Genomic DNA, 102,988 nt, shown 5'->3' with positions numbered 1-102,988 from the left:
CCGGCGGGCCGCCGCTCTCGCTCCAGCGCAGGCTCAGGCGAATCGCGGCGCCGCGCTGCACCGTCCAGGCGATGCCGATCTTGCCGCAGTCGTTGGACAGGGCGCCGTACTTCACGGCGTTGGTGCCGAGCTCGTGCAGAGCCATGGCGATCGACAGGGCGAGGCGGGGCGGCAGTCGCAGCGGCGGCCCCGACACCGAGAAGCGCGACGTCTGCGCGCCGCCGTCGAGAGGACGGATCGCGTCGGCGACCACGGCGCCCATCTCGGCACCCTCCCAGTTCTCGCGGGTCAGCACGTCGTGCACCCGTGCGAGCGCCAGAAGGCGATTCTCGAACGCCCCCCGCGCGGCCTCGGCCTCCTCGCCTTCGAGGCCGCGCAACGATTGCTGCGCGATCGACTGGACGGTGGCGAGCGTGTTCTTCACGCGGTGATTCAGTTCGTTGATGAGCAGCATGAGATGCTCTTCGGCGCGCTTGGCATCGGTGATGTCGATGTTGCAGCCGGTGAAGCCGAGGAACCCGCCGGTCTCGTCGAGACGCGGGACGCCTTCGCAACGCAGCCACCGCACGCCGCCGTTGCGGTCGATCACGCGCATCTCGGCCTTGAACGGCTGCCGATGCTCGACGGCCTCTTCGAACAGAGCCGCGAACGCCGGCAGGTCCGGCGGATGAATGATCTTGTGCCAGCCGTCGCCCGACATCTCGGCATAGGGCCGGCCGAAGAGCTGGTCGAAATGCATGTTGGCGAAGACGATCTCGCCGTTCTCGTCGGTCATCCAGATCAGCGCCGGCGCGGAATCGGCGACGAGCCGGAAGCGGGCCTCGCTCTCGCGCAGCGCCGAGAGCCCGCGTTGGGTGTCGGCGAGCGCCCGGTCGCGTTCCTCGCTACGCGTGCGCAGACGCAGGGAGGCGTCGGCCAGCACGTCGCCGAGGCGGCGGATCTCGTGGATCGGCGAGGAAATGCGCGGGATCGCCTGACCCCGCGACAGGGCCGGTCCCGTGGCCGCGAGCTGGCGCAGCGGCCGCGAGACCCGGGACCAGAGATGCACGGCGAGGGCCGACGAGGTGGCGAGCACGAGCAGGCCGAAGCCGCCGAAGGCCCAGATCCAGCGGCGCAGGCGCGCTTCCACGAGATGCTGGGGGATACTGGCCGCCACCGTCCATCCGCTGAAGCGCGAGCGTTCCTCGACGACGGTCACCGGCTTGAATGCCCGGTCCTTGCCCTCCCAGACGCCGGGCGTCTCGGTGATGCGCTGGCGCAGGGTCGCGAGCCGCGGGCGGCCGACCGTGCCCGAGAGCTCCGGCACCCGCGACAGCACGGTACCGTCGCGGTCGGACACGCCGGTGGCCCAGCCCTCGACGTGATCGCGGACGAGGATGGCATCGAGACGGCTCAGCGGCACCGAATAGCTCAGGATGAACTTCACCCCGCTGTCGAGCTTCACCGCCACGGCGATGGCGTAGGTCGCCCCCGACGGGTCCGCAGCGCCGAGATAGCCGGTGACCACCGAGCGCTGGATGCCGCCGGCGATCTCGTCGTCGAACGGCATCGGGGTGTTGGGCAGCGGTGCGCCGGGCTTGAGCGCCGTGTTCACGACCTGCTGGCCGTCGGGGCGGCGCAGCACGATCTCGAGGCCGATCGTGTCGCGCACCAGCCGGGCCTGGGCGTCGAAGCTCTCGAATTCACCGTTGCGTAGCCGGGGCGACGTCGCGAGCGTCTGCAGCCCGGCGACGAGCCCGGCGGTGTCGCGCTCGATGGCGAGCGAGATGCCGCGGACGTTCTCCCGGGCATCCTGTTCGAACCGCGCGCGCTCGGTCGCGGCGTAGCGGGCGAGCAGGATCGCGGTGAAGATCAGGCCGGGCCCGATCAGCGCGATCACCAGCATGATCAGGTAGAATTGCGTTGAGAAGCCGCGCTCGTCGAGTCGCGCCAGGACGCGCCGGATCATCGTCCACCGCCGCTCGCGGGGCCGTTCGCCGGTCGCCGTTGCCCCGGTCTCAGGTCGCATGCCGTGCATCACCGCCGACCCTCATCGCCGAGCGCCGGATCACGCCCGGTCCTGCCCGTCGCTCGCCGCTGCGGCGCCGTCGACATGGCCGAGGTCGCGGCCCGGATCGATGCGATCGCGGACCCGCTGCTTGAGCGCCTTGACGTCGGGGAAGCCGCCATCGCGCACCCGCTCCCAGACCGTCTCGCCGTCCACCACGATGGAGAAGACACCTCCTCGCCCCGGGACGAGGGCGACCTCGCCGAGGCTTTCGCCGAAGGTCGACAACAGCTCCTGCGCCATCCAGCCCGCCCGCAGCAGCCAACGGCACTGCGTGCAGTAGGTGATCGCGACCCGGGGCTTCGCCACGCCGGAGAACGGTACTTCCATGGCGGCACAGCGCTACCAACCGCTGCTCCTTGTCAACCGGGGCGGTGAATGGTGCGAGCGCATCCGCACCCTTTCCGTCGGACGGGCGCGTTCCCATGTCACGCTTCGCCGGCCGCGCGTCAGATTTCGGCGCGCAGACGGCAACGACACTGAGCAGACCTGCGTCGGCAGTCCAGCGCCGGTCTGCCCGGTGTATGGTCCGATCGCAGGTTTTATCCCGGAAAGCCGCGAAGCGCCGTCCCGAAACCGGTTCAGGAGATCGTCGATGCGTCAGGGTTCGGTCTTCGCAAGCCCGCCGCGGTCCCCCGTGGCTGCACGCATCGTCGGTGCGCTTCTGGCGATGCTGTTCGCGACATGCTTGTCCGGCTGCGGCGCGATCAACCGGGTACCGACGCTGGAGGAGCAGGCCAAGTCCTCTTGGAGCGAGGTCCAGAACCAGTATCAGCGCCGGGCCGACCTGATCCCGAACCTCGTCGAGACGGTGAAGGGCTACGCCAAGCAGGAGCAGGACACCCTGACCAAGGTCGTCGAGGCGCGGGCCAAGGCGACGAGCGTGCAGGTCGACGCCTCCACCGTCAGCGATCCGGAAAAGTTCAAGCAGTTCCAGGACGCGCAGAACCAGCTCTCCGGCGCGCTCGGCCGGCTGCTCGCCACCGTCGAGGCCTATCCCGACCTGAAGTCGAACCAGAACTTCCTGGCGCTGCAATCGCAGCTCGAGGGCACCGAGAACCGCATCGCCGTCGCGCGCCGCGACTACATCGGGGCGGTCCGGGCCTACAACACCGAGATCCGCACGATTCCGGGCCGCTGGATCGCCTCGTTCTTCTATCCGGACTCAAAGCCGATGGAGACGTTCACGGCCACGCCGAACTCGGAGAAGCCGCCGAACGTGAAGTTCTAGGACTTCGCCAACTCCGGACCGACGGAATTGAAGCCTCACTCCGTCTCCCCGGGGCTCGCCACAGGCGAGAATCCGGGGTCCACCCGACACGTGGCGCCCAGTCGTGGGTTCCGGGTTCCGCTTCGCGGCCCCGGAATGACGGAGATGATGTCGAGCAGGTCGATGCAGACGTGGCAGAGCGCCAGCCCAGCCCCATCCAAGCAGACGCGCAAGAATTCGGCCGCCCAATTCGGGACGCGTCTCCTTGCACCGCTCGCAGCGCTGTTCTTTCTCGTCTTCAGCGGACTCGCCCACGCGGCCGAGCCGCCGTTCCCGCCTCTAAATGGCCGGGTGACGGACGCAGCCGGCGTTCTCCCACCGGAAATCCGCCAGCGACTCACCGAAAAACTCAAGGCACACGAGGACAAGAGCGGCGACCAGCTCGTCGTCGCCACCGTATCGAACCTGCAGGGCCTGACCGTCGAGGATTACGCCAACCGGCTGTTTCGTGCCTGGAAGCTCGGCGAGGCCAAGCGGAACAACGGTGCGCTGCTGCTGGTCGCCCCGAACGACCGCAAGGTCCGCATCGAGGTCGGCTACGGCCTGGAGGGCGCGATCACCGACGCGGTCTCGAAGGTGATCATCACCACGGCGATCGTCCCGAAGTTCAAGCAGGGCGACATCCCCGGCGGCATCGAGGCCGGCGCGGATGCGATCCTCTCGATCATGGCAGGCGATGCCGAGCAATGGCAGCGCCGCGCACCGGTGCGCAGCGATGCGGTGAACGGCATCGAGGTCGTGTTCTGGATCGTCGTGATCCTGTTCCTCGTCATCGTCGTCTGGCGGATGAACTCGAGCGGCGGCGGCTCCGGCGGGCGCAGGCGGGGACGCGGCGGGATGGTCGTGTTTCCGATGCCCTCCTCCGGCGGTTGGAGCGGCGGGTTCTCCGGGGGCGGCGGCTTCTCCGATGGCGGGTTCTCGGGCGGCGGCGGATCGTCCGGCGGCGGAGGTGCTTCCGGTGACTGGTAGCCGCCCTCCCCTCAGCCGCGACGAGCGCGCCGCCGTCGCGGCCGCCATCGCGCAGGCGGAATCCGTGACGAGCGGCGAGATCGTCGTGATCGTCGCCGCCCGTTCCGGCCTCTACCGCTCGGCTGGACCCGTCTTCGCGCTCCTGATGGGCTTGGCTGCGCCCTGGCCGCTGATCGCGCTGACGACGCTCTCCGCCGCGACCATCGCCGCGATCCAGGCTGCGGTGGCCCTGGCCGCGCTCCTGATCGGACTCGACGACCGCCTGCGCATCCGTCTGGTACCGCCGGCGATCCGCCGGGACCGCGTGCGGGCGGCCGCCTGTCGCGAGTTCGGCGCCCGCGGCTTCACCGGCACGCAGGCGCGCACCGGCGTGCTGATCTACCTGGCGCTCGCCGAACACCATGCCGAGATCGTCGCCGACGATGCCGTGCGCGCACGCGTTCCGGACACGACCTGGACCGCCATCATCGGCGATCTCGCGGCGTCGGCGGGGCGCGGCGCACTCGGTCCCGGCCTCGTCGCCGCCGTCGCGCGCGTCGGCACGGTCCTGGCCGTCGAGTTGCCGGCCGGACCGAACCGCAACGAACTTCCGAACCGCGTGATCGTGCTCGATTGAATGGGCTGTTCGCACCGTGCGAGTGAGGCGCACGCGCAACTGGAATTCTTTTGCAGACCGGTTAGAACGACAGTGAAGGCCGACTAAATCAAGAATTCGGCCCAGCTGGGAGAGGCGTCGATGGGCGCGGTACAGAAGCATGGGCCCTGGGCCCTGGTCGGAGCTCTGGGCGCTGCGGCGCTCGCCATCGTGGCCACGCAGAGGGGCGAGTCGATCAACGCCCTCTGGATCGTGGTGGCCGCGGTCTGCGTCTACCTGATCGCCTATCGCTACTATTCGCTGTTCATCTCCGAGAAGGTGATGCAGCTCGATCCGAAGCGGCGGACACCCGCCCACATCCACAACGACGGGCTCGACTACGTCCCCACCAACAAGACCGTGCTGTTCGGCCACCATTTCGCGGCCATCGCGGGCGCCGGCCCCCTCGTCGGCCCGGTGCTCGCGGCGCAGATGGGCTACCTGCCCGGCATGCTCTGGATCCTGGCCGGCGTGGTGCTGGCGGGCGCGGTGCAGGACTTCATGATCCTGTTCATCTCGATGCGTCGCGACGGGCGCTCGCTCGGCGAACTCATCCGGGCCGAACTCGGGGTGATCCCCGGCGTGATCGCCCTGTTCGGCACCTTCATGATCATGATCATCCTGCTCGCCGTGCTGGCGCTGATCGTGGTCAAGGCGCTCGCCGACAGCCCGTGGGGCACCTTCACGGTCGCGGCGACGATCCCGATCGCCATGCTGATGGGCGTCTACGCGCGCTACATCCGGCCGGGTAAGGTCGGCGAGGTCTCGATCGTCGGCTTCGTGCTGCTGATGCTGGCCATCGTCTACGGCGGCCACATCGCCGAGGACCCGTTCTGGCAGCCGCTGTTCACCTTCACCGGGACGCAGCTGACCTGGATGCTGATCGGCTACGGCTTCGTCGCCTCGATCCTGCCGGTCTGGCTACTGCTCGCCCCGCGCGACTACCTCTCGACCTTCCTCAAGATCGGCACCATCGTCGGCCTCGCGCTCGGCATCGCCGTCGTCGCGCCGCACATGCAGATGCCGGCGGTGACCAAGTTCGTCGACGGCACCGGCCCGGTCTGGGCGGGCACGCTGTTCCCGTTCCTGTTCATCACCATCGCCTGCGGCGCGGTCTCCGGCTTCCACGCCCTGATCTCGTCGGGCACCACGCCGAAGCTCATCGACAACGAGAGCCATGCCCGCTTCATCGGTTATGGCGGCATGCTCATGGAGAGCTTCGTCGCGATCATGGCCCTCGTCGCGGCGACCGTGATCGAGCCCGGCATCTACTTCACCATGAACTCGCCCGCCGCCCTCATCGGCACCACGGCCGAGAGCGCGGCGGCCGCCGTCACCAAGCTCGATCCGGCATTCACGATCACGCCTGAGGCGATCACGCAGACCGCCAAGGATGTCGGCGAGACCACGATCATCTCCCGCGCCGGCGGCGCGCCGACCCTCGCGGTGGGCATGGCGCACATCATCTCCTCCGCCATCGGCGGCAAGGCGATGATGGCGTTCTGGTACCATTTCGCGATCCTGTTCGAGGCCCTGTTCATCCTGACCGCGGTCGACGCCGGCACGCGTGCCGGGCGGTTCATGCTGCAGGATCTGCTGGGACTGATCTCGCCGACCTTCAAGAACACCAGCGCCTGGGTCCCGAGCATCCTGGCCACCGGGCTCTGCGTCGCGGCCTGGGGCTACTTCCTCTACCAGGGCGTCACCGATCCGCTCGGGGGCATCAACACGCTCTGGCCGCTCTTCGGCATCTCGAACCAGATGCTCGCGGCCGTTGCGCTGACGCTGGCCACCGTGGTGATCTTCAAGATGAAGCGCGAGCGCTACGCCTTCGTCACGGTCATCCCCACGGTCTGGCTCTGCATCTGCACCCTGACGGCCGGCTGGCAGAAGATCTTCTCCGCCGACCCGAAGATCGGCTTCCTGGCCCAGGCCGAGCGGTTCTCGAACGCGATCGCCGAGGGCAAGGTGCTGGGGCCGGCCAAGAACATGGACCAGATGCACCAGATCGTGCTGAACAACCGCATCGATGCGGCCCTTGCGGTCCTGTTCGTCGGCCTCGTCGTCGCCATCGCCGCCTTCGGCATCAAGGCCTGCGTCAAGGCCTACCGCGCCGACCGCTGGACGGCCCTCGAGGCCGATCCGAAGCTCGCCCCGGCGGAGTGAGGACCATGGCCGCGCCATCGCAGGATCTCCGCACCCGGCTCAAGACCTTCGGGAAATGCGTCTGCGACGGCGCGCGCCTCATGATCGGACAGGGCGACTACGGCGCCTACGTCGCGCACATCGCCAAGACCCATCCGGACCTGCCGCCGATGACCGAGCGCGAGTTTTTTCGAAACCGCGAAAACGCTCGCTTCGGCGTCGGCAACAAGAGCGGCTTTCGGTGTTGCTGAGGGCCTGATAGCCAGCGACGGTCCAGCCACTCCAAAGTGCTCCGCACGCCGGGCGAATCTAGCCTCGAGCCACGGCCGGCCGTTCTGCCATGACGGAGTGGGTCCGGGTGGGCGCCCGTTGCCGCGTTCCGGCGATCTCTTCATCGACCTGTCGCGGCGTTCGACGTGAACGGGACGACGCCTCGTCGACTTTGCACGTGCATCCGCGCCCGCCCCGGCTATCGTGACGGTAAGACGCGGGGGCCTGTCGAATATGAATGCAGTGGGTGCGGTGCCGGCACGGCCGGGCACGGTCGTGTTCGATCGACAGGCCAAGGGCCTGACCGGGATCGCGGTGAAGGGCTTCCTGCTCTCGCTCGCGACCTTCGGCATCTACCGCTTCTGGTACATCACCAACCTGCGGCGCTACTTCTGGAGCCGCACGATCGTGGCGGGTTCGCCCGGCGAATATACCGGCCGCGGCAAGGAGCTGTTTCTCGGCTTCCTGGTGGCGCTGGCCATCCTCGTGCCGATCTACATCGTGCTGTTCGCGCTCGGCTTCGCCTATCCGCCGCTCGCGCCCGTCGCCGGCCCGATCACCTTCGTGTTCCTGTTCCTGCTCGGCCAGTACGCGATCTTTCGGGGACGCCGCTACCGGGCCTCACGCACCTTCTGGCGCGGCATCCGGCTCGGACAGGACGGCTCGGCGCTCGCCTATGTCGGGCTCGCGACCGGCTGGTGGCTCCTGACGCTCGTCACCCTCGGAATCGCCTTTCCCTGGATGCGCGCGAGTCTGGAGCGATACCGGATCAACCACACCCTCGTCGGCGAGAGCCGCATGACCTCGACGGCGCGCGGCGGCATGATCCTGAAGCCGTGGCTTCTGTTCTATCTGGTCGCCCTCGGCCCGCTCTTCGCCAGCATCCTCGCCCTTCTCGTCGCCAACGACTTTTCGATTCCCGCGGATCTGATGATCGCCGACCCGGGCAAGCCTGGAAAGTTCGTCTTCAACCCGGACTATGCCGGCACTCCGCTCGCCATCTACGGCGGCGTGGTCGCGATCGTCGCCGCGATCTTCATTCCCCTGGCGCTGTTCCTGATCCCCTATTACCGGGCCCGCGAGACCCGCGCCTTCATGAACGCCGCGGCGCTCGGTACGGCATGCCTGCACTCGACGCTGAAGGCGCGGCAGTTCTACTGGCCATACATCGTCTACATGCTGTCGATCCTCGGCTACCTCGCGGCGATCGGCATCGTGCTCGGCGGCAGCGCGTATCTGATCCAGACGAGCGGTCTCGGCACCGGCGCGCAGGCGCTCCTCGTGGTCGGGATGGTCGTCGCCTATCTCGGCAGCCTGCTGCTCTTCGCGGTGCTGTACGTTCGGGTGATCACCGTGCGTCTCTGGCGGGCGGTGACCGACACCACGACCATCGAGAACGTCCAGGCCCTCGACGCCGTGCTGGCCTCCTCCCGGCGCACCGCCAGCGGACTCAACGAGGGCTTGGCCGACGCCCTCGACGTCGGCGGCGCCCTCGAAATCGGGTTCTAGAGCATGGTGCGGGAAGGTGGAGACCGGTTTTCCGAAACCATCACGCGAAACCAAGGCCCTAGAGCATGCTGCTGTTTGCGTGAAAAGGCAGCATGTTCGAGGCGGTTGCCCGGCCGTTCAGGTCCGGCCGGGGCGGCACGCTGCCGATGACCGTGCCGGCCGAGGCCATCGTTGCGACGGGAACCCTCTTCGACGGGCGGAGTGCCCGACCGAATCCGGTCACCATCCATCTCGGCGAGCGGCTCGAGATCACAGGCGCCGGGATCCGCGAGGATTGGAGCCTGTTCGACATCCGAGCCGGCGAGACCGAACCGCCGACGATGCGGATCGGCGTCGCCGGCAGCCCGATCCGGGTCGAGTTCACCCATCAGGCGCTGGCAGCGGCGCTGGCGGCGCGCTGTCCCGATCTCCGCGTCGACGACGAGAAGCGCGGCGGGGTGCTGCGCCTCGTGCTCTGGTCGATCGCGGCGGGCGTGTCGGTGCTGCTCGCGGCGATCTACGGCGTTCCGGTCGCCGCCGGCATCCTTGCGCCCCTAGTGCCGCAGCCGGTCGAGATGCGCTTCGGCCTCGCCGTCGACGGGCAGATCGTGTCCCTTCTCGGCGATCCGCCACTCTGCGCGGAGCCGGCGGCGAAGTCCGTGCTCGACCGCCTCGTCGCGCGTATGACCGAGGGCGCCGGCCTGCCGGGCGACCCCGTCGTCAGCATACGCCGGCACGCGGTCGCCAACGCGCTGACGCTGCCCGACGCCCGGGTGATCGTTCTGTCGGACATCCTCGCCAAGTCGAAGACCCCCGACGAGTTCGCCGGCATTCTGGCCCACGAGTTCGGGCACGTGGCGGCCCGCGACCCGACGCGTGCGGTCATCACCGCCGGCGGCGTCTCGTTCCTGCTGAGCCTGATCCTCGGCGACCTCACCGGCTCGACGGTGATCGTCGGCGTCGGACAGGCAGCGATCTCGGCGGGCTATTCGCGCGATGCCGAGCGCGCAGCCGACGCCTACGGCGTCGCGATGCTGGCGCGCGCCGGCGGCGACGGCGCGGCCCTCGCCGCGGTCCTGGAGCGCATCGATTCCGATGCCGACACGGAGGCCTCGCCGACCGGCTTTCTGCGCAGTCACCCTTATACGAGGGATCGCGCTGTGAAGATCCGCGACCTGGCGGGTGAGAAACCACAAGGACGGCAGGTGCTCTCCGAGGACGACTGGCAAACGTTGCAGGGCATTTGCGCAGCCGAGCCGGCGAAGCCCGCAACGGACAGAAACCAGCGGCCCTGAGGTCTGCCCCGAACGATGGATACCCGTTCGCCCCGAGGGGGCGCGACACGAAACGTGGCCGGCTGTGATCGATTTCCAGGCAATCGGGCGCGGTATCCGCAGAAAGGCTGAATTATCATAAATCAGCTTTAACGCGTCGCAGGATACGGTCCGGTCTGCAGAGCAGCGATCCCGGTCCACGACGATGCAGGAAACGGAACCGACACGGCCGATCGAGACGCCACGAGGCATCGGCGCGCGGGCGTCGTGGCACCGTGCATCGATGCCGTTCGCGCTCCTCGCGTCGTGTCTGGGACTCGTCCTGTTCATCGCTTGGGCGACAGGCGGCCTGCGCGAAGCGGAACAGGTCGTCGCGCGAAACTACGCCGATTCGTTGAAGGCCCTCGACGAGGTCCGCACCGCGGCATCCGATCTCTCTCATCTGCAGATCGACCATCTGCGGGCGCGGATCGCGACCAACCCCGACGAGCGGGCGCAGATCGCGAGCGGGATCGCCGCACGGCATCGAACCCTCACGGCCAATCTCGGCGTCATCGCCGCTCGCACCCGCGCCGTACGGGTGAGCCAGGCGGCGGTCTCCGCACAGGACGCAGTGAACATCTGGCATGATGCCATTTGGGTGGCGTCCGGCGAGCAAGACCGAACGGCCGAGCGCGAGCGTCTTGCGGATGGCGCACACGCGCAGATCGCTCAGCTCGCCGGTGCGACGGAGAAGCAGGGCCTCCTGTCACGCAAGACGGCGGAAGGCGCCGTCGCCGCACGAATCCGGATGATTGCGGCCGTCGTAGCGGCCGCCGCGGTTTGGATCGCGCTGCTCGCATGGCTCGTCGCCTTCCGCGTCGGCCGTGCCCCTGTCGCCATCCCTCAAAGGAAGAATGCCGAGGCGGCAGCGAAGGCGACGCATCCGATCGCCGCCGAAAACCGACTCAAGGACGTCCTCGACATTGCGCGGGACGGAATCGTCGTCCTCGGCCGGGATCATCGCGTCGTCTACGCCAACCCCTCCGCTGCCGCACTGATCGGCATCCCGGCGGACGCGCTTCGGCCCGGCGAACCGGCGGAGTCCGCCCTGTCTTTCGTGCCCCACGGCGACCTCCAAGCCGGCGAGGCCGATATCGGCCTTGCCGGCGGGCGCTGGCTGCGCGTCAGCCGCAGCCCGATGCCGGACGGTGGAGCCCTGATCGTTTTCGGCGACGTCAGCGATCGAAAGCACCGTGACGCCGGCGCGGAAGCGATTGCCGACAGCCTGCGCACCGCACTCGATTCGATGTCGCAGGGCCTCTGCCTCTACGACGCCGCGCATCGCCTCGTCGTCGCCAACCGGCGCTACGAGGAGATCTACAACCACGAACCCGGCTCGCTCCAGGCCGGCACGACCGCGACGGAGATACTCGAACGCAGCATGGCGGCCGGCAACCACCCGGGCAGCACGCTTTCCGAACTGCTCGACGAAGCCGGACGCGTTCTCGCCACGAGCGACACAGGCGACAACTTCCAGGAGCTCGCCGGGGGCCGTATCGTCCAGATCAATGTCGGCGAGACTGCGGAGGGCGGGTTCGTCGCTACCTATGACGATGTGACCGAACGCTGGCATGCCGAGTCGCGCATCGCCTACATGGCACGCCACGATGGCCTGACCGATCTTCCGAACCGGGTTCTCCTGGCGGAGCGCATCGAGGGTGCGATCACCCAGGCGAGCCGGGAGGCGGGCTTCGGCGTCCATTGCCTGGACCTCGACAATTTCAAACAGATCAACGACACGCTCGGCCACGCGGTCGGAGACGAGTTGCTGCGTGCCGTCGCCCACCGCCTGACCGCCTGCCTGCGCGAGGTCGATACCGTGGCGCGGCTCGGAGGCGACGAATTCGCGATCGTGCAGGCGGGGGTCGAAACGGCCGAGGACGCGGCAGTGCTCGCCCAGCGCATCATCGAGGTCGTCAGCGCCCCCTACGAGCTGGCCGAGCATTCGGTCACGATCGGCGTCAGTATCGGCATCGCGCTCGCCCCCACCGACGGGATGGCGCCCGACAGCCTCCTCAAGAACGCCGACGTCGCACTCTACAAGTCGAAGGGCGACGGTCGCGGCGTGTTCCGCTTCTTCGAGGCGGAGATGGACGACCGCCTCCAGGCGCGCCGCCTGCTCGAGATCGACCTGCGCGCCGCCGTCGCGGCACAGGCTTTCGAACTGCATTACCAGCCGATCTACGACCTGTCGCGGGACCGGATCAGCGGCTTCGAAGCCCTGTTGCGCTGGACCCATCCGACCCGCGGACCGGTCTCGCCGGTGGAGTTCGTGCCGCTGGCCGAGGAGATCGGTCTGATCGTGCCGCTCGGCGAATGGGTGCTGCGCCAGGCCTGCGCCGAAGCGAGCCGCTGGCCCGGCAACCTCAAGATCGCGGTCAACGTCTCGCCGGCCCAGTTCCGCTCCGCGCAGCTCATCAGCACCGTCCGCGAGGCGCTGGCCGAGACCGGGCTCGCCGCGCAGAGGCTCGAACTGGAGATCACCGAGACCGTGCTGCTTGCCAATCGCGGGGCGACGGTCGCCATCCTGCACGCGTTGCGGGCCATGGGCACACGCATCGCGATGGACGATTTCGGAACCGGCTATTCTTCACTGAGCTACCTGCGCAGCTTCCCCTTCGACAAGATGAAGATCGACCAGTCCTTCATCCGCGATCTCACGGTGGAGAACGGGTCGGGCTTCATCGTGCAGGCCGTGATCAGCCTCGGAACCAATCTCGGCATGACCATGACGGCCGAAGGCGTCGAGACCGAGGACCAGCTTGCCCGGCTGCGTGCCGAGGGCTGCGACGAAGCGCAGGGCTATCTGTTCAGCCGGCCTGTCCCGGTATCGCAGATCGCAGGGCTTCTCGAAAAGTGGAACGGCGCGGGCGATGTCGCGCAGGCTGCGTGATCACACAACGAATTCGAGGAACGACAATCTGCCTTGGATCGTTTCAGGCGAAGTTTTCGTCAGGAGTCGATGCGATGTTGAAGGGTGGTCTTCTGTGGCTGATCGGGATCCCGATTCCGGTGATCCTGCTGATCTACTTTTTCACGCCCTGGCTGCACTGATCAGCACTGCGGCCGTCGCGGGCCTGTGAAGGCCCGCGACGGCCGACACTCAGACGATCATTCAGCGGCGTCGAGGCGGGGGCGTTCGATCTCGGCGCGCTCGCGCTTGACGAGTTCGGCCGTCAGGAACGCCACTTCCAGTGCCTGTTCCGCGTTGAGCCGCGGGTCGCAATAGGTGTGGTAGCGGTCCTGCAGATCGTCCGCCGTGAGCGCGCGGGCGCCCCCGGTGCATTCGGTGACGTCCTTGCCTGTCATCTCCAGGTGGATGCCGCCGGCGATGGTGCCTTCCGCACGATGCACGCCGAAGAACGCTTCGATCTCCTGCATCACCCGATCGAACGGCCGCGTCTTGTAGCGGCCGGCCGAGATGGTGTTGCCGTGCATCGGGTCGCAGATCCAGGCGACCTTGCGGCCCTCGCGCTCGACCGCCCGGATCAGTGCCGGCAGGTGGTCGCCGACCTTCTCCGCGCCGAAGCGGCAGATCAGGCTGAGGCGGCCGGGCTCCTCGTTCGGGTTGAGCAGATCGATCAGCCGGATGAGGCCGTCGGCGCTCATCGACGGCCCGCATTTCAGGCCGATCGGGTTTCGGATGCCGCGGGCGTACTCGACATGGGCATGGTCGGGCTGGCGGGTGCGGTCGCCGATCCAGAGCATGTGGCCCGACGTGGCGTACCAGTCGCCGCTCGTCGAATCCACGCGGGTCAGCGCCTCCTCGTAGCCGAGCAGCAGAGCCTCGTGGCTGGTGTAGAAATCGGTGGTGCGCACCTCCTGGTGCGTTTCCGGGTTGATGCCGATCGCCCGCATGAAGTCGAGCGCGTCGGACATCCGGCCGGCGACGTCGGCGTAGCGGGAGGATTGCGGGCTGTCCTTCACGAAACCAAGCATCCAGCGATGCGCGTTTTCGAGGTTGGCATAGCCGCCGGTGGCAAAGGCGCGCAGCAGGTTCAAGGTTGCCGCCGATTGCCGATAGGCCTCGACCTGACGGCGTGGATCGGGCGTGCGGGCCTCGTCCGTGAAGGCGATGCCATTGACGATGTCGCCGCGGTAGCTCGGCAGCGAAACGCTGTCGAGCGTCTCGGTCGGCGACGAGCGCGGCTTCGCGAACTGGCCTGCAATACGCCCGACCTTCACCACCGGCGAGCCGCCGGCATAGGTCAGCACCATCGCCATCTGCAGGAAGACGCGGAAGAAATCGCGGATGGTGTCGGCGGAGTGCTCGTCGAAGCTCTCGGCGCAGTCGCCGCCCTGCAGCAGGAACGCTTCGCCTGCAGCGACGCGGGCGAGCGACGCCTTCAGCTTGCGTGCCTCACCGGCAAAAACCAGCGGCGGAAAGCTCGCGATCTGCGCCTCGACGGCCTGGAGCGCGCCTGCATCCGGATAGGACGGCACCTGCTGTATCGGCAGGTTGCGCCAGCTTTTCGGGGTCCACCGCTCGGCCATGACCGTACTCCGCACACCTCTCGTGCAAGGGCGCGGACTTGGTCCCCGCGCCGAAAGCGCGGCTTATAGAGAGCTTTTCCCGGGGTGGCGAGGTTGAAGACGGGCGTTCCGTTGCAGAGCCGACCGAGATCACCCCTCGTCGACTTCGATCCCATACTCGGCCAGCACCCAGAAGATCGCCTCGAGGTCCTCGGCCGTCACGTCGCGTGGAGGCAGTGCCTCTTCGAGATCGTCGTAGGTCAGCGCTGTCCGACGCTCGGCATCGGCCTTAGCGAGCAGGCGGTCGACCGTGCGGCGGATATCGACCGGCAGCGCGTCGTGGCTCGGCAGGGCATGTCGGCTCGCGCCCTTGAGGGCATCGCTCAGCATGCGATCGATCACCACTTGGCGTCGAGCGTGAGCCGCGTCGTTCGGGTCCGTGTGCTTCCGGTCCATGACATCGAATATGGACCATCCGCGCCCGGCGTCGAGGGCCGTGCAGCCCTGCGCCGCTCAATCGGCTCCGGCAGCCTGCGCGGACTTGGCGACACGAACGGGGATCGCTTTTGCCGCCGGCGTCTTGGCCTGCTCGTCGTGGTGCGAGAGCGGGATCAAGACATTCAACTCAGGATAGTATCCACCGCAATTGCCCGCAGGAATGTCGTACGCCACGACTCTGAGGCCCCTCACCCGACGCACATGACGGTCCGGAGACTCCGTAACGACGTCGACGCTGGCGCCATCGGTGAGGTCGAGCCTGGCGATGTCGGCCACATTCATGAATAGGATCGCCCGCGTGCCTTTCACACCGCGAAACCGGTCGTGGTAGCCGTAGACGGTGGTGTTGAACTGGTCGTTCGAGCGTAGCGTAATGAGGTCGAGCACGTCCGCGTGCCGGGCCGGCATGTCGGGGTCCTCGTCGAGGCCTTCCGGCACGACGAAATTGGCCTTGCCGGTTTCCGTTTCCCAGCGGCGCTCGCGCGCGGCGAGGGGCTTGTGGTTGCCGCCGGGCTCGAACAGGCGGGCGTTGAAGTCCTTGAACACCTTCGGATAGGTCGCCTCGATCGCGTCGCGCACCCTGGCATAGTCGCCGACCCAGGCATCCCAATCGACCTTCGGGTTCGGGTCGAGCGTCGCCTTGGCGATGCCGGCGACGATCCACGGCTCGGAGCGGACGTGGTCGCTGACGGGCTTGGTTACGCCGATGGAGCCGTGGAAGCACGAGGTCGAATCCTCCATCGAGACCGCCTGTTGGCCGCCAGCCTGTTCGTCGATCTCGATGCGTCCGAGGCAGGGCAGCAGGTAGGCGACCGTGCCGTTGACGAGGTGCGAGCGGTTGAGTTTCGTTGCGATCTGCACGGTCAGGCGCATGCCGCGCCAAGCCTCTTCCATCCGCTCCGTATCGGGAATTGCGCGCACGAAATTCCCGCCCAGCCCGATGAAGGCCTTCACCGTCCCGGCGATGATGCCCTCGCAGGTCTCGACGGTGTTCATCCCCTTCTCACGAGGCGGCGCGAAGGCATACATCTCGGCGAGCCGGTCGAGGGGCACCTGTTCGGGCTTTTCGGAGATGCCGACGGTGCGCTGGCCCTGCACGTTCGAATGGCCACGCACCGGGCAGAGTCCCGCACCCGGCTTCCCGATATTGCCGCGCAACAACATCAGGTTGACGAGCATCTGCACCGTCTCGGTGCCCTTGCGGTGCTGCGTCAGCCCCATGCCGTAGATGCCGATCACCCGTTTCGCACGGGCGTAGGCCACGGCGGCATCTTCGAGAGCGGCGCGCTTGAGGCCGGACCGCTTTTCCAGCACGGACCAGTCCTGCCCATCACAGAAGGCGACGAACTCGTCCAAGCCGTGGGTGTGCTCGGCGATGAAGGCGACGTCGAGGATGCGAGGTCGCCCTAGCGCCTGCGCCTCGCGGTCCGCCGCGAACAGCGCCTTGCACATCCCGATGATGGCCGCGATGTCGCCGCCCGCCTTGACCTGATGATACTGCGTCGAGATCTGCGTGGACGACTTCGTGAGCATCTCCACCGGCGATTGCGGATTGGTGAAGCGCTCCAGCCCGCGCTCGCGCAGGGGGTTGAAGGTGATGATCGGCACCTTGCGCCGCCGCGCGTCCTGCAGCGGGTGCAGCATCCGCGGCGCGTTCGAGCCGACGTTCTGGCCGAAGAACAGGATGCAGTCGGTGGTCTCGAAATCCTCCAGCACCGTCGTACCCACCGGCACGCCGATCGAGGCCTTCAGGCCGATCGAGGTCGGCTCATGGCACATGTTGGAGGAGTCGGGCAGGTTGTTGTTGCCGTAGAGCCGCGCAAACAGCCCGTACATGTACGAGGTCTCGAGCGAGGCCCGGCCCGACGAATAGTAGACCACCGATTTCGGATCGAGACCACGCAGCTCGCGGCCGATCTCGGAAAAGGCCTCGTCCCACGAGACCGGTGCGTAGCGGTCGCTCGCTGGATCGTAGCGCAGGGGATGGGTGAGCCGCCCCTGCGTCTCCAGGTCGAAATCCGTCCACGTCAGCAGCTCGGCGATCGTATGCTTCGCGAAGAAATCGGGGCCGACGCGCTTGCGGGTCTGCTCCCAGGCCGTCGCCTTGGCGCCGTTCTCGCAATACTCGAACGTCGCGGGCTTGGCAGGCTTCGGCCAGGCGCAGGACACGCACATGAAGCCGCCGGGCTGGTTCTGCTTCAGCAGCATCGCCGCGCCGGAAACCGGGATTTCCTCGCGGGTCAGGATCTCCACCAGCGACTTCGCCGAGCCCCAGCCACCGGCCGGATCGGTATACGGTTCGATTTCGACGTCGCTCACAGGCCGACTCCACGCTGACCTGCGGCAACCTCACCCTGATTCCGTGGTTCCGGCGTTCGCTAAGACGCCGCAGGGCTGGGCGCCCCCTCCCCTACCAGTGCCCATCCGGCGCCCGGCCCTCGCGGATCTCGTCGAGCCGCGCGCGGGTACCCCGTGTCGTGCCCGCAGGCAGCGCGTCGAGCGGGAAGAAGCCGCATTCGGCGATCTCACGGTCGGGCGCCTTGGCCCGCGCCAGGGTGAAGGCCGGCACGACGTAGACCGCGATGTGGTCGCGCCCCCATTGCCGGGAATTCAGGAAGAAGCCGTGCAGGCGCATCGGCAAGCCCGGCTCGACGAGCAGTTCGGCCTCCTCGCGGAACTCGCGCACCATCGATGCGGCGGCTGTCTCGCCCGGCTCGATGCCGCCGCCGGGCAGGTACCAGCCGCGCACGTAGGTGTGGCGGACGAGGCAGACCCGGTTCTCGGCATCGATCGCGATACCGCGCACGCCGAGCGTCATGCCGCGCGTGAGCAGAGCGGCGCCGTGGGCGAGTTGGCGCAGGATGGGACGGTCGAGATTGATGGCCATACGCGGTCGTCCGATCGGTCGGAGGCCAAGGCTTGCGCGTGGGAGCGCCGCGAAATCAAGCCGACCGCTTCTGCTGGCAGTTTCCCCTCATCATCGCGAGCGAAGCGAAGCGATCCAGGGCCGCGTCACCAGCGTTGTGCGTGTGGCTCTGGATCGCTTCGCTTCGCTCGCGATGACGGGCGGAAATCAGGCGCTCGATCCGAAAGCCGGCTCACACCACAAGCAACGAAATCGCCCCCAACCCCTCGATCGCCGCCGTCATCGTCTCGCCCCGCGACACGGCCCCTACCCCGGCCGGAGTCCCTGTAAAAATCACATCGCCGGGGTGGAGTTCGAAATAGGTCGAGAGCAGCGCGACTTGCTCCGGCACCGAGCGGATCATCTCGGAGAGGTTGCCGCTCTGGCGCTCCCGGCCGTCGACCGAGAGGCCAATCGCGCCTCGGGTCGGATGACCGAGCGTGGAAGCGGGATGCAGTGGTCCGATCGGCCCGGAGGCGTCGGCCGCCTTGCCGAGGTCCCAGGGCCGCGACTGGCGCTTGGCCTCGTCCTGCAGGTCGCGCCGGGTCATGTCGAGGCCGACCGCGTAGCCGTAGACATGGGCCAGCGCGTCCGCCTCCGGGATGTCGCGCCCGCCATGGGCCAGCGCCGCCACCAGCTCGACCTCGAAATGGTATTGTTCGGTGCGCGGCGGATAGGGATGGTCCGTCACCGTGCCGTAGGGGACGATCTGCAGCGCATCGGCGGGTTTCAGGAAGAAGAACGGCTCCTCGCGATCCGGGTCGGCGCCCATCTCGCGGGCATGCGCCCCGTAGTTGCGGCCGACGCAGTAGACGCGGCGGACCGGGAACAGATCTTCGCTGCCGACGATCGGCAGAACGATCCGGGGCGGGTTCGGGATGACGGAGAGCATGGCAGCGTCCCTCGCATGGCCACACATCCTGCAAAGGGCGGGGCCTCAGGCTATGTAGAGGCCGATCCCCGACCGGCCAATCCGTTCCTCATGACGCCTTCCCCTGAGACCGCCGAAACGCTCCTCGCAACCCTGCGCGACCGGCTCGGCGAAAAGCACGTCCTGACGGCGGCCGAGGACGTGGCGCCCGCCCTCGTCGAGTCGCGCGGGCTCTACCGAGGCACGGCGCTCGCCGTGGTGCGGCCGGGCAGCACCGAGGAGGTCGCCGCCACGGTCCGTGCCTGCGCTGAGGCCGGCGTGCCGATCGTGGCGCAGGGCGGCAATACCGGGCTCGTCGGCGGGGGCGTGCCCTATGGCGGCATCGTGCTCTCGCTGGCCCGGCTCGATCGCGTCCGCGCGGTGAACCCAGGCGACGCGGCCATCACTGTCGAAGCCGGGGTGATCCTCGCCGACGTGCAGGCGGCGGCGGATGCGGCCGGGATGCTGTTTCCGTTGTCCTATGCGGCCGAGGGCTCGGCCCGGATCGGCGGCAATCTCGCCACCAATGCCGGCGGCACCGCCGTGCTGGCCTACGGCAACGCCCGCGATCTCGTGCTAGGGCTCGAAGTCGTACTTGCCGACGGGCGGATCTGGAACGGGCTGAAGGCGCTCCGAAAAAACAACGCCGGCTACGATCTCAAGCATCTGTTCATCGGATCGGAAGGCACACTCGGCATCATCACGGCAGCGGTGTTGAAGCTGTTTCCGAAGCCGGTGTCGCGCAGCGTCGGCTTCGTCGGGCTGGCCTCGTTCCGCTCGGCCGTCGAACTCTTTTCCCGGATGAGCCGGGCCGCCGACCGCGACCTGACGGCCTTCGAGGTGATCCCGCGCTTCGGCCTCGACATCGTGCTGAAGCACGCACCGGACATGATCCGGCCGCTCCATGGCGGCCACGCGGCCTATGCCCTGGTCGAGCTGTCCTCGACCCGACCCGGCGCCGATACCGCCGCCGAACTGGAGACGCTGCTCGCCGGCGCGATCGAAGACGGCCTCGTCCAGGATGCCACCATCGGCGCGAGCGAGGCGCAGAACGCCGCGCTCTGGGCGCTCCGCGAGCGCTTGCCGGAGACGCAGAAGGCGGAGGGCGGCTCGATCAAGCACGACGTTTCGGTGCCGCTCTCGCGCCTCGCCGATTTCGTCGAGCATGCGACGGAAGCCTGCGAGGCGGCGATGCCGGGCCTGCGCGTCTGTGCCTTCGGTCATGCCGGCGACGGCAACATCCACTTCAACCTCAGCCAGCCCGTCGGCATGGACAAGGCAGCCTTCCTCGGTGAGTGGGGCCGCTTCAACCGCATCGTCCACGACATCGTCATGGAGCTCGACGGCTCGATCGCCGCAGAGCACGGCATCGGACTGATCAAGCGCGACGAACTCGCCCTCTACGGCGACCCCGTCGGCCTCGACCTGATGCGGCGCCTGAAGACGGCGCTCGACCCGCGCGACCTGATGAACCCGGGCAAGATCGTCGCGCTGGGGGACGACCCGCCGGCGGCGCTGCCGGTGTGATACCGATTGCGGTCGATCGGCTGGGCTGGGGCGCATCTCCGCTCGCCCCCCCCGCGCTGCAGCCTGTACGGATCTCATCCGCCATCCCGCCCGCAGCCTCACGCTGAGGTGCCGCAGCGCAGCGGAGGCCTCGAAGGGTCCTCCAGATCCCGCCGCGATCCCTGGGAACCCTTCGAGGCCCGCTGACGCCGGCACCCCAGGGTGAAATTCTGGGTGGAAAGAAAGAAAGAAGAGCGAACGGCTTCGACCCGGATCCGTACAGGCCGTCGCTTAACGCGAAAGGAATTGCGGTTCGAGTCGAAGCAATCAACCAAAAACGGCATCATGCCGATACAGGAATCCTGAAGCGCCTTACGCAGCGCCGTCCCGCAACTGCCGCCGGATGATCTTGCCCGTCGTCGTCATCGGCAGCGCGTCCAGGAATTCGAGTTCGCGTGGATACTCGTGCGCCGACAGGTTCTTTCGCGCGAAGGCCTGAATCTCGGCGGCCAAGTCATCCGAAGCGACGAAGCCCGCGCGCAGCACCACGAACGCCTTCACGATCTCCGTCCGCAGCGGGTCGGGCTTGCCGACGGCCGCGGCAAGCGCCACGGCCGGGTGGCGCAGCAGGCAATCCTCGATCTCGGTGGGGCCGATCCGGTAGGCGGCCGAGGTGATGAGGTCGTCGTCGCGGCCGACGAAGTGGACGTAGCCGTCGGCGTCGCGGCGGGCCGTGTCGCCGGTCATCCACCAGCCGTCGCGAAATTTCTTCGCGGTCGCCTCGGGCTGATTCCAGTAGCCGAGGAACAGCACCGGGTCGGGCGCCTTCACGGCGATCTCCCCGGGCTCGTCGATTCCCGCCTCGCTGCCGTCATCGCGAAGAATGGCGACGCGGTGGCCGGGGACCGGCTTGCCGGTGGAGCCGGGCCGGGCCACGCCGGCGCGTCTGCAGGAAGCGAGGACGAGGTTGCACTCGGTCTGGCCGTAGGCCTCGCCGATGGTGAGGCCGAGCACGTCCCGCGCCCAGGCGAAGGTCTCCGGCCCCAGCGCTTCACCGGCGGAGGCGACGTTGCGCAAGGCCGAGAGGTCGAAGCGCTCGCGCGGCCGCTCGACGCCCCGCAGCATCCGCAAAGCCGTCGGCGGCAGGAACGCGTTGGTCACGCCGAGATCCGCGATGAGCCGTAACGCCGCCTCCGGCTCGAACCGGCCGATCGGCCGCGCCACCACCGGCATGCCTCGCCGCAGGGAGGGCATCAGCACGTTGAGCAGGCCGCCGGCCCAGGCCCAGTCGGACGGCGTCCACATCAGGCCGCCGCCCGCCTCCGGGAAATCGTGCATCATCGACCAGCCCGGCAGGTGGCCGAGGAGCACCCGGTGCCCGTGCAGCGCGCCCTTGGCGAGGCCGGTCGTGCCGGAGGTGTAGATCATCAGGGCCGGGTCGTCCGGTCCCGTGTCGTGCGTCGCGAAGTCCGGCGAAGCCTCGTCCAGCGCCTGCGAGAGCCCTTCGGCCGCATCGGAAGGGCCATCGACCGACAGGAACACCGCCAGCTCCGGCAGCGCGTGCCGGACGGCGTCCAGCTTGGCGAGGCCGGCGGCGTTCGTGACGATGGCCCGGGCGCCGGAATCCGTCAGCCGGTAACGCAGGGCCTCGGCGCCGAACAGGCCGGCAAGCGGCAGTGCGATGGCGCCGAGGCGGTAGGCGGCGCAATGCGCAACGACCACCGCCGCCGATTGCGGCAGCAGCACCGCGACCCGGTCGCCCGGCCCGATGCCGCGCGCCACAAGCGCGTTGGCGAGGCGGTTCGAACCTTCCCGCAGCCGGCCGTAGCTCACCGGCGCGACGGCGCCCGCCTCCGAGACCTCCAGGATCGCCGTACGGCCCGGCTCCGGAAGCGCCCAGCGGTCGCAGACGTCGGCCGCGACGTTGTAGCGATCGGGAATGTCCCAGGAGAACCCGGCGACGAGCGCCGCATGGTCGGACGCGGGGGTCAGCACGTGCGTCGGGCCTGCGGGAACGGCTCAGGCGTCTTCGGGCGGAAAGCCGCCCTTGAACGCGAAGTCGGTAATCGGGCGGCGGCCGGTCGGCTTGCCGCGCTCGCGCTGCTCCTCGGTGAGGCTGTCATGCGGCGTCTTGCGGCCGATGGCGATGGCCGCCTCGATCCGATGCTCCGCCGGCAGTCGCAGCACCTCCGGGGCGCGCTCCCGGTCGAAGCCGCCCATGGCGTGGGCGTGCCAGCCCTGCCGGGTCGCCTGAAGGGCGAGGCTCTGCCAGGCCGCGCCGGCGTCGAAGGAGTGGCTGGCGGAGGGCTTGAGCTCGTCGCCGACCTTCATCTTCTCGCTCGAGGCGATGAACAGGATGGCGCCGGTATCCTGCACCCATTTCTGGTTGCCGGGCACGATCAGGTCGAAGAAGGTCTGCCATTCGGGCGTACCGCGCAGCGCATAGACGAAGCGCCAGGGCTGGGAATTGTAGGAAGACGGCGACCAGCGCGCCGCCTCCAGCATCCGTAACAGCTCGGATTCCGGCACGGCCTCGCCGGTGAAGGCGCGCGGCGACCAGCGCTCGGTGAAGAGCGGATCGATGGCGTGGTCGGGATTCCGAGGGTTCGGCTCTGTCACGGGAGATCGTATCCTGGGTGATGGCGGCAAGTGCCACCTATGCCACGGGCAAAAGCCTCTCGACAGGGGCACCTTTGGCCGGGTCCGTTGCCCTCGGCCGCCCACCGCCCGAGATTGCAGGGGGAGCCCCGTCCGACCAGCGAGCCGCAAGCCATGACCGAATCTGCGGAAACCCTGCTTCTTCGCTCCGACCGCAACGGGGTCGCGACCTTGACCCTCGACCGCCCGAAGGCCCGCAACGCCCTCTCGATCGGCATGCTCGGTGCCCTGCGCGACGCCTTCGCAGATCTTGCTGGAGATGACGAGGTGCGCGCCGTGGTCATCGCGGCCGAGGGGCCGGCCTTCTGCGCGGGGCACGACCTCAAGGAGATGACCGCCTTCCGGGCCGACCCGGACAAGGGCGCCGCGCGCTTCGCTGAGCTCTTCGACCTCTGCTCGGCGGTGATGATGGCCATTCCCGCTCTGCCGCAGCCTGTGATCGCGGCGGTAGAGGGCATCGCCACGGCGGCGGGCTGCCAGCTCGTCGCCTCCTGCGATCTCGCGGTGGCCGGCGCGGAGGCCCGTTTCGCCACGCCCGGCGTGCAGATCGGCCTGTTCTGCTCCACCCCGATGGTGGCGCTCTCGCGCAATCTCTCGCGCAAGGCGGCGATGCGCATGCTGCTGACGGCGGATTTCGCCGACGCGGACGAGGCCAAGGCGCTCGGCCTCGTCAACGACGTGGTGTCGGCCGGCGGCGCGCTGGAGGCGGCGCAGACGCTGGCGGCGGGGATCGCGACGCGCAGCGCATACACCGTGCGGGTCGGCAAGCGCGCCTTCTACGAGCAGCTGGAGATGCCGCTGGCCGAGGCCTACAGCCATGCCGGCCGGGTGATGACCGAGAACATGCTCGCCCGTTCGGCCGAGGCTGGCATCGACGCGTTCTTCGCCAAGCGCGCGCGCTGAGCCAGCCGTTCCTGCGAGCGCTCCACCTTGCCCCTCTCGGCGGGTCGATTCGGCCACGCGCAATTCAATTGCGCTCTCACACCATCGTGACGTCCGACAGACCCTACCAATCGGGGCGTGCGCCCTAGTCTATGCTGCGGCCCCAAGCGCTCGAAAGCGAAGCGCCGTGCCGGAGGATACGCACGACCATGATCAGAACCACGCTCAGCGCCGCAGCTCTTCTCGCGCTCTCCTCGACCGCCGGCTACGCGATCGAGACCTCGAAATCCGTCGATGTCGCCGCGCCGCCCGCGGCCGTCTGGAAGACCATCGGCGATTTCTGCGGGATCGGCCAATGGCATCCGGCCATCGAGAAATGCGCGCCCTCGACGAAGGGCGACAAGGCTATTCGCACGCTGAGCCTCAAGGGCGGCGGCACCATCGTCGAGGAGCAGGTCTCTCGCGACGACAAGAAGATGGACTACACCTACGCCATCGTCGAAAGCCCGCTTCCGGTCTCCGACTACACCTCCACGATCGCGGTCACGCCGAGCGGCAGCGGCTCCAAGGTCACCTGGTCCGGCAAATTCAAGGCGAAGGGCGCCGACGACGCCAAGGCCAAGGAGGTCATCACCGGCATCTACGATGCGGGCCTCGCGGCGATCGCCGCCAAAGCGAAGTAGGCGTGGCCTGACGTCCGGAGCGCCGCTGGGTCTCTCGATCCTGCGGCGCTGTGGGTCGGCATCGTCCCTGGCGAAGTGGCAGCCGCCCGCTAGTTCCGAATGCGTCGCGCGAGGCGTTCGATGCAGAGACGCCCGCGCCGGAGACCGTCCATGATCCGATCCGCTTTCTGTGCCGCCGCGCTCCTGGCGCTGACGGCCACGGCCGCTCCCGCACTCGAAATGGTCAAGGCGGTCACCATCGCCGTGCCGCCCGAAAAGGTCTGGGCCGCCATCGGCAATTTCTGCGGCATCGGCGACTGGCACCCGGCGGTGGAGAATTGCGAAGCCTCGATGCAGGACGGCAAGCCGATCCGAACGCTCACCATCAAGGGCGGAGAGGGCACGATCGTCGAGACCGAGCTGTCCCGTAGCGAAGACAAGATGACCTACAGCTACGCCATGCTCGACGGCATCCTGCCGGTGGCCGGCTACATTTCGACGATCGCCGTGACGCCCGGCGGCGAAGGCTCGCGCGTGACGTGGTTCGGCGTGTTCGAGGCGAAGGGCGTGGACGATGCCAAGGCTTTGGCCAAGATCTCGGAGGTCTACGAAGTCGGCCTCGCCGCCATCGCCGAGAAGGCCAAGGCCGCGAAGTAGGCACACGTCATTGTGACGGATGCACCGCTGCGCTGCCATTCTAAAGCCACCGGCGAACGAAACCTGCGCGCATGATTCGACGCCTCCGCGACATCTCCGCTGGCCGCCATCGTGAGGCCGGGATTGCCATTCCTGCAGGCGCCAGGAAAATCGTGAGCTGGAACCTGCTGCGCCGGACTGGGGCGGCGGTGGACTGTCTCGTCGCGCTGGTGGAGCGCGAGCAGCCCGACCTCGTGCTGATGCAGGAGGCGACGGAGGGCATCGCGGCGATCGTCGATCGCATCGGCGGCGTGTTTGCGCGGGCTCCGTTGCCGGGGCGGATCCACGGACCTGCGATCTGGAGCCGCGAGCCGTGGGAGACCCCGCCCGCAGTGGTGACGCTTCCCTCCGGAATCATCGTCGACCGGGTCTGCCAGGTCCTCGACCTCGGCGCGTTCGGCGTCGCCAACGTCCATCTCTCGCATGGGCAGATGCTCAACCGTCGGCAGCTTCGCCGCATCGAGCAGCACCTGCCGGCCCGCGCCGCGGTGCTCGGCGATTACAACATCGTCGGACCGGCCCTGCTGCCGGGGTTCCGCGACGTCGGTCCCCGGCGGCCGACGCATTCCATGGTCGGCGTCGCGCCGTTGCGCCTCGACCGTTGTCTCGTGCGCGGCCTCGTCTGCCACGCGCGTTCGGTGCTGCCGCGCGGATTGTCGGATCATCGCCCGATCGTGGTGCACCTCGCCCCGGCGACGGAGGATGCGCCGCAGCGGCGGCGCATCAGAGATATGGCAGCAGCAGTCGCACGGCTGCGTCGCGAAGGCGGACGGGCAATCCGCGAGCGTCGAGATCGGCCTGGGTCAGTCGGCGTTCCCGTTTCGCCTGGATGAAGTCGTCAAGGCGCTCGGCGAGGCCCGTATCGTAGACTTCGACGTTCAGCTCGAAATTCAGCCGGAAGCTGCGCGAATCCCAGTTCGCGCTGCCGACGAAACTCCATTCCCGGTCGATCACCAGCGCCTTGGAGTGATCGAAGGGCGGCTCGTCGAGCCAGATCCGCACACCGGATTCGAGCAGCGGCCCGACATGCGCCCGCGTCGCGAAATCGACGAAGCGGTGGTCGCTGCGCCGGGGGATGACCACGTCGACGGCGATCCCGCGCGCGGCGGCGAGGCCGAGCGCACTGGTGATGAGTTCGTTCGGCAGGAAGTACGGCGTCGTCAGACGGATCGAGGTGCGGGCGCAGGCAATTGCCTGCAGAATGACGGTTGCGATCTTCTCGATGTCCGCATCCGGCCCCGAGGTAACGACACGGGCGGTGAGATCGCCGACCGGCGTCAGCGGCGGCAGCCAAAGCTCGCCCTCCAGCTCCTCGCCCGAGACGAAGGCCCAATCGGTGGCGAAGGCCTGGGCGAGCTGCTCGACCACCGGACCTTCGATCCGGAAATGCGTGTCGCGGATCGGAAAGCTCGGCCCGGTCGCGAGCCGGTTGCCGTCGGAGATATTGACGCCGCCGGTGAAGGCGACGCTGCCGTCGACGATGAGCACCTTCTTGTGGGTGCGCAGGTTCAGGAACGGCATCCGCCAGGGCAATGCCGAGTGCATGAACAACCCGGCCGTCACCCCGGCGCGGGTCAGGTGTCGCCAGGCGGCGGGAAAGAAATAGCCGCTGCCGATACCGTCGACGATGACCCGGACCTCGGCACCACGGGCCTTGGCCGCGGTGAGCGCCGCGATGAACTCTCGGCCGATCTTGTCATCGCGAAAGATGTAGCTCGACAGGGCGACGCTCTGGCGCGCGCTCCCGATCGCCGCCAGCATCGCCGGATAAGCCTCGTCGCCGTTGCGGAACACCGCGATCGCGGTGCCGGCCACCGTCGGCAGGCCGGTGACGGCACGCACGGCCCGGTCGAGCGCCGCGTAGGCCTCCGGCACGGCGGCGGTCGCTTGCGGCGTCTCGTCGATCTGCTGGGAGGGTTTGCGCTTGAGCTTGCGCGCCCGCCGCTCGACCCGGTTGATGCCGAAGGTCAGGTACAAGGCGCTGCCGAAGACCGGCGCCAGCCAGGCGAGCCCGATCCAGCCGATCGCGGCGCCGACCACGCGCTTGCGCAGCAGCACGTGCATGCTCACGGCCAGCGAGAAGCCCACGCCGATCAGGGCGAGCACGTCCGTGCGAACGGATGCGGTCGCTGCGAGCCATCGATAGAGGGCTTCTTCCAAGGCGCACGCTCAGGTCCTGCCGGGGTCTCGTGCCATACGGCAGGCGTGACCGGCGGGGAATAGAGCACCGGCGACCATCGCCGGAATGCACCGCAAAACGAAGAAAATCCCACCATGAGGCGGGGTTTTCGGGGTGTCGGACGATGTGGCTTACCAGCGGTAGGTCAGCGTGCCGAACGCGCTGCGGCGGAAGCCTTCGAAGACGTAGCCGGCGTTGAAGCAGCTTTCGTCGAACAGATTGGTGGCGTTCACCGAGAGTACCGCGCCCTTTCAGACCCGGTCGAGCTGAGCGAGGTCGTAGCTCAGCGAGGCCTCGACGAGGACGTAGGACGGGATCTCGTCGACGTTCGTGGCGTGGGTGCGCTGCCCGACGTAGCGGACGCCCGCTCCGGCCCGGAAAGCGCCGAAGGGCGAGACCAGCGGGAAGGCGTAGTCGGCAAACAACGACACGGCATTGTTGGGGGCGCTAGGCAGGCGGTTCTCGATCAGCGCCGGGTTCGTCTGATTCTTCGTCACCATCGTCTCGAGATGGGCGACTCCGAAGAATGCCGTCGGGCGCCGATCCGAGAGCTCGCGCACCCCGCCACCGAGTGAACATTCACGGTGAACACCGCTGCGACAGGCAGCAGCGTCGGTCTGAGCCCGCCTGACGGCCGACTCCCTCGCTACTTGGCGGCGAGCTTAACGGCGGCGGTGGTCAGATCCACACCTTCGCCGCTTCCGCTAAGGGCGTAGGCGGTCTGGCCGGCGCGCCAGTAGGCGGTGGCGCCATCGGTCGAGCGCGTCAGCGTGTCGGTGCCGCCCTTGCTCTCGGCCTTGCGCGTGGCGAAGAGCGACAGGTCGCCGAGCGGCCCCGCATCGATCGCGACCTCGACCCCCAATCCATGCCGTGCCGGAAAGACCTGGACGTCGCGGACGCTCCAGCCGTTCGGAAGGTCCGGCAGCGCGAGTCCTGTCGCCTCTTCGAGGTCCGCCCGATCGTAGGTGGAGACGGCGCGCTGCGAATGGGTCTTGGCGCGGATCGCCACGGCCCGGCGGGCCTGCTGCGCCTCCTCCACGAGGGAAGGCTCGATGGTCGAGGCGTAGGTGTCCGGCACGCCGAAGGTGCCGATCTCGGTATGGGCGAGCCAGCCGGCTCCGACCAGCACGACGATCGCGGCGGCACGGCGCATGCGTGCGCCCACCCGCTGCCAGGCCATCGAGCGATCGAGACGGCGGGCCGTGGTGCGCAGGCGATCCGGCCCGGGGCTCGTCACGTTCGCGAAGATTTCGCGCAGGGCATCGCGGTCGCGCATGTCGGCCATCACCCGCGCCGCATCCTCGGGATGCCGCGCGAGGTGGGCTTCGACGTCGAGACGCCGGATCGCATTCAGCTCGCCGTCGACGTACGCCGCGAGATCGTTTTCCGTGATCGGGTCGATCATCACGCCACCTGCCTTTCCGGATCACTCCGTCCCACGCGTCATAACATCCATGTCGTCGGGCTCACGCCTCGCCGACGGCCTGCCTGTGAGACGTCCGATCGTCCAATTCGATCGCGTCGTCATCCGCCGACCCTGGGCGTCCGTCGCTCGCAACGAGGCGCAGCTGCGGACGCCCGCGCTCAGGAGGGCCGTTGGGGCGCCTCGCATCGTTGACGGTGTCCCGCCCGCGGGTCGGCTCGGTGTCCTCGAAGGCCCGCAGGGCGGCGCGTCCGCGTCCGAGCCGCGACATCAGCGTGCCGATCGGGATGCCGAGCACGGCGGCCGCGTCGGCATAGGCCATGCCTTCCAGGGTCACGAGGTGGAGCGCCGCGCGCTGCTCCTCCGGCAGGGTCTCGAAGGCCTTGCGGATCTGCGAGAGCCGTACCTGGCCCTCCTGGGCCGGCAGGGCGACGTCGTCGCTCAGTTGCACCAACACGTCGGCATGGCGGGCCTCGACGCGTTTGCGGCGCTGCTCGTCGATGAAGACGTTGTGCAGCACCGTCATCATCCAAGTGCGCAGGTTGGTGTTGGCGCGCAGCGAGCCCTTCGCTTCGAGCGCCCGCACCAGCGTGTCGTGAACGAGATCGTCCGCCTTCAGCGAATCGCGCGTGAGCGACCGCGCATACCGCCTAAGCGGCGGCAGCAGGTCGACGATGTCGGGTCGCTTCGAGCGCGATCTGTCGGAAATCATAATGGGTCAACGTACCGGTGCCGGGCGTTAATCCCACGCCCGGGCCGCTCGGCTCCGATCATGTGCGCCGGCACACGCGCACCGGCTCAAGTGCCTGAGCCGTTTACTGATAGGCACTCTTCAAATCGAGTGAGCATTCCCGTCCGACGCTGTCGAAGCGCTCGGCCAGCCAATGCTGCGCCGCCTCGCGGCCTCTGTCGCGCAGGCGCTTCAAGCCCTTCCAGCGGGCGTCGAGACGGGAGGAGGCGTCGTAATCGTTGAGGGCCTCGGTGCCGTCGATGCGGTGGACGAAGACGCGGTTGTCCTTCTCGCCGCCCGGCGCTCCCTCGGCGAGAAGCCGGTGCATCACGTCGATGGCGCGCAGTTCCCGCATCAGGTTGGCGTTGAAGGTGATTTCGTTCAGCCGGTTCTCGATCGCGTCGCGCGTCCGCGGGGTCTCGCGGCGCTCGACCGGGTTGATCTGCACGATCAGGATGTCGCGGGTGCGCGCCCCGTCGGCATCGTCCTGGTGCAGCGGATAGAGGGCCGGATTGCCGAGATAGCCGCCATCCCAATAGGGCACGCCGTCGATCTCCACCGCCTGGAACACGGTGGGCAGGCAGGCCGAGGCCATCAAATGGTCGGGCGTGAGCCCATCGCGCTCGAACAGTGTGAGTTTGCCGGTCCAGACGTTCGTCGCGGAGACGTAGACCTGGGCGGTGTCGGCAGCGCGCAGGCGCTCGAAATCGACGGTTTTCTCCAGAGCCTTGCGCAGCGGATTGTAGTTCATCGGATTCGAGACGTAGGGGCTCGGCGCGAACGCCTTCATCCAGAAATCGAAGACGGGGTTGTCCTGCAATATGCCGAACAGCCCGCTGACCATGCGGCGCTGCGACGGCATCATACCGCCGTCTAGGCTGGCATTGTGCCAGAAGGTCTCGAGGGCCGCGCGGGCACCATCGGGACCGCCGGCGAGCCAGCCGTCGACGAGGACGACCGCGTTCATGGCGCCGGCGCTCGCTCCCGTCACCGCGTCGAAGGCGAGACGTCCGTCCTCGATCAGCGCGTCGAGCACGCCCCAGGTGAAGGCACCGTGCGCGCCGCCGCCCTGGAGAGCCAACGCCACGGTCTTCTCAGCCCGCGGCCCGGCCAGGATGCGCCCCTTGCCGTCGGCCGGCCTCGGCTGCTCCGTTCCCCGCTCTGCTCCCTCGGGAACGACGGTGTAGGGTGGCGTCGTGTCGGACGTCGTGCCGGCGTAATCCATGCGAACCTCGCGACGGGATGTTGCAACGCGATCAGTCATGCTGCGAGGCAATAAGTGGGAATGGCGGCCGGCGGTTCAAAACGACACCACGCATGGCAGCCCGCCGGCGCACCTCATTGAAAGCCGATCGCGGGACCCGTCCCCCAGGATCTTGCCGCGTTGCGGTAGCCGCCGCCTTCCACCGCTCGACATCGCGCGTGGGATGGGACATGAAGCGCCCCGAATGCCGGTGTTCCGGCGGTGTCGTCGCACCCATGCGCCGCGTACGGTTGACGGCCGCTTCGGCCGGTCACAGCTAATCGGGTCGCGGGCGCTCGCGTCATCGGATAGGATGGCAAACCGATCGGCTGCCCGAGGCGGCTGACGAAGCGGCCGCGTTTCCGAGCCAAGGTCCCAGATGGAAGCCATGGAAACCCCTGACGCCCTCTCGAACCCGATCGCGCCCGAGAGCCCCAACATGAGGGGTCCAGAGATCGCAGGGCCGTCGCCACGCCACCGCTCGGTCGGCGTCACGGTCGGGCATGGCGAAGGCGCGGTCACCGTCGGCGGCGGCGCTCCGATCGTCGTTCAGTCGATGACAAATACCGACACGGCCGATATCGACGGCACCGTGGCCCAGGTCGCGCAACTCGCGCGTGCCGGCTCGGAACTCGTCCGTATCACCGTCGACCGCGACGAGGCGGCGGCGGCCGTGCCGAAGATCCGCGAGCGGCTCGACCGGATCGGCTGCTTCGTGCCGCTGGTCGGCGACTTCCACTATATCGGCCACAAGCTGTTGACCGACCATCCGGCCTGCGCCGAAGCGCTGGCCAAGTACCGGATCAACCCCGGCAACGTCGGCTTCAAGAACAAGAAGGACGTGCAGTTCTCGACGATCGTCGAGCAGGCGATCCGCTACGGCAAGACCGTCCGCATCGGCGCGAACTGGGGCTCGCTGGACGGCGAGCTCCTCACGCACCTGATGGACGAGAACGCCAAGTCCGCCCGTCCCATCGACGCACGCGCCGTGATGCGCGAGGCGATGGTGCAGTCGGCCCTCGGCTCGGCCGACCGCGCGGTGGAGCTCGGCCTGCCCCAGGACAGGATCATCCTGTCCGCGAAGGTCTCGGCGGTGCAGGACCTGATCGCGGTCTACCGCGAGGTCGCGCGCCGCTCGGACTACGCCATCCATCTCGGCCTGACCGAGGCCGGCATGGGCTCGAAGGGCCTCGTCGCGGCGTCCGCCGCCATCGGCGTGCTGCTCCAGGAAGGCATCGGCGACACCATCCGCTACTCGCTGACCCCCGAGCCCGGCGGCGACCGGACCGTCGAGGTCAAGGCGGCGCAGGAACTCCTGCAGACCATGGGGTTCCGGACGTTCGTGCCGATGGTCGCGGCCTGCCCCGGCTGCGGCCGCACCACCTCGACCACGTTCCAGGAACTCGCCCGCGACATCCAGAACTGGCTCGTCACCTCCATGCCGGAATGGAAGAAGACATATCCGGGCGTCGAGGGCCTCAACGTCGCGGTGATGGGCTGCATCGTGAACGGCCCCGGCGAGTCGAAGCATGCCGATATCGGCATCTCGCTGCCCGGCACCGGCGAGACCCCGACCGCGCCCGTCTTCATCGACGGCAAGAAGGCGATGACGCTCCGCGGCCCGACGCTGGCCAAGGATTTCGAGGGCATCGTCGTCGACTATATCGAGCGCCGCTTCGGGCCAGGCGCGAGCGGCACCAGCACGCGCGACGCGGCCGAGTGACGGATCGGCCCCGGCCGATCCCATGATTTCTACCCGACGCCTTCCGACGCGTATCCGTCATGCCGATCCGGCAGATTCCGCGGTCAGACGCCTGAGCACCGACCGGATTCCATGACCCAACCCGTCACGCCGAGCATGTCCGCCGGCCCAGCTCCAGGCGAGGGCGGCCCCGTCGCCGCCTCGGCCGGTTCCGTCGACGCCTCCGACGAAGCCGCTCACGGCCATGCCAAGACCGGGTTCTGGTCGCTCGCGATCGGCTCCGTCGGCGTCGTCTACGGCGATATCGGCACGAGCCCGCTCTACGCGTTTCGCGAGGCCCTTGCTCCCGCGCGGGCGGACGGCATCCTGCTCGAGGACGAGGTGCTCGGCACCACCTCGCTGATCATCTGGGCGCTGCTGCTGATCGTCACGGTCAAGTACGTGATCATCCTGCTGCGCATGGACAACAAGGGCGAGGGCGGCATCCTCTCGCTGATGGCGCAGGCCCGCCACGCCCTCGGCGGCTCGACCGTCGTGTTCATGCTCGGTCTGCTCGGCGCCTCGCTGTTCTACGGCGACTCGGTGATCACGCCGGCGATCTCGGTCCTGTCCGCGGTGGAGGGCCTCAAGCTCGTCACCCCGGCCTTCGAGCAGTTCGTGCTGCCGATCACCGTGGTGATCATCGTCGGGCTCTTCCTGGTCCAGAGCCGGGGTACCGCGCGGGTCGCGACCTTCTTCGGCCCGATCATGGTGGTGTGGTTCCTGGCGCTGGCGCTGACGGCCCTGCCGCACGTGGTGGCGAACCCGGTCGTGCTCTGGGCCTTCAACCCCTGGTATGCGCTGCACTACCTGCTCGGCCACGGCACCGGCGCGCTGGTGGCGCTCGGGGCGGTCTTCCTCGCCGTCACCGGCGCCGAGGCGCTGTTTGCCGATCTCGGCCATTTCGGGCGCAGGCCGATCCAGGTGGCATGGCTCGGCCTCGTCGCCCCCTGCCTCGTCATGAATTATCTCGGCCAGACCGCCCTCGTGCTGGCCAAGCCCGACACGACCGATCCGTTCTACCAGCTCGTGCCGGACTGGGCCCTGATCCCGATGGTGCTGCTCGCCACCATGGCGACCGTCACCGCGAGCCAGGCCGTGCTCACCGGCGCCTTCTCGCTGTCCCGGCAGGCGATCCAGCTCGGCATGCTGCCGCGCATGGAGATCCGCCACACCTCGGAATCGCATTCCGGCCAGATCTACCTGCCGCAGATCAACATGCTGCTCGGCCTCGGCGTCATCATCCTGGCGATCGTATTCCGCTCGTCCTCCGCACTGGCCTCCGCCTACGGCATCGCCGTGACCGGCACGATGCTGCTGACCGCGGCCATGGGCTACGTCGTGCTGTGGAAGGTGATGAAGCTGTCCCCGCTGATCGCGGCCGCGATCATGATGCCGTTCATCGTCATCGAGGCGCTGTTCCTGCTCTCGAACCTGATGAAGCTGCACGAGGGCGGATACGTGCCGCTGCTGCTCGCCGGCGGCCTGATGATCACGATGTGGACCTGGGTGCGCGGCGTCGCGATCCTCACCAAGAAGACCCGCAAGACCGACGTGCCCCTGACCGAACTCGTCGGCATGCTGGAGAAGAGTTCGTCGTATCAGCACGTCAAGGGTACGGCGGTGTTCCTGACGAGCGATCCCGAAATCGCGCCGGCCGCGCTCCTGCACAACATGAAGCACAACAAGGTCGTGCACGAGAAGAACGTCGTGCTGACCATCGAGACGGTCGACACGCCGCGCTTCCCCGACACGGAGCGCGTGCGCATCGAGCCGGTGGGTCCGCATTTCCACCGGGCGGTCATGCGCTTCGGCTACATGGAGACGCCCAACATCCCCAAGGCGCTGACGCTGCTGCGTAAGGAGGGCTTCAAGTTCGACATCATGTCGACCTCGTTCTTCCTGTCGCGCCGCTCGATCCGGCCGGCCGCCCATTCCGGCATGCCGCTGTGGCAGGACCGCATCTTCATCACGCTGGCCAAGAATGCCAACGACGCCACCGACTTCTTCCAGATCCCGACCGGCCGCGTGGTGGAAGTCGGGACGCAGGTGACGGTCTAGGGACCAGTCAGGTGCGTCCGGCACGCTTCACATCCGCAGCCGTCATTCCGGGGCTCGCCGAAGGCGAGAACCCGGAACCCACCCGTGATACCGAAGGTCTGCCAAGTCGTCGTGCCCAGTCGTGGGTTCCGGGTTCCGCTGCGCGGGCCCGGAATGACGGCATTGGGCTTACCATCGGTCTGACACTGCCAAGCCAGGAGTTGCCATGAAGCTCGTCGTGACGGGCGCCGAGGGGCGCATGGGGCGGATGCTGATCCGCGCGGTGGCCGAGGCCGAGGGCTGCACCCTCTCCGGCGCCATCGAGCGCGAGGGCTCGCACGTCGTCGGCCACGATGCCGGAACGCTGGCGGGGCTCAGCCCGCTCGGGGTCGAGATCAGCGACGATCCGCTGCCGATCTTCGCCGAGGCCGACGCCGTTCTCGACTTCACCGTGCCGAAGGCGACCGTGGCCTTCGCCGAACTCGCCGCCCAGGCCCGCATCGTCCACGTGGTCGGCACCACCGGGCTGTCCGACGAAGACCTGGAGAAGCTCAAGGCCGCCTCCTACCACGCCCGCATCGTCCGGTCCGGCAACATGTCGCTCGGGGTCAACCTCGTCGCGAGCCTGGTGCGCAAGGTCGCCGCCGCCCTCGGCGAGGAGTTCGACATCGAGGTGCTGGAGATGCACCACCGCATGAAGGTCGACGCGCCCTCCGGCACCGCCCTGCTGCTCGGCGAGGCCGCCGCCGAGGGTCGCGCGGTGGCGCTCGCCGACACCCGCGTCTCGACCCGCGACGGCCATACCGGCGCGCGACGACCCGGCGACATCGGCTTCGCGACGCTCCGCGGCGGCTCGGTCGTCGGCGACCACAGCGTGATCTTCGCCGGTCCCTCCGAGCGCATCACCCTCAGCCATCACGCTGAGGACCGCGCGATCTTCGCCCGCGGCGCCCTCAAGGCCGCACAATGGGCTTTCGACAAGCCGCCGGGCCTCTACGGCATGGACGACGTGCTCGGTTTGTAAGGCCTTTACGGTAGACCAAAGTCGGGGGCGCGCTTCCCGACCGATGCGTGCCCCGCGCTTGGGAGCCGGCCCGCCCTCTGCTAGGAGCCGGCGGTCAGGGCGCGTTCAGGCGCACGCGGCTCTATCCGCCGCGAGATCATCACCGTCCGGAGTCCATGTCCATGGAGCGCCTCCTCGTCCTCGCTCGCCACGGTCAGAGCGAGTGGAACCTCAAGAAGCTCTTCACCGGCTGGCGCGATCCCGACCTGACCGAGCTCGGCGTCGAGGAGGCCCATACGGCCGGGCGTTGGCTCAAGACGCAGGGTCATCATTTCGACGTCGCCTTCACCTCGAACCTCAAGCGGGCGCAGCGCACCTGCTCCCTGATGCTGGAGGCGATGGGCCAGAGCGATGTCGAGACGATCCGGGCCGAGGCCCTGAACGAGCGCGACTACGGCGACCTCTCGGGGCTCAACAAGGACGACGCCCGCCAGCGCTGGGGCGACGAGCAGGTCCACCAGTGGCGCCGCTCCTACGACGTGCCGCCGCCCGGCGGCGAGAGCCTGAGGGACACCGCCGCGCGGGTGCTGCCCTACTACATCCAGACCATCCTGCCCCGTGTGATGGCCGGCGAGTCGGTGCTGGTCGCCGCGCACGGCAACTCGCTCCGCGCGCTGGTCATGGTCCTCGACGGCATGACCACCAAGACCATTGCGAGCCTCGAAATCGCCACCGGCATCCCGCTGGTCTACCAGCTCAAGGCCGACACCACGGTCGAGTCGAAGTCCTCGCTGGACAAAGATATCGACCACGACATCTGATCGTATGCGCCTGCAACACGAGCCGCGACGCGCATTCGCGCTTGCCGTCGCCCATCACGGATGAGCGACGGTGTGGAGTTCGCGTCCGACATGCAGAGGCCGGAGCCCGTCGAACTCGCCCCGGGCCTGATCCACCATTCGGGCTGGCTGGATGCCGAGGCGCAGCAGCGGCTGGCGGCCGAGCTGGCGGCGGCCCTCGACCTCGCCCCGCCCTACACCCCGCGGATGCCGCGGACGGACAAGCCGTTCTCGGTGCGGATGACGAATTGCGGCCCGCTCGGCTGGGTCTCGGACCGGGCCGGCTACCGCTACCAGCCGACCCATCCCGAGACCGGACGGCCCTGGCCGGCGATCCCGGCGACGGCGCTCCGGGCCTGGGACGCCCTCGGCGGATACCCGGCGGCCCCGCAGGCCTGCCTCGTGAACTTCTACGGTGCCGGCGCCCGCATGGGCCTCCACCAGGACCGCGACGAAAGCGATCTCGCAGCGCCCGTCGTCTCGCTGTCGTTGGGAGCGACGGCCCTGTTTCGCTACGGCGGCCTGAAGCGCTCGGACCCGACCCGCTCGATCCGCCTCGCCGCTGGCGACGCCCTCGTCATCGGCGGAGCGTCGCGATTGATCCACCACGGCGTCGATCGCCTCATCGACGCGCCGCCGCAGTTGTTCGATGCCGCTCAGTCGCAGGACGGCCAGCTCGGCGTTCTGCTGTCCCGCGTCCTGCCGGCCGGCGGCCGCTGCAACCTGACGCTGCGCCGTGTGACGCCGCCCTGAGGACGCGCCGGCCTCGGGAAACGCAGCGGTACCAAGCAGGCCGCCCAATCGCGTCAGGCCCCTGCCTCTACGTCCTCCGGCGCGGCCTCGGAGCCCCTCAGGCGGCGTCTTCCATCCCTTCCAGTTCCACGATCATCTCCTCGATCATGCCGAGTCCGATCTGCCAGAAAGCCGGGTCGGTGGCGTCGAGGCCGAACGGTTCGAGCAACTCGCCGTAGGGCTTCGAGCCGCCGGCTTTGAGGAGCGCGAAGTAACGCTCGACGAAGCCATCCTCGGCCTTGGCGTAAACACCGTAGAGCGAGTTCACGAGGCAGTCGCCGAAGGCGTAGGCGTAGACGTAGAACGGCGAATGGATGAAGTGCGGGATGTAGGCCCAGAACGGCTCGTAGCCCTTGTCGAGGGCGATGGCCGGCCCGAGGCTCTCGGCCTGTACCGACATCCAGAGTTCGTTGATCCGCTCGGCGGTGAGTTCGCCCTCGGCGCGGGCAAGGTGGACCTTCCGCTCGAACGAGTAGAACGCGATCTGGCGCACCACCGTGTTGATCATGTCCTCGACCTTGGCGGCGAGCATGGCGCGGCGCTGGGTCGTGTCCTGCGTGGCGGCGAGGAGCCGTCGGAAGGTCAGCATCTCACCGAAGACGCTGGCTGTCTCGGCGAGGGTCAGAGGCGTCGGCGCCATCAGCGCGCCGTTGCCGGCAGCGAGCACCTGATGCACCCCGTGGCCGAGTTCGTGCGCCAGCGTCATCACGTCCCGCGGTTTGCCCTGGTAATTCACCAGCACATACGGGTGGGCCGAAGGCACGGTCGGGTGGGCGAAGGCACCCGGCGCCTTGCCCGGCCGGGTCGGCGCGTCGATCCAGCCGTCGTCGAAGAATTTCTTGGCGATGCCGGCCATCTCCGGGGAGAAGGCACCGTAGGCGTCGAGCACCGTGTCGCGCGCCTGGGCCCAGGGGATGGTGCGCTGCTCGACCTTCGGCAGCGGCGCGTTGCGGTCCCAGTAGGGTAGCGCCTCGACGCCGAACCACTTGGCCTTGAGCTTGTAGTAACGGTGCGACAGGCGCGGATAGGCCGCGCGCACGGCCTCGACCAGGGCGGCGACGACCTCCGGCTCGACCCGGTTCGAGAGGTGGCGGGCGTCGGCGACGTCCTTGAAGCCGCGCCAGCGGTCGGAGATCTCCTTGTCCTTGGCGAGCGTGTTGGTGATCAGCGTGAAGATGCGCAGGTTGCTCCGCAGGGTCTCGCCGATCGCGGCTGCCGCCTCCTGGCGGACGGTGGCGTCGGGGTCCTGCAGCTTGTTCAGCGCGGGCTCCAACGGCAGCTTCTCGCCGCCGACGGGGAAGCGCAAAGCCGCGATGGTCTCGTTGAAGAGGCGATCCCAGGCGGCGCTCGCCGTGACCGACTTTTCGAGAAAGAGCTTTTCGATGCGGTCGTCGAGCTGGAACGGTTTCTCCTTGCGGAGGTCGTCGATCCAGGGCCGGAAATGGGCGAGCGGGCCCGCGGCCATGGCCGTGTCCATCACCGCATCGTCGACGCGGTTGAGTTCGAGGCCGAAGAACAGCAGATCGCCCGACGCGGTCGTCAGGCGTTCGCGGGTGTCGCCATAGAACTTGGCGCGCGCCTCGTCGGTGGTGTCGCCGGAATAGACGAGGCCGGCGAACGACATCAACCGCCCGAGCAGATCCTCGATCGCCTCGTAGGCCTTCACCACCGCCCCGAGTTTTTCGGACGCGTCCGGGCCCTCGGCCAGGGCCGCGATCCGACCGGCATAGTCCGCGGCGAACGCCTTGCACTCGGCCTCGGCCCTGGCGAGGTCGGCGCGGAATTCGGGCGCGTCGATGCCGGAATAGAGATCGCTCAGGTTCCATTCCGGCAGCGCGCCGAGATCGACAGCGTGGGCCATGGCCTTCGCGGTGGCGAGGCTCTGCGCGGCCGTCGGAAGTCCCGCAGGCGCTGCGACTCGGCTCGACATGGGGGTCCTGCTCTCCGGCGGCGTCGGGGCCGCTCCATCCAGTGGTCTGAGCGTCTGATATCGCGTGCCAGGGCGGCCGATCAACGCGGCGGCGCAGTTTCCGGTTCGGTCTGGTGGCCAGGAAGCCGGTTCTCGCGGTTCCCGCCAAAAACCCGCATCGTCGTTAAGCGGAGCTTTACGCTCTTCGGCGACCCTACGCTTCGAAACGGAACAGTCCGCAAGGAACCCTTCGGTCGCCACGAGCCACGAGGCGATCCGGACGTGCGGTCGGCTGTCCCCAACCACGAAGCGAGGGATCCGCATGTCGACCACCGTTCTGATCGTGGACGACGATCCGGTGCAGCGCCGCCTCGCCGAAAGCATGGTGCGCCGCCTCGGTTTCGAGCCTCGCGTCGCCGAGAACGGGCTGGACGGCCTCAACGCCCTGCGGGCCGGCGGCGAGATCGACGTCGTCCTCCTCGACATGGTCATGCCCGGCGGCCTCGACGGCCTCGGCGTCATGAGTGAGATGCGCAAGGCCGGCATCGACACGCCGGTGATCGTGCAGACCTCGAACGGCTCGATCGACGCGGTGGTCAACGCCATGCGCGCCGGCGCCGTCGATTTCGTGGTGAAGCCCGCCGGGGCCGAGCGCCTACAGGTCTCCATCAAGAACGCGCTGCGGGTCGACCAGCTTGAAGAAGAGGTCCGGCGCATGCGCCGCCGCGCCTCGGGAGCGCTGGGCTTCAAGGATCTCAGCTCGAAGAGCCCCGACATGGACCGGGTGATGCGGCTCGCCGAACGTTCGGCGAAGTCCAACATCCCCGTCCTGATCGAAGGCGAATCCGGCGTCGGCAAGGAGGTGCTGGCCCGCGCCATCCAGGGCTCGGGCGAGCGCCGCGGAAAGCCCTTCGTCACCGTCAATTGCGGGGCGATCCCCGACAACCTCGTCGAATCGACCCTGTTCGGCCACGAGAAGGGTGCCTTCACCGGCGCCACCGAGCGCCATGCCGGCAAGTTCGTCGAGGCCTCGGGCGGTACGCTCTTCCTCGACGAGATCGGCGAACTGCCTCTCGATGCGCAGGTGAAGCTGCTGCGTGCCCTGCAGGAGGGCGAGGTCGATCCGGTCGGGGCCAAGCGCAGCGTGCGCGTGGACATCCGGCTGATCTCGGCCACCAATCGCTCGCTGCTCGACCTCGTGAAGCAGGGCAAGTTCCGCGAGGACCTCTACTACCGCCTCAACGTCTTCCCGATGACTCTGCCGCCCCTGCGGGCGCGCCGCGAGGACATCCCGGATCTCGCCCGCTCGTTCTGCGCCCGCTTCGCGGCGGAAGAGGGCAAGCGCCTGCGCGGCATCTCGGCCGAGGCGATGGCGCTGCTGACCCGCTACCCCTGGCCCGGCAACGTCCGGCAACTGGAGAACGCGCTGTTCCGCGCCGTGGTGCTGGCCGACGGCGACGAGCTCTCGGTCACCGAGTTTCCGCAGATCGCCGCGCAGGTCGACGGCTTCGACGTGCGCATCCCGCCGCTGCCGAACCAGCCGTCGCTGCCGGCCGGCGCACTGGAGCCGGTTCGCGAGATCGTGCGCGTCGAGGTGCGCGACCCCCATGCGATGTCGCTGGTCGTCGAGGATACCAGCGAGATGAAGACCATGGAGGAGATCGAGGCCGAGGTGATCCGCTTCGCCCTGCAGTTCTACCGTGGCCGGATGTCGGAGGTGTCGCGCCGCCTTGGAATCGGCCGATCCACCCTTTACCGCAAGCTCAAGGACCTCGGCCTCGACGACGGCGACAAGGTGGACGAAGCCGCAGCCTGAGGTGCGCTCCTCCGGCGTGGGTTCCGGTTCGTCGAGAACGCGCATTGCGGCCCGCAGACCGACCACGCCAATCCCGACGCGCTGCTTGTAGGGCCGCATGTGGCTTTCGGGACGTATCCGGGGTTCAATAAAAACTGAGAGTCGCGCCGGATCGACTCTGATCGGGCGGGCGCTCGTCCTCGATCGAACGGTGCGGTTGCACACGGCCGCGCTTAAGACGATAATCATAGAGTCCGTATAGCCTTGGGCTGTATCGGAGGAGACTTTCGTCATGCGCGTTTCCAAAAGCGCCACGCGTACGACCTCCGCGGTACTGGCCGCGGTTCTGGCATCGTCCGTCTGCATGGCGACGCTCGCGCATGCACAGGCCACGCGGACGCCCGCGCCGTCGACGATCCGCAGCGCCGCCGTCGAGCCCTCCTCGTCCGTGAAGGCCGAGCCGTCGGCCGCAGCCGGCGACGATCTCGGCACCTCGCCGCCGACGAGCGACGGACCGCCGCAATCCGACTTCAAGGAACCGGCCAAGGACGAGCAGCCGATCACCGCTGCGCCGGCCGCACCGACGCAACCGCTCGACCGCCAGGGCGAGGCCATCCTCGCACGCCTCAAGGACGGCAAGCCGCTGCTGGCGCGCCTGCCCATCAAGGAGCGCGACGCAATGCTCGCGTTCTACACCATCGCCGATTTCAAGCCGGTCTGGATTACGGGGGGGGCCTTTACGCCAGCTGCGCAATCCGTGATCGCGCGGCTCCGCGCCGCAGGTGAGGACGCGCTCGATCCGGGTGCCTACCCGATCCCGACGCTCAACGGCGCGATGAGCGAAGCCGAGTTGGCCGATGCCGAGTTGAAGCTCTCGGCCGCTGTCGTGCTCTATGCCCGCGATGCCCGTGGCGGGCGCGTCAACCTCGCCGCGATCTCGAAGCTGATCACGCCGGATCTGAACCTGACGTCAGCCGACCTCGTGCTCGGCCAGCTCGCCGTCTCGGGGACCGAGGCCGGAGAGCGGCTCCAGGCCTACAACCCGAACCAGCCGGGCTACCTTGCGCTCAAGCAGCGGCTCGCCGCGGCACGCGGACCGGCCCTGCCGAGCACGACCAACCGGACCGGCACCCTTCTGATTCCGGTGGGCACCGCGCTCAAGGCCGGCATGCGCGATCCGCGCGTGCCACGGCTACGCGCGCATTTCGGCCTGCCCGATCATAGCGCCGGCACCCTTGATGCCGGCCCGGGCGATCCGGACATCTACGACAAGGACGTCGCCGACGCGGTCGCGGCGTTCCAGCGGAGCCGCGGCCTGCCCGACAACGGCAATCTGACCCGCGGCACCATCATCGCGCTAGCGATCCCGGACGATGCCCGCCTGCGCACCGGCGGCGGCGACGAGGCGGAACTCGTCTCCAACATGGAGCGCTGGCGTTGGCTGCCGCGCGAGCTCGGGCCCGATTACGTGCTGGTCAACGTCCCCGAGTTCCGCCTGCGGGTCTATCGCGGCGGCGTCATGCGCGACGAGACCCGCGTGATCGTCGGCAAGACGGAATCGCCGACCCCGATCTTCTCGGGGGCCATGGAGACGGCGGTGGTGAACCCGTCCTGGTTCGTGCCGCCCTCGATCCTGAAGACCATGCTCGCCTCCGGCCGCACCAGCGGTTTCGAGGTCGTGCGGCGCGGTGGCCAGATCTCGCTGCGGCAGCCTCCGGGCGAGCGGAATGCGCTGGGGTTCATCAAGTTCCTGTTTCCGAACCAGCATGCGGTCTACCTGCACGACACGCCGAACCGCTCGCTGTTCTCGGCCGCGAAGCGCGCCTTCAGCCATGGCTGCGTGCGCGTCGACGACCCCTTCCGCTTCGCCGACGCCGTGCTGCCGGACAGCTGGACCGAGGCGAGCCTGAGAAAGCTGATCGGCAAGGGTGAGCGCTCGATCCGCCTGCCCCAGAAGCTACCGGTCCACATCGCCTATTTCACCGCCTACGTGGACGATGGCGGCACCTACCGCACGCTGCCCGACCTCTACGGCTACGACGCCCGCATCAAGGAGGCGCTGGGCCTCTCGACCCGGCCGGGCGCGATGGCCTCGGTGCCGATCGAGCCGGTGCGCCGCGCGGCAAGCGTGCAGCCCGGTCCGGTGGCCCAGCCGAGCACCGCCCCCCGCGCCCCTCGCCCGCGCCGCGAGGCGAATTCCGCACCCGCGCAGCGCTACGCTGCCCAGCGGCCGCGGCGCTACGCTCCAGCGGAATACGGCGAGCCCGGCCTCTGGACGCCCGCACCGGCGCCGTCGGCCTCCCGGACGTGGTGGTAACGGGCTGCCGGATCGCGGGCGGTGGCTCCAACGGCCGTAAGCCATGATGTCCTGGAGATGCGGGCAGTTTGGCAACACGCGGCCTCGATCGGAGCTATCCAACGTCGAGGTGCCCCCTCGCTCTTGCCCGGCACGATTCCGCCACGGTTGAGCTTTAGCTCGATCACGGGAAGGTGAGCAGCATCAGGATCCGATAACCGCGCCTTTACGGTTTTCGACAACCTTGCGTTCACCATGACGCCCTGTGCCCGGCACAGCGCGTCATGCCGTCTGCGAGGGGTGACCATCGTGCTGACATCGCTGCGAGATCGGGCCGGCGCTTTCGCCCGGCAGCCCCTCGGCCTCCTGCGCCGGAATAGCGACCCGACTCCCCGGCGTCCCGTCTCGAAACGCTCGGCCTCGATCTTGGCCTTCGTCGCCGCCGCAATGCTGGCCGGCACCGTCGAGACCGAGAACGCGGTGGCCAACGGCGACACCCGCACGCTGTCGCTGATCCACGAGCACACCAAGGAAAGCGCGACGATCACGTTCAAGCGTGACGGGCGCTACGATCGCGCCGCCCTCGACCAGCTCAACTGGCTCCTGCGCGACTGGCGCGAGGCCGACGCCACCAAGATGGACCCGCGCCTGTTCGACGTGGTCTGGGAGGCGCAGCGCTCGGTCGGCTCGACGGCGCCGCTCCGCATCGTCTGCGGCTATCGCAGCCCCAAGACCAACGGCATGCTGCGCCGTCGCTCATCCGGGGTCGCCGAGCAGAGCCAGCACATGCTCGGCAAGGCCATGGACTTCTTCATGACCGATGCCTCGGTCGACGACATCCGGGCCGCCGGCATCCGGCTGCAGCGCGGCGGCGTCGGTTGGTATCCGCGCTCGGGCTCGCCCTTCGTGCATCTCGACGTCGGCTCGGTGCGCGCCTGGCCGCGCATGAGCCGCGACCAGCTCGCAAAGATCTTCCCCGACGGCAAGACCGTCCACCTTCCGGCCGACGGCAAGCCCTTCGCCCGCTACGAAGAGGCCCGCGCCGAGGTGTTGGCCCGCGGCGGCACCGTGCTCGGCTACACGGCGGTCGCCTCCGCCGACCCGACCGACGACGGCCCCGGCATCAAGGGCTTCTTCGCCGGCCTCTTCGGCAGCGATTCCAATTCCTCGCCCGCGCCGACACCGGCCGCCACGCCGGGCAAGGCCCGCGGCAAGTCCACCATCGCCGTCGCCAGCGCCGATCCCGAGGACGCCACCGGCGCCAAGCAGGCGCTGGCCTATGCCGCGCCGAACAGTACGGAAGCCCTGCGCGAGGCCATGCTGAGCCGTCAGGGCAAGGCGCCCTCCGCCAAGGCCCTGCTCACCGGTGAGGCCGATGCTGCACCCAAGAGCCAGGAGGCACGGGTCGCCCCGCTGCCGCCGCGCCGGCCCGCCGAATTCGCCGCCATCGCGGCGGCCCTCGCCGCCCCGCTGCCGCCGGGACGTCCGGTCAAGGTCGCCGGGATCGGCGATGCCGGCCTCTCCGGCATGGCGCTCGCCTCCAGCGAGGCGGTGGCGAAACCGGTCAGCCTTCTTCCCTCCGAAGCCGATTCCCGCGATCACCTGCGCGCATTGTTCTCGACCTCGGCGCAGGGCGCATCCGAACCTGCCCGACGCGACGCGCCGATCCGCCTCGCCGCGATCCAGACGAAGCCCGATACGGCCCCGGAGGACATCTTCGCCATCGCAGTCGTCGCGACCCGGTTCTCCGCGCGCAGCCCGGGCGACGAGCTCGCCGCCTCGCACTTCTCAGGCCCTGCGATCGCGGCGGCCCGGCACTGATCAAAGCTTGGAGAACCGGCTCCGACGGCATCCGAGCGCGGTGTAGCGCTCGACCGTTTTGACCGGCGCTTTCGTATCCTCGGACGCGGGAGCCGGCGGGGGAGCCTTGCCGAAGCGCTCGATCCGTACGCCTGCGCAATGTCCGCTGCGCCAGACCAGCTTCACGCGAAGAAGGAAGGCGTAGCCGAGCACCTTCAGCGAGAAGTCTTCGGTCAGCGCGACCGTATCCGGCAGGCCCAGCCGGGCGCCGGTCTTCGAAACGTCCTTCACCGTGCAGGGAATCTCGGTGCCGTCGGAGAGCAGGATCATGGCGATCCAGTTCGTCGGGGTGCGCGGCTCGCTGCGCCGTTCGAGCAGGGCGGCATCGGCACCCGTCGGCGTGCCGGTCCCGGGTTCGCCGGGCGTCCCGAGAGACCTGATGAGCGCCTCTCCCGGCATGGACTTTCGATGTGCCTCCGCAATGTCGTCAGGCTCCCACCGAAGTCTTGATGCCTCCTGTCATCAGCGATGGAAGCGGGCCGACGCCACCGAAATCTGATTTCCGTCAGACGGTCTTCGGCAACGATGGTTTGGCCTCCGGTATGCCGGCGGGATCGCCGCGAATCGGTCGTGCGAACGCAAACACCGAAACGTCCTCGAAAGGCGCCAATTCGCGGTCGCATCGGCGGATTTCCCCCAACGCCATTCGCTGCACGGCACAACCCGTCCGGTCAGCCGTCGGACGCCGGAGCGCGCGCGCCCAGGAATTGGGACAGCCGCGAGATCTGCGCGCCAGGCCCGATACTTACGTAGCGCGAGGAAATGACACCGTCCGATCCGCCTGTGGCGAATGAGGTTGCTACGACGACCAGCCGCCTCGACCGCTCTGAGAGACCTCCCGCAACGCAGCGACGAATGTCGGCGTCTGTCTGGTATCCGACCCTTGCCGAGGGGTGAACGCTGGTTAACATGAGATCATCCGACCGCATCGAACAACCATAACCCTGGGGGCAGGGAGCCAAAATCATGCAGGAAGCGATTCGCGTGAAGCCCACGCAGGACGGCACCTACACGGTCTATCGCGGCACCATGGCTTTGGTCGCCGGTCTCACCCGCCTGCAGGCGGAGCGCTACGAAGCCAGCATCGCAGCCCGTCAGCAGGCGATCCGCACGGGCTCTCTGTCCCGGTTCGGCTGAGCGAGCCATTTCCGATCGACGGTTCAGGCGCGGGGTCTCGGGATCCGCGCCTTTTCCATGCCGTCAGGACCGCGTCAGCACGAGGGTTCCGAGAGCGCCGATGGTGCCCTCCTCGGTCAGACCGCGCTCCGTCGCCGTGATCGCGAAGCGGCTGCCCTCGCGGGCGATATCGAAAAGGTAGTACGCGGCGCGATGGTTCTCGCGGATGCTCTGGGCCGAAGCCGAGGGCGCTCCGACGATGGGGATCGCACCGCTCGGTCCCTCGACGAAGGCGACGCTGCCCACGTGATTGTGACCGTGCAGGATCAGATCCGCGCCGGTGCGGGCGATCATTGCCGTAAAGGCCGCCGCATCCTTCAACTCACGCCCCGAGCGCGCACCGCCGGGATGGGGCGGATGATGGATCATCACGACCCGGAAGGGTGGCTCGGGTTCCGCAGCGAGATCGCGCAGCAGGCGCTCCGTCGCCGCGATCTGGGGCAGCCCGACCCTCCCGGTGGCCGCGAACGGTTTGGTCGGGATCGCCGAGGACAGGCCGACGAGCGCTAGCGGACCACGGCGGCGGAGGTACGGAAACACCCCGGCCAAGCCGTTGTCGTCCCCCGTCCAGCCACCACACGCGGCGAGCAGGCCTTCGAGGGAGCCCCGCACATAGGCGTCGTGGTTGCCCGGCACCAAGCTGACCCGGTCGGCCGCGCCGAGGGCCTCCAGGAAGATCCGCGAGGTCTCCCACTCGTCCGGCAGGCCGATGTTGCAGAGGTCGCCCGTGCAGGCGATGTGGTCGCTGCCCTGCAGGTGCAGGTCGGCGACCAGCGCCGCCAGCAGGTCCATGTCGTGATGCCGGCCGCGGCCGCGGCGCCAATTGACGTAGCCGGTGGCGCGCTTGCTCAGGAGCTGGCGCAGCTTTGGCCGAGGCAGCGGTCCGACATGCGGATCGGTGATGTGGGCGAGACGGAACATCGGGGTGAGGTCTGGCCGCGGCGTTGAGCGGGAGGCAGCCCCGCATGTGCGGCAGCGGCGGCCGAGGTCAACCGCCGCGGCCTCCGAGGCGCGTTTCTCGGGCGCGATGGTTGCGCGGCAATCTTAACTGGGGTTACAGAACCGCAGCCCGCCGCGATCCCCTGTCGCGTCATTGCCGTGGCGGTCGCGTCCTCACGCTGCAGGACAGCCGGCGAGCTCCGGCTTTTCGCGAGAAACGCCTCTACGAAAAGCGGGAGACCGCCCCCGGCACATGGGCCTCATCAAGACCATCGGCCGCACGCCGTTCGTGCAGAAGGGGCTCGGCCTCGCCGCCTACGGCTATCTGAACCTCGTCCGCCGCACCAACCGTTTCGTTGCCGTGCCGGCCGAACCGGACGCTCTGCTCGACGCGACCGGTCCCTGCATCGCCGCGATGTGGCACGGCCAGCACATGATGATCTCGTTCATGAAGCGACCGCACGACCGCATCTCCACCATCATCTCGAAGTCGCCCGACGGCAACATCAACACCTATGCCCTCGAACGCATGGGCGTGCGCGTGATGCGCGCCTCCGGCGCCCGCGGCCGCGCGGTGCGGGACGCCAAGGCGAAGGGCGGCGCCGAGGGCCTGCGCGCCATGGTGCGCGCGCTCAAGAACGGCGAGACCGTCTGCTTTTCCGCCGACGTGCCGAAGGTCTCGCGGATCTGCGACGCCGGCATCATCATGCTCGCGCGCTTCTCCGGCCGCCCGATCCTGCCCGTCGCGGTGGTGACGAGCCGGCACATCCGCTTCAAGAGCTGGGACCGCGCCTGCCTCGGCCTGCCTTTCGGCCGGGGCGCGATGGTGTTCGGCGAGCCGATCGTCGTGCCGCGCGAGGTCGAGCCGGAGCTCGTCGACAGCCTGCGTGCCCGCGTCCAGACCGAGCTGAACCGCGTGCACGACCACGCCTACACACTGGTCGGGCGCGCGGATCGGGTGGGAAATCCGGCATGAGGGTTCCGGCGCTTCCCCTTGTGCTGAAGGCCTACCGGGCCGGCCTCTATCTCGGCGAGCCCGCCATCGCCGGCCTGCTCGCCTGGCGCTCGCATCGCGGCAAGGAGGATCCCGGCCGCCTGCCCGAGCGGCGCGGGCGGCCGGGCCGGGCGCGGCCGACGGGCAAGCTCGTTTGGATGCACGGCGCCAGCATCGGCGAGTCGCTCTCGCTGATCGGGCTGGTCTCCGGCATGATCGCACGCGGTTTTTCCGTGCTCGTAACCACGGGAACCAAGAGCGCCGCCGAGCTGCTCAGCACCCGTCTGCCGGCGGGCGCGGTCCACCAGTACATGCCGCTCGATGCGCCGCGCTGGATCGAGCGCTTCCTCGACCATTGGCAGCCGGACTTGGCGCTCGTCGCCGAATCCGAGATCTGGCCCAACACCGTGATCTCGCTGCACCGGCGCGCGATACCGCTGATCCTCGTCAACGGCCGGATGTCCGAGCGCTCGTTCAAGGGTTGGGCGCGCTCGCCGCGCACCGCCGAGGCCCTGCTCTCGCGGATCTCGATCTGCCTCGTCCAGACCAAAGCCGATGCCGAGCGCTATGCCCGCCTCGGCGCGCCGCGGGTGAAGGTGGTCGGCAACCTCAAATACGATTCGGCCGTGCCGCCGGCCGACGCGCAGCAACTCGCCTATCTCGGCGACATGATCGGCGACCGGCCGGTCTGGGTTGCGGCCAGCACGCATCCCGGCGAGGACGAGGTGATTGCCGAGGCTCATGCCCTCCTGAAGGACAGGCTGCCGAACCTCCTCACCGTGATCGTGCCGCGACATCCGCGCCGGGGCGAGGACGTCGCCGCCTCCGCTGCCGCCGCGGGTCTGCGCACCAGCCGCCGCGCCATGAACGGCCGTCCGCATGCCGGCGTCGATCTCTACGTCGCCGACACGCTGGGCGAGCTCGGCCTGTTCTATCGCGTGAGCCGGCTGGTCTTCCTCGGCGGTTCACTCGTGCCCCATGGCGGCCAGAACCCGATCGAGCCGGTGCGGCTCGATACGGCGGTGCTGCACGGCCCGCATGTCGGCAACTTTTTGGAGCCGTACCGCGCCCTGGATGCCGCGGGCGGTGCGCTGACCGTGACCGACGCCCGCGACCTCGCTGCCGCCGTGGGTGACCTGCTGGCAGACCATCGCCGCATCGACGCCATGGCCGAGCGCGGCCACGCAGCTCTGAAGCCGTTCGAGGGCGCCGTCGCGCGCACGCTCGCCGTGCTCGACCCCTTCGTCGCGCAGTTGACGCTCGCCGCCCGGTCGCTGGCCTGAATGCGGCCGCCCGGCTTCTGGTCCGGCTCGCCCGCGCATCCCCTGGCGCGAGCCCTCGGGCCGGTCGGCGCAGCCTATGGGCGCCTGACCGCCAAGCGCATGGACGCGCCGGGCGAGCGCGCCGCCTGCCCGGTACTCTGCATCGGCAACCTCACCCTCGGCGGGGCCGGCAAGACGCCCACTGCGATCCGCATCGCCGCAATGCTGCGGCAGGCCGGTGCGCGGCCGGCTTTCCTCACGCGCGGCTATGGCGGCCGGGAACGCGGGCCGCTCGTCGTCGAGCCGGAGCGGCATGGCTCAGAACGCATCGGCGACGAGCCGCTATTGCTGGCGCGGGTCGCGGCGACGGTGGTCGCGCACGATCGTCCCGCCGGCGCTCGGCTCTGTGTCGCGCAGGGCGCCGACGTCATCGTGATGGACGATGGACTGCAGAACCCGAGCCTAACCAAGACGCTTTCGCTGGCAGCGGTCGATGCCGGCGCCGGCATCGGCAACGGTATGACCTTTCCGGCCGGCCCCCTGCGCGTGCCCCTCGAGCGGCAATGGCCGCATGTCGGCGGGGTCGTGCTGATCGGCGAAGGCGCGCCCGGCGAGGCATTGGCGCGGGAAGCGCTGCGACGCGATCTGCCGGTCTATCGCGGACGGCTCGTACCGCAGGCCGGCGGCGATCTCGACGGACGGGCGGTGGTCGCCTTCGCAGGGATCGGGAGGCCCGAGAAGTTCTTCGAGACGGTGCGGCGTTGCGGGGCGCGGCTCGCGGCGACGCGAGCCTTCCCGGACCATCATCGGTTTTCGGAGCGGGAGCTGGCGGGTCTGGCGGAAACGGCGCTACGGCTGGGGGCGGTTCTCGTCACCACGGAGAAGGATGCCGTACGGTTGCCGGCGGCTTTTCAGGGGGTGGTAACGGTGCTGAGGGTCGAACTGGCCTTCGAGGATGAAGCGCCGCTGCGGGCGCAGCTAGCCCGGTCGCTCCGCTGACAGGCCGACGCCGCAGCGGCGACCATTCGGGCGCATCCGTACCCTTTTTGCTCGTTCCGGGGCACCGCAGGCGAACGCCGGAATGGCGACCGGCGATCCGGTCAGGGGGCGTACCCGATCGCCTTGAGGCGCGACATCGCCGCCTCCGGCGTGGCGTAGGCTTCCTGACGCGCGACGCTCCAGTAGCGCAGGGCATCGAGCCCGATCGTTTCGCCGGTGACGGCGCAGCGCACGAAGGTGCCGGGTTTGACCACGCGCATGGTGCCGTCGCCGTACTCGACCTTCGCCTCGCCGCCCTGTGGTGTGCGTTCGTAGCGACCGAGCATCCCTTCCCCTCCTGCCGGGAGCCGTCTTCGCGATCTGCGATCCACGAAAGCGGCTCCATCTCGTCCGTCGGCCGCACTTTCGTCACGCGAACCGGAAGCGGCTCCGCTCGAAAATGCTCCTGATCATCGCCTGATAGCGCCGGCACGCCGCGCTTGTCGACCGATACGCGACCTCTCGACAGAAGCGGGCCGCTCGGGCCTATGATCGGCCATGCACGCACCGGTCCCGCCGGCCTCCGATCCCGCGCCGGATCACCCCATGTTCGAGGCCCTGTTCGACGCGGCCCGCGCGGTCCGCGCACGCGCCTACGCGCCCTATTCGCGCTTCCAGGTCGGGGCGGCGCTGGTCGACGAGGCGGGCCGCGTCCATGCCGGCTGCAACGTCGAGAACGCGGCCTACCCCGTCGGCACCTGTGCCGAGGCGGCCGCCATCGCGGCGATGATCGCGGCCGGCGGAAGGCGCATCGCAGCGATCCTCGTCCTCGGCGACGGCCCGGCCCCGGTGACGCCCTGCGGCGCCTGCCGCCAGCGCATCCGCGAGTTTGCGGCGCGCGACACGCCCGTGCTCGTGGCCGATCCGCACGGCCTGCGCGCGCGCTTCACCATCGAAGCCCTGCTGCCCGCCTCCTTCGGCCCCGAGAACCTGTTGTGACCGGGGCGGCAAGCACGCGGCTGCGCGAGGTGGGCTTCGGTGGCCCCTATGCCTGCGCCATCGTCACCGGCACCGGCCTCGGCGGTCTGGCCGCTTCGCTCGATGAACGGGTCGGGCTGGCCTATGCCGACATTCCCGGCTTTCCGGCTATCGGCGTCAGCGGGCATGGCGGCACGCTGCATGGCGGATGCCTCGCGGGACGACCGGTCCTGGTCTTCGAGGGCCGCGTGCACGCCTACGAGACGGGCGACGCCGCCGCGATGCGGGTGCCGCTGACGGTGGCGAAGGAGCTCGGCGCCGGGGCTGTGTTGCTCACGAACGCGTCGGGCTCGCTGATGCCGGAGGCGGGGCCGGGCAGCCTCGTGGCGCTCAGCGACCACATCAATCTCTCGGGCCTCAACCCGCTGCTCGGCGAGCCGAGCGACGCCCGCTTCGTGCCGATGACCGATGCCTACGACCCGGGGCTGCGCGCTCTGCTCCACGCAGCGGCTGCAGACGCCGGTGTGCCGCTGTACGAGGGCGTCTATGCCTGGTTCTCGGGGCCGAGCTTCGAGACGCCGGCGGAGGTGCGGATGGCCGGGCGGCTCGGCGCGGATCTCGTCGGGATGTCGACGGTGCCGGAGACGATCCTGGCCCGCTTCCTCGGGCTGAGGGTCGCCGCGCTCTCGGTGGCCACCAACCGCGCGGCCGGCATCGGTGGCGGCGATCCGCACCATGCCGAGACCAAATCGGTCGCCGCCCGAGCTTCCGCCGACCTCGCCCGCCTGACTACCGCTTTCGTGGCGCGCCTGCCGCTGCCCTCATCGCCGATCGGAACATGACAGCCAGCCAGACCCCATTCGCGGATGCCGCCGCAATCATCGCCCGCCGCGCGATCCCGCTCCTCGATCTCACCGACCTCGCCGATGCCTGCGGTGCCAGCGCCATCGATGTCCTGTGCCGGACGGCGCGCGAGGGGGGCGTCGCGGCCGTCTGCGTCTGGCCGCAGTTCGTGGGGCAATGCCTGCGCGGGCTGCACGGGGATCCGATCGCGGTGGCGACCGTGATCAACTTCCCGGCGGGCGGCGAGGATGTCGAGCGGGCCGTCGACGACACCGTCGAAGCCGTGCGCGACGGGGCGCAGGAGATCGACCTAGTGCTGCCCTATCGCGCGCTGCTGCGCGGCGAGAGCGAGCTGGCGCGGGACATGGTGACGGCGGTCCGCGAGGTCTGCGACGGTGGCCGGCTGCTCAAGGTGATCCTCGAGACGGGGGAGCTCCCCTCGCCCGATCGCATCGCCGAGGCGAGCCGGATCGCGCTCGAAGCCGGCGCGGACTTCATCAAGACGTCCACCGGCAAGAGCGCGGTCTCGGCGACGCCGGAAGCGGCCGAGGTGATGCTGCGGGCGATCTCCACGCATGGCGGCGGTGGGCTGAAGGTCTCGGGCGGGCTCAAGACCGTCGCCGACGCGGCCGTCTATCTGAGCTTGGCCGACCGGATCATGGGCCCGGACTGGGCGACAGCCAAGACGATGCGGCTCGGGGCGAGCAGCCTCTATGGCGCGCTGGCCAAGGCCCGGGACGCGACATCGTGAGAAAACTGCCGCAGGAGATCATCCGGGCGAAACGCGACGGCGGCGCGCTCGACGCGGGCGACATCGCCGGCTTCATCGCCGGGCTCACAGACGGCAGCGTCACGGAGGGGCAGGCGGCGGCCTTCGCCATGGCCGTGTTCTTTCGCGGGCTCTCGTTGGACGAACGCGTCGCGCTGACGCGGGCGATGACGCAGTCCGGCACGGTGCTGACCTGGGACCTGTCCGGTCCCGTCCTCGACAAGCACTCCACCGGCGGCATCGGCGATGCGGTCAGCCTCGTGCTCGCGCCGATGGTGGCAGCTTGCGGCGGCTACGTGCCGATGATCTCCGGGCGCGGCCTCGGCCATACCGGCGGCACGCTCGACAAGCTCGGCAGCATTCCCGGCTATGACGCCACGCCAGGTCTCCATCGGTTCCGAGCGGTCGTGCGAGATGTCGGGTGCGCCATCATCGGCCAGACGGCAGAGCTCGCGCCGGCCGACAAGCGCCTCTACGCGATCCGCGACGTCACCGGCACGGTGGAATCGCTCGACCTGATCACCGCCTCCATTCTGTCAAAGAAGCTGGCGGCCGGGCTCAACGGGCTCGTGATGGACGTGAAGGCGGGGTCGGGCGCGTTCATGGGCACGCTAGACGCGGCGCAGGCGCTCGCCGAGAGCATCGTCGGCGTCGGCAACGGCGCCGGGATGCAGACGATGGCGCTGATCACCGACATGGACGCGCCGCTCGCGTCCGCCGCCGGCAACGCCGTCGAGATCGCCTATGCCGTCGACTACCTGACCGGGCGTCGCCGGGAGCCGCGCTTTCACACGGTGACGCTGGCGCTGGCGGCCGAGATGCTGGTGATCGGTGGGCTGGCCGCCGATACGGCGGACGCAGGCGCACGGTTGGAAGAGGCCTTGGCCTCGGGCCAAGCCGCCGAACGCTTCGAGCGGATGGTCGCCGGACTCGGCGGGCCGTCGAATGCCTTAGGTGTCTCGGCGGATGTCCTGTCGGTAGCTCCGATCATCCGCCGTGTGCTGCCGGAGCGATCCGGCTACGTCACCGGCGTCGCGACGCGCGAGATCGGTCTCGCCGTAATCGGCCTCGGCGGCGGGCGAACTCGGCCGCAGGACGACATCGACCATGCCGTCGGTTTTTCGGAGCTCGCGCGGCCGTGCGATGCAGTCGGCACGGAGGCGCCGCTCGGCATCATCCACGCGCGTGACGAGAACGCCGCGGACATCGCGGCCGTAGCCCTGAGGGCCGCCTACCGCATCGGTGCCGACGCGCCCGGGATCGCGCGAGCGATCCACAAGCGCATCGGCTGAGTTGGAGCGTGATGCGGGAAGTGGAAGCCGGTTTCCCGAAAACATCACGCGACGACTACTATCAAGAGCGTGCTTCTGTTTTCGCGAAAACGCAGTACGCTCTGGCCTACCAGTGGTGACGGCGGCCGAAACCGTGGTGGTGATGACCGCGGTGATGGTGGTGATGCCAGCCATGGTGGCGCGGACGGCCATAGCCGAAGTGGCGATGATGGTGGTGGTGGCGGCCGAAGTGATGGCCGTGGCCGCGCCAATGCACGGCGGTGGCGCCGGCTTCACCGGCCACGGTCTCGACGGCGGCCGGAGCGAGCGGAGCAGCCTGCGCCGAGCCGGTCGCGGCGGCGAAGATTCCGCCGACGGCGAGAGCGGCCGCAGCGAGCAGGGTACGGCCTCGATGCATGGTCATTCTGAACTCCTTGGATTGCGCACGCCGGTCTGAACCGGTCGGGTGTCTGGCCTACGCCCCCCGGCGTGAACGCCTCCTGAGGGGGGTAGCAACGAACGGAAACATGGCGGAATGGTTCCGCTTCGCCACCCTGAAACGCCAAGAGGATGAAGGGATTAGAAACCGGTTCGAACACGTACCGCTAAAATTCGAGCGAAGTGCCGGTCCTATCCCAACCACGCCTGCGATCGGAGATCGTCCTCCTCGTCGCGGCGCTGGCCGTAGACGATGAACGTGCCATTCCCCGACCGGATGGCAGACCTGCAGGGTGTGTTCAGAGCGCCGATCGCTACCGGACGGCTCCCGGATTACGGCCGGCGGTAGACCCAGACACGGGCCGGCGGCAGGTTGAGCCAGACCTTGTTGGAGCGGCTGGCCGTGTAGCTGCCGGCCTCGCACTTCGCCGGAATCGGCGGCACGACGGCGTAGGTGAATTGCACGAAGGGCGCATCCGGCTGCATCAGGTCGTGGGCGCTCTGGAGCAGCTCCATGCGCTGCTCCATGGGCTTCGTGAACAGCGGCAAGCTGGAGATCGTCGCCGCGCAGGGCATCTCGACGAGCCCCTTGAGCGTCTCGCGGATGCGGTAGGCGTCGCCCTGCAGAACCGTGGCGCGGGGAAAACGGCGCTGCAGCAGCGCGCAGAATTTCGGGTTGAACTCGACGAGGATGAGTCGCTCCTGCTCGATCCCCCGGCGGACCAGTGCCTCCGTCACCGGACCCGTGCCGGGTCCGAGTTCGATCACCGGGCCGCTCATGCGCGGGTCGACGTAGGACGCCATCGTTCGGGCGAGCATCTTGCCCGACGGGGTCACCGAGCCGGTGACGAGGGGGCGCTCGAACCAGGATCGCAGAAAACGCGCCTCGTCCTCCAGCGGGTCCCGTCGGTCTCCCGCCGGACCCCTCATGCTGCGGGGCACGGCGACGGCTTTTGCGCTGGAACGGCGGAGCGGCGGCAAGAGCAGGGACCCTCGGGTCAGGAGTGGGCGGAGAGGCTAGACGACGAAAGCCTTCCGACAGTCAAGCTGGCAACTGCCGTGCCGGACGCAGGCGCCTGGACACGATCGTCGCCGGCAGACCGCGACCCGGCGCGACCTGCTGCCACAGCCATAACAGGAAAGCTCTCCGGTTTGATCCCGCGATTTGCGATCACGAACGTCCGGCCCCGGCGACGAAAAAGTCCTTCACCTTGGAAAAGAAGCCGGCGCTCTCGGGGTGGTTCTCGGCGGAGGCCGACTGGTCGAATTCCTGGAGCAGTTCGCGCTGGCGCTTGGTCAGGTTCTGCGGGGTCTCGACGGACACCTGAATATAGAGGTCGCCGACCTCGCGCGAACGCAGGACCGGCATGCCCTTGCCCTTGATCCGGAACTGTTTGCCGGCCTGGGTACCGGCAGGGATGCGAACCTGGGTCTGGGTGCCGTCGATCACCGGCACGGTAATCTCGCCCGAGAGCGCCGCGGTGACCATCGAGATCGGCACGCGGCAGAACAGGTCGGCCCCGTCCCGCTGGAAGAAGGTATGCGGCGCGATCGAGAGGAAGACGTAGAGGTCGCCCGACGGGCCGCCGCGCAGGCCGCTCTCGCCCTCGCCGGCGAGCCGGATGCGCAGGCCGTCGTCGACGCCGGCAGGTACGTTGATCGAGAGGTTGCGCTCACGGGTGACGCGGCCGGCGCCCGAGCAGGACGGACAGGGATCGTCGATCACCTCGCCGCGGCCATGGCAGTTCGGGCAGGTCCGCTCGATGGCGAAGAACCCCTGCGCCGCGCGCACGCGGCCGTAGCCGCCGCAGGTCGGGCAAGGCCGGGCCTTCGATCCAGGCTTGGCGCCCGTACCGGAGCAGGGTTCGCAGGCGATCGAGGTCGGGATCTTGATCGCCTCGGTCTTGCCGGAAAAGGCTTCCTCCAGAGAGATCTCGAGGTTGAAGCGCAGGTCGGCGCCACGCTCGCGGCCTGGGGCTCCGCCGCGGCCTCGCCCGGCTCCGGCACCCGGCTGCCCACGCCCGTCGCCGAAGAAATTCTCGAAGATGTCCGACATGAAGTCGCCGAACTCGTTGCCGAATCCGGGTCCGCCCTGTCCGCCCTGTTGGAAGGCGGCATGGCCGAAGCGGTCGTAGGCGGCACGCTTCTGGCCGTCGGAGAGGCACTGATAGGCCTCGTTCACCTCCTTGAAGGCGATCTCCGATTCCTTGTTGCCGGGGTTCCGGTCCGGATGATGGACCATCGCCAGCTTGCGAAAGGCCACCTTCAGCTCGACTTCCGTCACCGTCTTGGTGACGCCGAGGACCTCGTAATAGTCCCGCTTCGACATACCGGCCCTCGAAACCCCTCGACATGCTTGATCCCCGAGCGGGGCTCGGGGATCAAGTCTCGGTCGTCATCAAATGTTGAAACGTAAGCGTAAAACGAGCAGGGGCCGGATCGCTCCGGCCCCCTTTTTCCGTACGGCCCGGTGTCAGGCGCGCTTCTTCTCGTTCTTCTCGTCGACCTCGGAGAAGTCGGCGTCGATGACGTCCTCGTCCTTCTTCTTCTCGGCTCCCGGAGCGGCGCCCTCGGCGGCACCGTCCTGGCTGGCCGCATACATCGCCTCGCCGAGCTTCATCGAGGCCTGCATCAGGTCGTTGGTCTTGGCCTTGATCGCCTCCACGTCGGTGCCTTCCAGCGCCGTGCGCAGAGCGGCTGTGGCGGACGCGATGGCATCCTTCTCGGACGCCCCGACCTTGTCGCCGTGCTCGGCCACCGACTTCTCGGTCGAGTGGATCAGGCTCTCGCCCTGGTTCTTCACCTCGACGAGTTCGCGGCGCTTCTTGTCCTCGGCCGCGTTGGCCTCGGCGTCCTTGACCATCTTGTCGATGTCCGCGTCCGAGAGGCCGCCCGAGGCCTGGATGCGGATCTGGTGCTCCTTGTTCGTCGCCTTGTCCTTCGCCGTCACGTTGACGATGCCGTTGGCGTCGATGTCGAAGGTCACCTCGATCTGCGGCATGCCGCGCGGTGCCGGCGGAATGCCCATCAGGTCGAACTGGCCGAGCATCTTGTTATCGGCCGCCATCTCGCGCTCACCCTGGAAGACCCGGATGGTGACCGCATTCTGGTTGTCTTCGGCCGTCGAGAAGGTCTGCGACTTCTTCGTCGGGATCGTGGTGTTGCGGTCGATCAGGCGCGTGAACACGCCGCCGAGCGTCTCGATGCCGAGCGACAGCGGGGTCACGTCCAGCAGCAGCACGTCCTTCACGTCGCCTTGCAGCACGCCGGCCTGGACAGCCGCACCGATCGCCACGACCTCGTCCGGGTTGACGCCCTTGTTCGGCTCCTTGCCGAAGAACGCCTTCACGACCTCGGTGACCTTCGGCATGCGGGTCATGCCGCCGACCATCACGACCTCGTCGATCTCGGCCGCGCTCACGCCGGCATCCTTGAGTGCCTTGCGGCAGGGCTCGACGGTGCGCTGGACGAGATCGTCGACGAGGGACTCGAACTTGGCGCGCGAGAGCTTGATCGCGAGGTGCTTCGGGCCGGTGTTGTCGGCGGTGATGTAGGGCAGGTTAATTTCGGTCTGGGTGGCCGAGGACAACTCGATCTTCGCCTTCTCGGCGGCCTCCTTGAGGCGCTGGAGGGCGAGCTTGTCCTTGGTGAGGTCGATGCCCTGCTCCTTCTTGAACTCGGCGGTCAGGTACTCGACCACGCGGTTGTCGAAGTCCTCGCCGCCGAGGAAGGTGTCGCCGTTCGTGGACTTCACCTCGAACACGCCGTCGCCGATCTCGAGGATCGACACGTCGAAGGTGCCGCCGCCGAGGTCGTAGACCGCAATCGTGCCGGTCTTCTTCTTGTCGAGGCCGTAGGCGAGGGCCGCGGCGGTCGGCTCGTTGATGATGCGCAGCACTTCGAGGCCGGCGATCTTGCCGGCATCCTTGGTGGCCTGGCGCTGGGCGTCGTTGAAGTAGGCGGGCACCGTGATCACGGCCTGCGTGACGGGCTGGCCGAGATAGGTCTCGGCCGTCTCCTTCATCTTCTGCAGGGTGAAGGCGGAAATCTGGGAGGGGGAGTAGCGCTTGCCGTCGGCCTCGACCCAGGCGTCGCCGTTGTCGCCGCGGACGATCTTGTAGGGGACGAGACCCATGTCCTTCTTGGTCATGGGATCGTCGAAGGTACGACCGACGAGCCGCTTGATCGCGAAGAAGGTGCGGTCGGGATTGGTGACGGCCTGACGCTTGGCCGGCTGGCCGACGAGGCGCTCGCCCTCGTCGGTGAAGGCGACGATCGACGGCGTGGTCCGCGCGCCTTCCGCGTTTTCGATGACCTTGGCCTGCGACCCTTCCATCACGGCGACGCAGGAATTGGTGGTGCCGAGGTCGATACCGATGACTTTACCCATGGTGGGATCCCTCTGTTGGACTGTTCAAGCAGACCGCCGAGCCCCGAAGCAGCTCGGCCCATGGCTCTAGGCTTAACGGGCGATGCAAATCTGAAAGCGATGGGAACGGAAGGAGGGAGGGATCGCACCGAGACCCGGTCGGATCGGCCCCCTCTCCGTGCCTCGCCGGATATATGAATGTGGTCGCGGAGCCGCAAGACGGGTGGCTGCGACGGGCGCGCGCCAGCCAATTTCGCTGATTTTCCAGTTCGATTGGTTGCCTTGCCCTCGAAATGTTACGCGCCTGCCACGTCGCCGCCACGGGTCGCGTGCTAGAGGGCCACCCAACCCAGCCCCGTCGATGCCCCCTCGCCCCTCGCGAAACCGGTGTCGCGATGGCCGCCTTCTCCGCTTCTCGGGCGAGACTTGTCATGCGCCTCCCCCGCACCCTGCTCGTCCTCTCGGCCCTCGCGCTGTCCGTCGCCCGGCCCGACCCGGCGAGCGCCCAGAACTTCTTCGAGGAGCTGTTCGGGATCGGGCGTGCGGCCAAGCCCCCCGTACCGCGCCAGCCGATTCCCGGCACGCCGGTGCCGCCTCCGCCCGGTGCGCCCGGGGTTCCGGGTGCGCCGCCCGCCGGCGACGAAGCCGCCAAGCCGGCAACCCCCGCGCCGCCGCGCCAACCGGTGGTGCTCAAGGCGCCGGCCGACGACAACGTCTACGGCCAGGACCTCATGCTCAACGGCCTCACCGGGGGCCTGAAGTTCGAGCGTGCCGGCTCCGGGGTCACGGCCAAGGTAACGCTGCCGGGCACCAGGATCTCGCAGCCGACCGAGAGCTGCACGGTGAAGCTCAATGCGGGCGGCGCCGTCGCGCTGACCTCCGAGGGCAAGCCCGACGGCGTCGCGCGCCTCGAGGCCGCCGCGTCCGAATGCCCCCTGCGCTTTGAGGTGGTCGACGGCGGCGTCATCGCCACGCCCCTCGGCGGCAACCCGGTCTGCACCTTCTCCGCCGCCGATTGCGCCACCACGCCGAAGGGCCTGTGGGGACCGCCTGCCGCAGGCCTGATCCCGCGCGCGGGCGAGTTCGACAGCGCCCGCGGCGTCGCCGACAAGGCGGTGCGTGACAATTACAAGGTCATGACCCAGCGGCTTCGCGGGCAGGACGTCCGCCCCGTGGTGCAGGAGCAGGCGGCTTTCTCCTCCGACCGCGAAGAGCTCTGCCGCACCTATGCCCGCGAGGGCGCACACGGCTTCTGTCACCTGCGCTTCACCGAGGCCCGCGCCATCGCGCTGGCCGCCCGCCTCGGCGCCAACACCAGCGCGCCGACCGCCAGTGCCGCCCCGCGCCCGGTTCGCAAGCGGCCCGCGCCGGTCGACGGGATGAACCCCGAGGGCGCCGCCTCGGCCATTGCCGACTGAGCTGCGCCGAATTCACTCCGTTTCGCCGCGACTCGATCTGGGATAAAGCGCAGGCCGATGGTGGAGCCGCGCAGCGCAATGCCCCTTGGCATTCGCACCGACGCGCTCCGATATCCGTGGTCTTCCACAAGGACTTTCGCATGGTCGAGGCGATGAACTGGATCTCGGAGGTCATGCGCCCCCGGATCAAGACGCTGTTCAAGCGCGAGACGCCGGAGAACCTCTGGATCAAATGCCCCGACAGCGGGCAGATGGTCTTCCACAAGGAGGTCGAGCAGAACCTCTGGGTGATCCCGGGCTCCGAGCATCACCTGAAGATGAGCGCGCATGCGCGCCTCAAGACGATGTTCGACGAGGGCACCTGGATCGACGTTCCCCTGCCGGAAGTCGCCACAGACCCGCTCAAGTTCCGTGACGAGAAGAAGTACGTCGACCGTCTGAAGGAGGCCCGCGCCAAGACCGGCATGCCGGACGCCTTCAAGATCGGTTTCGGCCGCGTGGGTGGCCTGCCGACGACGATCGCCGTCCAGGAATTCGCCTTCATGGCCGGCTCCCTCGGCATGGCGGCGGGCGAAGCCTTCGTCCGCGGCGCCGAGACCGCTCTCGAGAAGCGCACGCCGTACGTGCTGTTCTCGGCCTCCGGCGGCGCGCGGATGCAGGAGGGCATCCTCTCCCTGATGCAGATGCCGCGCACCACGGTCGCAATCCGCCGGCTCAACGCGGCGAAGCTCCCCTACATCGTCGTGCTGACGAACCCGACCACCGGCGGCGTCACCGCCTCCTACGCCATGCTCGGCGACGTGCATCTGGCCGAGCCCGGCGCGCTGATCTGCTTCGCCGGCCCCCGGGTCATCGAACAGACCATCCGTGAAAAACTGCCCGACGGCTTCCAGCGCTCGGAGTACCTGCGCGAGCACGGTATGGTCGATCAGGTCGTCCACCGCCGCGACATGAAGGAGACGGTGGCGCGGCTCTGCGGTCTGCTCCTCGACGTGCGCCCGGCCCAATCGAAGGAACGGCAGCCGGCGCCTCAGGCCGCCTGACCCGTCACCGGCGTTCCGATTCTCGACAACGCGACCCGCGAGACATGGATTCCTCAGACGCGCTCATGGCGCGATTCCTCGCCCTGCATCCGCGCACGATTGACCTGTCGCTCGGGCGGATCGAGAGCCTGCTCACGCGGCTGAACCACCCGGAGCGGCGCCTGCCGCCGGTGATCCACGTCGCCGGCACCAACGGCAAGGGTTCGACCATCGCCTTCATGCGGGCGATCCTCGAAGCCGGGGGGCTGGCCGCTCACGTCTACACCTCGCCCCATCTCGTGCGCTTCCACGAGCGCATCCGCATGGGCGGGATCGGCGGCGGCAGCTTCGTGCCTGAGGAGCGGCTGGCGGAAGCCTTCGCCCGCTGCGAGGCGGCCAATGCCGGCGATCCGATCACGGTGTTCGAGATCACCACCGCGGCGGCCCTGCTGCTCTTCTCGGAATCGCCGGCCGACGTACTCCTGCTCGAAGTCGGCCTCGGCGGCCGGGTCGATGCCACCAACGTCATCGCCGAGCCTGCCTGCGCGGTGGTCACGCCGATCGGCCGCGACCATGCGGAATACCTCGGCGACACACTCGAATCGGTCGCGACCGAAAAGGCCGGCATCTTCAAGCGCGGCTGCCCGGCGGTGATCGCCGCCCAAGACTACGCCGAGGCCGACGCGGTGCTCTGCCGCCATGCCGAGCGCGTCGGCGCCGTGCCGATCATCGTCGGCAACCAGGATTTTTCGGTCCACGAGGAGAGCGGTCGCTTCGTCTACCAGGACGAGACCGAACTTTTCGACCTGCCGAGGCCGAAGCTCGCCGGCCGCCACCAGCTCGTCAATGCCGGCACCGCGATCGCGGCGCTCCGTGCGGCCGGCTTCGGCGATCTCGGCACGTCGGCCTACGAGGCCGGACTGCGCAACGTCGACTGGCCCGGCCGCCTGCAACGGCTGACCCGCGGACGCCTCGCCGACCTGATGCCGAAGGACTCCGAACTCTGGCTCGACGGCGGGCACAACGCCGATGGCGGCCGCATCCTCGCCGCCGCCATGGCCGACTTGTCCGAACGCAGCAACGTGCCTCTGGTCCTCGTGGTCGGGCTGCTCGGCACCAAGGACGCCGAGGGTTTCCTGAAGAATTTCGTCGGCCTCGCCCGCGTCCTCGTGGCCGTTCCGATTCCCGGCCAACTCGCGGCCCGACCAGCCGACGAGGTCGCGCAGATCGCAGACTCAGTGGGAATCGCCACCCGCGTGGCCCGCGGCACCGAAGCCGCCCTCCTCAGCCTCTCGGATATCGCCTTCGAGCAGCCGCCGCGGGTACTGATCTGCGGCTCGCTCTACCTCGCGGGCGCCGTGCTCGAAGCCAACGGCACCTTGCCGGCCTGAACGCCGTTCGACGGCCCGGACGCCCGGACCGGCCACGTCGGCATCCGCCCACGGTTCAAGCCGATATCGACACCCTCGGCGACATCGCGGCCGGACAGGTCGCGATCCAATCGGACGGGCACAGCTTCACACTGCCATTCCTTGGAGAGCCGGCGACGTTGCGGCCCGCTCGCTGCCGACGCGTGCCGGTCGCCATGCCCGCGGCAGCTCGCCGAGCGCTGATCGTCGCGGCGCGCACGCGCCCCCGGAGACTTGCCCTGCTGCGCCGTCCGACCGCCCGTGCTGATCCGGACGACACCGAAACCTTGTCGGCCCGGCGGCGACTCGCCGCGAAGCTGTCGGCCCGGCCGTTCCCGCCGGCAATGGCTACGTCAAGTCTTGCTGCGCCGCACACTTATGGACTGAAACCAATCCTCGGCGAATGTGCGGCGCGACTGTGTCCTTGCCGCTACATCCCGATAGTGCGGAATCGCCTAGCTTGGCCGTCGATCGGGCACAACGCTGGGGATCAAACAATGAAAAGACTGCTGACATCGCTCGCCGCCTTCACGGCTCTCACCGCCGCCGCCACCGCGGCCGACCTGCCGCGTCGCGCGGCTCCTCCGATCTTCACGCCGATTCCGGTGTTCACCTGGACGGGCTTCTACGCCGGTATCAACGCCGGCTACGGCTTCGGCGTCTCGGATCCTGACGCGGCGACCACCTTCGTAGCCACCAACAACCCGGCCGTCGTCGGCGGCGTCGGCAACCGCGTCGGCCTGTTCGCCTTCGACAACCGTCAGAACCAGGACGGATTCACCGGCGGTGCGCAGATCGGCTACAACTATCAGTTTACTCCGGGCTCCGGCATCGTCGTCGGTGTCGAGGCGGACGCCCAGTACGCCGACTTCGGTCGCAACCGTAACAACTTCGCCTTCGCCTCCATCACGGGTGGCGCTGCCACCGCCGTGATCCAGCCGGGCGTGTCGGTGTTCAACCCGACCGGCGTCGACGGCCTCGACTTCTTCGGCACCGTCCGTGGTCGTCTCGGCTACGCCTTCGACCGGGTCCTGTTCTACGGCACGGCCGGCTTCGCCTACGGCAGCGCCGGTGGCGGTCGCGCGCTCAACACCGACGACTTCAAGACCGGCTACGCCGTCGGCGGCGGTGTCGAATACGCGCTCCCCACCGACTCCTTCCTGAACTTCTTCCGCTCCTCGGCGGTGACGCTCAAGCTGGAAGGCCTCTACGTCAACCTCGACCAGGGCTCGAACCGCTTCGCCTACGCCAACGCCAACGGCACCGCCGTTGCCGCCACGCCGCTGCCGCAGTTCGTGCCGGGCACGACCACCTCGGTCCTGTTCAACAACTTCGCCCGCCGCGACAACGACTTCGCCGTCATCCGCGCCGGCCTGAACTACAAGTTCGGCTCGTACTAAGCCGACCGGACTTCAGAGCTCTCCGCTCCAGACTTCGGAAAGCCCGGCCGTCAAGGCCGGGCCTTCCCCGGACTTCACAGGTTCCACCAGGCACGACCGCGCCGAGGCTTCGCTTCGGGGCGGCGTGTGTGTCCTCGCCGCTACATCCCCACTGCTGGGAATGGTCTAGCTTCAATGGCGATCGGGCACCTCGCTGGGGATCATAAAAAATGAAAAAGCTTCTTACGTCGTTCGCCGCCTTCACGGCTCTCACCGCTGCCGCCACCGCGGCCGACCTGCCGCGCCGCGCGGCTCCTCCGATTTTCACGCCGGTTCCGGTTTTCACCTGGACGGGCTTCTACGCCGGTTTCAACGCCGGCTACGGCTTCGGCGTCTCGGACAGCAACGCCCCGACCATCGTCGGCGTCGGCCCCACCACGGCGATCTTCGCCAACGGCGCCGGCACGGCCCTGCAGTCCGGCGTCCTCGCCTTCCGCAACGGCAACCAGGGTGACGGCTTCACCGGTGGTGGCCAGGTTGGCTACAACTACCAGTTCACGCCGGGCTCGGGCGTCGTCGTCGGTATCGAAGCCGATGCGCAATACGTCGACTTCGGTCGGAGCCGCAACAACTTCGCCTTCGCGACCGCCGGCACCGGCGGTATCGTCCCCGGCACCCTCATCTACAACCCGTCGGGTCTCTCGGGCCTCGACTACTTCGGCACCGTGCGCGGCCGCATCGGTTACGCCTTCGACCGCGTCCTGTTCTACGGCACCGGCGGTTTCGCCTATGGCGCCGGCGGCGGCAGCCAGTTCGGCGGAGCCAACTCCGACGACTTCAAAACCGGCTACGCAGCTGGTGGCGGCGTCGAGTACGCTCTCCCGACCGACTCGTTCCTGAACTTCTTCCGCTCCTCGGCGGTGACGTTCAAGGTCGAAGGCCTGTACGTGAACCTCGACCAGGGCAACGGCACCACCGGCGCTTTCGCGACGAACCGCAACGGCCGCATCGTCAGCGTCGGCAATCCCGACGTGGCACTCGTCTCCGGCGCTCCGCGCGCCCAGGGCACCGAGTTCGCCGTCGTCCGCGCTGGCATCAACTACAAGTTCGGCTCGTACTAAGCCGAACCCAACGGGTCTTCGGACTTGCGGAAAAGCCCGGCCATCTGGCCGGGCTTTTTCGTTTGGATGCGGGGCCAACCGATCGCTCACCACCACAGCAAAAAGCCCGGCCTCACGGCCGGGCTTCGTCATGTCGGGGATGGACCGTCGGCGAGCGGTTCAGGCGCTCGCCTGAATCCAGCGCGAGAGATCGCCCTTCGGCGCCGCGCCGACCTTCTGGCTGGCGAGCTTGCCGTCTTTGAAGATCATCAGCGTCGGGATGGAGCGGATGCCGTAGGTCGAGGCGATGCCGGGGTTCTCGTCGACGTTGACCTTGGCGATCTTGACCTTGCCCTGCAGATCCGTCGCGATCTCCTCGAGCGCCGGGCCGATCTGGCGGCAGGGGCCACACCACTCCGCCCAGAAATCGACGACCACGGGCTCAGCGGACTGAAGCACGTCCTGCTCGAAGCTCGCGTCCGTTACTTTCACAGTCGCCATCATCAACCCTTTCACGATTCTCGTTCCCCCGCGGACGCGTGCCGCGCATGCTGCGGTCGACCCTTGGGGCGATACCGGAGGACTGATCGAGAATTGGAGGCACCGTGCCTCACGGTCAAGGCGCCCTCCTCCCGGGACAGTCCTGACGCGCACAAGAGTCATGCCGCACCCGTGCCGAAGCCGCCTACAGCCCGACAGTCGCAGGTCCCATCCGGCCGTGTGGGAGATTGAAGCCGCCGCGAGCCCTCGCCGAGCGGGCCCTGCCGCCCCATCTGCGGGTGTGGCCCGCGCAAATCTCGCGGTTTCAGACCCGTCCCGGTCCCGACGCGGCGTAGGCACGCCGACGGTAGGTGGCCCGAGAGGCGTGCGACGGCGGATCCCTTCCGCGGCTGCGCCCGATTTCAAGGAATTGACCGACGTGAAGCGCACTCTTCCCATTCTGCTCGCCACCGTCGCCGCCCTCGGCCTGGGACAGCAGGGCGCCTTTGCCCAAAACACTTCGGCTCAAGCGGAAGACGCCGGCGCAGCCCGGTCCCCCCGCGTCGGTGGCGAAGCCTTCCAGGCGCCGAATGCCCCGAGCGCCGGCGAGACGCCCGCCGAATCGCAGGCCCCGAACACCGATTACAAGCCGCTGCTGCCGAATCAGACCCGCGCGCCGCAGCCGTCGCAGAAGACGGAGGTCGAGGTCGCCTCGGTGGTGAAGGGGCTTGCGTCGCCCTGGGCGCTGGAATTCCTGCCGGACGGTCGCATGATCGTGACCGAAAAGGCCGGCAAGATCCGGATCGTCGCGAAGGACGGCAAGGTCGGCGAGCCGGTGGCCGGCGTGCCGAAGGTCGATTCGCGCGGTCAGGGCGGCCTGCTCGACATCGCGCTCAGCCCGAGCTTCGCCTCCGACCGCCTCATCTACATCAGCTACGCCGAGCCCCGCGAAAAGGGCAACGGCACCACCGTGGCCAAGGCCAAGCTGATCGAGAGCGGCGGCACAGCGAAGCTCGACGAGTTCAAAGTGATCTTCCGTCAGACGCCGACCTACGACGGCGACAAGCATTTCGGCTCGCGCCTCGTCTTCGCGCCGGACGGCAAGCTGTTCGTCACGGTCGGCGAGCGCTCCGACAAGGCCACCCGCGGACAAGCGCAGGACCTGACCAGCGGCCTCGGCAAGGTGTTTCGCATCGATACCGACGGAAACGCCGCCAAGGACAACCCCTTCACCGGCGGCGAGAAGGCCCGGCCTGAGATCTGGTCCTACGGCCACCGCAACGTGCAGGGCGCGGCGCTCGACGGCCAGGGCCGCCTCTGGACGGTGGAGCACGGTCCGCGTGGCGGCGACGAGCTCAACCGGCCTCGTCCCGGCGTGAACTACGGCTGGCCGCTGGCGAGCTACGGCCTCGAATATTCCGGCGAGAAGATCGGCGACGGCGTCACCATGGCAGCCGGCACTTCGCAGCCGGTCTATTACTGGGATCCGGTCATCGGCCCGTCTGCACTCGCCTTCTACGACAAGGACGTGTTCCCGGCCTGGAAGGGCGACTTCATCGTCGGCGGCCTCGTCAGCACCGGGCTGGTGATTCTGAAGGTCGACAGCGACAAGGTCGTCACCGAGGAGCGCGTGCCCCTCGATCACCGCATCCGCGACGTCAAGGTCGGCCTGGACGGCGCGATCTACGCCGTCACCGACGGTGAGGACGGCGCAATCCTCAAGCTGACGCCGAAGAAGAGCAGCTGATCCTGCTCACCAGACCAGCCGCTCGATCACCGCGTCGGGTTCGACGGGCTGGCGCGACAGCCAGTCCGCGATGTCCCCGAGCGTGTGGTGCTCGGCCGTGAGGCCGAGTTCCTCGGCGTGGATACCCCGGGCGACGAGCACCGAGGCGATGCCGGCAGCAGCAGCCCCGGCGATGTCCGTGCGGATCGCATCGCCGACCGCAACGGCCCGCGCGAGATCAAGAGCCGGCAAATCATCGAGCTTGCCGGCTTTGCTCAGTGCCGCGTCGTAGACCGGCCGGTACGGCTTGCCGGCATAGACGATCGCGCCGCCGATCTCGGCATAGGCCTCGGCAATCACGCCGGCGCAGGGAATCAGCCGCTTATTCCGCTCGACCACGAGATCCGGGTTGGCGCAGATCATCGGGACGTTGCGCGAACGAAAATCGGCCAGAACGTCTCGATAGTCATCCGCGGTCTCGGTGTCGTCGTCGAACAGACCGGTGCAGACGACGCGCTCCGCCGTCTCCGCCGGGACCAGTTCCAGGTCTAGTCCCTCGTAGATCGGCAGATCGCGCTCGGGCCCGAGGTGGTGCACCCGTGCTCCGGGATGCTGCGCCAACAGATCGTGCGTGAGATCGCCCGAGGTCAGGATCGCGTCATAAGCCTCCCTCGGCACGCCGTAGCCGTCGAGGATCGCCTGCACCCCACGCCAGGGTCGCGGCGCGTTCGAGACCAGCACCACGCGGCGGGGCCGTTCACCGGGGAGATTGCGGAACCGGATCAGGGCCTCACCGGCGGCTACATGCGCGCGCCGGCCGTCATGGAGCACGCCCCAGACGTCGCACAGGATCAGGTCGTAGGATTCCGCCACCTCCGCGAAACGGTGGAGCGTGCGGACGGGGGCCGCGGCGGCGCGGTCGGTCATGAATATCTCGGGACGCTGGATCGATGGCTGCCCGGTTAGGGACGCCAGTCCCGGAAATCAATCGTGCCCGGAAGCCAAGCCCCCGGTCACACCGCCCGGCGAAGAAAATCCCGGAAGGCGCGGCGCTGCTGAGGCGGTTCGGCTGCGGGTTCGGGGGCCGTCCCCTGTGGGGCCTGAGCCTGGGCCGGCGCCCCCTGCACGTCCGCAAACACCTCGGCCCGCACGGCCTTCGGACCCGCGAAGACCGTGCCCTGGGCGAGCGGCACGTCGAGATCGATCAGGTCCGGCACCTCGGCCTCGCGCTCCACCTGCGTCGCCACGAGCCGGATGCCGGCCCGGCCGAGCGACGTGACGAGATCCTCGATCGCGATGTCGGACATCGTCTCACGCGACTGAGGACGCAGCAGGAGCGACGTCGGAACCTTGATCTGCGACACGCCGCGCTCAGCGAGCAGCCCGACGTCGAAGCGCAGATCGGTCGGCCGGTCCAGCCCGAAGCCGATCCGGCCGCGCAACGCGCCGAGAACGGCGTTCTGCTCGGGATCGAGGCCGCGCCAGCTCGCCTGCGGCAGCGTTACGGCGACACGTCCGGCCAGATCCGCGTCGCCCGAGACGAGGCCCACGAGCGAGCGCAGGAAATCCGGTTCGAACAGCGACAGCGGCGATAGGCCATAGGCCACGGTGGCGTTGCTGCCGCGGCTCTGGAGATGCCGGGCGATCACCGCGCTGCTGCGGATCATGCGGCGATCGAGGGCGGTGGTGCGGCCGTGCCGCTCCAGCACGGAGATGAATGCGTCGGGCGCGAGGATCTCGGCGCCGAGCTTCAGCCGGGCGAGCGCCTCGTAGGACACGACCTTGCGCTGCGGCAGCGTCACCACCGGCTGCAGCCAGACCTCGAGCCCATCGCCGTCGAAGGCCTCGACGAGGGCGGAGTCTCGCTCGGGATCGCGGTTCGTCGGCACGAAGGCCGGCGGCTTGAACGCGGTCACGGCAGCCGGTTCCGATGTTACCGGCCGCGCCGGAACGGACCGCGCGCCGGCCGTCGGCTCGGTCGGCGCGGCAGCTGCCGCCTTCGGCGCAAGCGTGGGTGGCGGCGCGGCCTCGCGCACGGCCTTCAAGCGTTCGATCTCGCTTTCCTGCGTGGAGACGACGGCCGCGAGTTCGCGCACGATCCCGCTGAGCAGGCCGATCTCGCGCGTCACCTCCTCGACGCCGGCCGCGAGCGTTTCGGCGTCGGGACCCGAGGCCTCGGGTGGCGGAGGCGGTGCCTCGGTCCGCGTGAGAACCGCGCGGGCCGCCACGGTGATGGCGGCCTCGGCCTTGAGCAGGCGCTGCGACAGCACGCCGATCTCGCCCGACAGCTTCTCCTGCGACACGGCGAGCCGGGCGGCGCGACGATGCTGGACGATCGCAGTCAGGAGCGTCGCCATGAGCCCGAGGGTGGCGAGCCCGAGGGCGCCGGCCATCGGCGCGACGATCGACAGAGGCCCGACGACGAGCAGCCCCGTAAGGCCGATGGTCCACAGGCCGCCGCGCAGGCCGATTGTCCTGGCCATCGGGGTCTTCATCTCGGGAATGCTGAAACGACGAGGACTCCTGCGGAAACAAGTGCTTCAATTCGAGATGCGCGGTTCATCGAAGCACTTATTGCCGTGGCGACCCTCAGCGGATCAACCTTGTTACCGAGGGCTCGGTCGGCCGCAAGCCGCCATACATCGCCGGACCGTGCCACCGGCCGATATTGCCCAGGTGTTGCTTTCCGTGCAGGAGCTCAGGCTCAGCCGCGGTTCATCCGCGGTGGATAAAACGTGATCGCTGACAGTCGATATCGAGCAACCCCGCAATGCTGCGGGCGGTTATGGATGTCGGACCAGTGGCCGAGATTAGAGGAGACGAAACGGGATGACGGCGAAGCGGGTGATGCTGGCGGCCATGGCCGCGACGGCGCTCGGGATCGTGGCCGGCGCCGTGCCGGCGAACGCCCAGTATGGCGGACGCTACTACAACGATGGTGGCGACGATTACCGCCCGCGTCGCTACGAGCGCCGCTACGAGGACGAAGACGATCGTCCGCGGCCCCGGCGCTTCGGTCGCGGTGGTGGCGGCGGCAGCATCTGCGTGACGGCGCGCGGCAATTGCCAGTATCCGCCGGCGCCCCGCAATGCGTCCTGCACCTGCGATATCCCCGGATTCGGCGAGAAGCGCGGCGCGATCGGCGGCGGCTACTGACTTCTGCGCGACGCTGCGGCGAGACTGAGTTTCAGGGCTGCGATCCGAGCCGATCGGATCGCAGCCCTGAGCGTGTCGGGCTTCAGGAACGGACGCGGCGGATATCGGCCCCACAGCGGGCGAGCTTGGCTTCGAGGGACTCGAAGCCGCGATCGAGGTGGTAGACGCGGCTGATCTGGGTTTCGCCCTCGGCTGCAAGGCCCGCGATCACCAGCGACACCGAGGCGCGCAGGTCGGTCGCCATCACCGGCGCACCCTTCAACCGCTCGACGCCTTCGACGATGGCGAGATCGCCGTCGAGACGGATCTTCGCGCCGAGGCGTGCAAGCTCCTGCACGTGCATGAAGCGGTTTTCGAAGATGGTCTCGCGGATGTTCGACTGGCCCTTGGCCAGCGTCATCAGCGCCATGAACTGCGCCTGCAGGTCCGTCGGAAAGCCCGGGAACGGATCGGTGGTGATGTCGGCCGGGTGGATGCCGCCGCCGTTGCGGCGAACACGGATGCCGCCCTTCACCTGCGTGACCTCGGCGCCCGTCGTCGCCAGCACGTCGAGGGCCGAGGACAACAGGTCCGCCCGGGTGTTTTCCAGGACGATGTCGCCGCCGGTCATCGCCACGGCCATGGCATAGGTGCCGGTCTCGATGCGATCCGGCAGAACCTCGTGGCGAGCGCCGTGAAGCCGGGCGACGCCCTCGATGACGATGCGCGACGTGCCGGCGCCTTCGATACGTGCGCCCATCCGGATCAGGCACTCGGCGAGATCCACGACCTCGGGCTCGCGGGCGGCATTGTCGATCACGGTGGTGCCGTAGGCCAATGAGGCGGCCATCAGCGCCACATGGGTGCCGCCGACCGTGACCTTCGGAAAGTCGATCTCGGCGCCGCGCAGGCCGTTCTTCGTCTTGGCGACGACGTAGCCGGCATCGATCTCGATTTCGGCGCCAAGCTTTTCGAGCGCCATGATCAGCAGGTCGACCGGCCGCGTGCCGATGGCGCAGCCGCCCGGCAGCGAGACCTTGGCCTCGCCGAACCGCGCCAGCAGCGGCGCCACCACCCAGAAGCCGGCCCGCATGGTCGAGACCAGCTCGTAGGGCGCCGTGGTGTCGATGACGTTCGAGGCGGTCAGCCGGATGGTCTGGCCGGCTTCGGTGCTCTGGCCGGGACGCTTGCCCACGACCATCTGGTCGACGCCGTGATTGCCGAGGATGCGCAGCAGCGAGGTGATATCGGCCAGACGCGGCACGTTGATGAGTTCGAGCGTTTCGCCCGTCATCAGGCTGGCGATCATCAGGGGCAGCGCGGCGTTCTTGGCGCCCGAGATCGGGATCGTGCCGTTCAGCGGTGCGCCGCCGGTGATGTGGATGCGGTCCATGCTCGTTCCCCAAGCGCCGTCGCCGCGTGGGCGGTCTTCAACGGGCGCCATTCCCGGGGCAAGCCGCCCCTCCAAACGGTCAAGTATAGGCCGTGTTGGGCGGAAAGAGGATCGCGGGACGAACCGGAAGTCATGGCCTGTGGCTGCCGTGCATCGCAGTCGCCGGTGACGACCCCGGTCGCAGAGCGTCAGTCCATGCCGCGTTCGGGCTCCGACGGAGGCGTCGTGTCGGGTTTGGGCTCCTGCCCCGGCTTGCCGCCGTCGTCCGCCGCCGGTTCCGCCCGGCCGCGGGCCTGCAGCTTCCTGCGCTTGAGATTGTCGCGCAGAGCCGCCTTCAATCGATCCTGGCGTGACATCCGGGGCGTCTCGTCCCTCGCGCGCGGCGCGACATCGCCCGCGAAATCACAAAACGGCTAGCGCCTTTGCGGGGCCGTCTCAACAGGTGCAAGGCAGCAATGACCCGCGTTCACCTTGAACCGATTCCAAATTCGCCTCTATTCTACTGACCGGTGAGCCGGCGTCCGGTGGACTGGCCGGAAGCAAGACGTCACCGCAGCGAGATCGGGCTCGTCGCCGGTCGGCCGGCAGGAATGCGCAGACCCGCGCGGATCGCCGCGTCGATCATTGTCCCGGCCGCTGGATCCGACTTCGGGATGAACCCGAAGCTCGCAGCCGAGGACACGCGTCGAGGACGGATGCCCGTGAACCTGATGCCCGCGCAGACAGACACCGCCGAGCGGCCCGAGATGGGCACCGGCGAACGAAGCAGCCATCGGGCCAGCCAGTCTCCGAAATTCGGCTACGAGCAGCATTTCCGGACGGCCGTCGATCGCCTGCATGCCGAGCGCCGTTACCGCATCTTCGCCGATATCGAGCGGATCGCTGGCCGCTTTCCGCAGGCGCATTGGCGCAGGCCCGACGGCGGCACCCGCGAGATCACGGTGTGGTGCTCCAACGACTATCTCGGCATGGGCCAGCACCCCGACGTCGTCGAGGCTATGACCGAGACGGTGAAGCGCTGCGGCGTCGGCGCGGGCGGCACCCGCAACATCGCCGGCAACAACTCGCCCCTGGTCGACCTCGAGCGCGAACTCGCCGACCTGCACGGCAAGGAAGCGGGCCTCGTCTTCACCTCGGGCTACGTCTCGAACCAGGCCGGCATCTCGACGATCGCCAAGCTGCTGCCGAACTGCCTGATCCTGTCGGACGCCTTCAACCACAACTCGATGATCGAGGGCGTGCGCCATTCGGCCTGCGAGAAGCGCGTGTTCCGCCACAACGATCTCGCCCACCTGGAGCAGTTGCTCCGCGAGGCCGGAGACCGGCCGAAGCTGATCGCCTTCGAGTCGGTCTACTCGATGGACGGCGACGTTGCGCCGATCTCGGGCATCTGCGACCTCGCCGACGCCTACGGCGCCATGACCTACATCGACGAAGTCCACGCCGTCGGCCTCTATGGCGCGCGCGGTGCGGGAATGGCCGAGCGCGACGGCGTCATGGACCGCATCGACGTGATCGAGGGCACGCTGGCCAAGGGCTATGGCTGCGTCGGCGGCTACATCACCGGTTCGGCCGTGCTCTGCGACGCGGTCCGCAGCCATGCCGCCGGCTTCATCTTCACCACCGCCCTACCGCCGGCGATCGCCGCCGCGGCCCGCGCCTCGGTGCGCTACCTCAAGCGCTCCCAGACCGAGCGCGCGGCGCATCAGCGTCAGGCCGCCAACACCAAGGCCGCCCTCGATGCGGCCGGCCTGCCGGTGCTGCCCACCGAGACCCACATCGTACCGCTGATGGTGGGCGACGCAGAGCTCTGCAAGGCGGCAGCCGACCATCTGCTCGAGCGTCACGGCATCTACATCCAGCCGATCAACTACCCGACCGTGCCGCGCGGCACCGAGCGCCTGCGGATCACCCCGACGCCGTTCCACGACGACGCCCGCATCGCGACCCTGACGGCGGCCCTCGTCGAGACCTGGGACACCCTCGACCTTCCGCGTGCCGGGACGATCTTCGCGGCGGCGGCCGAGTAGGTTCTTCGAGACACGAGGCGTCTTAGATCTCGACCACCAACCCATCCTCCGCGGCGATGTAGCCGTCCGGCGGACGGGCGATCATCTCGGCGCTCATATGCGTCAGCATCAGGCGCTTCGGTGCGATCTCCGGCAGGCGCGCCTTCAGCGTCGCCCAGTCGAGATGGAACGGGACCGGCCGGTCGATGGTGTAGCCCTCGGCAATCATCAGGTCGGCTTCCCGGCCGGCCGGGACCAGCGCATCGACCCACTCGGTGTCGCCGGTATAGGCCAACACCTTGCCGTCGCATTCCAGCCGCAGCGCATGCGAAGGCGCACCGGAGGGGTGGCGCACCACGAAGGCCGTCACGGTCACGCCGCCGACCTCCATGGGCGTTTCCGCCTCGATCTCCCGAACGTCCACCGCGAAGCGGCGCTCGACCGTGCTCGATCCGGGAAACAGCGCCTCCATGGTGGCGGTGAGGCGCGCCCGCGTCCCGGGGGGCCCGACGATGGTCAGCGGAGACCGGCGCTGGCTGACGAGCTGCCCGTCGAGGATCAGCCAGGGCAGACCGCCGAAGTGGTCGCCGTGGAGGTGCGTGAGGAACACGGTGTCGATCCCGTTCGGGTCGACGCCGTAGCGGCGGATCGCGATCAGCGAGGAGGCGCCGCAATCGACGAGAAATCCGGTTCGCGCAACCTCCACGTGGAAGCAGGTATGGAAGCGCCCGCCCGATCCGAACGCGTCGCCGCAACCGAGAACCTGGAGCCGCATGGTCGCCTCCTCGTGATACCCCGAGGACAAGTCGTCGGGCGGTTTCGCGTTGCGCGCCGTCCCGTCATGGGCTGTGACTGCCACGCTCGCGAATCATCGAAGGGGAAGCACGGATGTCGGGTGGCGGTCATGGGGCGATCGAGGGTTCGAACAAGCGCGTCGCGCTGATGATCTCGGTGCTGGCGCTGTTTCTCGCGGGCGCCGAGACGCTCGCCAAGAGCGCCCAGACCGAGGCGCTCGGCGCGAATGTCGAGGCCTCGAACCAATGGGCCTATTTTCAGGCCCGCACGATCCGGGCGACGGTGCTCAAGACCGCAGACGAGGCATTGGCGCTGGCGCCGCCCGCCGGGGGCGACGATGCAGCCGTGAAGGCCAAGCGCGAGGACTGGGCCAGGACCGTGGCCCGCTGGGAATCCGAGCCCGCGACCGGCGAAGGCCGCAAGGAACTCGCCGCCAAGGCCAAGGCTTCCGAAATGCGGCGCGACCTCGCGCTGGAGCGCTACCACCATTTCGAGCTCGCCTCGGCCGCCTTCCAGGTCGGCATCGTGCTGGCCTCGGCGGAAGTGATCACCGGCATCGTGGCGCTCGCCTTCGCCGGCGGTTTCCTCGGTGTCGCCGGCTTGGCGCTGGCCGCCTTCGGGCAGTTCGCGCCCCACACCCTGCCGTTCCTGCACTGACGCGGACAGGCAAGCGGACCACGAGCGTGCCGCGACAAGGAGAAGTGTGGACGCGGCCGCGCGGCTCCTGCCAGAGTTGCGGTCGGCGGCTCCACCCCGAGCCGAAGCGGATGGGCCGAGCATGGCACAAGGTTCCGACGACGAATCCGAGAACCGGCTGACCAAGCTGTCGGCCTTCCTGTTCCTGCACACCGAGCACCTTGTCTACGCGCTGCTCGGCGGACTGCTCGCGGCGACGGCGGCGCTCGCGCTCCTCGACGCGGCGGGGGTGCTCTACGAGGCGCTGAAGGTGCTCGGTGGCGCCAAGCAGATGCTCGACGTGATCGACCGGCTGCTGTTCCTGCTGATGATCGTCGAGATCCTGCACACCGTTCGGGTTTCGATGCGATCGGGGAGGCTGACCTGCGAGCCGTTCCTGATCGTCGGCCTGATCGCCTCGATCCGGCGGGTGCTGGTGATCACGCTTCAATCCTCGGAGGTGATGCACGGACAGATGAGCGATGAAAAGCAGGCGATGTTCAACGCCTCCATGATCGAACTCGGCGTCCTCGGCGGCCTGATTCTGGTGATGGTCGTCTCGATCTTCCTGCTGCACCAAGCGAGCCCGAGCGGGGCGCGACCGGCCGGCGAGGAGTGATTGCGGGGTCGATGAGACCAGGCCCGCAAGCCCCCGTGCGGCAATGCTGCAATGCAGGAACGGCGATTCCGGCCGCCGGTTGACCGCCCGATTGCGTCGGGACGACCGGCGCGGGTCAAGCGTCAAGCAGAGTAGTTTGCCATGAAGAAATCTGTCGCCCTCGCCGTGCTCGGCCTCTCCACGATCGCCGGTGGTTCCGCCTTCGCACAGGAGCCACTGCCGCTCCGCGTCCAATCGCCCGACCTGGCATTGCCCGCCGGTGCGACGACGAGCACCCCGACCTTCCGCACCGAGGCCCTGCGCTCGGATGCCGTGAGCATCGAGTCCAGCCGCATCGCCCTCGAACGCTCCCGCAACCGGGAGATCCGCAGCTATGCCCGTCGGGTGATCGAGACCCGGAAGGCGACGACCGAGGCGCTGCTGCCCCCCGGCACGTCTCTGAGCGCGGGCGGCACGATCGTTTCGGACCGGCAGGGCATCGAGACGCGCCTCGACAATCCCGTCGGCGTCGTGTTGGCGCCCGTGACGATCGCAGCCAATGTCGCGACGGGGATCGTCGGCGGCGTCCTCGGCGGTGTCGGCCTCGTCGACAACAGCCCGGCCGAGCCCGGTCGCCGCGTCGCCCTCGGTCCGCAGGGCCAAGCCCGGATCGACCGTCTCCGCACGGCCCCGAATGCGCGCAGCTTCGACCGCACTTACGTCGCCCAGCAGGCCCGCTCGGATGCCCGCACCCTGGCGCTCTACGCCGGCTATGCGCGCAGCGGCGACAGCACTCAGGGCCGCCAGTTCGCTAATGAGGCCCTGCCCTACATCGCCGCCGAACACGATCGCTCGGCGAACATCGACCTGAGCTTCGGCAGCTGATCTCGTCTGTCGTGACGCGAACTCGAAGGGCCGCCGGCAAGGCGGCCCTTTTTGCGTGGAAGGATGCTGTACGCGAAACTTATGCTTTGAAAGGCATCCCCTTAGGATCCGATCGGACTGATACGCCGAAACGTGTTTTCAAGGACGGCTGAACACGCTTATCGATCGCTATTTCACGATAAAAAGATCCCTCTCATTCTCGATACCGCCGCGCCGTCGGTGAAACCGCAGCAGAATTACTGCAAAGTTCAATAAACACGAAGCGTGCCAGCCGATTTACACTTCAGAGTGACGGCACTAGCCAAACTCGACGTTCGTCGCCGGCCTCCAGAACCTGCCCGGCGTCATCGACGGTCAATGACCCCATGGCACCAGGATGACGTTCTACGGCAGGACAATCCACGGCAACTTCGCCATCGCGCCACATGTCGATTTGCATAGCTTGCGCCGCTCGCGGCCGAGCCATGCGCCGGGCGCGGGAATATTCCTTGCCGGGCCGCTTGCGCTTTGTGCGGCGCAATGTATCTTTTGCATTGCGGGATCGCGATGGCGTCGCGGTTTCGCAGCCCTTCTTGGGCGTTTCCTCCCTAGACTTCGGGCCGCTCCTTCGGGGCGGCCTTTTTTTTGCTTTTGAGAGCGAGCCGTCGTCGCGGCAGACAGCCGAGGACTATTCGGCCGCCATCCGCCGGGAGCTCCAGTCCGACCAGTCGGCGGCCATCGTACCGACCACCCGCGTCAGACATTCCACCAGATCGCCGAAGCCGCCGGTGAGCGCCAGCGTACGTTCGTTCATGTACAGCGCGCGGTTGATCTCGATCTGCAGGGCGTGGCGGGACAGGTTCGGCTCGCCGTAATGCTCGGTGATGAAGCCGCCGGCATAGGGCTTGTTGCGCACCACCCGGAGGCCGTGCTCACGGAAGCGATGCTCGAAGCCGTCGATCAGGGCCGGGGCGCAGGCGGTGCCGAACCGGTCGCCGAGCACGATCTCGGTCTTCGCGTCCTCGTCCCGGCCGAGGCTCGACGACGGCATCGAGTGGCAATCGATCAGAACCGCGTTGCCGAAGGTCTTGACCGTGCGCTGGATCAGTCCGCGCAGCATCCGGTGATAGGGCTTGTAGAGCAGTTCGATCCGGGCGAGCGCATCCTCGACCGGCAGCCGCTCCCGATAGATCTCCTGCCCGTCGGCCACGATGCGCGGCACGGTGCCGAGGCCGCCGGCGACCCGCATGGAGCGGGTGTTGGAGAAGGGCGGAAGCCGCCCGACGAACATGCGCGGGTCGAGCTCGTAGGGCTCGCGGTTGACGTCGAGATAGGCACGCGGGAAGTTCGCGCGCATGAGCGGGGCGCCGAGCCCGACGACAGGGGCGAACAGCCGGTCGACATAGGCGTCCTCCGAGCGCCGGAGCGTCAGCGCATCGAGACGTGAGGCCGAGAGGAAGTGATCCGGATAGACCGCGCCGGAATGCGGCGTGTTGAACACGAAGGGAACCGCGTGGATGGCCGGCTCATCGACGGCGAAGGGCGGTTCGAAATCGGAGGGCGGGTGCGCGGGGCGCTCGATCATCGCAACACTTTGCTGTGAGCGGGCGATCCTGTCTACCGAGCCGTGTGCTCGGGCGCACCGAGGGGATTTTAACCCTGTGTTTACCAAGACGCAGGTTTATGGAATGAACACCTTAGTCGTATCGGGCCTTACAGGGACCCAGGAAGCCGTTCGATGAAGATCCTTCTGGCGGAAGACGACAACGACATGCGCCGGTTTCTGGCCAAGGCGCTTCAGAACGCCGGCTACGAGGTGCTGTCGTTCGACAACGGCCTCTCGGCCTACAACCGGCTGCGCGAAGAGCCGTTCGAGCTGCTGCTCACCGATATCGTGATGCCCGAGATGGACGGCATCGAGCTGGCGCGCCGCGCAACCGAGCTCGATCCCGACATCAAGGTGATGTTCATCACGGGCTTCGCCGCGGTCGCCCTGAACCCGGACTCGAAGGCTCCGAAGGACGCGAAAGTGCTCTCGAAGCCTTTCCACCTGCGCGAGCTCGTCAACGAGGTCGAGAAGCTGCTCGCTGCGGCCTGACGTCCTCCGGGGGCGAGGCGCGCAAGCCGACGGACGAGGCGAAGAAGCAAGGCCGGGCGGGCGCGTTCGGGCGATTGCCCTGGCCTGTGTGGCGCCTGCAATAGAAACCGACCGTTCCGGTGCTATAGGGTCATGTGTTCCCTCGCATGATCGAACCGAGACGATGCAGCCGGTCACCCTCTACACCACGGCCTGGTGCCCCTATTGTTCGGCGGCCAAGAGCTTGCTGAAGGAAAAGGGCGTGGCCTTCACCGAGATTGATGTCGAGAAGACCGCAGGGGCACGAGCAGCGATGTCGCAGCGTGCCGGCGGTCGCACCAGCGTGCCGCAGATCTTCGTCGGCGATACCCATGTCGGCGGCTGCGACGATCTCTACGCCCTCGAAAGGGCCGGTGGCCTCGATCCGCTGCTGGCGGCCTGATGGCGGAAGACGAGCACCCGCGCTTCGTCGCGGCCTGCGTGCAGATGCGCTCGGGACGCGATCCGCTCGCCAACCGCGATATGGCGGTCGCCGGAGTCCATGAGGCGGCAGGACTGGGCGCAGACTACGTACAGACCCCGGAGATGACCTCGTTGGTCGAGCGCGACCGCGCCCGGCTGTTCGAGACGGTTGGGCCGCAGGAGAACGATCCGACTCTCGCCAGCCTCCGTGAGGTTGCGCGGAAGGACCGCGTCTTCGTCCATGTCGGCTCGCTGGCGATCCGCACCGGCGACAGAATCGCCAACCGTGCCTTCCTGATCGATCCCGACGGCGAGATCCGGGCGGCCTACGACAAGGTCCACCTCTACGACGTCGACCTTCCGAACGGCGAGAGCTGGCGGGAATCGGCGACCTATACCGGCGGCGACTGCGCCGTCGTGGCGAGCCTGCCCTGGGCGGAGATCGGCATCGCCATCTGCTACGATATCCGCTTTCCTGCACTCTACAGGGCGCTGGCTGAGGCCGGAGCCACGGTGCTGACGGCACCCGCTTGCTTCACCCGCCAGACCGGCGAGGCGCACTGGCACCTGCTGCAGCGCGCCCGCGCCATCGAAACGGGATCCTTCATGATCTCGGCTGCCCAGGGTGGGCGGCACGAGGACGGCCGCGAGACCTACGGTCATTCGCTGATCGTCGACCCGTGGGGGCGGGTTCTCGCCGAGGCCGAGGGCGACGCGCCCGGCATCATCCTCGCCGAGATCGACCTCGCCCAGGTCGCGGAGGTGCGCGGGCGCATCCCGGCCCTGCGCAACGCGCGGCCTTTCACCGTGCGGCATGCCTGAGGCGTGCCCATGTTCCGGTCATGATCCGCTACACCCTCGCCTGCGAGTCCGGTCACGGCTTCGAGAGCTGGTTCCCGTCCGGCGACGCCTATGACGAGCAGGCCGCACGCGGTCTCGTCTCCTGCCCGATCTGTGATTCTCACAAGGTCTCGAAGGCCCTGATGTCACCGGCCGTGGCGCGCACCGACAAGGGCCCCACCGGCAAAGCGGCTCCGGATACGTCGGATGAGACGCCAGTCACGGCCCCGGCCACGACCCAGGCGGAAGCGGCTTTTCCGATGATCGCCGAGCCGGAGCGGCGCCTGCGCGCGCTGCTGAGGGCGGTTCGGGAGCAGGTGACGCGCACGGCGGACGACGTCGGTACACGCTTCCCGGACGAGGCGCGCGCCATGCATTACGGCGATACGCCGGCCCGCGCGATCTACGGTGAGGCGAGCCTGGACGAGGCTCGTGCACTCGTCGAAGAAGGCATCGAGGTCGCCCCCCTGCCCCCGGCCCCCGACGACCGTCACTGAGTCCCTCAGGACGTCATGCCGGAGGGCACTGGAGTGCCGTCATACCCATCGGCCGAAGGGTCGCGGTGGCATGGCTGCTTCCGGCCCGCTTGCCTTGAAGGCGTAGCTGTCGCGTGCCACATCCGCCGCCGGTCGCACGGTGCAGGTTGGCGGAGATGATGGAACGTCTTTTCGAACGGTTTCTGTTCGCGAGCCGCTGGCTGCTGGCACCGTTCTATGCGGCGCTGACGATCGGGCTGCTCGTTCTCCTGGTCAAGCTGATCCAGGAGATCGGACATTTCGCGACCCACGCCCTCGAATGGAACGAATCGCAGACCATCCTCGGCGTACTGACGCTCGTGGACCTGTCGTTCACGGCCTCGCTGCTCATCATCGTGATGTTCTCAGGGTACGAGAACTTCGTCTCGAAATTCGACCACAGCGACCATAAGGACTGGCCCACCTGGATGGGCACGATCGATTTCAGCGGCCTCAAGCTGAAGTTGATGTCCTCGATCGTCGCGATCTCGGCGATCCAGCTGCTCAAGGCCTTCATGGACATGAAGAGCTACACCGACCGTGAACTCGCCTGGTATGTCGGCATCCACATGGTGTTCGTGGTCTCCGGAATCCTGATGGCGCTGACCGACCGTCTCTCGGCCGGGCACCACGAGACCTGATCCTCGTCGAGCGGAGCAGGGACGCCAGTCGGCACGACGAGTTGGATTCGGGTCGGCCGACGGAGACGGTGTAATGGCTACCGCGCGTGCAGAACCGCCCGGCAGGCATCCGGCAGGCCGGCCATGGTCATCGGCGGGCGGGGCCTCGGCGGGGTCTTCGCCTTCGGCGGATTGAGGACGGCGGCGCTGAACCAATAGTCGAGCTCGGACCCGCAGCCGTCCCCGGGCGGCGGTGGGGCCTGGTCGCCGCAGGATTCGGCACCGCGCGGGCAGGCGAGCCGGATATGGTAGTGGTAGTTGTGCCCGTACATCGGGCGCACCTTGGTGAGCCAGCCGCGGTCGCCGCCGGCCTCGCGGCAGAGCGCCTTCTTGATCGCCGCGTTCACGAAGATCCGCGCCACCTCCGGCTGCTTGGCCGTGAGACGGATCAACCCGGTATGGGCCGAGGTCCAGACGTCCTCGTCGATATCGCGGCGGTCGGCGCGGACCATGTCTGTGGCGGAGGTCTGCTCGCGCTCGGCCCGGCTCATGCTGTGGTCCGGCATCGGCGTCAGCCAAATGTCGGCGTCGAGGCCGAGCTGGTGTGAGGCGTGACCGGTGAGCATCGGACCGCCACGCGGCTGCGACATGTCACCGACGAGCAGCCCCGGCCAGCCGACCTGCGGAGCCTTGCTCGCGAGCCGCTCCAGGAAGCTGACGAGATAAGGCATGCCCCAGCGCCGGTTCCGCGAGGGCCGCATCACCTGCCAGTTCGGCCCGTCGAAGGCGAGGCCCTGCCCGCCGGCAAAGCAGCCCTTGGCGTAAGAACCGTAGGCCTCGGCCGCTCCGCTCGACGGCGCAGTGACGCGGCCGAACAGCGCCTTGGCCGGCGTCGAGGGATCGTTCGGATTGGCCAGCGGCGGCAGGGGCTTTGGATCCATCGTACCCTTGTCCTGCGCCATCGCGGGGCCGGTGAGCGCGGCGAGCAGCGCAAGGGCGACGGGCAGGCTCGAGCCGTGCCTTGTCGCGCATGCTCGCGCTGCACCGGTTTCCAGTTCGGCGGAGTGCGCTCTGACGGTCTGCAGCATCGGCGCGGAGGTCCCTCGGCAACGGTTACAGGCGGCCATGACCGCCCCACCGGAACGTGCCCGGTGACCCGGGCGTTTTCCGGATTGGATGTAACAAGGTTGCGAGCCCCGCGCCATGGACCCCGTCAGCACCACCCCACCGGCCGGGCCGAAGGCCCGCACCCTCATCGCCAGCGACCGCGTGGTCGGCACCGAGGTCCGCCGCACCGACGGCGGCAAGGTCGGCCGCATCGAGCGGCTGATGCTCGACAAGGCCTCGGGCCGCGTCGCCTACGTGGTGATGAGCTTCGGCGGCTTTCTCGGCCTCGGCGAGGACTACTACACCCTACCCTGGGCGGTCCTGACCTTCGACCCGACGATCGATGCCTACGTCGTCGAAATCACGGAAGAGCAACTCCGCAACGCTCCGGCCCGCTCCCCCGAGGGCGGCGACCCTGCCGACGAACGCGAGTGGGAAGAGCACGTCCACCGCTACTACAATGCGGCACCGTATTGGGGGATCTGAAAGCCGACCGCTTCGGCTGGACCCTTTCGGACGAGACGAGCACCCGCGTCGACCGCACCGATGAGCCGGAATCGGCTCGGTCCGGCTACCGTCCTATCGCCTCGGAGCTTTCCTCGTCTTTGCGAGCGCAGCGGAGCAATCGAGGGCCAATGCGCGGAAGCCAGGAGGATGGCCCTGGATTGCTTCGGCTGCGCCGCGCACGGACAATTGAGGAATCTTCAGAGCATGGTGCTTGAAGGTTGAATCCGGTTTTCCAAGAACAATCACCGCTGCCTCGCGTCAGGGCCGCATCACGAACCCGATCGGCTCGCGGCCGGGCTGTCCGAGCCAGAGCAGCATCGCGCCGACCAGCAGGCCGAGGGCTGCCGCAGGGGCGAGGGTCAGCGGCAGGACCAGGACCTGCCAGAGCCAGGGGGCGACGCCCTCGACGGCCCCTTGGAGCGCACTCGCCTTGTCCTTGAACAGGGTGAAGAGCAAATCGCTCACCGTGGTGATACGCAGGCTGTTGTTGGCGATGGAGCGTGCGCCGTCATAGACGACCTGCACGAAGCCGCCGGCCAGGATCAGCAGCCCGAGCGCGCGGCTCAGGAAGGGTAGGCCGAGGAAGCTGGCGACGGAACGGAGCATCGAAACGGGCCTCGCCGGTCCGCCCGAGCGGAGCCGGTCCAACGGCTGAATACGGGGCCGTCGCCGGGGGCGCAAGCGAGGGCCGTGTCGCTGCCGTGCCGTCGCGATGGGCACGCCGCTGGCAGCGTCGCCCGGCGCATGGTCTACAGGACCGGCCGCCCGTGAGCTCCAAAAAGAATGCCCCGCTTCGCCGCCAACATCAGCCTGCTCTTCGGCGAGCACACCTTCCTCGACCGGTTCGAACAGGCGGCTGCGGCCGGCTTCGCCGCCGTCGAGATGCAGTTCCCGTACGACCACCCGGAGGAGGCCATTGCCGAGCGGCTGGCACGCCACGGCCTCGATTGCGTCCTGCACAACCTGCCGCCGGGCGATTGGGCCGCGGGCGAGCGTGGCATCGCGATCCTGCCGGAGCGTGTCGCCGAATTCCGAGGCGGGGTGGCACGGGCGATCGACTATGCGGCGGCGCTCGGCTGCACCCAGGTGAACTGCCTCGCCGGCCTCGTCCCGGAGGGAGCGTACCGGGCGCGGCTGCACGACACGTTCGTCGAGAACCTCGCCTTCGCCGCAGCGGAACTGGAGCGCACGGGCATCCGGCTCCTGATCGAGGCGATCAACACTCGCGACGTGCCGGGCTTCTTCCTCACGGGCACGACTCAGGCCCTCGACCTGATCGCCGCGGTCGGCTCCGAGAACCTGTTCGTGCAGTACGATGCCTATCACATGCACGTCATGGGTGAGGATCCCGGGGAGACGATCGCGGCTCATCGCGACCGCATCGCGCATGTCCAGATCGCCGACGCTCCTGGACGGCACGAACCGGGAACCGGCCGGATCGATTTTCCGGAACTCTTCGAACGGCTCGACCGGATCGGCTACGGCGGCTGGATCGGTGCCGAGTACCTGCCGGCTGCGGCGACCCACGAAGGGCTTGGGTGGTACGCGGCTTATCGAGCGGGCTGATACGATATGCCATCCTCACCATGCGGCGCGCAATGACGGGACATGAGACGCGTCATCCATCCGGAGGCAGGTGAGGCGCGCTTCTCGGTATCGGCGTGCTTTCGAATTATGTATTCATTGCGCCGAAGATGTCGGCCCGACGGCTGGGATTAGGCCGCCCGCCGGCAGTCCGGAGCCGACGCTCGGATTCCGGACTATCGTCGAAGGCCGTCCAACGCGGCGGCCAGGGAGGAACGGCTTGGGCGCGAGCGCAGCATCGGCGGGCAGCCACCGGAACGAGGCCGCGCCGGATTCGGTCCTCGTCCGTGAGTTGGCGGGAACGATCGCAGGGGAGGTGCGCTTCGACGCGTTCACCCGCGGCCGCTACGCCACGGACGCCTCGATCTACCAGATCATGCCCCTTGGCGTGGTGCTGCCGAAGAGCCGAGACGACATCGCCGCCACGCTGACGATCGCGAGCCGGCACGGCGTCCCCGTGATCCTGCGCGGCGGCGGCACCTCGCAGAACGGCCAGCCGATCGGCTCGGGGCTGGTGGTCGACTGCTCGCGTCACTTCAACGGCGTGACCGGCTACGACGCCGACGCCGGGACCGTAACGGTCGAGCCCGGCATGGTGCTGGAACGCCTCAACACGCGCCTGAAGGCGGACGGCTGGTTCTTTCCCGTCGAGCCCTCGACCGCGACCCGCTGCACCATCGGCGGCATGGCCGGCAACAATTCCTGCGGGGCGCGCTCCCTGCGCTACGGCAAGATGAGCGACAACGTGCTGGCGATGGAAGCACTCTTCCATGATGCCGAGTTTTTCGGTTTCGGCCTGACCGGCAACGAGAGTTTGGGCGTCGCGGGCACGGCACGGGCGGAAGATCTGGCACGGCGAATGCTCGCGCTCGCGGAGCGGAACCGCGACGAAATCCTGCAAAAATACCCAAAAGTTCAGCGGCGGGTGGGGGGGTACAATCTCGATGCGCTGATCGAGCCGCGGCCGAACCTCGCGCACCTGCTTGTCGGCTCGGAGGGCACGCTGGCGGCGACGACCGCCGTGACGCTAAAGCTGTCGCGGCTGCCGGCGCATCGCGTCATGGGCATCTGCCACTTCCCCTCCTTCCGGTCGGCGATGGAGACCACGAAGGCGATCGTCGATCTTGATCCTGTGGCGGTGGAGCTCGTCGACAACAATGTGCTGGTGCTCGGCGCCGACATCCCGATGTTTCGCGCGACGCTCGCCGACATCACCCGCGGCACGCCGAATTGCCTGCTGATCGCCGAGTTCGCCGGCGACGATCGCGATGCCCTTCGGCGCAACCTGACGCGCCTCGATGCCTGCATGGCCGATCACGGTTTCGCCGACGCCGTGGTCGAGGTGCCGGAGCCGGCGCGCCAGAAGACGGTGTGGGAGGTGCGCGAGGCCTGCCTCAACATCATGATGTCGATGAAGGGCGATGCCAAACCGATCTCCTTCATCGAGGATTGCGCCGTCCCCCTCGAGCATCTGGCCGACTACACCGACGCTGTGACGGAGGTGTTCTCCAAGCACGGCACCCGGGGCACCTGGTACGCCCACGCCTCGGTCGGTTGCCTGCACGTGCGGCCGATCCTCGACGTGAAGGAGGCCGGCGGTGTCCGGCAGATGCGGGCGATCGCGGAAGAAACCGCCGAGCTCGTGCGCCGCTTCAAGGGCTCCTATTCCGGCGAGCACGGCGACGGGCTCTCACGCTCCGAATTCATCGAGCCGTTGTTCGGCGCGCAGCTCACGCGGGCCTTCGAGACCGTGAAGGACGGTTTCGACCCACACAACCGGCTGAACCCCGGCAAGATCGTGCGTGCGCCGAAGTTCGACGACCGCTCGCTGTTCCGGTTCAAGCCCGACTACGCGGTGGCGCCGATCGCCACCGCCCTCGACTGGTCGGACTGGGGCGGCCTCGGGTCGGCCGTCGAGATGTGCAACAACAACGGCACCTGCCGGAAGCTCGCCGGCGGGGCGATGTGCCCCTCGTATCGCGCCACCCGCGAGGAGCAGCACCTGACGCGCGGCCGGGCGAATTCCTTGCGATTGGCGCTGTCGGGCCAACTCGGGCCGGATGCCCTCACCTCCCCCGAGATGAAGCGCACGATGGATCTGTGCGTCTCGTGCAAGGCCTGCCGCCGCGAATGCCCGACGGGCGTCGACATGGCCAAGATGAAGATCGAATTCCTGCATCACTACCACGCCCTGCATGGCCTTCCGCTCAAGGAGCGGCTGGTCGCCGAGATGCCGCGTTATGCGGGCGTGGCGGCGAAGCTCGCACCGCTGATGAACCTGCGCAATCGCATCCCGGCACTGGCGAAGCTCGGCGAGCAGATGCTCGGCCTCTCGGCCCGGCGCTCGCTGCCGGCTTGGCGGCGACCCTGGCACGAGGCGGGCGAGGCGGCGCATCCAGGCGACGTCGCGGGCGAGTTTCGCGACATCGTCCTGTTCGGCGACACCTTCAACCGTGCCTTCGAGCGCGAAAACCTCGAGGCGGCCGAGCGGGTGCTGACGGCCGCCGGCTACCGCCTGCACCGTGTCTTTTCGCGCGACGGCGGCCGACCCCTGTGCTGCGGCCGCACCTATCTCGCTTCCGGGCAGACCGGCCGGGCTCGGGAGGAGGCGCGGCGCACACTCGACGCATTGCTGCCCTTCGTGCGGGCCGGCGCCCGCGTCGTCGGACTGGAGCCGTCATGCCTCCTCACCTTCCGCGACGAGTTTCTGTCGCTGCTGCCGGGGGACGAGGCGAAGGTTCTGGCAGACAGGACGCTCCTCTTCGAAGAACTCTTGGCCGCGGACCTCAAGGCCGGCCGGATCGCGCTGAAGCTGGCCGACCAGGGCGGCCGGGTCGCGCATCTGCACGGGCATTGCCACCAGAAGTCCTTCGGCGTGATGGGCTCGGTCGAGACGGTCCTTCGGGCCGTGCCAGGCCTCGACGTCCGCGTCATCGAATCAAGCTGCTGCGGCATGGCCGGGGCATTCGGCTACGGGGCTGAGACCATCGAGACGTCGTTCGCCATGGCCGAGCTCTCGCTGTTCCCGGCGTTGCGCAAGGCCGGGCCGGACGACATCGTGGTCGCCGACGGCACCAGTTGCCGCCATCAGATTCAGGACGGGCTCGGCCGCGAGGCCCTGCACGTCGCCCGCGTGCTGGACGCCGCGATGGACACCCGCGCATGATCGTCGATCTCTTCAGCGACACCCAGACCCGGCCTACGCCCGGCATGCGCGAGGCCATGGCCCGCGCCGAGGTCGGCGACGAGCAATCGGGTTCCGACCCCACCACCAACGCGCTGTGCGAGCGCGTGGCAGAGATGCTCGGCATGGAGGACGGCGTGTTCATGCCGTCCGGCACCATGTGCAACCTGGCCTCGATCCTCGTGCAGACGCGCCCCGGCGACGAGATCATCTGCGACGACCAATCCCACCTCTACAACACGGAGGCGGCCGGCTCGGCCGCCATCGGCGGCGTGTCGGTGAAGGCGCTGCCAACCCGCGTCGGGCTCTACACGCTGGAGCAGGCCGAGGCTGCGATCCGCATCCCCCAGCGCACGGCGCCGCGCTCGGCTCTGATCTCGATCGAGCAGACCACGAGCTTTTCGGGGGGCACCGTCTGGGACCTCGGCACCATGCGCGCGATCCGCGATCTCGCGCATGCCAAGGGCCTGAAGGCGCATATCGACGGCGCACGGCTGCTGAACGCGGTGGTCGCCACCGCCATTCCGGCAAGCGAATACGCAGCAGGATTCGACAGCGCGTGGATCGACCTCAGCAAGGGCCTCGGCTGCCCGGTCGGAGCGGTCCTCTGCGGCTCCAAGGACTTCGTGGTCGAGGCCTGGCGCTGGAAGTACCGGCTCGGCGGCGCCATGCGCCAGAGCGGCGTTCTGGCCGCGGCCGGCCTCTACGCCCTCGACCACCACATCGAACAGCTCGCCGAGGACAACGCCAACGCCCACCGCCTGCACGAGGCGATCCGCGCGGCCCCGGGCCTCGTCTTCGACCCGACGGCGGGCCAGTCCAACATCCTGTGCTTTTCGGTAACCGGGCTCGGCATCACCGCCGCCGAGTTCGCTGCCGCCTGCCTCGCGGACGCCGTGCGCATCCGCGCCATCGGCCGCGATCAGATCCGCGCCACGGCCAATCTCGACGTCGATCGCGCCGGCATCGCCCGCGCCGCCGAGGTCATCCTGGCGAAGGCGGCGGTGTTCGCGGCCCGGGCCGAAACGCCGCCTGCCGGATCACCGCGGTTGCAGCCGGGCGCCCACTCTCAGTAAGGATAATTCATAATACGAAACTGCCGGCGAAAACCGCCGGTCGCGCGCCGACAAGACGTCTCCGCAGAGAGACGGCGGCGCGCGAGACAATCAGAAAAGTCTTGGAGGACACCCCATGTCGACGACGCCCGTCGCGCCACCGCGCAAGATCCCGTTGATCAGCGCCACGAACAGCGTGCTGTTCCTGCTCTGCCTGATGTACTTCATCACCTATCTCGACCGCGTGAACATCGCGACGGCGAAGGGCGTCATCAGCAAGGATCTCGGGCTCTCGAACACCGAATTCGGCCTGATCCTCTCGGCCTTCGCCTACCCCTACGCGATCTTCCAGGTCATCGGTGGCTCGGTGGGCGACAAGTTCGGGGCACGGCGCACCCTGCTCGTCTGCGGCATGATCTGGGCCTCGGCGACGATCCTCACCGGCTTCGTCGGCGGCATCGTCAGCCTGTTCGTCGCCCGCCTGCTGCTCGGATTCGGCGAGGGCGCGACCTTCCCCACCGCCACCCGCGCCATGCAGAACTGGACCGCGGCGGGCAAGCGCGGCTTCGCGCAGGGAATCACCCACGCCTTCGCGCGGCTCGGCAACGCCGTGGCGCCGCCGGTCATCGCCTTCCTGATCTACCATGTCGGCTGGCGCTACTGCTTCGTGATCCTCGGCTGCGTCAGCTTCATCTGGGTGGTGATCTGGTATCTCTACTTCCGGGACGACCCGAAGGACCACAAGGACATCACCCAGGCCGAACTCGACATCCTGCCGCCGCCGCGTGCGCCCGGCACGAGCCAGGCGGTGCCGTGGGGTCCCATCACCAAGCGCATGCTTCCGGTGACGATCACCTATTTCTGTTATGGCTGGACCCTGTGGCTCTTCCTCGGCTGGATCCCGAGCTACTTCGCCGAACACTTCGGGCTCGACCTGAAGAACTCGGCTCTGTTCGCCTCGGGCGTCTTCTTCGCAGGCGTCGTCGGCGATACGCTCGGCGGCGTGCTCAGCGACGGCATCTTCAAGCGCACCGGCAACCTCAAGCTCGCCCGACTCTCGGTCATCGTCGTCGGCTTTCTCGGCGCGGCCGCGAGCCTCACCGGCGTGTTCTTCACCAAGGACCTGACCACCGTCGCGCTGCTGCTCTCCTCCGGCTTCTTCTTTGCGGAGTTGGTGATCGGGCCGATCTGGTCGGTGCCGATGGACATCGCCCCGAAATTTGCCGGCACTGCCAGCGGCCTGATGAACACCGGCTCGGCGGTGGCCGCCATCGTCTCGCCGATCGTGTTCGGCTTCGTCGTCGACAAGACCGGCGACTGGACGCTGCCCTTCGCCGGCTCGATCGGCCTCTGCCTGCTCGGCGCAGCGCTGGCCTTCACGATGCACCCGGAGCGCAAGTTCGAGGAACCGGAGGCGGTACCGGTCGGCCCGAAGGCGGCCGTGTTGCCGACGCGGTGATCACACCGTCATTCCGGGGCTCGCCAACGGCGAGAACCCGGAATCCAGGACCGTCGACAGCCCCGAAAGTCACACGACGGCGTGCTTGTCAGGCAACGTCGGCGGCTCTGGATATCGGGTTCCGCTGTGCGGCCCCGGAATGACGGTGGAAGATTACCCCTCCCCCGAGGAAAGGTCCGCATGCCAGAGACCAAACCCCATAAAACCGGCCCTCTCGCCGGCGTGCGGGTGATCGAACTCGCGCACATCATGGCCGGTCCGGTCTGCGGGCTGATGCTCGGCGACATGGGCGCCGAGGTGATCAAGGTGGAGAAGATCGACGGCGGCGACGACACCCGCCGCTCGGTCCCGCCGGCCATCGAAGGCGAGAGCGCCGCCTACATGATGATGAACCGCGGCAAGCGTGGTCTCGCCCTCGATCTGAAGAGTGGCGAGGGAAAAGAAATATTTCGCCGGCTCCTGACCGACGCTGACGTGCTCATCGAAAACTACCGTGGCGGCACGATGGAAAAGCTCGGCCTCGGCTACGAGACGCTCCGAACGGAGTTCCCGGGACTGATCTACTGCGCCCTCTCGGGCTTCGGCCGTACCGGCCCCTATGCCGACCGGGCCGGGTTCGACCTCGTGGCGCAGGGTATGAGCGGGCTGATGAGCATCACCGGCGAAGGTCCGGGCCGGCCGCCGATGAAATGCGGGCCGCCGGTCACCGACATCACCGCCGGCATCCTCGCGGCCATGGGCGTGCTCGCCGCCTACACGCACAAGCTCAAGACGGGCGATGGCCAGGCCGTCGACACCTCGCTGTTCGAGGCCGGCATCACCCTGACCTACTGGCAATCCGCGATCAGTATGGCGACCGGTGTCGCACCCGGTCCGATGGGGTCCGCCCATCCGCTCAACGCACCCTACGAGGCCTTCGAGACGGCGGACGGCTGGATCACGATCGGCGCGGCCAACCAGACCAACTGGCTGCGTCTGCTCGCGGTCCTCGGCGCCGAAGATCTTTCCGGCGACCCGCGCTTCGCGACGAACCGCGACCGCATGGCCCATCGCGAGACGCTTGCCGCAGCGCTCGCCCCGCATTTTCGGCAGGCGAACTCAGAAGACTGGCTGGCGCGGCTGGAGGCCGGCGGCGTGCCGGCCGGCCCCGTCCTCGACGTCGCCGCCATGCACCGCGACCCGCAGACGCTCGCCCGCGAGATGGTGGTGGAGGTCGATCACCCGAAGGCCGGCCGCATGACGACGCTGGGCCTTCCCGTGAAATTCTCGGAGACGCCCGGCCGGGTCCACGGCCCCGCCCCGCTCTTCGGTGAGCACAGCCGCGCCGTCCTGCGCGAAGCGGGTTACGACGCCGAGACGATCGACGGGTTCTTTTCAGGCGGCGTCGTGCGCTGACCGGCGCCGCGAAGTCATCCCAACGACGTCACGGCTTCATCACCGAGGGCGGCTGGCCGTCCGTGGTGAACTCGGCCGCGAAGTTTCCACCCTGGGTGTCGGCCTTGCAGCTCACCAGTCCGGGCCGGGCGTAAGGGTTGGTGAAGCGGCAGGTGCCCACCGCCTTGGTGCGATCGAACTGGCCCTTGAAGCCGAAGATCACACCGTCGACCGGCTGCACGGCGGTATCGGGATCGGGCTTGATCTGGCTGCTGCCCATGCCGGTGAAGGTCAGCGCGGCGCCGTCGCTGGTGACGAAGTAGAACCCGACACGGCCCGTGCTGTAGCTCGTGTTGAGCAGCGTTCCGTTGCATTGCGCGGTGACGTCCCGGCCGCCGATGACCAGCCGGTCGCAGGTGCCCTTCACGGTCGCCAGCGTCGGCACCTCGCCGCCCCGGGGCGCGGCCTCCGCCTGCCCGATGAGAACCGCTGAGATGCCGAAGCAGAGGATCGACCGGATCATGCGGCCAGGATAGCCGGCAGGGCTTATCGCGCGGTGAATGCCGGGCCGATCAGCGCGGCGGCGGGAACGTCCAGAAGAACTCGCCGGTGCGGCCGCCATTCATCGCGGCCTGCCGCGTCAGGAAGCGGCACTCCGTCTGCAGCGCCGCCTCGCTCCAGCCGGTGCACGAGGTCATCTTGAGTGAGACCGGATCGTAGTCGAGCCGGTGCTCGGGCGGCGAGCGCACCATCAGGCCGGAGGGCAGCACGACGCAGTGGTAGACCCGCAGAGCGCAGGGCAGCTGGCGGGCGCGCTCGAAATTGCGGCGGAAGGCCTCCGGGCTGTCGCCAGGCAGGCCGAGGATGATCTCGACGGCGAGGCTCGCCACTTCGTCGAGCCTGGCAAAGGTCTCGTCGAAGCGCCGCTCGTCGTAGGTGCGGTCGACATGGGCCAGCACGGCGTTGTCGAAGCTCTGCAGGCCGATGCCGACATAGGCGTTGCTGACGGATTTCAGGAAATCCAGGTGTTCCTGGCGCACGGCTGCCGGATAGACCTCGCAGATCAATCCGTGCCGCTCGAAGAAGCCGCTCTCGTCCGCCGCGCGCCTGAGGTTGAGGAAGGCGTTGCGGTTGAGGTTCAACCCGGCGTCCACCAGTAGCGCCGCGTAGACGCCGTGGCGTGCGATGGCCCCGAATTCCCGTTCGAGATGCTCCACCGCGCGGACGCGCTTGGGCGATTCCATCACGCCCCATTCGCAGAAGGCGCAGGTGAAGGGGCAGCCGCGATAGGTCTGGAGCACGCCGAGACCGCCGTGCTGGACGAGGTCCAGGGCATAGGGCGAGGCCAAGCTGTCGAGATCGGCGAGCGGGCGGGCCGCGGTCTCGCGCCATCCCGGCCCGTCCTTGACCGCGACGCCGCGCAGCGTCCCGAGCGCGTCCGGCGTGCGCGCGTCGAGGGCGACGATGTCGCGAAACGTCTCCTCGCCCTCGTTGATCACGAGAACGTCGATCACGTCGCGGAAGCCGAAGAAGGGCGGATGCGCGAACATCACCGGGCGGGCGGAGGGGCCGCCGAACACGATGAGCCGCCGCGGGTCGTCCTGCTTGATCAGGTCGGCGACGCGGCACAGGAACGGCAGCGACCAGAGGTAGGCCGAGAAGCCGACGATGTCGGGATCGAAGGCGACGATCTCGCGGGCGACCGCGGCAGGGCCGGCCTCGTCGAGGTCCCAGACGCGGCAGGCGAGATCTGGAAAGCCGGCCGCGCGGACCGAGGCCTCGACCATGCGCAGGCCGAGATTGGGCACGAAGCTCGGCATCGCCGGGTCGCGCTCGGGATATTGCGCGACCAGCGCGACGCGCCGTCCGGACCGGAGGGCCGTCATTGCCCGGCGGCCCGCCGCCAGGATGGACGCTCTTCCCGCCGTGGAAACGCCCACCAGAACTCGCCGGCCTTGCCGCCGGCAATCAGGGCGCGGCGGCGCAGCTCCTGGCGTGTGCGCTCCACCGCCTCCTCACTCCAGCCCTCGCAGGAGCGGATCGTCATGGTCTCGGTGTCGAAGCGGACGTTCCATTCCGGCCGGCTGCGGGTCAGCAGCGCGTCGGGCAGCACGAGGCAGTGGTAGACCCGAACGTTGGCGGGCAAGGACAGGGCGTAATCCAGGGTGCGGAAGAAGCCCTCCGGCGTGTCTCCCGGCAGGGCGGTGATGATCTGTAATTCGATGTTCGTGACGGCCGCGAGCGCCCGCACCGCGGCCTCGAAGCGCGGCGAATCGGACGGGCGATCGTGCAGCCGCAGCACCGCCGGGTCCATCGATTGCATGCCGACGCCGAGATAGGCGGTCCCGATCTCCTCGATGAAGGCGAGGTGCTCGTCGCGCACGATGGACGGGTAGATCTCCGCCCAGAACAGGGTCTCCTTGAGGAAGCCCGAGCGCTGGTTGGCGATGCGCAGGTTGCGGAACGCGCCGATGTTCAGGTTGAGGCCGGCATCGAGCAGGAAGACGGCCGGCGCTTCGTGCCGGCGGAACGCCTCGAGCTCGCCGGCGACGTAATCGGCGGAGAAGGCCGCCTTTGTGTTCTCCTTCGAGCCCCACTCGCAGAAGCGGCAGGAGAGCGGACAGCCGCGAAACGTCTCGAGATAGGCGACCCCGCCCTGCGGCATCAGGCCGTGCGCGTAGGGCGAGGCGATCCGGTCGAGGGAAGCGATCTGCGGGCGGCGCTCGGTCCGGTGCCAGCCCGTCTCCGTCGGCAGCGTCAGGCCGCGCACGCTCTCCCAGTCGGAACGGGCGAAGCTCGACAGCTTCGCGATGTCCTGGATGATCTCCTCGCCGTCGCCCTCGACGAGGGCGTCGAGATAGCGATGCGCCGGGCTATAGGGTTCGAGGTCGAAGAAGGCCGAGCGGGCGGAGGGACCGCCGAACACGATCGGCAGGTTGGGCCGGTGCCGGCGCAGCCGGCGCGCCACCTCGATCATCGCCGGGGCGGACCAGACATAGATCGAGAATCCGACGAGATCGGGCTCGAAGGCCAGGATCTCTTCGACATAGCCGTCCAGATCGTCGGCGCGGCGGTCGATCTGCGCGACTTGGAGACCGGCGAGTTCGGGATCGCCCAGCAACGCGGCATGGATCCGCCTGATGCCGAAGCTCGGCAGGCGCAGGTGCCCGAGTTCCTGCGCATCCGGACGCGGGGTCAGGCAGACGAGCGCGACGCGCCGCGGACGGGCTGTGGGGAGGGACATGCGACTCGCGCCGGGAGCGGGCAGATGCGGTACGCCTTCGTGTACCGGATGAGCGAATTCAAGGCGTTGGGAGATCGGCGTCGGTGGGTCGATGTCAGCCACCGGCGTCATCGCCTCTCGAGACGCAGATGCAGATAACGCAGGCAGCCGAGGCGGTGCAGCTCCCGCAGCACGACGCCTCCGGTCAGGCCGGCACGGTCGTCGGGGGCGATGGTGTGATAGCTCGGCCAAGTGTTGGCCGTGGCATCCGTGACCTCGAGTGCGAAGCCTGCGCGTTCCGCATCCGCGCGAGTCGCGTCGAGCGACGTCCAGATCGCAGGCCATGGGCCGTAATCCGCCTCCAGCCTGTCCGCGAAAGCGGCGATTGTCGCGACCGGCAGCGGCGGCTTGGCGAGAACGATGTCGCTCATCACGAGCACACCGCCGGGGCTTAGAACCCGGTACGCTTCCTCGAAGAAAATTTGCCGGCTCGCGAAATGGAAAGCCGCCTCGACGCAGAGGAGTTTTTCGAAGACGCTGTCCCTGAAGGGCAGTCGGCAGGCATCGGCGGCCACCCACGCGGCCTTGTCCGGCATTCCGTCGCCGCGATGGGCGACCGCCAGCTGGCGCACATCGATGTTGAGGCCGATGACCGCGATGCCGGGATGGCTCTGCCGGATTGCCCGCACAGTCCCCCCGAAGCCGCAGCCGACGTCGAGCACGCGGTCTCCGGTGCGAAGCTCCAGCCTATCGACGCAATGCTCGCTCAGACGCGCCTGCGCCCGGGCAAAGCCGGCACGGGCCCGCGACGGGCCGACCGCGTCCGGCTGGTCCCAGTGCCCGAGATGGACATGGTCGATCGCGGCGCCCTGGTCGATCGCCTCCAGACAGGCGTCGAAATAGGCCGGTACCCGCGGCAACGCCCTAGCCCCAGCAATACACGCCGTCCCCGGCCCGCGACGCGGCCATGAACGAACAGGCCGTCCAGCGCTTCGTGCCGCCGACGACGGGGGTGACCCGGTGCAGCATGCGGCCCGAGCGCAGCAGCACGATCGTGCCCGCCTCCACGTCGAAGGCGTGGCGGGCGAAGCCCGACAGGTCCGGCTTCGGCGCCGCGCGGTCGCGGTTCTGGAAGCGCGAGGACCATGCCTCGGATTGCGCCTCGAAGACTTCGAGCATCCCGCCCCGCTCGGCCTTGGACAGGGTGAGCACGAAGGAGAAGGTGTCGCCTGCGATGAGCGACTCGAGGTGGCGGTAGCTCGGCCGCATCCGCTGCTCGTTGTCGAAATGGGGCGGGATGTAGCCGCCCTCGTGATGCGAGCGGAGCGTGGTGACCATGTAGGGGCCGGCACCGGGTGGGCCGGGCGGCGCGCCGTAGGGGCGCCCGCCGTCGATGGCCGAGAACGCCGCCATGACTCGGGCGTCGAAGCCGCCATGCGGCACCATCAGCGCCGCGAGGGATTTCGCAAAGCGCGGCGCCATGGCGAAATACGCCTCCAGGTCCGGGTCCGCGAGGTTCAGGTTCATCCCGTAGAAATGCGAGCGGAACGGCGCCGGAAACGACGTGGTCGGGAAGTCCTGCGCGTTGGCTTCGATCTCGGCAACGATGCTCGCACATTCCGCGGACGTGAAGACGTTCCGAATGACGACTGCCTGGATGTCGTCGGCCCGCAGCCGGCTGAGGGCGGTGCCGTGGGACGCCACCTCTGCCCTGTCGAAGGCCACCGTTCGCAGAAACGTCATCTCACCCCACTCCGGCAGCCTCTCCGACTTTCCCGGCGGCGGCAGCCTCGCTCACCGAGGCGTCCCTTGTCGCGGGAAGAGCGCGTCCGTCCGAGAACGCGCCCTCCCCTCACTTCGCATGCTGCGTCGGATCACCGAAGCGCTTGGCGAGGAAGAGGATGTCGTCCTCTTGCAGCGCCTGCTCCACGAGGCTGCCCTTCGCCTCGTCGAAGTACCAGGTCGTGTACTTCGAGGCAGCACCGGCCGGCGCGTCCTTCGCCCGGAGCAGGATGTCGCCACCCTGGATCGAGCGGATCACGTCGCTGGCGAGCAGCGGCTTGTGGGCGATGCCCTCGATGAGCGACGGCCGGCCCGCGATGGCTTTCGGCGTGAGCGCATCGGCGGTCGTCGCGGAGAGCGACGGCAGCGTGACGCCCGCATCGTAGACCCATCCCGCCTTCTTCTTGACGAAGCCGCTGAAGGACAGGCCGCTGCCCTCGGTGATCTGGTCCGGTCCGGTCTGCATGCCCTGCGGCATGCCGAACGGTCCGGAGCCCTGCGACGCGCCGTAGGCCGACATGTAGCTCGCCAGCGACGGAACTCCGTACTTCCCGGCGATCGGCGTGCCGTAGCTGTAGTTGAGGATCTGGTTCGGGGTGCCGGCCGTGGTGATGATACCGATGCTGGCGGGAAAGCCGGCCGGGCTGAAGCTGCCCTGCTGTAGCCCGATATCGGTGGGGTTGAGCGCCGTGAGGGCGTTCGGTCCCACCATCCGGCCGTCGGCGGCGATCGCGGGAACGAGCGTCGCCTTCGAGCCGAAGATTCGGTTCTCGCCTTCTCCGCCCGCGATGATGTCCTCGCCGGCCTTCACCGAACTCGCAAAGATACCCGACGACGGCTGCAGGTCGAGCGGCACGCCCGGAGCGTAACCGGACGAGACCGCCCTGCCGCGCAGGAACTGCGACAGGTAGCCCGGCTCGGCCGGCAGGCCCAAGAGAGCCGCCGACGGCAGGCCGAACTTGCGCCCGTCGAGCGAATTGACCGTCTGACCCGAGGGCGGGCTGGCCTGGATGACGGAGCCGTTCCAGCCGAAGCCATACCAGACGGGATAGGCCGAGCCGAGGATGTCCACGGCCAGCGCGTCGGAAGCCGAACGGGTCCACGGATCGAGATCCGAGCCGAGACCGGCGGAGCCGATCCCCAGAACCCGCGCCGACACTTGTGCGCGGTCCTCCGCCAGGCTGGCAGCGGTCATACCCACGGCATCGGCGGCGTTGGCCGACGGCACCTGAATGAGGGCGGTGTCGCCGATCAGCGTATCGTTCCCGGCCCCGCCCAGGATGCGGTCGTTGCCGAGTTCGAGACGGTTGCCCGTGGCATTCCCCGCCGCGATCCAGTCGAGGGCGACGGCCTTGCGATCGACCGGGAAATTCGCGGTGAGCTGCTGCAGCATCGTCGCGAACCGCTCCGCCGCCCGATCCACGAGCGCCGCCTCGATCGACGCCGCCGTGCCCGCCGTAGCGGGATCGGAGGTCGCGAGGCCGCGCGCCACGCCCGGCTGAAGCATGACGAGAGTGTCGCCGACGACGAGGTCGTTGCCCGCACCCGCATCGATGACGTCGTTGCCGATCGACACCGTGTGCTTCGTCCGCAGCTGATCCGGCAGCCCGGACAGCAGCATCTCCTTCAGCGACTGACCGGAGACGCTCTCCAGGCTCGTCGTAACCTGCGCCTGGGCGACCCGACCCGTCATGGCGAGGTCGGTGACGACAACGCGCATGTCGGAGAGGAAGTCGCTGAGCGTCGCCGCCGCTTCGCCCGACAGACTGCGCAGTGGTCCGGGTCCGCGCAGGATCGTGCGGGCGGCATCGCCGACCACGAGATCGTCGCCGTCGCCGCCGGTGATGGTGTCGTTGCCGTAGGCGATCGCCGCAGCCGAGGGCTGGCCGCGACCGGCATTCAGCATGTCCACCCCGGAACCGAGGCTCGCGAAGACGCCGAGCAGGTCCTGCAGAGAGGCCGAGACCTTGTCGATCTGGCCGTTGAGCGCGGCATAGGCGGTGACGTCGAGGCTGTAGGCCTCGCCGCTGTCGCCGTAGATCGTGTCGTTGCCCGCACCGCCGTCGATGGTGTCGTTGCCCGCGAGCACGCCGTTGGCGTTGTAGATGCTCGGGACGAGAGACGCGTAGACGGTCCAGTTGCCGCCGTCGCTGCGCCGGATCGGATCGGCGCCGGCGATGTCGGCGGCGACACCGCCCATCGACGGATAGACCTCGATGCGCGGCGCACCGATGCCGAGTGCCGCCGGCACGAGGTTGGCGGCCGGCACCACGACCTCGCCGCCGAGCGGCAGCACGATCCCGGTCTCGGCCGCGGCACCGATCAGCCGGATGGCGTTCACGATGCCGGGCTGGTCGGACAGGGTCTCGGAGAGGTTGGAGGCGCGGTCGCCGTAGATCAGGTCGTCGCCGGCGCCGCCACGCAGGGTGTCGTTGCCGCGCTGCCCGAACAGCACGTCGTTGCCGTCGCCGCCGTCGATGACGTCGTCGTAGGCTGCGGCCAGCGAGACGGTCAGGGCGGCGGTGCCGCTGCCGTTCACGCCCTGCGACAGGCTCGTTCCGGCCTTGTCGCTGGCGCCGACGGCGAGCACGAGGTCCGCCCCTGCGAGCTTGGCGGCGAGATCCGCGGTCTTCGCGGCCCCAGCCGCCGAGCCGGTGTCAATGCTGCCGGTGACGGAGCCGATCTCCTCGAGCACCACGTCGCGGTGCCAGGTGCCGTCGGTGTTGAGCACCGCCGACCCATCGGCACGGTAGGCGCGCACGATGCGGCCCTCGTCGCCGATGAGGTAGTCGACGCCGGCGCCGCCAGCGATCGTGTCGCGGCCGAGGCCGCCCACGATCTCGTCGGACCCGTCGCCGCCGGCGATCCTGTCGTCGCCCATCTGGCCGAACAGGCGATCGTCGCCCGCGCCGCCATCGATGGTGTCGTTGCCGCCGACGAAGTCGATCAGGTCGAAGCGCAACACGTCGCGCATGACCGTGTCGGCGAAGCTGCCGGGCGCACGCTGCCAGGTGACGGTCTTGACGTCGTCCACCAGCACGTTGCGCGTGATCACGCCGTTGTCGCCGAGGATCACGTCCGCACCGCCGCCGCCGGTCAGCGTGTCGTTGCCGTCCGCGCCGCCGAGCACGTTGTGGCCGCCGGTGATGTCGTCGTCACCCTCGCCGCCGACGAGCGTGTCGTCGCCCTGCTGGCCGTAGAGGAAGTCGTCGCCCGCACCGCCTTCGATGGTGTCGTTGCCGCCGCCGTCGGTGGCGGCCGTGAAGATCGAGACCGCGCGCTGATTCACCGGCAGCGCGAGGTCGTAGAGCATGTGGTCGCCGAACAGCACGTCGTGACCGCCGCCGCCGAGGATGACGTCCGCGCCGGTACCGCCGGCCGCATAATCGTTGCCGTCGCCGGCCTCGATGCGGTCGTCCCCGCCCGCGAGCGGATCTGTCGTGGTTGCACGCCGGACCACGGCACGACCGCCGACCAGGGCGAGTTCCGCCCGGGCGTTGTCGCCGAAGATCATGTCGGCCCCGGTGCCGGTAAGGATCTTGTCCGCACCGATGCCGCCGAAGACGAGGTTGTCGCCGTCGCCGGCCACGATGGTGTCGTCGCCGCCGACGGTCGGATCGATCGTCTCCAGAACCGCCAGGACGCCGCCGGAGAAGGTGGCGCGGCCGTCGTCGCCGACGATGACGTCGTTGCCGAGCCCGGTGGTGATCGCGTCGCCGCCGAGGCCGCCGAAGACGAGGTTGTCGCCGTTGCCCGCGCGGATGGTGTCGGCCGCGCCCGAAGTCGCGTCGACGGTCGTCACCGAGGTCACCACGCCGACGGCGAAGCGAACGTCGCCGTTGTCGCCGAGCACGATGTCGGCGCCCGAGCCGACGGTGATCGTGTCGGAGCCGACGCCGCCGAGGACGAGGTTGTCGCCATCGCCGGCCACAACGATGTCGTCACCGCCGAGCGTCGTGTCGGTCGAGGCCACCTGCGTGACGAGGCCGTTCGCATCGAAGCGCACGAGCCCGCTGTCGCCGAGCACGATGTCGCGGCCCGAGCCGGTCTCGATCGTGTCGGCATCCATGCCGCCGATGACGATGTTGCTGCCCTCGCCCGCCTTGATGACGTCCTTACCGCCGATGCCGGCGTCGAGGCTGCGGAACAGCACGGGCCGGCCGAGCTCGAACAGGGCTTCGCCGCTGTCGCCCAGGATCACGTCGGCGCCGCGGCCGGTCGTGATGGCGTCGGAGCCGAAGCCGCCGATGACGAGGTTGTCGCCGTCGCCCGCCGTCACCGTGTCGTCGCCGCCGAGCGCCGTGTCGGTCGAGACGACCTGCACGAGGGCACCGGAGGCGTAACGCACGATCCCGCTGTCGCCGAGCACGATGTCGGCACCCGAGCCGGTCTCGATCGTGTCGGCGTCCATGCCGCCCAGCACGATGTTGTCGCCGTTGCCGGCCTTGATGACGTCCTTGCCGCCGATGCCGGCATCGAGGCTGCGCAGCTGCGTCAGCAGCCCAGCCTCGTAGAGGGCCTCGCCGCTGTCGCCGAGGATCACGTCGCCGCCGCCGCCCGTGGTGATGGTGTCGGAGGCCGCGCCACCGAAGGTGACGTTGTCGCCCGCACCGGCATCGATGGTGTCGTCGCCGCCGATCCCGGATTCCACCGAGACGATCTGGCTGAACAGGCCCTTGGCGTCGAAGCGGATCTCACCGTTGTCGCCGAGCACCGCATCACGGCCGGAGCCGGTGACGATGAGGTCCGCACCCGCGCCGCCGAGCACGACGTTGTCGCCCTCGCCCGCCCGGATCTCGTCCGCCCCGCCGATGGCCGGGCTCGTGGTCCGTACGAACACCGGCACCAGTGCGCTCAGCGTCACCGCGCCGTTGTCGCCGAGGACGATGTCCGCGCCCGAGCCCGTCGTGATCAGGTCGGCACCGAAGCCGCCGAGCACCACGCTGCCGCCGTCGCCGACCACGATCACGTCGCGGGCGCCCACCTCCAGCGCCGTCGAGGCGATCTCGGCGGCTCGCGCCTGATCATCGAGATCCACCGTGCCGTTGTCGCCCAGAACCACCGAGCGGCCTGCGCCGAGCGTCAGGGTATCGGCACCCGAGCCGCCGAGCACCACGCCGTTGCCGGCGCCGAGCGTGACCACGTCGTCACCGCCGACGGTGACGTCCGTGCTCTCGACATGGACCGGCTTGCCGTTGGCGAACCGCACGAGGCCGGCATCGCCGAGCACCACCGCGTCACCCGCGAGGCCTTCGATCCGGTCGCTGCCGGCGCCGCCGAGCACGAGCTTGTTGCCCGTGCCGAGCCTGATCGTGTCGATGTCGCCGATCGCGGCATCGAGCGTCTGCGCCAGGGTGATCACACCCGCCGTGAAGTCGAGGCGGCCGCTGTCGCCGAGCACGATCTTGGCACCATCGCCGGCGGTGATCGCGTCGGAGCCGAAGCCGCCGACGATCACGTCGCTGCCGTTGCCGGCGGTGATCGTGTCGTTGCCGCCGATCCCGGTGTCGCTCGACAGGACCTGCGCGAGCAGACCCGCCGCGTCGTAGCTCACGGCACCGTGGTCGCCCACGATCACATCCGCACCCGCACCCGACGTGATCACGTCGGCATCCGCACCGCCCAGCGCGAGGTTGTTGCCGTCGCCGAGGGTCAGCGTGTCCTTGCCGCCGTCGGTCACCGCCAGCGTGGCGATCTTGACGCGCACGCCGGCCAGGAACTCCGCGAAGCCGTTGTCGCCGAGAACGATGTCGTTGCCGCCGAGCGCCGTGACCTTGTCGGCACCGACGCCAGCGATGACGAGGTTGTCACCCGCGCCGGCATCGATGGTGTCGTCGCCGCCGATGGCCGTATCCAGGCTCTCGGCCCGCGTGATCAGACCAGCGGCATCGAAGCGGATCTGGCCGTTGTCGCCGAGCACCGCATCACGGCCGGAGCCGGTGACGATGAGGTCCGCACCCGCGCCGCCGAGCACGACGTTGTCGCCCTCGCCCGCCCGGA

Annotated in this window: 88 protein-coding genes; 51 read left to right on the top strand and 37 right to left on the bottom strand. The window is 68.5% G+C overall.

Annotated elements, in window-relative coordinates:
- Window positions 1–1,948 (bottom strand): sensor histidine kinase (locus tag MHA02_RS06515; protein WP_147077760.1); only part of this gene is annotated, 1,948 nt, incomplete at its 3' end.
- Between the two features lie 99 nt (window positions 1,949–2,047).
- Entirely contained in the window at window positions 2,048–2,377 is a 330-nt protein-coding gene (locus MHA02_RS06510) for an Rdx family protein (protein WP_147077737.1), read from the bottom strand.
- A 265-nt stretch (window positions 2,378–2,642) separates the two neighbouring features.
- On the opposite strand from MHA02_RS06510, the gene MHA02_RS06505 reads away from it, so the two are divergent.
- The 8 genes from MHA02_RS06505 to MHA02_RS06470 all read left to right on the top strand — a co-directional run bounded on the left by MHA02_RS06505 (window position 2,643) and on the right by MHA02_RS06470 (window position 13,032).
- Window positions 2,643–3,278 (top strand): LemA family protein, encoded by a 636-nt coding sequence (locus tag MHA02_RS06505; RefSeq protein ID WP_147077735.1) that lies wholly within the window; start codon window positions 2,643–2,645, stop codon window positions 3,276–3,278.
- A 162-nt stretch (window positions 3,279–3,440) separates the two neighbouring features.
- Window positions 3,441–4,286 (top strand): TPM domain-containing protein, encoded by an 846-nt coding sequence (locus tag MHA02_RS06500; RefSeq protein ID WP_147077733.1) that lies wholly within the window; start codon window positions 3,441–3,443, stop codon window positions 4,284–4,286.
- On the top strand, window positions 4,276–4,902 hold the full coding sequence (locus MHA02_RS06495; RefSeq protein WP_147077731.1) for a TPM domain-containing protein: 627 nt from the start codon (window positions 4,276–4,278) through the stop codon (window positions 4,900–4,902). Before MHA02_RS06500 ends, MHA02_RS06495 begins: the two co-directional genes overlap by 11 nt.
- Before the next feature lie 120 nt (window positions 4,903–5,022).
- Entirely contained in the window at window positions 5,023–7,086 is a 2,064-nt protein-coding gene (locus MHA02_RS06490) for a carbon starvation CstA family protein (protein ID WP_147077729.1), read from the top strand.
- A gap of 5 nt (window positions 7,087–7,091) precedes the next feature.
- Window positions 7,092–7,316: a YbdD/YjiX family protein gene (locus MHA02_RS06485; RefSeq protein WP_147077727.1), complete on the top strand. Its 225-nt coding sequence runs from the start codon at window positions 7,092–7,094 to the stop codon at window positions 7,314–7,316.
- Window positions 7,317–7,569: 253 nt separating this feature from the next.
- Complete coding sequence (locus MHA02_RS06480; RefSeq protein ID WP_147077725.1) at window positions 7,570–8,844, top strand: YjgN family protein; 1,275 nt, start codon at window positions 7,570–7,572, stop codon at window positions 8,842–8,844.
- A 146-nt stretch (window positions 8,845–8,990) separates the two neighbouring features.
- The gene (locus MHA02_RS06475; RefSeq protein WP_147077759.1) at window positions 8,991–10,118 is read left to right on the top strand and encodes a M48 family metallopeptidase; all 1,128 of its coding nucleotides are present in this window, start codon (window positions 8,991–8,993) and stop codon (window positions 10,116–10,118) included.
- Between the two features lie 262 nt (window positions 10,119–10,380).
- The gene (locus MHA02_RS06470) at window positions 10,381–13,032 is read left to right on the top strand and encodes a putative bifunctional diguanylate cyclase/phosphodiesterase (protein ID WP_238180435.1); all 2,652 of its coding nucleotides are present in this window, start codon (window positions 10,381–10,383) and stop codon (window positions 13,030–13,032) included.
- 218 nt (window positions 13,033–13,250) lie between these two features.
- Here the strand turns inward: MHA02_RS06470 and MHA02_RS06465 are convergent, their stop codons facing one another.
- From MHA02_RS06465 to MHA02_RS06445, 5 genes are all read right to left on the bottom strand, one after another.
- Complete coding sequence (locus MHA02_RS06465) at window positions 13,251–14,633, bottom strand: class II 3-deoxy-7-phosphoheptulonate synthase (protein WP_147077723.1); 1,383 nt, start codon at window positions 14,631–14,633, stop codon at window positions 13,251–13,253.
- A 129-nt stretch (window positions 14,634–14,762) separates the two neighbouring features.
- The gene (locus MHA02_RS06460) at window positions 14,763–15,068 is read right to left on the bottom strand and encodes an RNA polymerase sigma factor region1.1 domain-containing protein (protein WP_147077721.1); all 306 of its coding nucleotides are present in this window, start codon (window positions 15,066–15,068) and stop codon (window positions 14,763–14,765) included.
- Window positions 15,069–15,125: 57 nt separating this feature from the next.
- Window positions 15,126–17,429, bottom strand: a complete 2,304-nt coding sequence (locus tag MHA02_RS06455) for an FdhF/YdeP family oxidoreductase (RefSeq protein ID WP_147077719.1) — start codon at window positions 17,427–17,429, stop codon at window positions 15,126–15,128.
- Window positions 17,430–17,520: 91 nt separating this feature from the next.
- Window positions 17,521–17,997: an NUDIX domain-containing protein gene (locus MHA02_RS06450; RefSeq protein WP_147077717.1), complete on the bottom strand. Its 477-nt coding sequence runs from the start codon at window positions 17,995–17,997 to the stop codon at window positions 17,521–17,523.
- A gap of 211 nt (window positions 17,998–18,208) precedes the next feature.
- A complete protein-coding gene (locus MHA02_RS06445) occupies window positions 18,209–18,907 on the bottom strand; it encodes a fumarylacetoacetate hydrolase family protein (protein ID WP_147077715.1) in 699 nt (232 codons plus the stop codon).
- Window positions 18,908–18,997: 90 nt separating this feature from the next.
- On the opposite strand from MHA02_RS06445, the gene MHA02_RS06440 reads away from it, so the two are divergent.
- Window positions 18,998–20,452, top strand: coding sequence for an FAD-binding oxidoreductase (locus MHA02_RS06440; RefSeq protein WP_147077713.1), 1,455 nt, complete (start codon window positions 18,998–19,000; stop codon window positions 20,450–20,452).
- Window positions 20,453–20,803: 351 nt separating this feature from the next.
- Here MHA02_RS06440 and MHA02_RS06435 read toward each other — a convergent pair whose 3' ends face one another.
- The gene (locus tag MHA02_RS06435; protein ID WP_147077711.1) at window positions 20,804–22,426 is read right to left on the bottom strand and encodes an AMP-binding protein; all 1,623 of its coding nucleotides are present in this window, start codon (window positions 22,424–22,426) and stop codon (window positions 20,804–20,806) included.
- A gap of 24 nt (window positions 22,427–22,450) precedes the next feature.
- Window positions 22,451–23,050 (bottom strand): nitroreductase family protein, encoded by a 600-nt coding sequence (locus MHA02_RS06430; RefSeq protein WP_147077709.1) that lies wholly within the window; start codon window positions 23,048–23,050, stop codon window positions 22,451–22,453.
- A gap of 153 nt (window positions 23,051–23,203) precedes the next feature.
- On the opposite strand from MHA02_RS06430, the gene MHA02_RS06425 reads away from it, so the two are divergent.
- The 4 genes from MHA02_RS06425 to MHA02_RS06410 all read left to right on the top strand — a co-directional run bounded on the left by MHA02_RS06425 (window position 23,204) and on the right by MHA02_RS06410 (window position 26,162).
- Complete coding sequence (locus MHA02_RS06425) at window positions 23,204–23,992, top strand: enoyl-CoA hydratase (RefSeq protein WP_147077707.1); 789 nt, start codon at window positions 23,204–23,206, stop codon at window positions 23,990–23,992.
- Between the two features lie 188 nt (window positions 23,993–24,180).
- Complete coding sequence (locus MHA02_RS06420; protein ID WP_147077705.1) at window positions 24,181–24,654, top strand: SRPBCC family protein; 474 nt, start codon at window positions 24,181–24,183, stop codon at window positions 24,652–24,654.
- Between the two features lie 150 nt (window positions 24,655–24,804).
- Entirely contained in the window at window positions 24,805–25,290 is a 486-nt protein-coding gene (locus tag MHA02_RS06415) for an SRPBCC family protein (protein WP_147077703.1), read from the top strand.
- Window positions 25,291–25,361: 71 nt separating this feature from the next.
- Window positions 25,362–26,162: an endonuclease/exonuclease/phosphatase family protein gene (locus MHA02_RS06410; protein ID WP_147077701.1), complete on the top strand. Its 801-nt coding sequence runs from the start codon at window positions 25,362–25,364 to the stop codon at window positions 26,160–26,162.
- On the opposite strand, the gene cls is transcribed toward MHA02_RS06410, so the two are convergent.
- The 5 genes from cls to MHA02_RS06385 all read right to left on the bottom strand — a co-directional run bounded on the left by cls (window position 26,053) and on the right by MHA02_RS06385 (window position 30,886).
- A complete protein-coding gene (cls, locus tag MHA02_RS06405) occupies window positions 26,053–27,489 on the bottom strand; it encodes a cardiolipin synthase (protein WP_147077700.1) in 1,437 nt (478 codons plus the stop codon). The genes MHA02_RS06410 and cls overlap by 110 nt on opposite strands.
- 270 nt (window positions 27,490–27,759) lie before the next feature.
- Window positions 27,760–28,005 (bottom strand): TonB-dependent receptor domain-containing protein, encoded by a 246-nt coding sequence (locus MHA02_RS06400; RefSeq protein ID WP_170249060.1) that lies wholly within the window; start codon window positions 28,003–28,005, stop codon window positions 27,760–27,762.
- A 149-nt stretch (window positions 28,006–28,154) separates the two neighbouring features.
- A complete protein-coding gene (locus MHA02_RS06395; protein WP_147077696.1) occupies window positions 28,155–28,913 on the bottom strand; it encodes an anti-sigma factor family protein in 759 nt (252 codons plus the stop codon).
- Window positions 28,914–28,974: 61 nt separating this feature from the next.
- Complete coding sequence (locus MHA02_RS06390) at window positions 28,975–29,643, bottom strand: sigma-70 family RNA polymerase sigma factor (protein ID WP_147077695.1); 669 nt, start codon at window positions 29,641–29,643, stop codon at window positions 28,975–28,977.
- 103 nt (window positions 29,644–29,746) lie between these two features.
- Window positions 29,747–30,886, bottom strand: coding sequence for a patatin-like phospholipase family protein (locus MHA02_RS06385; protein WP_147077693.1), 1,140 nt, complete (start codon window positions 30,884–30,886; stop codon window positions 29,747–29,749).
- Window positions 30,887–31,292: 406 nt separating this feature from the next.
- On the opposite strand from MHA02_RS06385, the gene ispG reads away from it, so the two are divergent.
- From ispG to MHA02_RS06360, 5 genes are all read left to right on the top strand, one after another.
- Window positions 31,293–32,627 (top strand): flavodoxin-dependent (E)-4-hydroxy-3-methylbut-2-enyl-diphosphate synthase, encoded by a 1,335-nt coding sequence (gene ispG / locus MHA02_RS06380; protein ID WP_373318386.1) that lies wholly within the window; start codon window positions 31,293–31,295, stop codon window positions 32,625–32,627.
- Window positions 32,628–32,738: 111 nt separating this feature from the next.
- Window positions 32,739–34,706, top strand: a complete 1,968-nt coding sequence (locus tag MHA02_RS06375; protein WP_147077689.1) for a potassium transporter Kup — start codon at window positions 32,739–32,741, stop codon at window positions 34,704–34,706.
- A 205-nt stretch (window positions 34,707–34,911) separates the two neighbouring features.
- Window positions 34,912–35,709, top strand: coding sequence for a 4-hydroxy-tetrahydrodipicolinate reductase (gene dapB, locus MHA02_RS06370; protein WP_147077687.1), 798 nt, complete (start codon window positions 34,912–34,914; stop codon window positions 35,707–35,709).
- A gap of 161 nt (window positions 35,710–35,870) precedes the next feature.
- On the top strand, window positions 35,871–36,509 hold the full coding sequence (locus tag MHA02_RS06365) for a 2,3-bisphosphoglycerate-dependent phosphoglycerate mutase (protein WP_147077685.1): 639 nt from the start codon (window positions 35,871–35,873) through the stop codon (window positions 36,507–36,509).
- Between the two features lie 90 nt (window positions 36,510–36,599).
- Window positions 36,600–37,280 (top strand): alpha-ketoglutarate-dependent dioxygenase AlkB, encoded by a 681-nt coding sequence (locus tag MHA02_RS06360; RefSeq protein WP_147077756.1) that lies wholly within the window; start codon window positions 36,600–36,602, stop codon window positions 37,278–37,280.
- Window positions 37,281–37,377: 97 nt separating this feature from the next.
- Here the strand turns inward: MHA02_RS06360 and MHA02_RS06355 are convergent, their stop codons facing one another.
- The gene (locus MHA02_RS06355) at window positions 37,378–39,249 is read right to left on the bottom strand and encodes a M3 family oligoendopeptidase (protein WP_147077683.1); all 1,872 of its coding nucleotides are present in this window, start codon (window positions 39,247–39,249) and stop codon (window positions 37,378–37,380) included.
- A gap of 301 nt (window positions 39,250–39,550) precedes the next feature.
- On the opposite strand from MHA02_RS06355, the gene MHA02_RS06350 reads away from it, so the two are divergent.
- The 3 genes from MHA02_RS06350 to MHA02_RS06340 all read left to right on the top strand — a co-directional run bounded on the left by MHA02_RS06350 (window position 39,551) and on the right by MHA02_RS06340 (window position 45,140).
- Window positions 39,551–41,044 (top strand): sigma-54-dependent transcriptional regulator, encoded by a 1,494-nt coding sequence (locus tag MHA02_RS06350; protein ID WP_147077681.1) that lies wholly within the window; start codon window positions 39,551–39,553, stop codon window positions 41,042–41,044.
- Window positions 41,045–41,315: 271 nt separating this feature from the next.
- Window positions 41,316–43,340 (top strand): L,D-transpeptidase family protein, encoded by a 2,025-nt coding sequence (locus MHA02_RS06345; RefSeq protein WP_147077679.1) that lies wholly within the window; start codon window positions 41,316–41,318, stop codon window positions 43,338–43,340.
- A 426-nt stretch (window positions 43,341–43,766) separates the two neighbouring features.
- A complete protein-coding gene (locus MHA02_RS06340) occupies window positions 43,767–45,140 on the top strand; it encodes a peptidoglycan L,D-endopeptidase MepK (protein ID WP_238180416.1) in 1,374 nt (457 codons plus the stop codon).
- Here MHA02_RS06340 and MHA02_RS06335 read toward each other — a convergent pair whose 3' ends face one another.
- Window positions 45,141–45,578 (bottom strand): PilZ domain-containing protein, encoded by a 438-nt coding sequence (locus tag MHA02_RS06335; RefSeq protein WP_147077676.1) that lies wholly within the window; start codon window positions 45,576–45,578, stop codon window positions 45,141–45,143. It lies immediately after the preceding gene.
- Window positions 45,579–46,145: 567 nt separating this feature from the next.
- Here MHA02_RS06335 and MHA02_RS22060 point away from each other — a divergent pair.
- On the top strand, window positions 46,146–46,316 hold the full coding sequence (locus MHA02_RS22060) for a hypothetical protein (RefSeq protein WP_170249058.1): 171 nt from the start codon (window positions 46,146–46,148) through the stop codon (window positions 46,314–46,316).
- Between the two features lie 63 nt (window positions 46,317–46,379).
- Here the strand turns inward: MHA02_RS22060 and MHA02_RS06330 are convergent, their stop codons facing one another.
- Complete coding sequence (locus tag MHA02_RS06330; RefSeq protein WP_147077674.1) at window positions 46,380–47,276, bottom strand: metallophosphoesterase family protein; 897 nt, start codon at window positions 47,274–47,276, stop codon at window positions 46,380–46,382.
- Window positions 47,277–47,547: 271 nt separating this feature from the next.
- Between MHA02_RS06330 and MHA02_RS06325 the strand changes: the two genes are divergently transcribed.
- The 3 genes from MHA02_RS06325 to lpxK are packed head-to-tail and all read left to right on the top strand — an operon-like array spanning window position 47,548 to window position 50,549.
- The gene (locus MHA02_RS06325; RefSeq protein ID WP_147077672.1) at window positions 47,548–48,270 is read left to right on the top strand and encodes a lysophospholipid acyltransferase family protein; all 723 of its coding nucleotides are present in this window, start codon (window positions 47,548–47,550) and stop codon (window positions 48,268–48,270) included.
- The gene (locus tag MHA02_RS06320; protein ID WP_147077670.1) at window positions 48,267–49,571 is read left to right on the top strand and encodes a 3-deoxy-D-manno-octulosonic acid transferase; all 1,305 of its coding nucleotides are present in this window, start codon (window positions 48,267–48,269) and stop codon (window positions 49,569–49,571) included. Before MHA02_RS06325 ends, MHA02_RS06320 begins: the two co-directional genes overlap by 4 nt.
- Window positions 49,572–50,549, top strand: coding sequence for a tetraacyldisaccharide 4'-kinase (gene lpxK, locus MHA02_RS06315; protein ID WP_147077668.1), 978 nt, complete (start codon window positions 49,572–49,574; stop codon window positions 50,547–50,549).
- Between the two features lie 101 nt (window positions 50,550–50,650).
- Here lpxK and MHA02_RS06310 read toward each other — a convergent pair whose 3' ends face one another.
- Window positions 50,651–50,875, bottom strand: a complete 225-nt coding sequence (locus MHA02_RS06310; RefSeq protein ID WP_147077666.1) for a DUF2093 domain-containing protein — start codon at window positions 50,873–50,875, stop codon at window positions 50,651–50,653.
- Window positions 50,876–51,134: 259 nt separating this feature from the next.
- Between MHA02_RS06310 and cdd the strand changes: the two genes are divergently transcribed.
- Genes cdd through deoA form a run of 4 tightly spaced genes read left to right on the top strand, consistent with a single transcriptional unit; the run spans window position 51,135 to window position 54,410 of the window.
- On the top strand, window positions 51,135–51,527 hold the full coding sequence (cdd, locus tag MHA02_RS06305; protein WP_147077754.1) for a cytidine deaminase: 393 nt from the start codon (window positions 51,135–51,137) through the stop codon (window positions 51,525–51,527).
- A complete protein-coding gene (locus MHA02_RS06300; RefSeq protein ID WP_147077664.1) occupies window positions 51,524–52,348 on the top strand; it encodes a purine-nucleoside phosphorylase in 825 nt (274 codons plus the stop codon). Before cdd ends, MHA02_RS06300 begins: the two co-directional genes overlap by 4 nt.
- Window positions 52,345–53,100, top strand: a complete 756-nt coding sequence (deoC, locus tag MHA02_RS06295; RefSeq protein ID WP_147077662.1) for a deoxyribose-phosphate aldolase — start codon at window positions 52,345–52,347, stop codon at window positions 53,098–53,100. Before MHA02_RS06300 ends, deoC begins: the two co-directional genes overlap by 4 nt.
- Complete coding sequence (gene deoA, locus MHA02_RS06290) at window positions 53,097–54,410, top strand: thymidine phosphorylase (protein ID WP_373318388.1); 1,314 nt, start codon at window positions 53,097–53,099, stop codon at window positions 54,408–54,410. The genes deoC and deoA overlap by 4 nt, the downstream gene beginning before the upstream one ends.
- A gap of 106 nt (window positions 54,411–54,516) precedes the next feature.
- Here the strand turns inward: deoA and MHA02_RS06285 are convergent, their stop codons facing one another.
- The 4 genes from MHA02_RS06285 to dnaK all read right to left on the bottom strand — a co-directional run bounded on the left by MHA02_RS06285 (window position 54,517) and on the right by dnaK (window position 59,217).
- Window positions 54,517–54,813: a hypothetical protein gene (locus MHA02_RS06285; RefSeq protein WP_147077660.1), complete on the bottom strand. Its 297-nt coding sequence runs from the start codon at window positions 54,811–54,813 to the stop codon at window positions 54,517–54,519.
- A 347-nt stretch (window positions 54,814–55,160) separates the two neighbouring features.
- Window positions 55,161–55,808 (bottom strand): class I SAM-dependent methyltransferase, encoded by a 648-nt coding sequence (locus MHA02_RS06280; RefSeq protein ID WP_147077658.1) that lies wholly within the window; start codon window positions 55,806–55,808, stop codon window positions 55,161–55,163.
- A 190-nt stretch (window positions 55,809–55,998) separates the two neighbouring features.
- Window positions 55,999–57,156 (bottom strand): molecular chaperone DnaJ, encoded by a 1,158-nt coding sequence (gene dnaJ / locus MHA02_RS06275; RefSeq protein WP_147077656.1) that lies wholly within the window; start codon window positions 57,154–57,156, stop codon window positions 55,999–56,001.
- 144 nt (window positions 57,157–57,300) lie between these two features.
- Window positions 57,301–59,217, bottom strand: a complete 1,917-nt coding sequence (gene dnaK, locus MHA02_RS06270; protein ID WP_147077654.1) for a molecular chaperone DnaK — start codon at window positions 59,215–59,217, stop codon at window positions 57,301–57,303.
- A 410-nt stretch (window positions 59,218–59,627) separates the two neighbouring features.
- On the opposite strand from dnaK, the gene MHA02_RS06265 reads away from it, so the two are divergent.
- The 5 genes from MHA02_RS06265 (at window position 59,628) to MHA02_RS06245 (ending at window position 65,545) form a co-directional block, all read left to right on the top strand.
- On the top strand, window positions 59,628–60,614 hold the full coding sequence (locus MHA02_RS06265; protein WP_147077652.1) for a cupin domain-containing protein: 987 nt from the start codon (window positions 59,628–59,630) through the stop codon (window positions 60,612–60,614).
- A 140-nt stretch (window positions 60,615–60,754) separates the two neighbouring features.
- A complete protein-coding gene (gene accD, locus MHA02_RS06260; protein ID WP_147077750.1) occupies window positions 60,755–61,657 on the top strand; it encodes an acetyl-CoA carboxylase, carboxyltransferase subunit beta in 903 nt (300 codons plus the stop codon).
- A gap of 44 nt (window positions 61,658–61,701) precedes the next feature.
- A complete protein-coding gene (locus tag MHA02_RS06255) occupies window positions 61,702–63,027 on the top strand; it encodes a bifunctional folylpolyglutamate synthase/dihydrofolate synthase (RefSeq protein WP_147077650.1) in 1,326 nt (441 codons plus the stop codon).
- A gap of 515 nt (window positions 63,028–63,542) precedes the next feature.
- Entirely contained in the window at window positions 63,543–64,445 is a 903-nt protein-coding gene (locus MHA02_RS06250) for an outer membrane protein (protein WP_147077648.1), read from the top strand.
- Between the two features lie 209 nt (window positions 64,446–64,654).
- Window positions 64,655–65,545, top strand: coding sequence for an outer membrane protein (locus MHA02_RS06245; RefSeq protein ID WP_147077646.1), 891 nt, complete (start codon window positions 64,655–64,657; stop codon window positions 65,543–65,545).
- A 159-nt stretch (window positions 65,546–65,704) separates the two neighbouring features.
- Here MHA02_RS06245 and trxA read toward each other — a convergent pair whose 3' ends face one another.
- Window positions 65,705–66,025, bottom strand: a complete 321-nt coding sequence (gene trxA / locus MHA02_RS06240) for a thioredoxin (RefSeq protein WP_147077748.1) — start codon at window positions 66,023–66,025, stop codon at window positions 65,705–65,707.
- Between the two features lie 418 nt (window positions 66,026–66,443).
- Here trxA and MHA02_RS06235 point away from each other — a divergent pair, with 418 nt between their 5' ends.
- Window positions 66,444–67,751, top strand: coding sequence for a PQQ-dependent sugar dehydrogenase (locus tag MHA02_RS06235; protein ID WP_147077644.1), 1,308 nt, complete (start codon window positions 66,444–66,446; stop codon window positions 67,749–67,751).
- Window positions 67,752–67,757: 6 nt separating this feature from the next.
- On the opposite strand, the gene MHA02_RS06230 is transcribed toward MHA02_RS06235, so the two are convergent.
- Window positions 67,758–68,657: a TIGR01459 family HAD-type hydrolase gene (locus MHA02_RS06230; protein ID WP_147077642.1), complete on the bottom strand. Its 900-nt coding sequence runs from the start codon at window positions 68,655–68,657 to the stop codon at window positions 67,758–67,760.
- An 86-nt stretch (window positions 68,658–68,743) separates the two neighbouring features.
- A complete protein-coding gene (locus MHA02_RS06225) occupies window positions 68,744–70,213 on the bottom strand; it encodes an EAL domain-containing protein (RefSeq protein ID WP_238180411.1) in 1,470 nt (489 codons plus the stop codon).
- Between the two features lie 346 nt (window positions 70,214–70,559).
- Between MHA02_RS06225 and MHA02_RS06220 the strand changes: the two genes are divergently transcribed.
- A complete protein-coding gene (locus MHA02_RS06220; protein ID WP_147077638.1) occupies window positions 70,560–70,886 on the top strand; it encodes a hypothetical protein in 327 nt (108 codons plus the stop codon).
- Between the two features lie 82 nt (window positions 70,887–70,968).
- Here the strand turns inward: MHA02_RS06220 and murA are convergent, their stop codons facing one another.
- Window positions 70,969–72,258, bottom strand: a complete 1,290-nt coding sequence (murA, locus tag MHA02_RS06215) for a UDP-N-acetylglucosamine 1-carboxyvinyltransferase (RefSeq protein ID WP_147077636.1) — start codon at window positions 72,256–72,258, stop codon at window positions 70,969–70,971.
- 188 nt (window positions 72,259–72,446) lie between these two features.
- On the bottom strand, window positions 72,447–72,614 hold the full coding sequence (locus tag MHA02_RS22055) for a hypothetical protein (protein WP_170249056.1): 168 nt from the start codon (window positions 72,612–72,614) through the stop codon (window positions 72,447–72,449).
- A 339-nt stretch (window positions 72,615–72,953) separates the two neighbouring features.
- On the opposite strand from MHA02_RS22055, the gene hemA reads away from it, so the two are divergent.
- A complete protein-coding gene (gene hemA / locus MHA02_RS06210) occupies window positions 72,954–74,288 on the top strand; it encodes a 5-aminolevulinate synthase (protein ID WP_147077746.1) in 1,335 nt (444 codons plus the stop codon).
- Between the two features lie 22 nt (window positions 74,289–74,310).
- Here the strand turns inward: hemA and MHA02_RS06205 are convergent, their stop codons facing one another.
- On the bottom strand, window positions 74,311–75,042 hold the full coding sequence (locus MHA02_RS06205; protein ID WP_147077745.1) for an MBL fold metallo-hydrolase: 732 nt from the start codon (window positions 75,040–75,042) through the stop codon (window positions 74,311–74,313).
- 113 nt (window positions 75,043–75,155) lie between these two features.
- On the opposite strand from MHA02_RS06205, the gene MHA02_RS06200 reads away from it, so the two are divergent.
- From MHA02_RS06200 to MHA02_RS06190, 3 genes are all read left to right on the top strand, one after another.
- Window positions 75,156–75,719 (top strand): DUF4337 domain-containing protein, encoded by a 564-nt coding sequence (locus MHA02_RS06200; RefSeq protein WP_147077634.1) that lies wholly within the window; start codon window positions 75,156–75,158, stop codon window positions 75,717–75,719.
- A 121-nt stretch (window positions 75,720–75,840) separates the two neighbouring features.
- Window positions 75,841–76,356, top strand: coding sequence for a phosphate-starvation-inducible PsiE family protein (locus tag MHA02_RS06195; RefSeq protein ID WP_147077632.1), 516 nt, complete (start codon window positions 75,841–75,843; stop codon window positions 76,354–76,356).
- Between the two features lie 141 nt (window positions 76,357–76,497).
- On the top strand, window positions 76,498–77,220 hold the full coding sequence (locus MHA02_RS06190) for a DUF4142 domain-containing protein (protein ID WP_147077630.1): 723 nt from the start codon (window positions 76,498–76,500) through the stop codon (window positions 77,218–77,220).
- A gap of 667 nt (window positions 77,221–77,887) precedes the next feature.
- On the opposite strand, the gene MHA02_RS06185 is transcribed toward MHA02_RS06190, so the two are convergent.
- On the bottom strand, window positions 77,888–78,784 hold the full coding sequence (locus MHA02_RS06185) for an N-formylglutamate amidohydrolase (RefSeq protein WP_147077628.1): 897 nt from the start codon (window positions 78,782–78,784) through the stop codon (window positions 77,888–77,890).
- A gap of 153 nt (window positions 78,785–78,937) precedes the next feature.
- On the opposite strand from MHA02_RS06185, the gene cpdR reads away from it, so the two are divergent.
- From cpdR to MHA02_RS06160, 5 genes are all read left to right on the top strand, one after another.
- Entirely contained in the window at window positions 78,938–79,297 is a 360-nt protein-coding gene (gene cpdR, locus MHA02_RS06180) for a cell cycle two-component system response regulator CpdR (protein ID WP_147077626.1), read from the top strand.
- Between the two features lie 163 nt (window positions 79,298–79,460).
- On the top strand, window positions 79,461–79,718 hold the full coding sequence (grxC, locus tag MHA02_RS06175) for a glutaredoxin 3 (RefSeq protein ID WP_147077624.1): 258 nt from the start codon (window positions 79,461–79,463) through the stop codon (window positions 79,716–79,718).
- On the top strand, window positions 79,718–80,560 hold the full coding sequence (locus tag MHA02_RS06170) for a carbon-nitrogen hydrolase family protein (RefSeq protein WP_238180412.1): 843 nt from the start codon (window positions 79,718–79,720) through the stop codon (window positions 80,558–80,560). Before grxC ends, MHA02_RS06170 begins: the two co-directional genes overlap by 1 nt.
- Window positions 80,561–80,580: 20 nt before the next feature.
- Window positions 80,581–81,075 carry a DUF1178 family protein gene (locus MHA02_RS06165; protein WP_147077622.1) on the top strand — a complete coding sequence of 165 codons (495 nt, stop codon included), beginning with the start codon at window positions 80,581–80,583 and terminating at the stop codon, window positions 81,073–81,075.
- 155 nt (window positions 81,076–81,230) lie between these two features.
- Entirely contained in the window at window positions 81,231–81,734 is a 504-nt protein-coding gene (locus MHA02_RS06160) for a TIGR00645 family protein (protein WP_147077620.1), read from the top strand.
- Between the two features lie 77 nt (window positions 81,735–81,811).
- Here the strand turns inward: MHA02_RS06160 and mepA are convergent, their stop codons facing one another.
- On the bottom strand, window positions 81,812–82,675 hold the full coding sequence (mepA, locus tag MHA02_RS06155; protein ID WP_238180418.1) for a penicillin-insensitive murein endopeptidase: 864 nt from the start codon (window positions 82,673–82,675) through the stop codon (window positions 81,812–81,814).
- A 241-nt stretch (window positions 82,676–82,916) separates the two neighbouring features.
- On the opposite strand from mepA, the gene MHA02_RS06150 reads away from it, so the two are divergent.
- The gene (locus MHA02_RS06150) at window positions 82,917–83,306 is read left to right on the top strand and encodes a PRC-barrel domain-containing protein (RefSeq protein ID WP_147077616.1); all 390 of its coding nucleotides are present in this window, start codon (window positions 82,917–82,919) and stop codon (window positions 83,304–83,306) included.
- A 279-nt stretch (window positions 83,307–83,585) separates the two neighbouring features.
- On the opposite strand, the gene MHA02_RS06145 is transcribed toward MHA02_RS06150, so the two are convergent.
- The gene (locus MHA02_RS06145) at window positions 83,586–83,933 is read right to left on the bottom strand and encodes a PetM family of cytochrome b6f complex subunit 7 (RefSeq protein ID WP_147077614.1); all 348 of its coding nucleotides are present in this window, start codon (window positions 83,931–83,933) and stop codon (window positions 83,586–83,588) included.
- Window positions 83,934–84,110: 177 nt separating this feature from the next.
- Here MHA02_RS06145 and hyi point away from each other — a divergent pair, with 177 nt between their 5' ends.
- The 5 genes from hyi (at window position 84,111) to MHA02_RS06120 (ending at window position 92,004) form a co-directional block, all read left to right on the top strand.
- The gene (gene hyi, locus MHA02_RS06140; protein ID WP_147077612.1) at window positions 84,111–84,893 is read left to right on the top strand and encodes a hydroxypyruvate isomerase; all 783 of its coding nucleotides are present in this window, start codon (window positions 84,111–84,113) and stop codon (window positions 84,891–84,893) included.
- 238 nt (window positions 84,894–85,131) lie between these two features.
- Entirely contained in the window at window positions 85,132–88,077 is a 2,946-nt protein-coding gene (locus MHA02_RS06135) for an FAD-binding and (Fe-S)-binding domain-containing protein (protein ID WP_147077610.1), read from the top strand.
- On the top strand, window positions 88,077–89,171 hold the full coding sequence (locus tag MHA02_RS06130) for a threonine aldolase family protein (RefSeq protein ID WP_147077741.1): 1,095 nt from the start codon (window positions 88,077–88,079) through the stop codon (window positions 89,169–89,171). The genes MHA02_RS06135 and MHA02_RS06130 overlap by 1 nt, the downstream gene beginning before the upstream one ends.
- 115 nt (window positions 89,172–89,286) lie before the next feature.
- Window positions 89,287–90,609: an MFS transporter gene (locus tag MHA02_RS06125; RefSeq protein ID WP_170249055.1), complete on the top strand. Its 1,323-nt coding sequence runs from the start codon at window positions 89,287–89,289 to the stop codon at window positions 90,607–90,609.
- A 180-nt stretch (window positions 90,610–90,789) separates the two neighbouring features.
- Window positions 90,790–92,004 (top strand): CaiB/BaiF CoA transferase family protein, encoded by a 1,215-nt coding sequence (locus MHA02_RS06120; RefSeq protein WP_147077608.1) that lies wholly within the window; start codon window positions 90,790–90,792, stop codon window positions 92,002–92,004.
- Between the two features lie 28 nt (window positions 92,005–92,032).
- Here the strand turns inward: MHA02_RS06120 and MHA02_RS06115 are convergent, their stop codons facing one another.
- The 6 genes from MHA02_RS06115 to MHA02_RS06090 all read right to left on the bottom strand — a co-directional run bounded on the left by MHA02_RS06115 (window position 92,033) and on the right by MHA02_RS06090 (window position 102,962).
- Window positions 92,033–92,506 (bottom strand): hypothetical protein, encoded by a 474-nt coding sequence (locus MHA02_RS06115; RefSeq protein WP_147077606.1) that lies wholly within the window; start codon window positions 92,504–92,506, stop codon window positions 92,033–92,035.
- A gap of 49 nt (window positions 92,507–92,555) precedes the next feature.
- Window positions 92,556–93,869, bottom strand: coding sequence for a B12-binding domain-containing radical SAM protein (locus tag MHA02_RS06110; RefSeq protein ID WP_147077604.1), 1,314 nt, complete (start codon window positions 93,867–93,869; stop codon window positions 92,556–92,558).
- Window positions 93,866–95,227, bottom strand: a complete 1,362-nt coding sequence (locus tag MHA02_RS06105; protein ID WP_147077602.1) for a B12-binding domain-containing radical SAM protein — start codon at window positions 95,225–95,227, stop codon at window positions 93,866–93,868. The genes MHA02_RS06110 and MHA02_RS06105 overlap by 4 nt, the downstream gene beginning before the upstream one ends.
- Window positions 95,228–95,334: 107 nt before the next feature.
- Complete coding sequence (locus tag MHA02_RS06100) at window positions 95,335–96,126, bottom strand: class I SAM-dependent methyltransferase (RefSeq protein ID WP_147077600.1); 792 nt, start codon at window positions 96,124–96,126, stop codon at window positions 95,335–95,337.
- A 4-nt stretch (window positions 96,127–96,130) separates the two neighbouring features.
- Window positions 96,131–96,949 carry a 2OG-Fe(II) oxygenase gene (locus MHA02_RS06095; protein ID WP_147077598.1) on the bottom strand — a complete coding sequence of 273 codons (819 nt, stop codon included), beginning with the start codon at window positions 96,947–96,949 and terminating at the stop codon, window positions 96,131–96,133.
- 109 nt (window positions 96,950–97,058) lie between these two features.
- Window positions 97,059–102,962: a beta strand repeat-containing protein gene (locus MHA02_RS06090; RefSeq protein ID WP_244612404.1), complete on the bottom strand. Its 5,904-nt coding sequence runs from the start codon at window positions 102,960–102,962 to the stop codon at window positions 97,059–97,061.
- Window positions 102,963–102,988 lie beyond the last annotated feature (26 nt).

The sequence above is a fragment of the Methylobacterium haplocladii genome, from assembly GCF_007992175.1.
In the GTDB taxonomy this organism is placed as follows: Bacteria; Pseudomonadota; Alphaproteobacteria; order Rhizobiales; family Beijerinckiaceae; genus Methylobacterium; species Methylobacterium haplocladii.
This window is presented reverse-complemented; position numbering and strand designations above follow the sequence as displayed.

What these genes read in the sequence shown, in the direction of transcription:
- hemA (WP_147077746.1), top strand. Translation starts at nt 72,954, where the DNA reads ATGCCCGTGAACCTGATGCCCGCGCAGACAGACACCGCCGAGCGGCCC.
- MHA02_RS06120 (WP_147077608.1), top strand. Translation starts at nt 90,790, where the DNA reads ATGCCAGAGACCAAACCCCATAAAACCGGCCCTCTCGCCGGCGTGCGG.
- MHA02_RS06360 (WP_147077756.1), top strand. Translation starts at nt 36,600, where the DNA reads ATGCAGAGGCCGGAGCCCGTCGAACTCGCCCCGGGCCTGATCCACCAT.
- MHA02_RS06505 (WP_147077735.1), top strand. Translation starts at nt 2,643, where the DNA reads ATGCGTCAGGGTTCGGTCTTCGCAAGCCCGCCGCGGTCCCCCGTGGCT.
- MHA02_RS06490 (WP_147077729.1), top strand. Translation starts at nt 5,023, where the DNA reads ATGGGCGCGGTACAGAAGCATGGGCCCTGGGCCCTGGTCGGAGCTCTG.
- MHA02_RS06095 (WP_147077598.1), bottom strand. Translation starts at nt 96,949, where the DNA reads ATGACGTTTCTGCGAACGGTGGCCTTCGACAGGGCAGAGGTGGCGTCC.
- MHA02_RS06365 (WP_147077685.1), top strand. Translation starts at nt 35,871, where the DNA reads ATGGAGCGCCTCCTCGTCCTCGCTCGCCACGGTCAGAGCGAGTGGAAC.
- MHA02_RS06195 (WP_147077632.1), top strand. Translation starts at nt 75,841, where the DNA reads ATGGCACAAGGTTCCGACGACGAATCCGAGAACCGGCTGACCAAGCTG.
- MHA02_RS06345 (WP_147077679.1), top strand. Translation starts at nt 41,316, where the DNA reads ATGCGCGTTTCCAAAAGCGCCACGCGTACGACCTCCGCGGTACTGGCC.
- MHA02_RS06340 (WP_238180416.1), top strand. Translation starts at nt 43,767, where the DNA reads ATGCTGGCCGGCACCGTCGAGACCGAGAACGCGGTGGCCAACGGCGAC.
- MHA02_RS22055 (WP_170249056.1), bottom strand. Translation starts at nt 72,614, where the DNA reads ATGTCACGCCAGGATCGATTGAAGGCGGCTCTGCGCGACAATCTCAAG.
- MHA02_RS06170 (WP_238180412.1), top strand. Translation starts at nt 79,718, where the DNA reads ATGGCGGAAGACGAGCACCCGCGCTTCGTCGCGGCCTGCGTGCAGATG.
- MHA02_RS06395 (WP_147077696.1), bottom strand. Translation starts at nt 28,913, where the DNA reads ATGATCGACCCGATCACGGAAAACGATCTCGCGGCGTACGTCGACGGC.
- MHA02_RS06230 (WP_147077642.1), bottom strand. Translation starts at nt 68,657, where the DNA reads ATGACCGACCGCGCCGCCGCGGCCCCCGTCCGCACGCTCCACCGTTTC.
- cpdR (WP_147077626.1), top strand. Translation starts at nt 78,938, where the DNA reads ATGAAGATCCTTCTGGCGGAAGACGACAACGACATGCGCCGGTTTCTG.
- MHA02_RS06470 (WP_238180435.1), top strand. Translation starts at nt 10,381, where the DNA reads ATGCCGTTCGCGCTCCTCGCGTCGTGTCTGGGACTCGTCCTGTTCATC.
- deoC (WP_147077662.1), top strand. Translation starts at nt 52,345, where the DNA reads ATGACAGCCAGCCAGACCCCATTCGCGGATGCCGCCGCAATCATCGCC.
- MHA02_RS06335 (WP_147077676.1), bottom strand. Translation starts at nt 45,578, where the DNA reads ATGCCGGGAGAGGCGCTCATCAGGTCTCTCGGGACGCCCGGCGAACCC.
- MHA02_RS06255 (WP_147077650.1), top strand. Translation starts at nt 61,702, where the DNA reads ATGGATTCCTCAGACGCGCTCATGGCGCGATTCCTCGCCCTGCATCCG.
- MHA02_RS06125 (WP_170249055.1), top strand. Translation starts at nt 89,287, where the DNA reads ATGTCGACGACGCCCGTCGCGCCACCGCGCAAGATCCCGTTGATCAGC.
- MHA02_RS06465 (WP_147077723.1), bottom strand. Translation starts at nt 14,633, where the DNA reads ATGGCCGAGCGGTGGACCCCGAAAAGCTGGCGCAACCTGCCGATACAG.
- trxA (WP_147077748.1), bottom strand. Translation starts at nt 66,025, where the DNA reads ATGGCGACTGTGAAAGTAACGGACGCGAGCTTCGAGCAGGACGTGCTT.
- murA (WP_147077636.1), bottom strand. Translation starts at nt 72,258, where the DNA reads ATGGACCGCATCCACATCACCGGCGGCGCACCGCTGAACGGCACGATC.
- grxC (WP_147077624.1), top strand. Translation starts at nt 79,461, where the DNA reads ATGCAGCCGGTCACCCTCTACACCACGGCCTGGTGCCCCTATTGTTCG.
- MHA02_RS06440 (WP_147077713.1), top strand. Translation starts at nt 18,998, where the DNA reads ATGACGCCTTCCCCTGAGACCGCCGAAACGCTCCTCGCAACCCTGCGC.
- accD (WP_147077750.1), top strand. Translation starts at nt 60,755, where the DNA reads ATGGTCGAGGCGATGAACTGGATCTCGGAGGTCATGCGCCCCCGGATC.
- MHA02_RS06310 (WP_147077666.1), bottom strand. Translation starts at nt 50,875, where the DNA reads ATGCTCGGTCGCTACGAACGCACACCACAGGGCGGCGAGGCGAAGGTC.
- dnaK (WP_147077654.1), bottom strand. Translation starts at nt 59,217, where the DNA reads ATGGGTAAAGTCATCGGTATCGACCTCGGCACCACCAATTCCTGCGTC.
- MHA02_RS06190 (WP_147077630.1), top strand. Translation starts at nt 76,498, where the DNA reads ATGAAGAAATCTGTCGCCCTCGCCGTGCTCGGCCTCTCCACGATCGCC.
- MHA02_RS06500 (WP_147077733.1), top strand. Translation starts at nt 3,441, where the DNA reads ATGCAGACGTGGCAGAGCGCCAGCCCAGCCCCATCCAAGCAGACGCGC.
- MHA02_RS06420 (WP_147077705.1), top strand. Translation starts at nt 24,181, where the DNA reads ATGATCAGAACCACGCTCAGCGCCGCAGCTCTTCTCGCGCTCTCCTCG.
- MHA02_RS06205 (WP_147077745.1), bottom strand. Translation starts at nt 75,042, where the DNA reads ATGCGGCTCCAGGTTCTCGGTTGCGGCGACGCGTTCGGATCGGGCGGG.
- MHA02_RS06510 (WP_147077737.1), bottom strand. Translation starts at nt 2,377, where the DNA reads ATGGAAGTACCGTTCTCCGGCGTGGCGAAGCCCCGGGTCGCGATCACC.
- MHA02_RS06385 (WP_147077693.1), bottom strand. Translation starts at nt 30,886, where the DNA reads ATGGATTACGCCGGCACGACGTCCGACACGACGCCACCCTACACCGTC.
- dnaJ (WP_147077656.1), bottom strand. Translation starts at nt 57,156, where the DNA reads ATGTCGAAGCGGGACTATTACGAGGTCCTCGGCGTCACCAAGACGGTG.
- MHA02_RS06200 (WP_147077634.1), top strand. Translation starts at nt 75,156, where the DNA reads ATGTCGGGTGGCGGTCATGGGGCGATCGAGGGTTCGAACAAGCGCGTC.
- MHA02_RS06110 (WP_147077604.1), bottom strand. Translation starts at nt 93,869, where the DNA reads ATGACGGCCCTCCGGTCCGGACGGCGCGTCGCGCTGGTCGCGCAATAT.
- MHA02_RS06355 (WP_147077683.1), bottom strand. Translation starts at nt 39,249, where the DNA reads ATGTCGAGCCGAGTCGCAGCGCCTGCGGGACTTCCGACGGCCGCGCAG.
- MHA02_RS06105 (WP_147077602.1), bottom strand. Translation starts at nt 95,227, where the DNA reads ATGTCCCTCCCCACAGCCCGTCCGCGGCGCGTCGCGCTCGTCTGCCTG.
- MHA02_RS06145 (WP_147077614.1), bottom strand. Translation starts at nt 83,933, where the DNA reads ATGCTCCGTTCCGTCGCCAGCTTCCTCGGCCTACCCTTCCTGAGCCGC.
- mepA (WP_238180418.1), bottom strand. Translation starts at nt 82,675, where the DNA reads ATGGCGCAGGACAAGGGTACGATGGATCCAAAGCCCCTGCCGCCGCTG.
- MHA02_RS06250 (WP_147077648.1), top strand. Translation starts at nt 63,543, where the DNA reads ATGAAAAGACTGCTGACATCGCTCGCCGCCTTCACGGCTCTCACCGCC.
- MHA02_RS06285 (WP_147077660.1), bottom strand. Translation starts at nt 54,813, where the DNA reads ATGACCATGCATCGAGGCCGTACCCTGCTCGCTGCGGCCGCTCTCGCC.
- MHA02_RS06475 (WP_147077759.1), top strand. Translation starts at nt 8,991, where the DNA reads ATGACCGTGCCGGCCGAGGCCATCGTTGCGACGGGAACCCTCTTCGAC.
- MHA02_RS06185 (WP_147077628.1), bottom strand. Translation starts at nt 78,784, where the DNA reads ATGATCGAGCGCCCCGCGCACCCGCCCTCCGATTTCGAACCGCCCTTC.
- MHA02_RS06485 (WP_147077727.1), top strand. Translation starts at nt 7,092, where the DNA reads ATGGCCGCGCCATCGCAGGATCTCCGCACCCGGCTCAAGACCTTCGGG.
- MHA02_RS06265 (WP_147077652.1), top strand. Translation starts at nt 59,628, where the DNA reads ATGCGCCTCCCCCGCACCCTGCTCGTCCTCTCGGCCCTCGCGCTGTCC.
- MHA02_RS06480 (WP_147077725.1), top strand. Translation starts at nt 7,570, where the DNA reads ATGAATGCAGTGGGTGCGGTGCCGGCACGGCCGGGCACGGTCGTGTTC.
- MHA02_RS06160 (WP_147077620.1), top strand. Translation starts at nt 81,231, where the DNA reads ATGATGGAACGTCTTTTCGAACGGTTTCTGTTCGCGAGCCGCTGGCTG.
- MHA02_RS06115 (WP_147077606.1), bottom strand. Translation starts at nt 92,506, where the DNA reads ATGATCCGGTCGATCCTCTGCTTCGGCATCTCAGCGGTTCTCATCGGG.
- MHA02_RS06450 (WP_147077717.1), bottom strand. Translation starts at nt 17,997, where the DNA reads ATGGCCATCAATCTCGACCGTCCCATCCTGCGCCAACTCGCCCACGGC.
- MHA02_RS06165 (WP_147077622.1), top strand. Translation starts at nt 80,581, where the DNA reads ATGATCCGCTACACCCTCGCCTGCGAGTCCGGTCACGGCTTCGAGAGC.
- MHA02_RS06330 (WP_147077674.1), bottom strand. Translation starts at nt 47,276, where the DNA reads ATGTTCCGTCTCGCCCACATCACCGATCCGCATGTCGGACCGCTGCCT.
- MHA02_RS06375 (WP_147077689.1), top strand. Translation starts at nt 32,739, where the DNA reads ATGACCCAACCCGTCACGCCGAGCATGTCCGCCGGCCCAGCTCCAGGC.
- MHA02_RS06350 (WP_147077681.1), top strand. Translation starts at nt 39,551, where the DNA reads ATGTCGACCACCGTTCTGATCGTGGACGACGATCCGGTGCAGCGCCGC.
- MHA02_RS06325 (WP_147077672.1), top strand. Translation starts at nt 47,548, where the DNA reads ATGGGCCTCATCAAGACCATCGGCCGCACGCCGTTCGTGCAGAAGGGG.
- hyi (WP_147077612.1), top strand. Translation starts at nt 84,111, where the DNA reads ATGCCCCGCTTCGCCGCCAACATCAGCCTGCTCTTCGGCGAGCACACC.
- MHA02_RS06245 (WP_147077646.1), top strand. Translation starts at nt 64,655, where the DNA reads ATGAAAAAGCTTCTTACGTCGTTCGCCGCCTTCACGGCTCTCACCGCT.
- dapB (WP_147077687.1), top strand. Translation starts at nt 34,912, where the DNA reads ATGAAGCTCGTCGTGACGGGCGCCGAGGGGCGCATGGGGCGGATGCTG.
- MHA02_RS06410 (WP_147077701.1), top strand. Translation starts at nt 25,362, where the DNA reads ATGATTCGACGCCTCCGCGACATCTCCGCTGGCCGCCATCGTGAGGCC.
- MHA02_RS06220 (WP_147077638.1), top strand. Translation starts at nt 70,560, where the DNA reads ATGACGGCGAAGCGGGTGATGCTGGCGGCCATGGCCGCGACGGCGCTC.
- MHA02_RS06390 (WP_147077695.1), bottom strand. Translation starts at nt 29,643, where the DNA reads ATGATTTCCGACAGATCGCGCTCGAAGCGACCCGACATCGTCGACCTG.
- MHA02_RS06460 (WP_147077721.1), bottom strand. Translation starts at nt 15,068, where the DNA reads ATGGACCGGAAGCACACGGACCCGAACGACGCGGCTCACGCTCGACGC.
- MHA02_RS06320 (WP_147077670.1), top strand. Translation starts at nt 48,267, where the DNA reads ATGAGGGTTCCGGCGCTTCCCCTTGTGCTGAAGGCCTACCGGGCCGGC.
- MHA02_RS06445 (WP_147077715.1), bottom strand. Translation starts at nt 18,907, where the DNA reads ATGCTCTCCGTCATCCCGAACCCGCCCCGGATCGTTCTGCCGATCGTC.
- lpxK (WP_147077668.1), top strand. Translation starts at nt 49,572, where the DNA reads ATGCGGCCGCCCGGCTTCTGGTCCGGCTCGCCCGCGCATCCCCTGGCG.
- cdd (WP_147077754.1), top strand. Translation starts at nt 51,135, where the DNA reads ATGTTCGAGGCCCTGTTCGACGCGGCCCGCGCGGTCCGCGCACGCGCC.
- MHA02_RS06225 (WP_238180411.1), bottom strand. Translation starts at nt 70,213, where the DNA reads ATGGCCAGGACAATCGGCCTGCGCGGCGGCCTGTGGACCATCGGCCTT.
- MHA02_RS06415 (WP_147077703.1), top strand. Translation starts at nt 24,805, where the DNA reads ATGATCCGATCCGCTTTCTGTGCCGCCGCGCTCCTGGCGCTGACGGCC.
- MHA02_RS06150 (WP_147077616.1), top strand. Translation starts at nt 82,917, where the DNA reads ATGGACCCCGTCAGCACCACCCCACCGGCCGGGCCGAAGGCCCGCACC.
- ispG (WP_373318386.1), top strand. Translation starts at nt 31,293, where the DNA reads ATGGAAACCCCTGACGCCCTCTCGAACCCGATCGCGCCCGAGAGCCCC.
- MHA02_RS22060 (WP_170249058.1), top strand. Translation starts at nt 46,146, where the DNA reads ATGCAGGAAGCGATTCGCGTGAAGCCCACGCAGGACGGCACCTACACG.
- MHA02_RS06425 (WP_147077707.1), top strand. Translation starts at nt 23,204, where the DNA reads ATGACCGAATCTGCGGAAACCCTGCTTCTTCGCTCCGACCGCAACGGG.